We start from the raw sequence: 115,343 nt of genomic DNA, 5'->3' as shown, positions 1-115,343 counted from the left end.
ATTCTGTTGGATAAACTTTAAACCCATATTTTGACATTATTTCAATCAACATGCTGCGATTATTTACTGCCGTTTCAGGTAAATCCTTATATTCTGGATTTGCTTTTTCTGAAAAATCATCAAATAGTGTCGGCATTTCAATTTCGAGTCCTGTAAATTTATCTGCAATTGAAACATCTACAGCACACCCACGATTATGCCTCGAACCCAGCCACGGCGCTGCGACAAAATTTGTATCGGGATAAACTTCGTAAAATTTCAATGATGCAGAATAAGGTCTGTAAGCGTCATAAATGATCAATGTATATCCCAAAGAGTCCAATTCGGTCTGTACTTTAACGAGTGCAGCTGCAACGGATTTCCTTACATAAGCCTTCTCTGCCGGATATATAATTTCTCCGGTAAAATTATTTATTGTTGCATATCGAATATCAAATCTGGCATCAGGAATAATTGTATCGAGCATAACCAACTCATTATCCGGGTTGGTTTCTATATTTTTTTTGTAATCCTCAAAACTTGTAATTAAATCTAAATTATAAGGATTTCTACTATCAACTATTTCTTTTGCTTTCTCATTGCAACTAACAATAGAAACAACTAATAACAGCAAAAAAGAAAAATTTATAACTTTTGATTGCATAAAAATTTGAGTTAATGATGAAATAAATTTATTATTATGACGATTTTTGAAATAATTGTATTTAATTTTAAAATAATATTTATTTAAAAACATTATTTGCTTAATAATTTCATAGGTTAGAATAATGCATGAAATTGAGGAATTTATCAACATTCGTGAGGGAAATCAATATTACATTCTCAAAAAGCTACATTCACTCATTACTGTTTTTGATATTATTACTTGTAAAATTCGTTTTAAGATACCATTTTACGATGCAAAAAATTGGGTTTGTTATTTGAATCCTTTAAAAAAAGATTCGGTTGAAGTTGTATTTACACATGGCAATTTGTTAACTGAATTATTCCCTGTACTTGATTTGAGAGGCAGAAAGAAGGTAGCTGGAATAATTTATAAAAATGCTGATGAAATAGACGACGAAATGATTCTATTGATTTTGGAAAAAGCAATAGAATACGATGTAATATACGGTAATCCATTTTTAAAGAAAAAAATATGATGAATTATGAATTGTTATTGCTACTCTTCACAGTGAATTTAAATTTAGTACCCCTATCTTCATCTGACGTAATTTCAAATTTACCTTTTTGAACTTCGATCAGTTCTTTGCAAATCATAAGTCCAAGTCCGCTTCCAGACTCATTATTCGTACCAGGCGATGAAACTTTCTCACCTGTTTTGAAAAGTTTTTTTAATTTCTCAGGGGTAATTCCGATACCGGTATCAGTCACTTCTATTAATATTTCGCCATCGGTTTCAAAAGATGAAAATGTCACTTTGCCACCCGGTTGTGTAAATTTTATTGAATTGCTCGTCAAATTACGAAGTACAGTATCAAGGCATTTATCGTCTGTGTATGCATCCAAATATTCCGGGATTTGATTTTCTAAAATAATGCTTTTATTATTTGCAATCGTTGAAAACACATCAATTACTTTATTGACTTTTTTGAAAATATTTATTATTTCGGGTTTAATTTGTAAAGAAGCAGTTTGAGTACTTGCCCATGTCAGAAGATTTTCTAATAATGTATATAAATTATGAGATGATTTATTTAGATGCTCTGCAATTTCAATTATTTCATTTTTTTCAAGTTTTTCAAAATCATTTACAAGCAAATCAGTCAAACCTGCAAATCCACTAAACGGACCTCTTAAATCATGTGCAATAATTGAGAAAAATTTATTTTTTAATTTAAGTGCTTCCTCTAAATCATATCTAACTTCGACTAATTCCTCATTTCGTCGTGATAATTCTTTTTTGGATAAGTTCAGATTAATATGAGTGTTGACTCTGCCAAGTAATTCTCTTGCATTAAACGGTTTGATGATATAATCAACAGCTCCGCAATCAAAAGCACGGTTGATTTCAATCGGATGGGATTTCCCTGTAACAAAAATTATTGGGATATTAGCTGTTTCTTTGTCGTTTTTAAGCTGTTTACAAATATCAAATCCATCATACTCGGGCATCATTACATCCAGAATTATTAAATCCGGATTAATAATTTTTGCAAGCTTGAATGCATCCTGACCTTTAATGCTAAAAGCTACCCTGTAATTTTCAGATGTTAAGATATTTGTAAGAATTTGGATATTTTTTGGTATATCGTCAACAATAAAAATCAATGGTTTGTAGTCTAATGTCATATTAGGTTTTTGGCACGATTTTTTCATAATTTATTTTGCGGAAAGAGAGGGATTCGAACCCTCGGTACCGTTTCCGGTACACACGCTTTCCAGGCGTGCCAGTTAAACCACTCCTGCATCTTTCCGTTGTTGTTTCAAATAATTTCACTATATTTGAACTTCAAAAATATGAAATTTGCTTGACAAAAAAAAATTATTGTACAGGTTTAGGTAAAATGAAGGATTCTAGAAGGCAGTTTTTATCATTGGCAGGGCTTACGGCACTGGGTGTCGGTATGTCCGGCAAAGCTGCAATATCAAAGGATTTTGTCGAAACAGGCAAACTTCCCGAATCCGGTTTGATAAGCAATGAATCAGACAAAATTTTACCTTCATCTCTCAAATCCGGCTCTACAATAGCAATTACTGCTCCTGCCAGCCCTACAAGTATGTATGAAATAAGACATGGAATAAAATTTTATAAAAGTATGGGGTGCAAAATAGTTGTTGGTGAAACAATAAGCAAGCAACGCAACGAAAATCGCTATTTATCAGCAAAAGACCACGACCGTGCCGAAGAATTTATGTCATTTATTAATGATGATGCAATTGATGCAATAGTTTGCGCCAGAGGTGGATATGGCTCAATGAGAATTTTGCCGTATTTGGATTTTGAACAGATTAAAAAGAATCCTAAAATTGTTATCGGATTCAGTGATATTACAGCTCTTCTCAACGCTATTTATAAGAAAACAGGACTTGTAACTTTTCATGGTCCGGTTGCCTCAATGGAAGTGGACACTCAGTCAAGCCAAAGTCTGAAAACAGTTCTGTTTAATAATATTGTATATCCGGGTAATTATATCAAGAAGGATAATGCAATAGTAATCAATCCGGGCATTGCTTCGGGTGAGCTTGTAGGCGGAAATCTTACTGTTTATACTTCGTTGATGGGTACTGAGTATGATATTGATACTTCAGGTAAAATTCTTTTTTTGGAAGATGTATCTGAGAATGGATATCAGGTTGACAGAATGATTACCCAACTATTATTGGCAGGAAAAATTCAATCTGCAAGCGCTGTAGTTTTTGGGGTTTTCAAAAATCTGAATGTTCGAAGACCATTTTTTCCAAACAGAGGTTATTCAATATTGGAAGTTATTGAGCAACTTGTCAAGCCTACAATGATTCCGACTATAGTAGGGTTCCCGTTTGGTCATATATCCGGCAAGGTTACTCTGCCAATTGGAATTAATGCAGAAATCAACACCGAAAAGAAAACACTGAAATTTTCCGAAAACACAGTTTCATAAATTTTATATAATAACTTTCATTTCGCAACATCAAATCCAATTATTTTATCGAAAATTGCATTTTTTTTATTAAATTGCAACTATAAGTCCGTCAAAACGGACATTTTTTTTAATGAAAAAAAATTAAGGCTGATATGACGGCAGAAGCTAAGAAAAAAGGGGGTCTTAAACAATTCCCGCTGACGTATTGGGTAGTTATCATATTTGAATTTTTCGAACGCGGAGCTTATTACGGAGTAATGAGCATTTTGTCCGTATATCTTACTGATATGCTTGGATTTACCAAAACAGAGGTAGGTGCGATAAAAGGTACTATTCAACCTCTTCTATATATTCTTCCAATCCTTTCGGGAGCTATTGCCGATAGAATGGGGTACCGTAAGACTTTACTTGTGGCATTTTCACTCTTAGGCTTGGGTTATGTTCTAACTTCTCAGGTAACTGATTACCTGCCTGTGTTTATGTTCTTAATCATCATGGCGTTTGGTGCAGGCACATTTAAGCCGATTATTTCAGGAACAATTGCAAAAGTAACAAATGAAAGTAACAGCACGCTTGGTTTTGGAATATTCTACTGGTCTATCAATCTCGGTGCTTTTATTTTTCCGCTTCTGATAGTGCCATATTTGAAATCTCTTGATTGGTCATATGTTCTGCTTCTTGCCGGTGTTGTAACAGGACTTATGGTAATTCCAACACTATTTTTCTATAAAGAACCCGACAGGCAAAAGCAAGACAATACCTCATTTGGTGAAGTACTTCTTGATATTTTTAATAAAATTAAAATGGTATTCCTTGATTGGAGATTTATACTTTTCATATTCATTTATTCATGGTTCTGGATATTATATTTCCAGATGTTTGATTCAGTATTATGGTACGTAAGAGAGTTTGTTGATGCCTCGGAGTTAAATGCATTTGTCAATAGTATAACCGGACTGAACTGGAGTTTTGACATTGAACACGTTACAGTAATCAACGCAGGCACAATAATACTCTTGCAAATACTTGTATCAACACTTGTAAGAAATACAAAAGCACTTCCTACTCTTATAATCGGTATTTCAATCGGTACCATAGGGATGGCAATACTTGCTATTAGCCCAAGTATATGGGTGTTTTTAATTGGAATATTCCTCTTTTCAATTGGCGAAATGACTGCTCATCCGAAATTTATAGCGTATCTTGGTACAATAGCTCCACCGGATAAGAAAGCAACATATATGGGATTTGGCTTCATGTATGGATTTTTCGGCTCTCTAATTGGAGGGTTCCTTGGTGCATGGTTATATGTCAAGTTCATCGATAATCCGATGATAGCCTTTATTCGCAATGCAATTTCTGAGCGTAATTTGAATGCAGTTCTGCCGGACGGTGTAGTTATAGCTGAAGCACTTAAAATTGCCGATTCTGTTGGGATTACAAAATCCGAAGTTGTTCAATATGCTTATACTTCAGAATTATGGCTTGTTTTCAGTGGAATCGGAGTTATGTGTATCATTGGACTTTTACTATATCAAAAATTTATCGGTGCAAGAGATGCGAGCAATATCAAATAAGTATTTAATTTTAGCTGCGTTGCTATTTTTTATTTTATCATCATGTGATAATAGTAATGAATTGAAGAAGCCTGACACAGGACAGGACTCATCAAGTGCCGAATATTTTTCAGACCCGACTGATGAAAAATTAGCTATACTTCTCAAAGTGGATACTTTCCCAAAGATTAATTATAACTATTTAGTTATCAGAGATAAACAGCATCTGGACTCCATTCGTAATGCATTCCCGGAATTGAAGGAAAATCCGGGACTAAACAAGATGTTCTGCTTACTCAACAGAAAAGAAAGAAGATACTTGAAAATTGGTGATACTGTTCTTGTGGCTGACTCTATCATAAATGATATAGTGGCTTATTCAGTTTTTCCATTGATATATCCGGAGGCTAAAGATATAGAAAAATTAGTCATCGTATCCAACGCTTATCAGGCTTATGCTTGTTATGAATTTGGTAAACAGGTACGTTTTGCTGCAACGAATACAGGTAAAGAAAAAACACAGACTTATCCAGGCAGATATGCAATGGTATGGAAGCAGGAGCTAAGACTATCATCACTTGACAGTACATGGAAAATGCCTTATACTTGGAATATACACAGATTTGCCGGCAGTGCATTTCATAAATTTGAAATGCCAGGATATCCTGCTTCACACTCGTGCTTAAGGCAGTTTATGGATGATGCAAAATGGCTTTATGACTGGGGTCAGGGCGCCAAGTATGATTCTAATCGTGTGGCGATACATCTTTCGGGTACTCCTGTATTAATCATTGATCATTTTGATTTCCGCAGACCCCGAACCGGACCTTGGGTGGCATTACGTTCGAATAAAGACACAATTCTCAAATTGCCTGAAAATCCAATGGAATTTGAAGAAGCACTGATTCCTATAAGTCAAATACCTAAATCAACACGTGGGATTTTACCAAACAGACAAAAATACCTTACTGCCGAAGACACGCTCAGAGCTAGAGGAATTATCAGAGAAGGGGTTAGAATAACCGAATCGGTGGACTTTAACGAAGAGAGAAGGAAGAAAGCCGCTCGAAAAGCACAAGCAATTGAGCAAAAGAAGTCTGAAGAAGCAATAAACCAGACATCAAACCCATTGGATGACGAACAAATCAAAAAGAATCTCGAGGAACTTGAAGGTGAACCTAGGTAGTAAATTATTTTTTTTCTTATCTAAACTTGCCTTTACTTCATATTTAATTCATTTCAACAACAAATTTAACTAAATTTCGTTGAAATAAAAAAAATTGTTAATTAAGGAAAATTTTATGCCATTTTATCATAAACTTGGACAATTGCCGAAGAAGAAACATACAACCATGTATAAGCCGGATGGAACTCTTTACAAGGAAGAGCTGGTCAGCTCTAAAGGGTTTTCGGGAGTATATTCTAATAAGTATCATATTCACATGCCTACACGCACTCTGAGAATGCAGGAACTTCCTCAGATTGACTATAGGGAATGGGAAGAAGCACCACTGATGCACTTTCACTTTTTTACTGATAAACTCGAAAAAGCCGGTGATTTTTTTACTTCAAGAATTGCCTATCTCCATAATAAACATTGCGTTGTTCATGCTGCAAGACCAAATCAAAACCCTGATTATTTTTATAAAAATTCCTTTGCTCACGAGTTTATTTTCGTTCATCATGGCAGTGGTGTCCTTTTATCAGATTATGGTAAATTACCATTTACTGCCGGCGATCAAATAGTAATCCCACAGGGAACAATATATCAAATGCAATTCGATTCACTGGATAATAATAAAATTGTAGTTGTCGAATCCGATACGGCTTATGAAATTCCAAAGCATTACAAAAATGAGTATGGACAGCTCGAAGAGCACGCACCATTTGAAGAGCGTGATTTTAAGATACCCGAATTTATGGATGCAATAGACGAAAGCGGTGAGTTTAGGATTTTGATAAAAGCCGGGAAAAGACTTTTTGAATATATTGCTCCTGAACATCCTTTTGATGTTGTTGGTTGGGATGGATTCTTATATCCTTTTGGTTTCAATATCAAGGATTATAATCCAAAAGTGGGCAGGATTCATCTTCCTCCGCCTGTACATTTGCTTTATACCACACAGCATTTTGTTCTTTGTAACTTCAATCCGCGTCCATTTGACTGGCACGAAAATGCAATTCCCGCACCTTATTACCACTCAAATATTGACAGCGCCGAAATGCTGTATTATATTGAAGGAGATTTTATGAGCAGAAAAGGTGTCAGTGAGGGTTCAATTACTTTGCATCCGATGGGAATACCACATGGTCCGCAGCCCGGTAAAACAGAAGCAAGCGTTGGTGCTAAATTTACTGAGGAGTATGCTTTAATGCTTGACACATTCGAACCGCTTAATCCTACGATGAATGTCAAGGCTTCCAATGATGAACATTATTATAAAAGCTGGCTGTAAAATTTTTAGGTTGAAGTGAGTATTTATAGTTAGCTTATCTTATTCGATGATAGTTTTAACTTGCAATTTTTTGTAGATTTTCAATAATCAAAAAAGGCTTCCCGAATTACCGGGAAGCCTTTTTTAGAGTCAATTTGAAATTATCAAATTATTTGATTACAACTAATTTCTGAGCGAGGCGAACACCATTAGATTCTAAATAATAGAAGTATGTGCCGCTGGCAAGATTATAATCCTGAGCATTGAAATTAATGTTGTGAGTACCAGTCTGGTAGTTACCTTCAGCCAGTATAATACTACCTGCACCACTTGCATCAGTCATTGTGATTTTAACAAATGATTCTGTTGGAACAGTAAAGCTGATAGTTGCAACTGACTGAACAGGATTAGGAGTAGCAGTAGTCAGAGAGTATCCGCTCTGGAATACTTCTACAACGCTTGAAGTTCCTGTTGTAATTGTAACAGTAACAGTTTCGCTTGTAACATCACCACAATTGTTGCTAACTACAACATAGTACTCGCCGGCATTATCAGGAGTTGTCACATCAACTATATAATACATATCGTCCGAATCCTGAACAAGTGTGCCGTTGTGGAACCACTTGTAGTTAAGAACTTCCTGATCATCATTGCCTTCTGCAACTACATCAAGCATTAACTGACGACCTGCTTCAACAACTGCGTCTTGAGGCTGAAGAAGTATAGCCGGACCTTTATTAACAGTTAAATCTGCAAATCTTGTTTCAGATAAACCACCACCAACAAGTGTAACAAGCACTGAATAATTGCCGGCATCGGCAGCTTCACAATTCATTATATTCAGAGCATTGGTATTTGCACCATCTACTTTACCTGCAATATTCTGAAGCGGAGTGCCATCCTTCATCCATTCATAAGTAATTTCATAATTAGAAGAGGTATTAGCAGCGATTATGAATGAAGCATTATTTCCTTCGCAAATTACAGTGCTTGAAGGCGTCTGAGTAATATTGAGATCAATAACAGCTTCTAAAAGCTCTGCTTTGTCAGTTTCAACAGTGCCACAAAGTCCCTGAATTACAGCATAATATTCACCCTGGTCAACTGTACCGAAATTGCGGATTGTAAGATAATTTGATTTTGAACCTGCAATCTTATGATTATCTGTTAAGAGTATATCATTTGCTTCGCTGACATATTTGTACCAATTGACTTTAACTTCATCATTAGCAATTGCATTTTCAATTGACTTGCCGTTTGCATGAGCTTCGAAAGAAAGAACTACTGTTTCACCTGTGAATGCAAATACATCCTGCGGCTGGGTAGTAATGTCAGTTGGACGTGTTACATAAACAGCTACTTCACGTGAATAAACCGGTGTAGTTGCTCCCGGACCCATAACTAAACATTTGTAAATACCTGCTTGATTGTGTCGAAGATTTGTAAAATAAAGGATAGGCTCAGTTTCTCCGTGAATTGGAGAACCGTCAAGTTCCCATTGATAAGTCATAGGAGCATTGTAATCAATCGCAGATGATACGGTAAGATAATTATCTGTTGAACCGACACAATCTACGAAACCATCTGTCTGGCGTTCAATAGTAATAGCTAACAATAGTTCATGAGAGCCAACAAAATATGAACGTCTTACAACATTGCCAAAATCAAATAATTCCAATTGACCTAAATAACCTTCATCACCCGTGAAAAGCTGATAACCGGCAAGAAGGGAAGTTGAGTAATATTTAATATTCAAGTTTTCAAGTGATTCAAACTCAATAAGAGCAACGTCAGATTCTCTGTCAAATCCCTTAGCTTGCCAAGGATTTAAGTTAGCATACTGTGAACCGTTGTCATTGATTAAAATATTTCCGTTGGTATGGAATATGTTTTCATTTGAGCTCGAAATACCATTAACGTGATAAACAACTCCTGTACCATTATTAGCAAAAATATTTCTCCAAACTCTGTTGGCATTATTCAATTTTGCAGTCGGTAAAGTATTTGATTCGTTAACAACTGAATTATAAACAAAATCAAAATTTGGAGAACCCGCGATATCCAAAGCGGTTGAGTTTCTGCCTGTAATCTGGTTATTACCAGCAGCGCCACTTGCATTAATTATTCTCATAGCTGCAATGTTAAGATTGCCACTTTGACCTATGTTGACATAGTTTTGATTAATAAATGTGTTTGCACCGTTTACAAAAATACCGTTCAAATTAGTACCATTGACTCTATTGCCAACGATTTCAGCTGCTTCATTTGGATTTTGAGTATTATGGCTTACATAAATTACTGCATCGCCGGTATTTCCTGAGCCGGTAATACCCGAGAACTCATTTCTCAAAATTGATGTTGAGTTCCATGATTGAATACCAAAGTTTGGAACTAAACCTGCATTACTGATGAAACGATTATCGGCAAACTTAACATCCCCACTTGGCAAAGCAGATTCGAGAATCTGGCTGTAAATACCTACCCAAGAGAAATTAAAGAAGTCATTTTTGCTGATTTCTATATTTGGGTATATTTTGTTTGTGACTAATGAATAAATACCCGCTGAGCCATTATTGAATGTACATTCAGAAACTTTAACATCGCTGGTGTTCATCATGTTAATAATTGAATAGTTGTTGTTAAATCTTGGTGAATTAGCAACGCCATTAAAATTAACTTTATTGAAATCCAAGCCCCAAACGCTCATAGCGTTAACAAGAATACCTCCATTACTTGTATTGCTACTATTGTTATTAATTGTCAAGTTGTTGAATGAAATTCTGTCCATACCATTTAATAAAATAACAAAATTATTTTGGGCTGTTGGAGCAAATGATATGACGACATCTGAAGCAAACATTGAGTTGCCTCTAAATTCAATAGGATTTCTGCGAGGAAGTGGACTATTTAAAACAATCTGTCCGTTATAAATTCCGGAGTTGATTAAGAAAGTCACTTTTCCTTCACCAAAAATACCACTTGAGTTAATGTATGAAGCCGCTTCACCCGGTGATGCAAAGTGTGCCGTAGCCCCGCCAATAGTATATGTACCTGCTGCAAGTGACGGACCAATACCGCCTTTGTACTCATCATTATTTTTGTCTTCATCATTTACACCATTTGGATTACTTGTTGAACAATCAACAGTAAATGGTCCTAATGGAGTTTTAGCATAGAAATTGTAAGTGCCAAGATTTAAATCCTGAGTTTCATCTCTGCCAATGTTGATGCCTGTAAAAGTAACAGGAGATTGGTCAACACCGTCAATTTTCCAATGAACAGTTACACTCGTCAGCGGCTTAGGAGTGTAATTTCTGACTCTCGCTCTTACCTGAGTAATGCCGGGTCCAAATCCTTCGGGAGGTCAGAAGAAACCAACTACACCTGCATCATTAAGTACCGGAGTACGATTAACTGTATATACGTCATTATCAGGATTTGCATCAACTTCAAAGTCATTAGCGTTTCTTACTTGAAATCTCATATTAAATGCATTAAAAGGTCCATTTGCAGGATAATCAAGATTTACATTTGCCAAATTAATACTTGTTGTTTGGTTTTCACCAAGCTTGCCTTTCCAGAAATAGGTTTCCTGCTTGACGTCATTAATCCACCAATCAATATATACTGATTCGAGAGGTGCTTTGTTATTACTACTGAGAGTAACATTTATGTCATGATTACCTACTCTGAATAAGTTCATAGGATTTGTCAATGCTGTAATGCTTGCATCAGGAGCATTGGGAGCGATATTAACAACATAGTCTTCTGCTTCACCATAGTAATATGATGTACCACAAGGATCAGCAGGATACTGATAAGGATAGTTCATATAGCTGTATTCCGTCATAACCCTCATTCTGGTTGTACCGAATGATACATCATCTGGTACAACAAAACTACCTTTGTAACCTTCCCATGATAAGCCATCATAAGTGCCATAAGCAAGCTCAGTTTTAGTATCAAATTTGTCATCTCCATTCCAGTCAACCCAAATGGCAAGTTCCATTTCATAAGTATAACCGAATTCTACAAAGAACTCAATTTCATCTCCCGGTTTCATATCTACAACCTTGTTGCTGTAATATGTATATCCCGAGCTTGCCCAGTCTGAAGAATTTTCCATGTTACCTATCTGAACATAGTCTATTCCCATGTAAATGCCGGCATTGGAATATTTTGGCTCGCAATAATCTGCTTTGAGCAAAGAATTATTGAGCAAAATTCCCGCGAATATCAGTAATACTAAGATTACCGGTGAATAATGTTTAGACATAACCATTTTACCTCTATAAAATTGAAAAAAATAAATTTTTGGCACACTAAATGTTAAGAAAAAATATCTATCAAAAAAAACTAAAATTAAATACTTCCTAACACAAAATACATATTTCTAAATATAATTAATTTTTGACATAAAAAAAAATATTTATTTATTATTTTCTTTTTTTATTCAATATTTTGCTAATTTGTTATTAAATCAACAGATTAACAGTAATTAATTTAGTTTTATTGTGAAAATATTGTCTTATATAGTCAATTATATTACAAAAAGCAGAGATTGAAATTATAGTCTTCAAAATTTTTGAAAATTATTATTTTTGAAATAATACCATTTTTCCCACTTATTACATCAGATCAACGTTATAATTTATATATTAAGACAATTTTAATTATTTTTTATAGGAATGTCATAATGATAAACTCAATTCATGATGCATATTTTAGTGGTAAGCATGTATTACTTCGTGTGGATTTAAATGTACCTTTTGATAATGATGGTAATATTACTGATGATAAGAGAATTGTAGAATCTCTTACAACAATAGATGAAATCATTGATAAAGGTGGTATTCCTATCCTGTTGTCCCACCTCGGAAGGCCTAAAGGCAAGAGGAATTCAGAATTTTCTCTCAAACCTGTAGCTGATTATTTAGTCAGTCATTTCGGATATAAAGTCATTTTTGCCGACGATTGTATAGGTGAAGCGGCTGAGAATGCAGTCCATGAAGCTGAACCCGGCGATATTGTACTCCTTGAAAATTTGAGATTTTATAATGAAGAAGAAGCAAATAACTCTAATTTTGCTTCTAAACTGGCAAAACTTGGTGACTGCTACGTAAATGATGCATTCGGGGCTGCTCACAGAGCTCATGCAAGCATAGAAGCAATTACTAAATTTATGCCTGAAAGATATGCAGGAAATCTTATGATAAAAGAATTGCGTTACCTTGGAAATGCCGTTGATGAGCCTCGCAGACCATTTACAGCTGTTATTGGCGGAGCAAAAATTTCCGGTAAAATTGATGTTATCAATAGTTTACTTCAGAAATGCGATAATATTATTATCGGAGGTGGTATGATGTTTACTTTTTATAAAGCTATGGGATACGAGATAGGAAACTCTCTTCTTGAAGCCGACAAAGTAGAGCTTGCCAAAGAAGTAATAGCAAATGCAAAATCTCAGGGGATAAATCTTCTTTTGCCAAGCGATGTAGTTATTGCTGATAAATTCAGCAATGATGCTAACTATAAAACAGTTGAAGCAGACTCTATTGTAGCCGGAGATATTGGTATGGATATAGGAGAAAAAACTATAGGATTATACAAGGAATTTATTTCAAATTCAAAAACAGTCGTTTGGAATGGTCCTATGGGTGTATTTGAAATGCCAAATTTTGCTAAAGGTACTTTGGCAGTTGCTGAGGCTCTTGCAGAAGCTACCGAAAAAGGTGCTGTGACAATAGTTGGCGGTGGTGACTCGGCAGCCGCAATTAATCAGATGAAATACGATTCAAAAGTAAGCCATGTTTCAACCGGTGGTGGTGCTTCTCTTGAATATCTCGAAGGAAAAGTTCTTCCCGGTGTTGCGGCATTGGAAGTCTAGTTAGTCATCTAATCTATTTAGATTAAATAAACCCGCTTTGGGAATATTCCAAAGCGGGTTAAATTTTTCATGCAAAAATATTTCAATCAAATCTTATTATTTTACGTAATCGTAACCTTCAATATAAGATTCTTTCCAAGTTGTGAAGCCGGCTTTTCCATTAATCGCATCATACATCATACCGTTTGCACCGAATGATAATGATTTTGCATCATAACCAAGAAGTCTTAAATAAGCAGCGACATGTGAACTTGTCTGACCTGTATAGCAATAAACAACTATTGGTTTGTCAGTAGGAAGAGTTTTTAAATTTGTCATCACTTTCAAGTCTGTCTTAGGCAAGTAATTCATTGCACCCGGAATATGACCAGGGTCTAAATACTGTGCATTGGGCCAATAATTAACAATATGGAAATTGTTTAAATTAGCAAAAACGTCATCCGCACTTATTGAAGCAGGACCATAACCTTCTGCGATAATTGATGTTGCGCGGGCTTCAAGAATGTCTTTTCCGGTTGATTTACCTGTAGTTATAGTAGGCATTTTGCCTGCGGCTGGCTTTTCTGTAACAGTTTGAACCATCATAGTAGCTTTAGAATTGCCAATTCTTGGAGTCCATCTGTCAAAATCTTTATGCCATGAGCAATGTCCCCATTTTAAAGTTACAGCATTGTTGTAACCTAAAATTCTGTAAAGACTTGTTACATAAGATGCAGATTGACCTGTGTAACATGCAACAACGATTTTATCAAAGCTTGCTGCATTAACAGTTTTGATATAGTTAAGGGCTTCAGGAATAGTAACATTTACAGCACCTTCGATATGACCTTTCTCAAAGTCAGCAGCTGTTCTAATGTCAACAATAAGAACTTTGCCCGGAGTAGCCATCAAAGCTTTTACATCTTTTGCATCTATCATAGCAGGTGCAGTAGTATTAATATAGTCACCATTTGCCTCAATATACTCAGCAAGAATCAGAGATTCTTCTTTAGTAGGGGTTGTTTTATTGTCGTCATCAGAACAAGAAACGATGAACATTACACCCAATAAGAGTGCCCAGAATTTAATGTTTTTTAACATGGATTTTATCCTTAATATTATTTATAAAAATTAATTAAACCATTTAGAAGGTAATTTACCGTCAACTGTAATCGGCTTAGTCGCCTGAACTTCCCAATCTCTTAAATCCGATTCGAATAAATAGAGTTTAGAATTTTTAAGTACTCCATCTTCATTTTTGATATGACAGTTATCATAACAGGATTTTCCTTGAGCAACCTGTGTGCGTTCAGTCCATCTCTGAATGTTATGAGGAGAAGTATAATTATATGTTGGGTGAGCATCAAATTTTGTATATTGAGCAACACCAAATTTTTCCCATGAATCCGGTCCTGATGGTGCTCTGCGAACAAGTACCCACTTCAGGTCAGGTTTTACGTTTTTAATTGGATTTTCAGCAATTTTGAAATCCTGATAAGAAGTAATTCTTGCACCCTCTCCACCAATATGGCAGCTACCGCAACTGTTATAAGTTTGCGAGTGACAAGTTTGACAACTGAAATCTTTACCGTGCAAAGCATGGAAAGTATTTGAAGTAGCAACATTGGCATGGCAATCAGTACACTGTGGCATCTGAGCAACTTCATATCTTGTATCATATTTTATACCATCACCATGAAGCTCCTGTTTAGTATGACAGCTCATACAATCAAAACCTTTTGTTTGGTGAACGTCCGGCTTAGTTCCGGCTGCTATTCCTAAAAATGCATGACCGCCGCGTGTTTTGTGACAAGTGATACAAACGTTGTGCATATCGGGCTTTTTGCTGAATGAATGTCCATTCATAAGACCGCCACCACCTGCGTGTGGTTTATTAACGTGACATTCGCCACATGAAGCATGACATGTAGCACAATTCTTTGTATAACCTTCCTGCATTGATGCAGGTAATAGATTAAATTCATGTGAGCCGGCAAGTCCCATTCTTTGTGTAACTTTACGCATTTGACCAAATCCGTTATGAATATTAGTCGTAGCACCTTTGGTTTCTTCAGCATGGCAAGATCCACATTTTTCCTGTGCCATCATTGATGGCTTTGCGATGAAGTTGCCTGTGTGTGCAACTTTTTTGTCATCAGTTTTATCAACACCACCGTGACATCCGACGCAACCGATTGCATAATGGCTGGATTTCTTATATTCTTCAAAACCTGCACCGCCAAGATAAACAGCATCATAAGGTTCGACATGAGGAACATCACCACCGCAACCGCCTCCACCCGGGTCAACATAAGGGTCAGCGACCAGTTTTAAGTGGTCATAATTTGAGTGACAGCCCTCACAAGAAGCAACACTTTGCTTGCTGGGCTCTGTTTTTTTGTCGTCTCCGCAACTTGCAAGGAACATCAATGCTCCAAATGCAGCGAGCAGAATTACGAGATGGATACTTTTCATAGTTCAATCCCTTTAAAATTTGTTCAAAATTTATTATCAAATAACAATTATTTCAATACTTTTATGAGTATGACAATTTCTACACATGTAAAATTAAGCATTTTATTCGTGATATGCAAGCAAATATATTTAATATTTAACTGATAGTTAATAAAAATTTACAATACTTTAACGTATTATTACGACACAAACAGAATTTATCATACAATACGATTGTTATTAAAATATCTATTTTATAACATATTTTTGATATTTTGTATCATAAATGTGGAGTATATTATCAATAATTTATATTACTATATTTACTAACATCATAAAATCAACGTATTTTTAATTTAGTTTTATATAAATGTTAATGAAAAAGGCTGCAAATTAAATATTTTGTAGTAACAAATATTTTGCAGCCTAAATCATAGAATAAATATATTCAGATTATCTTGGGGTCAATTCGATATATGGGACAATCATCTCTTCCATCGAAACTCCACCATGCTGGAAACTATCCCGATAGCGATTCATATAATGATGGAAATCAGTTGGATAAACAAAATAGAAATCTTCCTTGGCGATGATATTATTTACAGTAATTCCTTGAGATGGCAATCTAAATTCTTCAGGCTTTGCAAGCTGTATAGCATGACGATTATCAGCTTTTACATTTTTGCCGAATTTATACCTTAAATTGGTTGAGGTATCCCTATCTCCTAACACCTTAACTCCCCGCATACAGCGAATAGCTCCGTGGTCAGTTGTAACGATTACTTTCAAATCTTTATTCTGTGATAGTGTTTTGAGCATTCCATAGAAACTTGAATGCTGAAACCACGATCGAGTTAGAGAACGGTAGGCAGATTCATCGGGCGCTATTTCTTTTAGAATAGCATAGTCCGAACGTGAGTGAGCAATCATATCCACAGCATTAATTACAATAGCAGTAAGCTGATTATTCTTGAACTGATGCATATCACGCTCAATTTTCTGACCAAACTCAGTATCAAAAATCTTTATATAACCGGGTTTATTCTTGATTTTAATTCTTCTTCTTTCAAGCCATGCTTCCATCAGCTCTTTTTCATATGCGTTTAGCTTATGGTCTTCACTATTCGTATCAGAGCTCCACCATTGGGGATAATGCTTCTTTATATCAGCAGGAAAAAGCCCCGAGAAAATCGAATTTCTTGCAAATTGGGTTGCAGTTGGAAGTATAGCACAGTAAAAATTTGTCTTAAATGAATAATAAGGTGAAATTATTTGCTGCATCATAAGCCATTGGTCGTAGCGCATACAGTCAACAACAAACATTACGACACTTTTGCCATCATTCAGCAGAGGTTGCAAATGTGTATCCAGCAGATGTGGTGACATAACGGGATCAGCATCGGTATATCGCTTGGTAATCCATTCACGATAATTATTTTCGACAAATTTTGAGAACTCAGCATTTGCATCGCGGAACTGGTCCTGAAGAGTTTGCTTTAGAGCTGAATTTGGCATACGGTCAAGTTCGAGAGACCAATCAACCAGCTTTGTATATATCTCCACCCAATCATCCCAGCTAAGATTATCAAGCATTTTTCTTGACAATTCTGCAAATCCTGATAAATATACCTGAGTAAATTTCTCTTCTTCCAGTCTGGAAGATTCAAGGAATTTTTTTACTGCAAGCAGGATTTGAGTAGGATTGACAGGCTTTGTTAGATAGTCATCAATTTTACTTCCTAAAGCATCTTCCATAAGGCTTTCAGCTTCATTTTTTGTTACCATTACTACAGGTGTTGTAGGGTCAATTGATTTCAGTACAGGAAGTGTTTCCAGCCCTGTAATGCCAACCATAGTCTCATCTAAAAATATTAAACTGTAGTGGTGGTTTCTGACCATTTCGATAGCGTCTTCGCCGTTAGTAGCTGAATCAACATCATAACCACGCTGATTCAGAAGTATTATGTGGGGTCTGAGCATTTCAATTTCATCATCAATCCAAAGGATTTTACCTTTTGCCTCATCCATGTATAATCTCCAATATTAAATTAATATTTAACCAAACAAACATTGTAACCAAAAAACATGAATAATTGCTCCGATTTGATGATAATAATAATGTTAATATCGTTTTAGGTATTAATTTATTTTTGATTAATATTTTACGATGAAAAAAGACTGGGTTGTTATTCAACCGGAACCTGAATTTTTCTGTATTTAGGGAGTTTTACAGTAATTTTTGTGCCAACTCCCGGAGTGCTTTCAGCAACTATGCTACCTTTGTGAAGTTCTGCGAATTCTTTACAAATTTTGAGACCAAGTCCGGTGCCCTTTTCGTTTTTTGTACCTTTTGTAGATTCGGCATTTGTCATAAAAAGTCTTGTAAGTTTGTCTTGAGTCATACCGATACCATTATCATAAACCATTAGGTTATAATAAGTACCATGGTCTTCGAAAACAAGTTCGACAGTATTATTTATTTTACAATACTTAATAGCATTCAGCAAAAGATTTCTGATAATTACAGAAATCATATTTCTATCAGCAGTTATAATAGTTTCGGGAACTTTTTTTATTAAATTGACTTGTTTTGATAAAGCGTGCTCAGTAACCTGGCTTAATATTTCATCTGCTAAAATTCTAATATTGAAATTATCATATCTTGGCTTCAATTCCATATTTTGCGAAAGTGCCCAAGCCAGCAAATTATTCAATATGTCATTCAAATTTGTCAAACTACCTCTTAATCTGCTGACAAGAGAGAAAAGTTTTTCAGGTGGGAGTTTATCATAATACTCAATTATCATATCATTACTTGAAATCGAAGCGGCAATATGATTTTTCAAATCGTGAGCAATGACTTTGAATATCTTTGTATTATCTTCGTTAGCTTTGAAGAGTTTTATAGATTTTTCGTTAAACTGTTCAATTGTGTACCAGAATTGGCTGATAATTGGTTTGAATATCAAAAACGCTTCGATTAGAAGAATGATGAGCATTATATTCAGTAAATTTCCACTGATGCTCTTAAGACCTGCTACTTTTTGCTTTGCTTCAGTCGCATATCTGTAAGTGATTTCATCAACAATCCGATCATATCTATCTTCAATAACAAGCAGACTATTTATTCTTTTGTCCCATTCAGGATAGATTTCAGGCTCATTATGCCTGTCATTTTCAATATCCTGAAGAAAATCATAATAATATTTCCTTAATTCGGTATAAGATTTTTCAAGTTCAAAATATAAATTTTTATTATATCTATATTTTTGGTCAGTAGTAAATGCAAACTCATCATCAATTCTTAATAACGAATCGTTTTTTACCCATTCTTTGAAATTATTTCTTATTCCTACAGTATTTTTAATACTACGGTCATGGTCATATCTTACAAGAAGAATGTCTTTAAGGATAGTTTGATTCAGTGCTCTCTGACGTGCCGATAAATTAACGACTTCAGAGTCTGTGAGCTGCTCAGAAAGGCTGTTCTGAATATATAGGTTTGCCGCTACCATAAGCACTGCAAGAAGAGTCAGTGCCAGGCTGTAGAAGTATGTATATTTTTTGAGCTGTTTCAAATTTATTGAAAAAGCTTGTATTTTCTTATCCATATCAAACGGCAACAAGTAAAAATAAAAATTTGAATCAAAATATTTTTTAAAAATATGAAATTTTTATTGATAAATCAAGGGAATAAACAATAGTGAAAAAACTATATTCCAACTTTCATTATCAGTTAACTTTTCTCACTTTCATATATACAATGACAAAAATTAAGCCAAAAAGTTACATTAATTCTTTGTAACAATAGATTAATATATGGTTCATTCTTTAGAATTAATTTTTATTTGATTTTATTTTGATATCTTTTGGCAAACAAATTGCAGAACACATAATATTAATATTGATTATGGTAAATATATAAATAGATGGCTAAAAATAACCAAATCGAGGTGTTTAATAACCCGACGGTACAAAAATTTCGCAACAATTACGGAGCGAAAATAAGCGCAAATACAGATATACTTCTTGCAGGCTCTGTATTGCTTGTAATTGGGTTGTTGATAATTCCGCTTCCCGGCTTTATGCTTGATTTATTTTTGACTATTAATATAGCCGTTGCATTACTAATAATAATGGTCTCCCTTTATCTCAGAAATCCTCTTGATTTAGCATCATTTCCGACAATGCTCCTTATGACCACTCTTTTCAGATTAGGTCTTAATGTTGCCTCAACAAGACTGATTTTGGGTGAAGCAGAAGCTGGTCAGGTTATAGAAGCATTCGGTCAATTTGTGATAAAGGGCAATTATGTAGTTGGTATAATTATATTTTTAATTCTTGTCATAATCAATTTCGTAGTTATAATTAAGGGTTCGAGCCGTATAGCCGAAGTAACTGCAAGATTTACTCTTGATGCACTCCCCGGCAAACAAATGTCAATTGACGCCGACTTGAATGCCGGCTATATAGACGAGCAGACTGCCCGCAAACGAAGAGATGATTTATCCAAAGAAGCCGATTTCTTTGGAGCAATGGATGGTGCAGCAAAATTTATCAAAGGTGATGCAATTGCAGGACTTATAATTACAGCTATAAACATTCTTGGCGGATTTGCGATAGGTGTTTTGCAGCGTGATATGGCTGTAGCTGACGCTGCCTCTACATATACAATACTAACAATTGGTGATGGGCTTGTATCTCAGATTCCTTCACTTTTAATTTCTATAGCAGCAGGTCTTGTAGTAACAAGGTCAGCCTCTACCGATAATCTTGATATAGAGCTCGGTAAACAGTTCGGAAGCAATCCGAAGCCGCTTCTTATGTCGTCAGCTGCATTAGTAGGCATAGGGCTTCTTCCGGGATTTCCGTTTTTTCCTTTTTTATTATTAGCATCATTCACGGGTTTTGCCGGAATTTACAGAATACAATCCATTAAAAATCAGGATAATAAAAAGCTGGCTGAAGAAATAAAAGTCACGGAGGAGGAAACTAAACCGCAAGAACAACCTGTAGAAGAACTGTTGAAAATTGACCCTGTGGAAATTGAACTTGGCTACAATCTTATTTCTCTGGTTGATGAGACTCAGGGAGGGGACGTATTTAAGCGTATAACAAATATCAGACGGCAGATTGCAACAGATTTGGGGCTTATACTACCACCTGTAAGAGTGCGGGACAATCTTCAGCTTGAGCCTGATGAATATATTATAAAGATACGAAGTAATGAAATTGCGAGAAACATTTTGCATCCTAATATGCTGCTTGCTATGAATCCGGGCACTGCTGAAGGCGATATCCCCGGAATAAAAGTAACTGAACCGGTTTTCGGTCTGCCTGCAACATGGATTTCAAACTTTGAAAGAGAAAATGCTGAAATTAAAGGATATACAGTTGTTGAAGCACCTACTGTTTTAACGACACATTTGACAGAACTTCTCAGAAGGAATGCTGAAAAACTACTCACAAGACAAGATGTCAAGCATTTGATGGATAACCTTAAAGATGATTATCCTGCACTTCTTGAAGAAATTAATCCTGATAATTTGCCAATTTCAACATTGCAAAAAATATTACAAAGATTGCTTTCTGAAGGTATTCCAATCAGAGACCTCCCACTAATTCTTGAATCATTAATAGAATATTATAAAGTGACAAAAAATACAGATGTTCTGACTGAATACGTCAGACATAATTTATCCGAAACAATAAAGAAGCTTTATCAGGATAATAACGGAGTAATTCATGCAATTTCGCTGGACGCAGTGATTGAAGACTCAATGACAAAGGCGCTTCAGGCAAATAATCAAAATGCATTGGTTCCTTCACTTGGATTATCACCGGACACAATTAATAGTATTCATCAGAGTTTATCGGCGTGTATTGACGATGTAACAATGAGTGGGTATCTGCCGGTTGTGATATGTTCAGCTCAGGTAAGGCCATATTTTTACAGAATGATTCACACAACTTTTCCAATGGTCAGCGTAATCAGCTATTCAGAACTTCCTGCAGAAACAGATATTGAAATTCTAAGTTCATTAAGAGTATAGCGGAAATTTTGATTTTTTTTGATATTGTCAAAATCATTCACTACCAGCTACTACCTAGTTTTATTTTGACTTCCCAATTCTTGGCATCCTGAGAATTAGCCAAAACATTATTTGTTGAGGCTTTTGATAGCTGAAGGACGAAATTAGACCAGAACGGATTTGTAGAAAATTCCGAAGCAGGAATATCAATTGTGATTTGATTGTTACTCGATAAATCAGCAACAGTACCACCTACAGTCCAGCTTATGCCACCATAAAGCTGTCCTGAAAGCCTTAATGTTGCCTCTCCTAAATTCATCGAGCCACCTTGAAAATCAAATTCGGCACTATTTATAACCCCTGTATTCATCAGTAACTCAGATAATGCTTTCGTCGCAAAATTTGAAACTCCTGAAGCAAAACCTTCATTTAGAATATTATTGCCCCCAACAGTGTTTCCGGTTTTTGTTCTGCCCATAACAAGCAAATACAATGCGTCTTCATTTATTTGATCTGAAGATCCGGTCGCTTCTACTCCATCAATGAAATATGTAAAATTGATAGTTGGATTATCCTTATAACCTTTAATTGTCATTCTCACAAGAAATTGCTTTCTCAGATCATTTTCCGCCATGGTGCCGGAGTAAGAAGCAGTCAAGTTTAAATAAGGATTCTCAATACTGCCTGTTGGAAAATTAATTGTACCGGAAGTCGCAAATTGTTTCCACGATTTAATTGTTGATTGATCTCTAACGACAACTTCGCCAAATAACTGTGCCTCCTGCTGGTCTCTGTTTTTAACATATCTTAATGCCTGAGACCTGTCGGGTGTACCAATTACAGCATACATCGAGCCAATCAAATCCATATCCATTTCTACTATAAACTGTCCCGAAATCTTTGCTGTAAGATTATAATTAATTAAATCTGCTATACTTGGAGCTAATTTATCATCAATATTTCTATCGGTGCTTACTGTATCACGCATTGTTGTTGATTGAAGTCTTACATTATCCCCGATAGTCTGATAAGTGAAATATGTTCTTACAGCCTGCCGCTTTTGCTCAAGAGGCATTTTTAAATGTGCATAAATAATATTGGCATCACCTTCAAGATTAGGTTTATCTAATGTACCATAAAATCTAAGTGGATTTGCGTCTGTAGAGACAATAAAATCACCATATAAATCAGGCATCGGTATCATAGTTGCATCGCTCATTACAAGTAATCTGTCAGCTTGCATACTTATGTCTATCATTCCGACTTCAAACCCAGACTTTTCAATGAATCCGCTTGCACTTGCACGTCCTATTCTTCCAAATTTTGAATCTTCCGGAATATTTCTGAGATTAATTTTAGTCAGATTTATCTTATCTTTATTGAAGTCAACTTCAATTTCGGCGAGATAATTGATATTAGTATTTTCCAGATTGAATCTTGCATTATTCGATTTAGCCGAACCTGAGTAAGTAATCCCCTCAGAAATATTGCCTTCAACTACCAGATTTGCTTCTAAAAAGCCGGTCATATCCTTTGTGCCGGTTGCAAACGGTGCAATTATTTCAAGAGGCATATTACTTGTTTTTAATCGGATGTCAAATTGTTTGTCAGGGTCAAATCTCTGTAAATCAGGGTTTAACCCAAGATATAGTGGCAAATAGTTAATATCAATGCCGATTATTTTTTGATTATCTAATGCAGGAGATTTTATTTCTACAAAACCATGACTGTAAGTTTTGTTGTGAATTAAACGACTATTGAGAGTTCCCAATCTGTAATTACTGAATATTACGCTATCAGCATGAATAGCAGTGATAATTCTTGGTTCGTTGAGGTCGCCGTTAACTCTTATTCTAAGTGAATCCAAATTAAATCTTGTGTTTGAATATTTCTTGCGCGTATCTTCATCAACAAGTATCAAAAAATCGGTAACAGGTACATTCGTTATAAGCAGATTAATATTCTCAGCTATGTCATCACGAATTGCTCCACTCAACGAAATTCTTTCACCATCTGAGCGATTTAGGTTCATTTGCATAATTTCGATTGTATTTGGCGAAGAACTAATCAGCATTTGGTCTGTTAGTTGCCAATTAAGTAGATTATTATAACCAATTTCTAATGTATCTGCTTTGAGTATCAAATCGGAAAATCCTATTTCAACGCTGCCTTCAGAGCGAATAGCAATAGTAGAATTTAGTACAGAACCGATTTTAAATTGCGCTGTGGTTCCATCGAAAACTATTGCGGAGTATGTATTAGATAACTCCAGATCGTTAATTTTTAGTGATGATGTGGTATCCAGATTCAAAACGAAATTTTCCAATTTTGTTAATGAGTCATTGAGATTACTTATAAGTCTGCCTTTAAAGGATAAATCATCAGTTCTAATTTTTAAATCAGGAGTTTGAATATCAGTAAAACCAATTTTAAGTGTATCAATAAATATCGAGCTCATTTCTGATTCGGAGATATATCGCAAATCCATCTTTATACCACTGTAAATACTCATGGAATCAAGGAAAAGATTTATTGGCGATATATCATTGAAATCAAATTTGATTATAGCATCAATTTGAGGATATTCAGTGATTTTTTTATACTCTTTTACAATTTTCAATGTATCTGATAAAAGTAGTTTTTGTGGATTGAATGATTCAACTTTTTCGACAATAAAATCAGCTAAATAAATACCCTGCAAAGCAATATTATCAATAAGCGAGGATAATTGGTATTTTCCTGATATGTAAAGATTAAAAAAGTCGGATGTTATGTTGATTTTCCGATTGTTGCTATCCAGATTATCTAAATCTGATGCTAAATTGAAAGGTAAAAATGCACGGTCATCAAATTCTAATGCCTCAAAATCTGCATTTATTTTTCCTGCAATATTATCAATTTCAAATCCTTTCATATCAATATCAATATCTGCACTGACATAATCAGGAAAAGTATTCTGGTGTAGAATTTTTTTAAGATTAATTTCACTCAATTTCAAATTTAAAATATATTCAGGATAATCAATATCTGATAAGTTTAAACTTCCTGATAAACTTAAATTTTCATCAGTACTTGTCTCGCTGTCTCCAACATACTTTTTATCAGGGAAATTGATTTTTAATGAATTTACTACAAAATTACTGTGTGCTGTATTCAAATCTAAATTCACATTTTTGAATTTTATATCAAACATCTCAGAATCATACAAATCAGCAACCAAAAAAGAATTCAAACTGTTTAAATCTATTCCTGAGCCTTTAAAATTAATCTTTCCATTAATTTTTCCATTCAATGAATTATTCTTAGCTAATTTTGCAGGATTTAAGGACTTTATACTCACATTGGCAAAATAGCGCATAGGTTCCCTGCCGTAATTAATTCCGGCTTTTCCGCTCAAATCTCCTATTCCTGTCTTCAGGTCCAAGTCTATATAAACGCTGTCAAGAAAGCCATGAACATAAAGCCTTTTTGCTGTTGCAAAGTTATAGTCGGGAATACCCGACAAATCCAAACTTTTCAAAGTATTGATTATGTCGCTTCTTGTGAATTCCGAATTATCCAAAGATAATTCATATTCAAAGAAGTCAATATCAAGTAAATTTTGTAAATTACCGGAAATCTTTACATCCGATTTTCCGGTAACTAATCTAAGACGATTGACGTCCAAATCGTTAAGAGTTCCTTCGGCATCAATATAAATATCTGATTTTGTACCGAAACTTATCGGTATTACAGCAAACTTATAAATTTCTTTGTCGCCAATATTGTAACCTTTAATTGAAGCTTCAAAATATGCTTTGTTCAGGTCAGGTTTCTCTTCACCGAAGACATCAAAACTTGTCATTTGTACATTAATATCAAATTCAGAATCATTTAATTTTGTACTTAAATCTTTAGCATAAATTACTTCCGGACTTACATTGAATTTTCCTGAAAACTGCTTAATATCCAACTCCGAATGTATTTCCTTGCCTCTTAATTTCCTGATATGAGTGTAAAATTCGTTTTTACTTAAATTTACTTCTGCTGACAAGACCAAATCAAATTCATTAAGCAAAATATGACTGTAATCCATTGTTTCAAAATTTATAAATGTTTGAGTTGAATCATAATATATAAATTCAGCATTTTTAAATTCAATATGCTTTGCTTTAATAAATAGATTTGTAGTCTCTGTTTCAGTTGTATCTGTACTTGGAAATGCTATTTTATCATAATTCCATATACTGTCCTGCATACTTCTGAGAATTCTGATCTTGGGCTTGTCTAAAATAAGTCTGTTGACAATAATTTTATTTTCCAGAAGCGGCTCATAATTTATGTTGACAGTCAGAACAGGAACATTTGCGAGAGTATCACCTGCGGTTATAAGTCTAACTCCATAAAGCTTAATACCTGACGGATTCCATAAAGAAATATCATCAATTTCGATATCTGCTACAAGCTCTTTATTCACAAAATTCAGTACATTCGAAATTACAAAATTTCTAAAAAACCGAAATTGAGACAAAACAATTAGGATTATACTGACAAAAGTAAATAGAAAAATCAAATACAGTAAAACTCTCAGGATTCTTTTCCCGAAAGATTTCTTCTCTGACTTGTTTTTTGTGCTGCTTTCTTCTGTCATGTATATTAAAAATAATACTGCATTAAATTATTAAAAAATATGCCTATGAAATATGAAAGACGCAATTTTATGATAATGATTTGAATTTAATCTGAAATGTGCAATTCATTTGTTTAACATGAAGCAATATTTTGCTATTTTTGTAGTTATAAAAAAAACAATTTAGTTATAATAATTATAAATGCTTATGACAGAGTCATTCTTTACAAAATTTAGAAATAATATAATTGGCATAAACAGCGAAATTGACTGTCCTGACGGCAATTCGCGAAAAATACTTTATGCAGACTGGACTGCAAGTGGACGATGCTACAAGCCGATTGAAGATATAATTACAAATAAATTACTGCCTTTTATTGCTAATACCCATACTGACACCAACTCAACAGGAGCCGGTATGACATATGCTTATCATAAAGCTCAGAAAATCATCAAAAAACATGTAAATGCTGGTTCTGATGATATCTTGATTTCAGCAGGCACCGGAATGACAGGTGTAGTCAACAAATTACAGAGAATTCTTGGTCTGAGAGTGCACGAAAAGTACAAATCTTGTATTGATGTCTCCCCTGCAGACAAACCAGTTGTTTTCATAACCCACATGGAGCATCATTCCAATCAAACAAGCTGGATAGAAACAATCGCAGATGTTGTTATTATTGAACCTAATGCTGAAGGATTAGTGGATTTGGAGAATTTTGCAAATTTACTTGAAGAGTATTCAGAACGAACTTTAAAAATTGCGGCTGTAACTTCATGCTCAAACGTCACCGGTATTTTTTCTCCTTACTATGAAATTGCAAAAATAATTCACAAAGTCGGCGGATACTGCTTTGTGGACTTTGCATGCTCTGCACCGTATATCAATATAGATATGCACCCTGAAGATAATGATGCCAGACTCGATGCGATATATTTTTCGCCTCATAAATTTTTAGGAGGTCCCGGAAGTGCCGGCGTGTTGATTTTCAATAAAGCTCTGTACAAAAATTCTGTTCCCGATAATCCCGGTGGCGGTACAGTCGAATGGACTAACCCTTGGATGGAGCATAAATATATTAATGATATCGAAATGCGTGAAGATGGCGGTACTCCGGGTTTTTTGCAAACTATGCGTACAGCACTCTCCATCAAATTGAAAGAAGCTATGGGAGTGGAGAATATTCTTAAGCGTGAGCACGAAATTCTTGAAATTATGTGGAATAAACTATCAAATATTGCCAATATTCATATACTTGCTTCTAATATTAAAGAAAGGTTGGGAGTTGTTTCATTTTATATTGATAATTTGCATTTTAATTTAGGTGTTAAAATTTTAAACGACAGATTTGGAATTCAGACCCGCGGAGGCTGCTCCTGTGCCGGTACTTACGGACATTACCTGCTGAATGTGAATCCTAATCAGTCCAGCCAAATCACTTGCAAAATTAACGAAGGTGATTACTCCGACAAACCCGGCTGGATTCGTGCTTCGATTCATCCTACGATGACTGACTTTGAAATCAATCAACTTTGTGACAGTATAATCGCTCTTGCAGAAAATTATGAAGAATGGTCTAAGGATTATACATTCGACAAGGCAAAGGGCATTATAAGACATATTTCTCAGCAGGAAGAATCAATTATTAAGCATATTGACAATGCTTTTAATGAATTATAAAACGATTTTTTTGAATTTCCTTTAAAGATATAGCGTAGTAAAAATGAATGTTATCAGCACAAAAGATGATATTTTCGAACTTTTGAAGCCGGACGGAGGAAAGTTTGGAGTTGAATCTTTGAGCGATTCATATAAATTTTGCAAAAAAGTTACTTACGGTCATTACGAAAATTTTCCGGTTGGTTCATTATTGATTCCAAAGTATAACCGAAATTATTTTTACTCAATCTATACATTTTCAAGATTTGCAGATGATATTGCTGACGAGCTTGATTATGAAGACAAAGCTATAAAAATATCTTCTCTTGAAAAATTATCTGATATGATTGAAAGTTATAATCCAGACGATTTTATAATAAAAAATCCACTCCTTTTTGCTCTGAGAGATACAATTCTCAACAAAGAATTACCTTACGAGCCTTTCAGAAAGTTAATAACTGCATTTATTATGGACAGCGATTTTAGTCAGCCCGAATCTATGGATGACAACATCAATTACTGTAAATATTCTGCAAATCCGGTTGGGGAATTAGTGCTTAGACTTTTTGATAATTATGATTCGCAAACAGCCTTACTTTCAGATTCGATTTGTACGGGTTTGCAATTAGTAAATTTCTGGCAGGATATTTCTGTTGATATTGATAAAAAAAGGATATACCTTCCGAATGATATTTTACAAAAATATGATATTGACAAAAAAACACTTTTTAACAGCCCGTCGGAAGCCAAACTGGAAGCGTGTTTACAAGAAATTTATGAAAAGACAGAAAATTTTTTTATTTTTGGTAGTGAATTAAGTAACTATATTAAAAACAAAAGATTAAAATATGAAATAAAATTGACAGTAGAAAGTGGCAAGTTTATACTTGAAAAGGTAAGAAAATTAGGAATTAAAATCACTTTCATACGTCCTAAGCTAAATAAGACAGATTTTATACTGTTATTTTTCAAAATATTTTTTTCTAAATAATGTTAATTAACAATGGATGCATTAACTCAAGAGCAGTTAGCAAGTTATGAAAAGGTTGATCCGCCTAATGTAGAAAAATCAAACTTTTTGTACTCATTTTCCCTTCTTCCTAAAGAAGAAAGAATGGCTATTAATACTGTTTATGCATTCTGCAGTTATATTGATGATATAGTTGACAGCACACCCAATATTAACAAAAAAGCAATTTTAAAGAAACTTGACAGGCTTTCCTGGTGGGAGAATGAAATTGAAAACATTTATTCGGGCTCTGTTAAATCACCTGTGATGTTGCCATTTGTGGGTTTGATTAATCGTTTCGAGATTCCGAAACAATACTTTCTGACTCTGATAGATGGCGTAAGACGCGACCTTTTACAGTTTCGGTATGCAAATTTCGATGAACTTAAAGATTATTGCTACAGCGTAGCAAGCGTTGTAGGACTTATAAGTATTGAAATTTTTGGACATAAGTACGAAGAAACCAAGAATTATGCTATAAATCTTGGTTATGCACTTCAACTTACAAATATTATGCGGGATGTTAAGTTCGATAAAGACCGCGGGTATATTTATCTTCCGCTTGATGAACTTGAAAAGTTCAATTATTCTGAATCAGATATTATCAAAGAAATATATAATGAAAATTTTGTGAACTTGATGAATTTTCAAGCAGATCGTGCAAGAGAATATTACCACAGAGCGAGAATGTATCTTAAACCTGATGAGAAGACAACTATTGTGGCTGCTGAAATTATGGATTCGATTTATTTCAGACTTCTTGAAAAGATTGAACTTCAGGAGTTTGATGTTTACGGACCGAAGAAAATTCGTGTTTCGACAGCGCATAAGCTAATAATGACACTCAAGCATTGGCTGTCTGTCAATATGTTTATTCGCAGAATAAAAAAACATTAATGCGTTCAATTCGTAATATTAAAAATATTTTGAAATTTTTTAATTAGATTATTTAGTAACTTATTTTTTTGAGATTTATAATGCATATTGAATTTACAGCTGAAGAATTACAAGAGGTAGAACATTATATTTCAAAGTATCCTGAGAAAAAGGCTGCTATAATGCCTGTACTCTGGATGGCACAGAAGAAATGGGGTTGGCTCTCCATTGATGTGATGACTTATGTAGGCAAATTGCTTGATTTGCCTTTATCGCATGTTGAGGGGGTTGCTTCATTTTATACTATGTATTTCAAAAAACCAATGGGAAAATACCATATTCAGGTTTGCACGAATGTATCTTGTATGCTTCGCAAAGGCGATGAAATCTACCGCCATGTATCTGAAAGATTAGGTATCGGACATAACGAAAGAAGCGAAGACGGATTTTTCTCACTTGAAGAAGTTGAATGTATGGGTGCATGCGGCGGAGCGCCTATGATTGCTGTAAATGAAGACTTCTTTGAGAACGTTGATATTGAAAAAATTGATGATTTATTAAATAATTTAAAATAATTTGTGACTTTTTTCAATTTAGTGTGTCTATATATATAGATATTTTTGACAAAAATTGATTTTAATTGAATGAGTAGCATATTTAGACATAGTATTTTTTCTAAACTATTCCTGATTATAGCAGGTTTGGTGTACTTTTTGAATTATATATATTCAAATGTGCTGCCTCAAATCCTCTCTCTATCTCCGCAGGAAGTATTAAAAAACCTTAGTCTTTGGAAACTTGTTACTTTCCCGTTTGCTCCGGGTGGCTTAGAATCTGTGGCTCTTTTTGCATTTGTGTTTTATTTTATCTCCAGTAAGCTTGAGAGTTATATTGAAGGACTGAAATATCCATTATGGCTTTTTATGCTGACACTGCTTCAGGGCTGTATTCTGACTCTGGTTTTTATTAATTCCAATGTAGTCATAGCAGGTATGGACGGGATATCATTCTATGTTCTTGTTGTTTATGCATTATTACGCTCAAAAGACAAAATCAATTTTCTTAATTTCCCTCCAATGCCAATAATTGCATTTTCACTTTTGCTTGGTTTTCTGTGGTTTGGTTTGAAATTAGTAAATTTTTCAACTACGGGAAACGATAGTGCATTTTTCTCGGCAATCGGCTCTTCACTGTTTGGGATAACTGCGGGTCTCATACATTACCTACAAATCAGGTTATCCGGTCTCAGCTCCTTACATCGAGGAATTTCGCGGGAACATCCTGATATTAAGTTGCCATCTCCTGAAGAACTAAGTATTGCACATTCAACCTCAAATCCAAGAATGAGAAAGTACTATCAATCAAGTCGCTATGATCAGCCCGATGAAGAAGAATACTTGCTTAGCAACGATATGGATGAAAATGAAGATAAGCTTAACCAAATCCTCGATAAAATTTCACTTAGTGGCAAAGATTCTCTGACCACGCTCGAAAGACGATTCCTTACAGAGTATTCAAAGCGACTTGAAAGCCAGTAAACAATGCTTTCTATGACACATCAAATCAAAAAACTCAAAATGAGATTATCTCTTAAATTCTTCATCGCATCTATTTTATTTGTTGCTCTTACCGCCTGTGAATGTGTGCCTGATATTGATACTCCAAAAATTATTTCTCCGGAAAATTACAGCTACGCAGCAATGATAAATGCTATACCCGACAGGGAAAACCTTGTAATAGAATCAGACGATATTCCATTATTTTACGGAGTTTCATATTCAGGTGGAACTCATTATTACCAAAAAATAAATTCAGCAAATTCATTTTTGAGATTAATAGATTCAGACAGCCAACTGTCATTATTTAATATGCCAATCAATCTTACGAAACTCAAGCATTATTCAATAATATTTTATGGTTTTAGAAATTCTGCTAAAGCACTAATTATTGATGATGAGCCTGCTTTTGAAAAAAATGGTGCATTTTTCAGAATTATTCATACTGCTGTTGATGCCCAGAATTTTACTTTTCAAGTAAGCGGACCTCAAAATTTTGATTTTGATATTGGTTTCAAATCTTTCTCTGAGCTTACTCAAATCGTACCGGGAAATTATAATATTAAACTAATAAATATCCAAAATCAAATTGTTAGTGAAAGCCAGTTTAATATCGAAAGCAATAAGATTTATAATTTTGTACTGAAGGGTACTCAGAACCTTCTTCCATCAAAACCATTATTTATTGATGCAGCGATAATTAATAAAGAAAATTAATCATTTTTTACCCTTCAATTAATTCCTGATATAGATTTTCATATTTAGGAATAATTTTTTCACATGCAAATTTTTCTTCAGCAATTTTCCTTGCAGTTTCAGAGAATTTCGCCCATTTTTTATCATTGCTTAATAAACCTATGACATATTTTGCCATACGCTCAATATCTCCAAACTCAGCTACATAACCGCTTTCTCCATGTATGACCACTTCAGGAATACCTCCAATATTTGATGCTACAACAGGAGTTCCGCAGCTCATAGCCTCTAATGCCGACAAGCCAAAACTTTCCGATTGACTGGGAAGAAGGAAAATATCTGCAGCTGAGAGTAAATCAACCAATGCGTGCTGCTTTCCAAGGAACTTTACGTGCTCGGAAACTCCAAGCTCGCGGCTAAGTTTTTCTGCATCAGACCTTTCTGGACCATCGCCTACAAGTATCAATTTTGTTGGGATATGCTTAAGCACTTCAGCAAGAATTCTTACAGTATCCTGAACACGCTTTACAGGTCTGAAATTTGAAATATGAATGAGAATTTTTTCGCCATTTGGTGCGATACTTTTTTTAATATGAGTGCAGGGATTTCGTTTATATTCATCTAAATCAATGAAATTATAAATTACATTGATTTTCTTCTCAGGATTGAAGTGCTGTTCTGTATTTGTACGGAGATATTGCGAAACAGCAGTAACAGCATCAGAATTATCCAATGAGTATTTAATTAAAGGATGAAATGCCGGCTCTAAACCAACAAGTGTAATATCTGTCCCGTGTAACGTCGTTACAAGTTTGATATTTGTATCTTTCAAAATGTTCTTTGAAATTATTCCGCTGATGGCATGAGGAATCGCATAATGAGCATGAATAATGTCAAGCTTTTCGTACTTGACAACATCAATTATCTTGCCTGCGAGTGCAAGAGTATATAAATTATGTTCGAACAGCGGATAATGAGGTATCTCTACCTCATGAAAAAAAATATTGTCTAAAAATCTGTTAAGCCGCATTGGGCTTTCATAACTTATAAAATGGATTTCATGACCACGGGCGGCTAATTTTACTCCAAGCTCGGTTGCAACTATACCACTGCCACCGAATGTAGGATAACAAACTATTCCAATTTTCATTTAATTTTCTCGATTTGATAATGAGTGATACTAAAATAATTGATAAATACTATACTATAGCAGAGCCGGCAAACGCCGAAATTAAAATAAAAGGCTCTGCTTTCATAGCAAATGCTTTTCATGCATCTGACATAAATTCTGCCGGAGAAACTGTCAAAGAAATTCGGGCAAAATATTTCGATGCTTCTCATAATTGCTTTGCATATCGTATCGGATTCGACGGTAATGAGTATCGTGCTTCTGACGACGGAGAACCCTCAGGAACTGCCGGAAAACCAATACTTTTTATGATAAATAAATACGAACTTAGTGATATACTTGTTGTTGTAACAAGATATTTCGGTGGTACTAAGCTTGGAGTTGGCGGCTTGGTTCGTGCATACTCAGATTCTGCCGAAGCCGTTCTTCAAATTGTCAACCGAAAAATCATTCACAGAACAAGAAAATTCTATATTCGTCTTAATTATGAAGACGTTTCGATGGTTAAAAAATTGATTGAAAGGCAGGCTGTTAGTTTTGATGAAAATTATACAGATGTTGTTGAATTCACTGTTAATATTCTTCTATCGGAAGCCGATAAGTTCATCGGTCTGATTTATAGTCAGACAAATGGCAGAATAGAACCTGTGGAAATTTAGATACTTAGCGACTTGGTTGATGTTTTGGGTACAAAATCTTGAATATACAATGGTTCATAAGTTTCAGCATCTGTAAACATTTTGTCTTCAAAAAGCCGGTAAGCATACTTTGAGATAAACGATACTTTAGGTAAAATAAAATCTTTCAGATATATATAGCCACTTGCAATATTAGCTCCTGAACCGACTAAAATAGTTTTTTCCGGTAAAAAATTACTCGCTTCCTCAATTTTAAGTAAATATATTTCGCTGACTGTGAGGTCTTCGACAGATAAATTCTGAAGATAAACCTGACCTGCATTAGATTTAATAATTGAGCTGATATTTTTCGCTGATACGAGTTTTGCTGTTTCAAGTGCAGAATATGCATAAGCACTTAGACTTTCCACAGCTATCAACTTAGTATCACTACCGAAACAAATCCCCTTTGCAATTGATGCAGAAATCCTCAATCCGGTAAAAGAGCCGGGGCCGGCAGAAACAGCAACAGCAGATAATTCATCATAGCTTATTTTCATATCCTTCATTAAGCTTTTGATGAGTTCAGCCATTAGTTTGTCGTGAAGATTTTTTCCAAAATAATTCACCTCTGCAATGATTTCATCATTCAGGGAGATTGCCACACCGCAATTATTTTCAGAACTTTCCAGCGATAATATATAATTTGCATCTTTCATCTTACAAAAATAATTAAATTATGTTAAAATAATCATACATACGTTAATTATATCAATAATTGATTTAAATTTTCATTTAATAATTTCATTGAGGTAAGTAAGATGTTTTCAACAATTGACGAATTTTTAGCTGAATGGGCTAATGAATGTCAGGCAACAATGCGTATTTTTAAAGAGTTAACAGATCAGTCACTAAGTCAAAAAGGATATGAAGATGGCAGAACATTAGGATTTTTAGCATGGCACATTACAAATACTATAGGCGAAATGATGAGCAAAGCCGGTTTGGATGTAACTGTTTCAGAAAAACATTATGACGAACCTGAATCAGTAGAGCAAATTATATCTGAATATGAAAAACAATCACAAGCTATGGTCAAATCTATGAATGAAAAGTGGACAAATGAAACCCTTGATGAAGACTTCAATATGTATGGTGAAACTTGGAAAGGAAAAATGATTCTTAGTGCATTAATCAAACATGAAATTCATCATAGGGCTCAAATGACTGTTCTGATGCGACAGGCAGGATTAAAAGTACCCGGAGTTTATGGTCCTTCCAAGGAAGAGTGGTCTGCATATGGTGCTCCGGCTATGAAGTAATTCAAACTTATTCGTTAATATCGTGAATTATCAAAGAGGCTGTCCCATAATCATCAAAAATCTCAAATTTGTTATTATGAGCCAGCCTCGATATTCATCATTTCATTAATTCTTTAACTTTATATTCTGCATTGATTAAAGCATCTTTTGCCGACATTTTTCCATAAATAACCTGCACGGCAGCATCTTCAAGAATTTCTTCAATTTCCAGCCATTTAGGATGAACCGGTGTCATTCTTGCACTTTCAAGTTGCTTGGCAAAGATTAATCTATCGGGTTGTGTGCTATAGAATTCATCATTATAATAATTCTTATCAGCCGGAAAACCGGCTTCAATTACCTGCTTGCAGAATTCGATTGAATTCTTTCCGTCTGTCATAAATCTCACAAACTTTTCAGATAATTCCGTATTTTGAGAATTATTGCTTACTGCGAGATATTCACCTCCGGCAAAAGAAATGCCCTGATTGCCATTCACGCCTGGAACTGTCATTACCTTATAGTTCAGATTCGGATTCTCGTTTTTAATTTTCTCAAGAAGCCAACCTCCTGAAATCCAGAAAGCTACTTTCCCGTCAACAAATGCGGCATCAATCTGTCTTTGTGTTTCGATGAGACCTATTCTGCTTAGTTCAGCATATTTATCAAGAGCAAGTGCACTTTCTTTTGAATTAAAAACTGGTTTATTGTTACAATCAAGAATATCGCCACCATAAGACCAAATCATAGAAACAATTTTTTTGTAAAGTCTGTGCCTGTCAGAGCCGTTTGCACCCCAGCCGTAAATACCTTTTTGTTCATTGATTACGCTTGCTTCAGCTGTGATTTTGTTAATATCCGATAGTGACGCTTCGTCAAGATTAACTAAATCCGTGTTATAAAATAGTACCCGTGTATCAACTATCCATGGTAAAGCATAGAGTTTTGTTTCATAGTAAGCAGGATTGAGTGAAAATTCAATGAAATTCTCAATCCCCATCTCATCATCCCTAAGTTGTTTTAGAACACCTGAAGAACTAAACTGAGCAACCCAATCGGATCCGAGCTCAAGAACATCCGGAGGATTACCTGCATTAAATGCGGCAAATAATTTTGTTTTGCCATCTCCCCAACTAAGTTCGGTCATTTCGACTTTACAATTATTTTCGGCTTCGAACTGCTCGACAAGTGATTTAATTGCTACCCTTTGATTTGGCTCACTCCAGAAATGCCAGAATTTGATTGTATTTTCAGATTTTGGGCTTTCACCGGGTTTATCATCACATGATAAAAGTGAGAAAAATAAAAAAGTAATGAGTAGAATTAATATTTTATTTAGCATATTTATCTCCAAAAAAATAACTATTTTCGATTGTGGAAAAAAAATTTTCACAATATAACATATTTTTTAAAGAATACTTTTAACAAATTGTAATAAATAGGTATCTTTGCTATAAATTTTTAACCAAAAATAAAATATATTTATTATAATGGCAAAAAAGCAGAAGAAAAGTAAAGAGACTAAGTATATATTTATTACCGGTGGTGTACTTTCATCACTTGGTAAAGGTATAGCTTCAGCATCTCTAAGCTTGATACTCAAGCAAATGGGGTTTGATGTTACAATTATGAAACTTGACCCTTATATTAATGTTGACCCGGGAACTATGAATCCGTTTCAGCATGGTGAAGTTTTTGTAACTGATGACGGAGCCGAGACCGACCTTGATTTAGGTCATTACGAAAGATTTCTGGGCTGTTCGCTCAACAAAAACAACAACCATACTACAGGTCAGGTATATTTCGAAGTGATTACCAAAGAGAGAAAAGGACATTACTTAGGCAAGACTGTACAGGTAATTCCTCATATAACCGACGAAATAAAGCACAGGATAAAGGTTTTCGACGGTGATTTTGATTTTGTTCTTATCGAAATCGGCGGAACTGTGGGTGATATTGAATCTCTTCCTTTCCTTGAGGCTCAAAGACAAATGAATCTTGAGCTGGGTTGGAGAAGAGCAATAAATATTCATTTGACTTATGTTCCTTACATTCAGTCTGCAGGCGAAGTAAAAACCAAACCAACCCAGCATTCTGTTAAAACTTTGATGGAATATGGAATTAAACCGGATATTTTGCTATGCAGGTCAGAATCCAAGATTACAAAGGATGTTAGACAAAAAATTGCACTTTTTTGCAGTGTTGAAGAGAATTCGGTTGTTGATGTTGTTGATGTCGAGCATACAATTTACGAAGTTCCTGTAGCTTTTGCCAAGAAAGGACTTGCTGAGAATGTGTTAAATAAGCTCGGTATGAGAGTTCCTGTGCTGGAATTTGATACCTGGAATAAATTTGTTCAAAGGATAAAAAGTCCGAAATATGAAGTCAAAGTTGCTCTTGTCGGAAAATATACTAAGTATCGTGATTCATACAAGAGTATTATTGAAGCATTCATCCATGCCGGTTCGATTAATAACACAAGAGTTAATCTGGAATTAATTAATTCTGAAACTTTGAACGAATCCAATGCCGCTGAACTACTTAAAGATGTTGAAGGTGTTCTTGTAGGACCCGGATTTGGCAATCGTGGTATTGAAGGAAAAATTTCAGCTATCAAATATATCCGGGAAAATAATATACCATTTTTCGGAATATGCCTTGGAATGCAGTGTGCTGTGATTGAGTTTGCAAGAAATATCTGCGGATTGAAAGAAGCAAATTCTTCTGAGTTCGAGAAAAATGATTTTAATGTTATTGACCTTATGGATGATCAAAAGAAGATAAAAGATAAGGGTGGTACTATGCGACTTGGTGCATATCCCTGCAAATTAATACCTGAAACTAAAGCTTATGCGTCTTATCAAAGTGATCTGATTTCTGAACGTCACAGGCACAGATACGAACTGAATAATAATTTCAGAGAAATACTTGATAAGCACGGTATGATTTTAAGCGGATTGTCCCCGGATGAAAAACTGGTTGAAATTGTCGAGCTGAAAGACCATCCGTGGTTTGTAGGCGTTCAATTCCATCCCGAACTTAAATCAAGAGCAGTTACAGGGCATCCTTTGTTCATAAGTTTCATTAAAGCTGTGCTTCACAGAAAAAAAGAACATTTAAAAGAGAGTTAAAATAATTTTTCAACAAAATTTAGGAGATTTATTATGTTTAGATTATTTATGATTTTATTTATCGCAGGAGCATTGGTTGCTTCATGCAGCAGCAGCAAAGACTCTGCTAAAAAAGAGGAGACAAATATGACAAAGTCAACAACCGGACTTCAATATTTTGATATTGAAGAAGGTACCGGAATAAGCCCGGTAAAAGGTAATACATGCGTTGTGCATTATCATGGTACATTGCTTGACGGCACTGTATTTGACAGCTCAAAAGAAAGAGGACAGCCTTTCGAGTTCCAAATTGGTGAAGGCAGAGTAATTAAAGGTTGGGATGAAGGTGTTATGACTATGAAAATTGGTGGAAAACGTAAACTTGTAATTCCACCGGATTTAGCTTATGGTCCACGCCAAATGGGTTCAATTCCACCTAATTCGACTTTAGTTTTCGAAGTAGAACTTCTTGATATTAAATCAAAATAATGATTATGAAAAATATTGTTTTGTTTGAAAATGAACGGGTGGAGGATCTCTACCCGTTTTCTTTAACTCATTGCTCTTGGGAAGTGAGAGTAGGTGCACTTAGGCTATTTGAAAAATCATATTACTATTTCATAAATTCTAATATTGCTTATCTCGGTAGAAAAAAATGGCTGAACTCATTTTTCAAAAGATTTGATATCCTGAATCACAAAATTGTAATTGATGATACTCTGTTTTTATCGGGCAATGTTGTTATAAGCAAAGATTTTGTAGATATAGTTGAGGATTACAAATCAAGTTATGACAGCTTTTTGATAAAATCAAATGGAAATCTTGTCGGACTTTATTGCAAAGTGCACAATCAAGAAATATTTGATTATTTAATTAATAATGATTTAGTCAATTTAGAGAACGATGTCTTTTCAAATTTCAATTGTCTTGAAGTGAATTTGAATAGCATTGAATATATTTGGGATGCTATTTTTCTCAATGGTCAGGAAATTGAATCCGATGCAGAATTTTTTCCAAATTATCACAGTCTTTTTATCGCTGATTTTCAAGGAATATATGCTGAAAATCCAACAAGAATTTTACTTGGAAAAAATATAAAAATATCTCCTTCAGTAGTACTCGACGCATCAAAAGGTGCAATTATCATTGGAGATAATGTGAAGATAATGGCACAATCAACCGTTATCGGACCTTGCTATATCGGAGATAATTCTACAATCAAAATCGGTGCAAAAATATATGAAGATTGCTCATTTGGTGAATGGTGCAAAATTGGCGGTGAGCTTGAAAATACAATTATTCATTCTTACTCAAATAAGCAGCATGAGGGTTTTCTTGGACATTCATATATCGGAGAATGGGTAAATTTAGGTGCTGATACCAATAATTCCGACCTAAAGAATACATATTCAGAAATCAATATGGTTTTACCACACAAAGACGTCAAAACCGGAAGAATATTCCTTGGTCTGATGTGTGGCGACCATACAAAAACCGGAATAAACAGCATGTTTACAACCGGAACAGTTGCAGGCGTTTGCGGTATATTGGTTAAAGAGTGGTTTTTGCCGAATTTTATCAAATCATTTACCTGGGGTGGAAAGACTAATTCACCAACTTACAGATTTGAAAAAGCAATTGAAACTTCTCGAATTGTTATGGCAAGAAGAAATAAAGTTTTGTCAGATGAGGAAATTGAGCTTTTGAGAGTTGAATATAATAAACAAGGGACTGCATAAACACTTAGCAGTCCCTTGAAATTTTGAAATCAAGAATTTGATTAGAATTCTGATTTAAGCTGAGCAACCCAAGTTTTGATTCGCTCTTCAGTTAAATCTTCCTGATTATCCTGGTCTATACCAAGACCATAGAATTTACCATTTTCGCCTATAGCTGTTGATTCTGAGAAATCGTAACCATCTGTTGACCAATAGCCAACGATAGTACCACCATTTTTTAAAACCGGTTTAGCCAAAGTGCCAAGAGCATCGAGGAAATTATCAGGATAGCCGTCCTGATCGCCAAGGCCTAAGAAGGCAACTTTCTTTCCGCTGAAGTCAAATCTTTCAAATTCAGCAAAAACTGCATCCCAATCGTCCTGAAGTTCGCCGTCATTCCATGTTGGGCAAGCAATAATGATATTATCAAATCCTGACATATCATCTACTGCAGCACTTGCCATATCAAGAACATCAACTTCAAACCCGCTTGATTTTAATTCTTCAGCCAGCATCTGAGCTACTGTTTCTGTGTTACCTGTATTTGTTCCATAAAACAAACCAACTTGCATTTTAAATCTCCTTTTTTAAGAAAAATAATAATAAATAAAATTTCAAATTTGTAAAAAACATATATTCAAATAAATCAAATATTTTCAAACTAAGCAAATATTTTTCGATAATAAGTGTAAAGAAACGTAAATTTAACTGAAATAGTTCAGAATAACAAACTTTTTTCGGATTAATCTCATTTTTTGACATATTTTCCTTATTTTTGAAAGATTTTTGAATGCATATTTAATTGTATGAAAGTAAGCGTAATAATAGTAACACGAAACAGGCGAGAAGACCTTAGGGATACAATTTTGAGTTATTTGGCTCAGACTCACCCCAATAAGGAAATAATTATAGTAGATAACGGCTCTGATGATGGTACCCGTGAGATGATGCAATCTGATTTTCCTGATATTGATTATACATGGCTACCTGAGAATTTCGATATCAGGTCGCTGAATATTGCTGTGGCACGTTCAAAAGGTGACATTCTCTGGCGCACTGATGATGATTCATACCCGGAAGATCCAAATGCATTCAGCCGTGTTTGCGAAATATTTGAGAAGAATCCGAATATTGACATTCTCTGCTCTGAAGATATTGAAGTACGTGATAATTACAAGATTTGGGAGTGGTATCCTTTAGAGGTTGATAAAACAAATATTCCGTCCGATGGATTCAAATCCAATATATTTCCCGGTACAGGTGCAGGTATTCGCCGACGAGTTTTTGATAAAATTGGAGGATTCTGGGAGTTCGGCTTTGAAGAACTTGATTTTTGCACACGAGCTATTATGGCAGGATTTAGTATAAGATATTTCCCTGATATCCGTACTCTGCATTTTGCTTCACGAAATAACAGAATTGCTGATGACCGCTGGGTTAAGATTAACAAACAGTTGTTACGTTATCAGTGGAAATATATGCCTTTTTTCAAGGCTTTAGGGCGTTCGATGGTATTTTTGATGACTGCCACAATTGAGGCAATATATAAAAAAATAAGACCTGCTGCATATTTTGAAGGTATTTTCGGAATGATTTCTGTTTCATTTATGGCTTATCGGAATGAAAGAATGGTTGTACCAAAGCATCTGATGTATGATGTTACTCTTGGAAAAAGTGCTTTTCGCAGTCAGTTCTTATTTTATAAATCTGTAATTTCAAGAAAATTATTCAAAAAGAAATGAAAATACTTCAGCTTGCTCCTCAGTTTCCATTCCCTGAAACTGATGGCGGAAAAATTGGAATAGCCAGCACTTTCAGACAATTAGCGATGAAAGCTGATGTTACTTTCTTTTGTTTTTCTTTATCGGAACCTCCAAAGGAATTACTAAAAAATGCTGAAAAAATTGGTAAAATTATATTATACAAACATTCTACTAAAAACACCCTGCCACTTATTTTAAAGTCTTTATTTCAAAAAGAGCCGTTATACCTAACTAAACATTATTCCGATGAAATTTTTAATTACCTTCTGAAGTTAGCAAAAGTTGAACAATTTGATATAATTCATGCTGACCATACCGCAATGGCGCCTATTGCAATAAGACTTCAGGAGGCTTTAGGAATTCCAGCCGGAATACGTCTGCATAATGTAGAACATCTTATTTGGAAAAGATACTTGTCAAGACTATCAAAGTTTGACCCTAAGAAAGTGTATATTTCAAATCAAACAAGAAAATTGCTAAGGCGTGAAGCAGAGCTTATAGGAAAAGCTTCGGTCAGTTTTCCCATTACTAATGAAGATGCAGAGCTTGCAAAGCACATTTCACTTAATGCTAATATTGTCGTTGCCGGTCCCGGAATCAATCTTGATAACTGGAAAAGAATTGATTCTGAAAAAAAAGTGACCACGCTAATTCATGCCACCACTTATGACTGGATTCATAATATAGAAGCAATCAGATGGTTTCTGAATGAAGTAATGCCCGGATTAGCTATAATCAATCCTGAAATACGGCTTCAGCTTTTGGGGAAAAATCCGCCTGCCGAGTTCCATTTTTGTAAAAATACAGATGTGCTTGGATTTGTTCCAAGCGTGATTCCATACATGAGTGCTGCAGGAATCTATATAGCCCCACTATTTGTTGGTGGTGGTATCAGAATTAAAATTCTCGAGGCAATGGCTATGGAACTCCCTGTTATAGCTTCGCCTGTATCGGCAGAAGGTATCAAAGCCGGTGAAAATGAAGGATTAATTATTGCGAGGAATAAAGAAGATTATTTGAGGCATATTAAGTATCTCACGAATAATCCGCAAGAAGCCTTAAAACTTGGCTGGGCGGCAAGAAGTTATATTTTAGAAAATTATACTTGGGAAAAAAGTATAGGAATTATATATAATAGTTATCAAAATCTTATAAACGGCTAAAATATTTTGGTAAATTCCAAAAAAAAGTGTATTTTTGAGTTCGTTTAAAAATGAAATTTACTAAAGGATAATAAAATGGCAAGAAGATGTGAATTAACCGGCACTGGCGTCTTAACGGGCAACAATGTTTCTCATGCTCACAATAAGACCAGAAGAAGATTTTTGCCTAACCTTCAGAAGAAAAGAATTTGGATTCCTGAAGAAGGTCGCTGGATTACATTGAAAGTTACAGCTAAGGCTATCAGAACATTAGATAAAAAAGGCTACAAAGCCATGCTCAAGGAATTATCAGCATAATTTTTTGACAAAAAATTTTAAAAGCGGCAGATTTAAGAAGTTCTTAAAACTGCCGCTTTTATTTATTTTTTATTCAAGATTTCTATGCGTTCCATCGCAGAAAGGGGCTTTCGGAGCATGTTTACAACCGCAGAGGGCATAAAGTTTCTTTTCGCTTATTACTAATTCTGTCGGAGAAAACCCTGTACCTTTATGAGAGCCATCGCAGAAAGGCTGTTTTGCAGACCTTCCGCAGGCACACCACCAATAAGTTCCGGCTTCTAATTCAACTTTGTATGAATGCTTTTGAGCAATTACTACTTCCATCATTTTTTCCTTCCTATAAATTTATATTACATACGTTCGGGGGCATTAATTCCAAGTATTCTGAGACCGTTTCCAATTACAGTTTTTGTAGCTTTTGCTAACTTAAGTCTTGACGCACCGAGTTTTTCATCTACACCGATTATTCTGTGGTTATGATAAAATGCATGAAATAATCCAGCTGTTTCTCTTAAATATTCAGCAAGTATTTGCGGCTCAAATTTGTTTGCTGAGGCGATAATTGTATCCGGTAATAAATGAAGTTTTTTAATCAAATTCAGTTCTTCAGGCGAATTTAAAAGGCTTAAGTCATATTCAATATTTTGCAACTCAGCTGCTTTATCAAATACTGAACAGATTCTTGCATGAGCATACTGAAGATAAAATACAGGATTCTTATCGCTTTGTTCACGTGCAAGAGATAAGTCAAACTCAAGATGAGTGCCAATCGAACGCATTAAGAGAAAGAATCTTACAACATCTTCTCCCACTTCGTCAAGTAAATCATCTAAGGTATAACTTTTACCTGTTCGTTTGCTCATTTTGACTTGCTGACCATTCTCGGTCAGACTGACAAATTGATGAATTAATACTTTAACTTTGTCAGAGTCATATCCCAAAGCTTTTACGCCGGCTAATACATCGGGTACAGTAGCTATATGGTCAGCTCCGAATACATCAATCAATATGTCGAAACCCCGCTTGAATTTCTCACGGTGATAAGCGATATCAGGTAGTCTGTATGTAGGTTCTCCACTTGATTTGACAATCACACGGTCATCTTCGAGCCCCATTTCAGATAATTTAAGCCACAAAGCTCCATCTTTTTCGTAAGCTAAACCAAGAGATTTGAATTCGCTTATTACTTCCTCAATTTTGCCGTCTTTGTAGAGTGTATCTTCATTATAGAATACATCCTGAGATATTTTCATTCTCTCAAGAGTACTAGTAATCTTGGCAAAGCACCATTTCTCACCGCTAAGTCTGCAAAGTTCAAGTACTTCACTTTCCGAACCGGGAAATCCTTCGGGATACTCTTTTTTTAAATCTTCGGCAATCAGTTTGATATAATCACCGTGATAACCGTCTTCGGGGAATGGGAAATCAGGTGTATTAATTTGATTATATCTTGCGAAAATTGATTTTGCAAGATTATTCATCTGATTACCGGCATTATTGAAATAATATTCTCTGGTTACATCGTAGCCCAAAGCTTCATACAAATTTGATATTGTATCACCTATGACGGCATTTCTACCATGACCTAAATGCAAAAGTCCTGTAGGATTGGCGCTTACATATTCTACATTCACTTTTTGGGATTTTCCGATGTCGCTACGACCGAACTCTTTATCTAAATCTATTATATAAGATAAAGAACCGGCAACAAAATCATTTTTAAATTTAATATTGATAAATCCGGGACCTGCAATTTCAACTTTTTCAATAATTTGCAAATCATCATTAAGCCCTTCGATTATCTTTTCAGCTATCTTACGTGGTGGCATTCCAAGTGGTTTGGCAAGCTGCATTGCAATATTAACAGAAAAATCCCCGTGTTCGGGATTTTTTGGAGTTTCACAAATTACATCAAGGTAAATTTCGGGGTAAGCATTTTCGAGTGATTGTTTAAATAAATTTTCGGCAGTATCTTTAAGCATAATTAATTCAGCACCTTATCCTTGATTACATTTATAAGATCTTTGTTATTTACTTTTCGTAGTTCACGCGAGTTATTGAGTTCAAAGAATTCACCATCTCCCCATAATTTTTCCAATTTATAATAATTACGTGCTTCTTTGAGAAAAACATGAACTACAACATCGAAAAAGTCAAGTATAACCCAGTTTTTTGATTCCAAGCCCTCAACTTTTGGACGAATTAATTCCATTGTTTTGAATGTTCGGTCTATATTGCTTACAACAGCCTCGACCTGTATATCAGAATCGCAACTGCAAATTACAAAGAAATCGGCAGGTGCATGCTCTATTGAACCAAGATTGATAAGTATAATTTCATCTGCAAGTTTATCATCAGCAAGTTTAGCACACAAAGTTGCTAAGCCTTTAGTTGAACGTGGTTTTCCGTATTTAGACAATCCTATTGATATCCAAAAATATTTAACATTATTAAAAGAATATATAACGTTATAATGCCTTAATATTGTATTATTTGAATTTTAGCTTTTTTTTATATGTGATTTCCTGATTATTCTATAAACAATATATCCGGTTATACCGAAGATAATTATAAAGGGCCACAAAACAATCGTGAAAATAATAAATTCGGTAAGTGCTTTCCAGCCCTTAATGAAAGAATCAAGTATTCTTGAGAAAAAACCATCCTCAGGATTAATTGTTATGTGATTGACCTGATACAAATCAAGGCTCAATGTGCTGTATGCAGCCCTCTGGCTCAAATATTTTATTCTGCCTTTTACAGACTCAATCTCTTCTTCAATAATCCTGATTTTTTCCTCAACTTCCAGAATTTCTTTAATAGTCTTAGCTTGTTTGAGAATATCGCGATATTTATCCAAATATGCTGATTTGTTCCCTAAGCGGATTTCCAAATCGAAATATTCCTGAGTAACATCTTCCGAATTAACAGAAAGTTCTGTTAATGAACCATCAATTTTGGAAATATCTCTAATTATTTCATCAAACTTACTTGAGGGTATTTTTATGGTTAAATAATAACTGTATCTGTACTCATCCTTACTAAGATTTTCATTGATATAGTATGCATCATAGTTTTCGATAATTTTATCAACTGCATTTTTTGCTTTAGTTACATCAGAAACTTTTATTCTTACATTTCCATTTTTGATAAGCATTTTTTTCGGAGATAAAGCTTCATCTTTACCGAGATTTTCATGATTTGCTTTAGTCAATTGGAAATCCTGAACCGGAGAATTCAGACTTCGATCCGGCATATCTTCTAATGCCATTTTTGAAATTGCCAACTTTTCGGGTTTATCGTTGTTATCGCTACTGCCACCACAAGAAATAATCAAAAATGAAAATATTGATAAAAAAAACAAACTGAAGAATTTGATTTTCAGGTTCGATGAGAGTTTCATATTATTCTCCAAAAAAATAAAAAAAGTTTGTCGAAAATCATTTTATCAAAAATCATTTCAACAAACTTTAGATAAGTATAATAATCAAATTTATTGCAGGTTAAGAATATATCCAAGTCCAAGCTGCAGGGAAGCAGGATGCGGATTGTAAGTTCCTTGATTCATTTCATCAGTATATTGACCATTAATCTGATAACCGGCATTAATGAAAAGTACAAGTCTTCCAAAATTACTTTCGTTTAGTGTGAAATTCCCTCCAATCCGAAACTCAATCATTGTATTCAGCTGAGCTGCATCAATTTCCAGTTCGCCTGCAGGAGTTGACCTTTCGCCGCCAAGAGGAAAGCCAAAATTAAAACCAACTGTGAAGCCTGATAAAAAGAAATTTGCTCCTAATCCGAAATATTGAAATCTATCGGTAAGTTCTGCGCCGCCTGTTTTTAGCAGATATGGATAATTTGCATAGACTGCATCAATTATGAGTCCCATTTTATTTTCCGGGTCAAAAGGCATATAGAACTGAGCCCCGAAATCAGGCATTGCAGCAGCAGCTACCCCATTTTTAACACCATCAGGAACTTCTGCGGCATTAACGCCCATTTTAAATCCGATTACAGGTCCGATACCCATAAGATAATTATTTGATTCTCTCGCAAACTCGGGTGATTGAGCTATTGAATTGATACTGAATGCTGAAAAAAGTACTAAAATCGCCAATAACCTTTTCATAGAAATACCTTTTTTAAAATTTGACTAAAAATTAATATTAAATTTAATAATTTGATATTGTTTTTGCAAAATAAAAAAGCAATATTTCAAAAATATGTACAATTTTAATCAAAAAAGTCACTAATTGTAACTATTTCATAATTATAAGCGTCTATATGATATATTATCAGGTATGCAAATTGAAATTAGTTTTAAATATTGTTATATTTTTAGTAATTTACCCTAACTTTATTATAAGTTTTGGATATGAAAAATATTTCGATGACTCCAATCGTCTAATTCTACTTGGTCAGTGCAGTGTAAATGATTGGTTTTCTGAAACCGGTTGGAATATTGTTGCTGCTGAATCTTATCAAACAGATAAAATTCAGATTGATAGAATCAAAGAGTTGGTAAATACCGGAGATATATCATTCGTAATAATTGCAGGTTCTTGGTGCGGAGACACTAAGTCGGAATTGCCCAAACTGATTAAAATTTTTGACGAATGTAATATAGATTCCGTTCAATACCGAATAATTGGTGTGGGGCGTGATAAGAAGATTACTGATACTGACATTGATAATATTGAGATTAAACTTGTGCCTACTTTGTTGATTTATAAGGAATTAGAGCTTGTAGGAAAAATTGAAGAATTTCCTGAGTACAGTTGGGAACAGGATATAGTGATTGTTTTGGAAGAATAATTATTATATTTTATATCAACTTACAGAGTATTTTTATAAATTAACATAAAATTTATTTTTCTATTAATGAAAATATGCTTAATTTTGTACTATGAAAAATATCAAAATAATATTTTTTGTTTTAATTACCTCAGTTTTAGGACTGTTAGCAAGTAATTCGATTATACAGAATTTCTCTGCTGAATCGAACGGTGATTCTGTAACTATTCGCTGGACATCAACGAGTGAAGATGGAGTCAGACGATTCGAGCTTGAGCGTAGCACCACATCCAATAATTCATTCAAGCGAATAACTCATCAGCTCGCAAAAGGTACTCCAAGTACTTACAGCTATGTGGATACGGAAGCTTTTATGAAGCAGGATACTTATGAAGGAAACGATGATTTAATGACACAGAAGACTTATAATTATCGTCTTAAAATTGTTTATGCAAACAATACTTTTTCATATTCAGATGTTGCGTTAATCAAGCACCAGCCCAGCAGTATCAGAAGAACTTGGGGTATGATTAAGGAAATGTTCAGATAATTATTTCCCGGGCATTAAAAATGATTAAATACTCTTTTTTGTTTGGAATACTACTGACATTTCTAACATCATCGCTTTCTATTTATTCAAATGACATTAAAGGCTGTCAGGATTGCGGAACTAAATGCGGTACTCACCTTACTTTTACCTCTGAAGGACGCGAGTATCTCCAGCGTACTATTGAATGGCGTGACGATGAGCCTGCAGTTGGACACAGAAATGTCATTTCCCCAAGCGGTAAATTCAAGATTCATTTCGATACTACCGGAGTACATGCTCCTCCAATGTTAGACAAAAATCAAAATAATATTCCGGATTATGTCGATTCGGTATGCTATTATTTTGATTATGTATTTGACATTTACATCAATGAATTAGGTTTCAGGTCACCTTATCCGGATAGGGGTGGCAGAGGTTCCGACCATTATGATGTATATTTATATGATATAGGTAATAGCGATGATGATACTTCTGTATCCGATTATTCTTACGGTGGCACTTATGGTATCACTTACTGGGCAAATTCTGATTATATTTCCTCGACTCCATTTTCTACAAACTACACTTATATTATTATAGACAATGACTTTGCAGCAACTGATTCAATCAGACCAAAAGGAGGCAAAACAGTTCAGGCATTTCGTTATCCCGGCATACCTTCAATGAAAGTTACTGTTGCTCATGAGTTCTTCCATGCAATACAATTTATGTATGGTGCCAGCCACCCGGGACTTACTGTTATGGAGATGAATGCAGTTGCAATGGAATTTGTATTTTTTCCTGAAGTTAAAGATTATCTTCAGTATGTAAGAGGCTTGTTCAAAAACCCATCAATTTATCCATTTGGTATTGACGATGCATTCACAGGATACGGACATTCGATTTTTAATAAATACCTGATAGAAAAATTCGGTATTGGAATTATGAGATTAATGTGGGAGAAAGTAAGCGAGGGTAATGAGGTTTATACTGCCATAGATTTATCACTTAAGGATTATGGTTCAAGCATGCGTGATGCATGGTGTGAGTTTCTTGAATGGGCATATCATACTGGCAATCGTTCGATTGAAGGTAAGTATTTCTCAAATGCAGAGGAACTTCCGGAGGTTGAGCCTTTCAGTAATATCTTTTTCTCACCACCATCAAACTCAACATCCGGCGTGATGGCACCTTTGGAATTCCGGATGCTGAGATTTTACTTTCCTGCTTCAGGTGATATTACCGATGACACTCTTGATATTATGATGGCAAATCTGGATATAAATTCAGCGACGCGACAATTATCAGTAAGTAAAAATTATTTTTGGAGAGTAGCCGATAACGAAATTACCAATAGCAATAAACTTGATAGGATTAATTACTGGATAGATTCTGAAATAGACCCCAATTTTATCTGTTCAAATTTGATTGTTAAACCCGGTGGAAGAACTGTAGATATTTCTTACGCCTATCCTAATCCATTTAGAAAGAATATTGATATTTATATGCTGTTTCCTGCTCCTGAAAAATCAGAGCTTTATTCAAAGTTGCTTTTAGTTGTGTATAACAGCGAGATGCACCAGATTTATGCAGACAATTTGCAAGTAACAGTAAATAATCAAAACAAAGTCCTGGTTTGGGATAAAATTCCTTCTGAAATTGCTTCAGGCGTTTATATTTTCGGAATTCACGACGGAGATAATGTAACAATCGGCAAATTTGTTGTAATCAATGATTAAATTTAACTATATCGTAAAAGACCTATCAAAGTCGTTCATACGTAAACATTTCATATTTAGGAATCTGAATCTGAATTTTACCAATGGAAGTATAATTGCTTTAACAGGCTCTAACGGTTCAGGTAAGTCCACTCTTGTTAAAGTAATGACAGGGGTTCTTTCTCATACATCAGGAAGTATTGATTTAAAAGTTGATGATAAGAAAGTTTCTTTCAACGACGTAAAAGATGAAATTGCTCTTGTAGCACCATATTTAAATCTTTATGAAGAGTTTACACCTATAGAGCATTATAAAGTTTCAGCTGATTTAAGAGCAGTAAATCCGGATTACGACAAGCTCAATAGACAGCTCACAGATTTTAAACTCATTAGACATAAAAATACTCCAATACGCAATTTTTCTTCGGGGATGAAGCAAAGAATGAAGTTTATATTAGCTTTACAAACTAATCCGACAATTCTATTCCTTGATGAACCTACTACTAATCTTGATTTAGATGGTATAGAAATTATTAATAAAATAATAGTAAATCATGCAGCCGGCGGCGGCGCTGTGGTTATAGCCACAAATGAAGAGCGGGAAAAATCGCTTTGCAGTCATTGCTATGAAGTCTCAAATCAATAAAAATCTATCTCTTCAACATCTTGAATAACTCTTCTACATCAGATTTTACTTTCTTGTCTGTCGCAATGTAATCATCTACAGTCTGACAGCTGTGCAAAATTGTAGAATGATCACGACCGCCAAACTCGGCACCGATTCCTTTTAGCGGAGTTGTTGTAAGGCTTTTTGTAAGATAAATTGCAATATGTCTGGGTAGGGCTATAGCATGCTTTCTGGATTTGCTGATAAGGATATCTGTACTCATACCAAAATACTCTGCAACAACTCTTTTGATATAATCAATAGTAATATCTTCAAATTTTGGTTGATTATTACAATAAATAACTTCTTTGGCAAGGTCAACTGAAAGCGGTTTTTTGTCGAATGTAACACGTGCGATTATGCCGATTAATGTTCCTTCGAGGTCACGAACATTTGATTTTACATTTCTGGCGATATATTCAATGACATCAAGCGGCATCTCGATACCTTCATCTTTGCTTTTCTTTTGAATTATAGCCATTCTCATCTCATAATCAGGGATTTTAACATCAGTGATGAGTCCCCACTGAAAACGCGAAATCAATCTGGAATCAAGGTCAACAAGTTCCTTGGGGGGTCTGTCGCTTGTCAGTATGATTTGTTTTCCGGCTTGGTATAATGAGTTGAAAGTATGGAAGAAATTGTCCTGAGTACGCTCTTTGCCGGCTAAAAAATGTATATCATCTACTATGAGTACATCTATTGACCTGTAAAAATTAGAAAAATCACTGACTGTATTATTTTGAATGGCGCTAATGAACTCTAAAGTAAATTTTTCGCAATCAGTATAAAGCACTCTAAGACGGGGATATGATTTCGAAACATGATTTCCGATAGCCTGCGCAAGATGCGTTTTGCCAAGCCCTGTATTTCCATAAATTACAAGAGGGTTAAACTTTGTCTTTCCCGGGTTTTCGCTGATAGCTCTGGCAGCTGATGAAGCAAGCTGATTGGATTCCCCGGTTATAAAATTATCTAATGTATATTTTGGATTTAAAAATGTAGGAAATTCTTTCTGGCTGAGCAATATTGGTTCAAATGGCAGTGTATTTTGAGCCGGTTTAGGGTCATGACGGAATCCGGGAAGACTAATCTCACGTGTTTTAGTATCATCTTCAATTGCATCAAAAACAATTTTATATTCGACTTCAGCCGATTCACCAAAAAACTGAGATATAGTTTTTCTCAACAAATCATAATAATGTTCTTCAATCCACTCATGAAAAAACTGACTTGGTACTGACAAGGTTAGTCGGTTATTCATCCATTCCAAGGCTTTGATGGGTTTAAACCAAGTTTTAAAAACCTGATTACCAACATTATCTTTGATAATTCTCAATGATTTTGACCATAATTCATCAGCATGGTTTTTGATGGCTGGTGATAGTAAATCATTGCCATTAATTGTAGCTGAAAAGCCATTTTGACTTATTTTTAATTCTGATTCAGTATAACTCTGTTTGTTCATAGTAATCTTTTTTTGTGTTGCTAAATAGTTGATTATTAGTAACATACAAGATTTCACAACAGATTCAGACAAAAAAATACCTAAATATGTTTTGTAGTTTACCATTTTTTAGGTATTTTTTAGTGCGAATATGTTTTCAAAGAAAACTTTATATAAATTTACCAAAAATTTCAATTCAAAATAGCAATTTTTTTTGATAACAAACAACAAAAAAATTTTTATTTTTGAAACTATTTTTCTTGGAAAATTTAAACATTTTTGCTTTCAACAAGTTAGAATGTTAATATTCTGTTAATTAAAAATAAATATTTTTTTGATAAGATTCTAAGGTATTTTTCAAGGAATATGACTTTGAAATATTCAATTAAAATTAACCAATAATTAGCTAAAATATTGAAAAATATAATCATTTAAGCAAATAATATTATCACAATCTTAACTTTGGAAATTAACAATATTAAATGATATTTTAATTAGAACTAAATGATTAAATCTCTTAATCACATTATTAATAATTGTTTAAGGCTTTTTTTTTTGTCATGAAATTTTTAAAGATAAATTACTCTTATTTAAATCTATAAAAAAACAAATTATTTATCAAAAACGAATTTTTACAATATGATAAACTGGTAGAGTTGAAAAGTGAGTTGAAATTTACAGCAGAAAGTTCAAAATAATTGATAGTAAAGCTGCTGTCAATGATAGAAAGGCAGCAATTTTAATCATTGAAGTACTTTTTGAAAAATCAGAAATTTCTTTTTTAAGAGAATTTATTTCCTTATCATGAGCTGTGAGCTTGTTGATAGTATTAAAATCAGAGGACTGAGTTGACGCAGAACTTGTATCGAATGTTCTGAGTGTTTTTGAAGAGTTACTGACCGTAGAGCTTACATTCTCTTCTAACCTTTGTATGGTTGCGTCTATTTGTTTTAGTTTATTTGTTACATCGTTCAGGTTATCCTGACTACTTACGCCGGTAAATAAAACTTCATTATTTCTATCAAATTCACTTTTCAGAAATTGTCTTCTGAAGTCATCAAACTCAGTTAAAACATTTTTCAGGTCTTCCTTATACTTGTTTTGAAATGCCCAGTAAATTTCGTCATTATTTATAATTTTTCCCTCAATATGTCTTACTTTATGGGCAATTTTGTCTTCAAATTTTTTATATTGAGTTTTAATCATCTCATCAATTCTATCGAATGAAGATTTCAAAAAATCATCTACTTTGGTATCTGCTGAGTTTTTTATATCTTCAGAATGTGTTGTAAAATCATCAACTCCTTTTTTTAAAATATTAAATTGCTGCTCAAGAGAGGTTTGTATTACTTTTATTGATTCGAGTGCTGAAAAATAACTGGTTTGTAGCTGTTTTAAATCTTTAAGCTCAGAATATTTTTGACTGATTTGAGAACTTTCAAGCTTAACAAGCTTGATTAATTCTTCGTATTTTTGTTTTAGATTGAATAGTTCATTACTAGTTGTTCGGTAAACATCTTCATTTGTGGCTTTTAACTGAAGGATATAATTTTCGTACTCAAGTCTTTGTTTGTCGAGCAAATCGAAAGCTTCAGCATAGCGGATTGCTTGCTGCCTGATAGTATCAAAGAGCCCTTTGATCTCCGGTCTTATTGCTTTTGATTCGTACATCTTTCAGTTAATTCGATAAAAAAACTTAAACTTTCGCACATTTCCTCAAGATAGTGAATTTCTAAATTCTCGTTTGTATCTTGTGAATATTTGTAATATGAATCGTAAAGTCTTTCTTTGAAATCAGGGTCTTCGTGGATTTTTGCACTGAAAAATACATCCAAATAATCATCGAGCATACCATTTTCAGCCAATTCATCAAGATATGTTTTGGGCGCTACGGCTTCTTTCTTGCCAAGATAACTTTTCAGCTTAAGAAATTCTAAACCATTCATATTAATAATTTCGGCATAATTACAATTTTCTTAACATTATTTTTTACAAAAATATATCAAGGAAATGAATAAAACAAAATCTTATATTGATTTTGCCGGGTATTTTTTATATAAAATAAAATTTATCAGAATTTAGTTGTATAATGTTGTGATTGTTTAGAAAAATATGAAAAAAATTTTTACTATTTGAAAAAAATCAATTATATTAGGGAAAATTTTTTAACATATTTAATAATCGTTATGGAACTCACATTAGCTGAAGAATTATTACTGCTTGGACTTGATGACGAGTCCGGCGAAATTATTTTATCTGTATCCACAGCACTTCCTTATGGAATAGCAGGCGCCATACTTTTGGAGCTTCACCTTAGAAATAAGATTTCATTGACAGGTGATTCTGTTAAAGTCACAGATCCAACAGAAACCGGTGATAGTATTTTGGATGAGGTATTGAATTTAATTAAAATTAAGATTGAAGCAGAAGAAGCTAAATATTGGATTAGGACTATCAACGGCTCTGTTGATGATTTGATGGACAGATTAATTGATGGACTGGTCAATAAAGGTGTATTGAAAAAAGAGGAGAAAAAGATTCTCTGGATTATACCTATTGACAGATTTCCAACTAAAGACCCACTTCCCGAGGTTCATACGAGGATTCTCATAAGGGCTATAGTGCTTGAAAATCAGGAACCTACCGAACGTACTCTTGCACTTTTGAGTTTGGTGCGGGCATCGAATCTGATTGATGAACTGTTTTTAAAAGATGAACGTCGTCAAGCAGAGAATATCATCAACGAAATGATTAATAATGAAAGCATAGGTAAAGCTGTTGCAGATATCAATGCTGAAGTTACAGCTATTATTTCATCTTCAGTTGCCGGAACTGTTGCAGCTGCAAGTGTTGTAGGCAATTTTTAATATATTGAGATACTGATGAAAGATGACTTTTCAAAATACAGTAATAAATACGATGAAAATAAATTATTTACGAAAATCCGTAAGTATGCAGATGGTCTTGGCGGAGGATTTCTGAATAAATTATTAGCTTTGTGGTTTGCCCTTAGAGATAAGGATACTCCAACCTGGGCTAAAACGATCATTCTCGGCTCGCTGGGATATTTTATTTTCCCTCTTGATGCTATTCCTGATGTACTACCCGTCATAGGATTCAGTGATGATTTAACAGCACTTATTTCAGCTACTGCGATGATTTGGGCTCATATCAAGCCTGAGCATAATCATAAAGCTGGAGAAATAATAAAAAAAATATTCAAGAAAAAGTGAGTTCAACTTATGAGAAAACAACAATATTTAATTTTCGATATTGAAACAGCACCTTTAGACTTTGACTCGCTTTCTGAGTCGCAGCAGGAATATATTCTCAGGAATACTTCAACTGATGAGGAAAAGCAATCTAAAAAATTTGAAATGGCGCTTTCGCCAATTACTGCTCAGGTGGTTTGTATTGGAACTCAATTGATGCAATCAACCGAATTGGGAGGCTGGGAACAAATTGGCAGAGCGGCATTCTCTGTTGATAATGAATTTGAATATGGAAAAAAAGAACATATTAAGCTTAGTACAGGTGATGATTGCTTTTTGACAAATGAAGCAAAATTGCTTGAAGATTTTTGGAAATTACTACACAAATATGACCAAGCTTCACTCATATCCTTCAACGGCAGAAATTTTGACGCTCCATTTTTGATGTTACGCTCTGCTATTCACAGAATTAAACCATCAAGAAATTTGATGAGCGGAACCAAATTTAACTATCCGATGCATGTTGATTTGATTGATGAGCTGACGTTTTATAACCCAAGCCCTTATTCAGCTTCAAAAAGATTTAATTTTGATTTTTATACACGCACATTTGGTATAAAATCGCCAAAAAGTGAAGGTGTTGACGGCTCTATGGTCGGACAGTATTTTAATGATGGCAAAATTATTGAAATATCAGAATATTGTATGAGGGACATCAATGCTACTTGGGAGCTTTTTTTGGTTTGGTATAATTATCTCAAATTTTGATTATATTTAAATTTAATTCTATACTAAAAATAGTTGTTTGCCGTTACTTCGTTTTTTAAAATATTAATAATTGATATAATAATGGCAACAACATCAGACTTTAAAGCAAATGCAATGCTTAAATACAACAACGAAATTTTTTCGATTGTTGAATTTCAACATGTTCAGACAGGCAGGGGTGGAGCTTACTATCAAACTAAAATGCGAAATGTAAAAACTGGAAAAATCATTGAAAACAGATTTCGCTCAGGTGAAACAGTTGATATGGTTTCGGTAAGCAGACGCAATTATCAGTATCTTTATAAAGATGGCGAGAATTTAGTATTCATGAATCTTGATGATTACGAGCAGATTTATGTGCCGGCTCATACAATTGGCGATGAAATCAGATTTTTGAAAGATAATGAAAACGTAATCATAGCATTTGATAATGAAACCGTTCTTTCGGTTGATGTACCGCAGCATGTTAATTTGAGAGTAATAGCGACTGAGCCGGGATTAAAAGGTGATACTGCAACAAATGTACTCAAGCCCGCTACTTTAGAGACTGGAGCAATAATAAATGTTCCTTTATTTGTAAATGAAGGTGACTTAATAAGATTGGATACAAAATCTGAAACCTACATCGAAAGAGTTAAGGAATAATCTTAATTTTTTGCGAATATTTCAAAAATATTTTGTTTATTTCAAAAAATCTTCTTATTTTTGTAGTTCCTATTTTGGACGACAGGGTCAGGTAGCTCAGTTGGTAGAGCAGAGGACTGAAAATCCTCGTGTCGGGGGTTCAACTCCCTCTCTGACCACCTAAAATTTAGAAAGGCTGTGAAAGCAATCACAGCCTTTTTTCGTTAGTGTTGATGCTTATTTTCAGGCAATTAAATATATTCAATGACTGCGACAAAGTGCGACAAAGTGCGACAGAAAGCGACACATTCCGGTACAATTATCGCACAGTCTAATCTGGGTGTAAATAAAAAAGCACCCTTTTCAGAGTGCTATGATATTGGAGCTTATATGAAGAGAAGCGAGATGTGTTTATGTGGATTACGGGTTACGAAATTTTCTACGGTTAAATTCTCTTTGAACTTCATCGGTTACTTTGCTGCTGTTAAGGTATATGTCCTGGTCTTTATCAAGTATTTGCGATAAAAGACTTTCGACTTTATCTAATTTGCTGACGACAGCGGCATTGCTTTGATTGCCTACTTTCGTTATCAATGCTTCTAATTGCGGATTGTTTAAAACTATCTCAGGGTTATTCACACCGGCATCACCGACCATAGCGAGCTCTGGTTGATATAAAAATCCTGACCCGCCTGCATAACTACGAAAAGACATTTGCTTTTCAGCTAATCTGGTGTAATAATCTTCATCATCCAGCTGTCCGGCTTTATACTGAGTATTTAAGGCGTTGATTTTCATCGTTTCATTATACATGCCAAACGCCTTGTCAAAAGTGATAGTTTCCCTTAAATCTTTAGGCAGTCTGTTTAGCGATGTATTTAACTGCCTTATAGAGTTATTTAACTGCGTCAATGGCGAGTTATCGTCACGTCGCATTTCCACCCCTATTATATTGCTTAATGACCTTTCAAGTCCTGCTTGATGTTTTGCAAGAACAAATGCCATTATGAGTCTCAGTTGGTCATCTCTGAATATCCATTCCGTATCGCGTCCGGCTCTTGAACGGGATGCATCACCGACTATCGCCAGAGTAGGCTCGTCAACACGTCCACCGGTTGAGAAAGATGTAATTGAGCTTAGCACAGGGTCTAAAATTTTTGATATAGCGGCATTAATCAGAGCGGTTATTGCCGGAGTTGCGAGTAAACCAAATATCCCGCCGCCACCTGCAAACAAAGATTCAAGTACTAATTTAGTCACCGTTGCAGAAGCGGACTTTTTCAACACACCTGCCACAAACGAGAATGAATCTTTGACAGAATTTTTCATTGCCTCATTATCACCTGCGAACATATTAGCGAATATATCGCCGATAGCTCCGGACATTTCAGCCCCGTAAGCAGTCAGAAGGTCGGTTTTTTCAGCTAATTCTTTATTCAGTGTATTAATTTGGTCAAAGACCTGACGATATTGGTCTGCATCTTTCTCTGGGTCTAATTGAGCAAGCTCGGCTTGAGCTCTTTTCATTTTTTCTTCGAGTATCAATGCCGTTTGCCTGCGCTCAGCTTCCATCTCAGCCGCCCGCTGTGCTTCCTGCATATTCCTTAAAGTGCGTTGATGCTCAGCTTCGATTCTTTCTTTTTCTTTTTTGAAAGCCGCTTCGGAGATGATTTCCGCTTCTCTTTTGCTTTCGAGTTTAGCAAGCTCATCATCTTTGGTGCGGTCAGTCTTCCGACTAAGGGCTTCAACCACAGTCGCCATGACGCTTTTAGTAAGCTCATTTTCAGCCGTTACACGTCTTTCAATCTCAGATAAATCTTTATCATTTTGCGTTTTGAGTTCATCAAATGCTTTTTGTCTTATGCTTCTTTTTTTGTCTTCGGATGTCTTTAGAAGGTCAACTTCTTCACTTTTCAGCTCGTAAAGTTTTTTCTGAAATTCTTGAAGCTGTATAATCTCTTCCTGCGTAAGCTCTTTAGCACCCTTTTCAGCTTGCCCGCTATCCTGCAAAGCATTCATTGCTGATTGTACTTCCTGAATAGCTTTTTGCACGCCGTTCAGGTCTTTTTGGGTCAAAGCAAGCAAATCTTTTTCAGTTTTTACACCAATACTGACTTCAAATTCAATTCTTTTAAGCTCTAATTCTTTTAATTGTTTATCCAAATCAACTTGATTGAGCTTGATTTTTGCCTGAAGCTCAAGATTTGCGACTTCTGATTCCTGAATTGACATATTGAGGTCGAGCAGGTCTTGTTTTAATCCGTCGAGAGTTTTTTGACGGTCTTGCTTTGCGACTGAAACATTCATATCAACAATATTACCATCTGCATCAAGTTGAAGTTGATAAGTTTCAATAAGTAATTTCTTCTGCTCTTCGAGTATTCTCTTTTTTTCTTTAGCTCCGGCAATCTCATCTACAAGTGATTTTTCACGCCCTTCCTGCAATCTTGCAAGGTCTGAATTAATTGTGAACTGTTTAAGCTCATTATCGAGTCTTTTTTTACCTAAATCATATATTTCTTTCGCTAAATCAATTGACTTCTTAACCTCTTTATTGGTTTTTTCGACATTCATTCCTATTTCTTTTTCAGACAATTTACGGTCTTTCTCAAACTGCAGAACCTCTTTTGTAGCCTGCTTGCCTTCTTGTATCAATTCTTGTCTTTTTTGTTCAAAAGCCGTTGCATCAATTTCGCCTTGGCGATATTGTCGCCTAAGTTCCGCCAAGGCTCCTACTGCATTGCTTTGCTGCTCTTTAGCTTTTGCGAAGACTTCGCCAAATTGTTTTGCAAGGTCTGACGCCGATGCTGTCGTTGCTTGTACTGCCTGAGTGGTCTTATCCTGCTCTGCTTTTGATTTTTTTTGCTGTTCGATTAAATCTTTGACTTCTTTTTCTGTTAGCTCAAATTGAGTTTTACCCATGGCGATGATGTCGGCTTCTTTCATGCCCAAATCAATCTGCTGCTTTGTCCAATTCTCTATCTTTTTAGCTTTAAGCTCTCTGATTTTCAACTCACTGTCAACCATTTGCTGCACGTCATTCATCATCTTTGCTTTTTCTTTCGGGTCGAGCGTAGCGAATTCACCCGTTCCTTTAGTTATCGCCATCTGCAACTCGTTTCCAGCCCTTTGCAATTCTTCCGAAGTACTTGCGTTATAAATAGCATCTGTATATTCTTTCATCTGTGCTTCTGCTTGCCATCTCACGCTCGAAGTTCCAAATATCTTTTCACCAAGTAGCAGTCCGACTTTGCCAAGCGGATTCAGCCAACTCTTATCATCTACCAAAGCTTCTGTTAGTTGGTCTTCGAGCCCCTCTTTAATTGCGTTGGTTTCCAATCTTGCTACATCAATTTCAAGATTCACTTTCGCCAGAGCGAGTTCAGATATTTCTCCTTTTAAATCTTGCAGTTCAGTTTTAGAGTTCAGACTCGCCATTTTCAATCTTGCGAGATTTTGTGTAAACCCAACTGTTTTATCAATTGCACCCGGATAGGCTTTTTCAAGCTGCAGCAACATATCTGAGTTATTAAGAGCCGCCTCGCCTTCATCTTCAAAGGCTTTGATTAAGGCTTCGCCTGATTTGATTTGTTTCTGCTGCAAATCCATTCTATTTTTAGCTGCTTGAAGTTGTACATCTGCGAATTCAAGCTCAGCCTTTCCATCCTCTAATCTCTCTTTAGCCGTTGTGTTTAACCAGTCAGACAACCCTCTTAATGCTAATCCTAACGCTAAAATAGCGGCAATAGAAGCAACTGCAGGGTTGCTCATCATTGCAAAATTCAACGCTTTTTGAGCTTTAGTAGCACCTTGCATAGATGTAACCCAGTGCTTTTTGATTGCTCCGCCCAAATCAGGTAAAACCTGCCCTAAACCTGCAAAAGTCGCTACCATCGGAGCCATTTGAGTAGTTACGCTAAGTACAGTTGTTCCGGTCTCGCCAAGTCCGTCAAAAAATTTGAAAAACATAGCTTCAATTTGGTTCATCATGCCTTGAGTTTTATTTGCAATGCCGTCAGAAGCAACATTAAAAGCTTCTTCCACAGAGCCTGCACCCGCCTCAATTGCAAGCAAATCATTCTTAAACTTATCGGCATTATCGCCTGTACTTGCAAGTGCAAATCCGACAGCCTCAATAGAGCTGAAAGTATTTGCAGCGTCAGTTCCCATAGAGTTCATACTCTGTCCGAGTTTAGCCATAGTAACCTGCAAACCCTCATTTCTCAGGGTCTCAATACTAACGCCAGCCTCTGTCATAACTTTTTTAAGACTTGCACCTGGCTTTAAAAGCTCTGCAATTGCCGCTCTCATCTGAGTAGTTGCCTGTGCTGTCGGTACGCCCTGCTTGGTTAATGTCGCTATACCTGCCGCTACTTCTTCAAAGCTTACACCTGCCGCCGCTGCAATAGGAACTACATTTGATAGGGATGCATTGAGCTCAGGAACGGTTGTAACACCATTTTTTACTGCTGCAAATAAATAATCGGCTGCATCACCGGCACTTAAGACATCTGTCCCGTAGGCGTTAGTTACCGATGCTAATCCTTTAATCGCTGCATTTGTATCTGTCATACCTGCTACAGCTAATTTACTTGCTTGCTCAACAAATTTCATACCCTGTGCAATATTCGCCTGACCATCAACTACTTCAATTGCTCCCGCACTTATAGCATTATAAATACCCTCTGTTACGCCTGCAACTGTATCCGGTACGCCTGACGCTAAATCTATTGCAGCTGTTTTGAATTCCTCAAAGTTCTTTACACCCAAAGTTCCAATATTTTTAAGCTGTTTGTCAAATTCCTGATAAGGAACTAAGAACTGATTAAAAGCAGATGTGACTTGAGTTACTGCCTGCGTTACCATATTAAATTGAAAAGCCTTACCAAGCAAACTGCCTTTATTTGCTGCCTGCTCAAGACTTGCTCCAACTTGCTCAAGACCTCTTTTAGCAGCACCGCTTTGAGTTGCCATTGTCTGAAATTGCTTATTGACACCCTCAAACTGCTGCTTAATTGATTTCTCGTCAAGAATTGTTACGCCTTTACCAAATTCACCTAATGATTTTCGCAACTGCACTAACATAATATTAATTTTTTTAACCAACGCCTGCTGGTCTAAATCTGCTTGAAATTTTAAACTAAGATCCATGGTTCTTGCTCAACTCATCTAATGCGTGAATAACTACTTCAATAAATTCTTCGACTCTATACCTCAAAATCTCTTTACGACTGACACTTTCCGCTTTAGCTGCTATCCAGACTATCGCCCAGTTATAAGGTTCACGTCGCATAACCTTAAATTCTTCTATATTGTAGAATCTTTCTCTTTCTTCCCGCCTGTCAACTGTTCTGTATTTTTTCCGAGTATCATCTCTGTCAGCTGTGTCAGCTCTAACCCCCCTGCCTCTTTGAGCTGCTCTATAGTCTTCAATATGTTTACGGACTGCATCATTATATCGAGAGATTGCGTCATCAATTCTGGCTTCTGCAACCCCACTTTGCCGAAAAAATGGTCTTGACACTCCATCAGCTTAATAAAGTTTTCGCTTCCTTGAATATCTTTAAGTGCATCAAAAGCATTTGCTGTCTGTTCGTTGTAAAATTCAAATAAATTTTCATCAATTTTTCTCATCAAAATAGCTGCAAAACCTTGTCTTTCCGCCTGCCTTGCAACCAATGACCCCAATTCGTCACTTTGTGCCGGTCTGTTAGCAAATTCTTGATTGCTAATATGAAATAGCTTGCGTCCTGCAAGCATTCTATCAGCTCCCATCAATTCAAAATCATATACAAATTCATCAAAAATTTGATTATCGTCTTCATCTCTGATGATGACACCTTTTGCATTTCTGCGAGGTATTTTAAAAGTATGCTTCATAATATTCTTTAACTCCAAGATTGTTGAATTAATAAATCATAATGCTGAGAAATTATTTCAGCACTTAAATAGCCTGTTATATTAAATTTTATCTGTGCAGATGGCTTAGACATCACTATTTCGGGCGTTATGCTGTAAGTCTCTAAATTCAAAGCTCCCCGTGGCGTTTGTCCATACTGTGGCGGACCGTTGACATCTATCAACTTATTGCTATCCTGTAACTCACTATACAACTTAATCCAAACCATTGTCAGGTTTTGAGACTGCACATCCTGCACTAATCCCTTAAATGCTTTGAAATTGTTTTGAATAACAGATATACTGCCTTCTAAAGCATAAGCAACTATTGTAGAAGCACCTAAATCATTTTCATCAAGTACCGGTCTGATTGCAAATGAACTCGAAGCTTCTAATGCTTCAAGCTCATACGCATTGTTATTACCAAATTTGAGCGCAACCGAATGAATCGGCAGTATTTCCCATTTGTTGAAATCTTTAAAATATACTGTAGCCATGGTCTAATCCGGATATTTTTGAATTAAATCTAATTTCAATTTTATAAGCCCTTTGTGGTTGTTTAAATATTCAAACTGCACAGGGTCAGTCCCATCAAGTGTCACGGTCACAGCCTGAGTGTCCCAATTCGTATTCGTAAGATTGTATTGAGTGACATCTGCTTTTAAGAAATTCTTAATAAATGTTAGTTTCGAGCTGACTACAAGGTCATTCGACGATAAAACCATTTCGTAACTCTTAGTTCTGACTGATTTGACATGAGTATAAAGGATATCCCGCAAATCCCTGCCGTTAGTCCTGCTCACAAACTGCAGCGGTCTTAGAATTGTGGGCTTAAATTCTACCGCTGTCACATATTCTAATGTACCATCATTATAATTTCCATATCTTAAATAAATTGAGTTCATGCTAACACCATCTTTACTATATTTAAATAAAAGCTGTCTACCGATAATGAGTGCCCGAGTATTACTATCGTATCTTCATCTGCTGTTTTTTCAGCAAGAAGATTAGTCGAAAGGTTTAACCCTGATGGGTTGTATCGCAATTGTATCATCCGTCCGGTTTCTGTAAAATCGTATCTGTAACTCTGCACTTCGCCGGACTTTTGCACAGTAATTATATCACCTGTACCGCCTGCCCTTAAAGCAATGCCTACAGGGTAATGATAGTATTCCGACTTGTTTTGTGCTTTTACAATGTTACCTTCGGGTGTCATCATAACAACATCGCCGGCAACGATTGTTCCTGCAGCTTCAATTTCAATTACCGACGCACTTGTATCTAAAGTTGTCGGACTTTGATTAGCAATTGCGGGTAACTGATAAAAAATATTTACAATATCACCAATATCACCGTCCCATGTTGAAAAATCAATTTTTTCAAGCGAATGAAGTTTTAATCTTACTTCCGGTTTTTGCAAATTGGTTTCAATAGATACAACCGTATAATCCTTGTTTCTGACGCCCTCTGTCCAGATTCCATCTTTGTACTCTTTGTAGTTTTCCGATATTCTAATCTTGCTGCCTAATTTGACGTTTTTCCAGGAAGGCTCTGAACCATCAGATGAAAGAGAGAATAAATTCCAATATGGAACAGTTAAATTATACTCTCTTTGATAATATTGGACATCTCGCTGCGAAATGAATGTAATATAATCGGCTAACGTGTCAAAGATGTAATCATCACCGCCTATACGAACAAAAATATTAATTGCGGGTCTGAAAATCTTTGTCGAACCAAGCAGGGCAGTATTAGCACTTTCAAATGCATCTGACTCAATATAAATAGAATTGTGGAGATATTCACTTAAATAATCCGCTTCTTTGCCTAAACGGTCATGTATATAATCTTGAATAGGATTTGGTGGCAGAAGTGGATAATACATATAACCGTATTCGCCAAAATTCTTTAACTCCCAATCTGTCTCGCCACCCAATTTTAAACCGAGCAGATTTAAAGGATACAATGTGTCGAGAGTCCCTTTTCCACGGAATCTTATTGCAGTTGGTGATGTAGAAAAAAGCAATTTTTCATATTCAATTTTACGCAAGTCTTTCTCTTTTGCTCGCATATCTGCTTTTTGCTTACGCAAATCAGATGTTTTTGCTATCAAAGTGTCTGCTTCATTCTCGATTTTATCTATGCCGTTCGCAGTATAAGCTGTTGCATCGGCGTAATACTTATTGCCTATTTGACTGCTTATTATAGAAAAATCGGTGTCAGCTTCGCTCGCACCATACAAGAATGTTTGAGCGTTTTGCAAAATTTCTTCCCGCGGGACCAATTTTAATGCTATCTTGTTAACGGAATAGTCTGAGCGGAAGTACAGCCCGAATGCTTGAGCTATCAAAGCAAGAAGCTCCTGCATGTTATCTATTTCCATAAACGAAAAAGGCATTTCTGCACGGGTGCGTACTTCCTGAAACTCATATTTTATTGTATTGTCAAGATTTTTAATTGTACCATACTCTGCGTCTACTAATTTTCTACTAATATATGCAGGTGAAGAGCCCGCAGGATGTTCGCCTGATGATGATAAATATAATTTTAATCTTACATCTGGGTTATTCTCCACTTTAGTTATTTGTAGAGAGCGGTTATGCGACTTAAACCCATACTTGCATGGTGACGTAGCGAAGCCCAAGGGTGTTTCCAAGAGTTCAAATTCAAGTGTAATACCATGTAAATCATATATGATTTCGCTTGCAATATCAAGCATATATTGTATCACGGCATGAAGATTACCTAAATATGCAGTATAAGCAATATTCCCGTAATGCTCAGCCGAAGGACTTGAATCAATTGCGAAAGATGGACGATTTTCAAATAATGCCTGGAAACCGACATTGCCGGATAATCTGTCCCTCATATTCGGTATGATTGAAAAATCGGCAGCGCGGATGGAGCTGTTTAACTTGACTTGCGATAAAATGTTTGCGTCAAATGCTGTCGCTGTAAAGCTGTAATCTCTCAAAGGCAAAGGCGATGAGCTATAAACATCTCCTTGCCAAGATAAGTCTTTCGCTTTTATTGATGTATCTATTTTGCCGACAAACTTTAATTCAGAATTAGAAGGGTTTTCATCGAAAAACAATGCACAATATCTCGGAGAATTAACATTTTCAGCATTTAAACAGAAATTTAATGCTTTTAAATCATTTTCATTATTGCAAGAAATCGCATTGGTGTCGAAATCAAGTTTATCACTGCTAATTCTGCCCTCTTCAACATCTATTTCTTCAAGAGTGTTCTTTAAAAAAAATACAGTGGTTTCTGTGCCGATAGCAGAATCGAATAACTCTGTATAAGTATCAGAAACGGCAAAATGACAGACCTGTTCGCCAAATCCGTCTTCATTATAAGCAAATTTTTGAAAATATTTCACTTCAACTCCAATATAACCGGCAATTACTATCCTGCAATTGCCGGATTTTGTTCAATACTCAATTAAGAAGCATTTTTGATTACAATTTTACCTGCAACAAGATTAGTCCAATCGCCTGATGTTAGCGCTGTTACAGTCTTAGCAGACTCATTCACAGGTGTAATTGTGTTTCCTGCTCCCGTAGCAACAGCATTCAAATCTGTTTCATCAATATCCGGCACTTCTGCAGTCAAATTAATCTCAATTGCTTTCGATGCCGTGACACTGAATGACAATTTTGACGCTGAACGCTCTCTGCTGTCCTGCAAATCTGTAATCTTTCCTAAAACATACTCGAATCCGGCAGGCGCCTCGTCGAGCGTCTTTTTACCAATGTCTGAAATAGCAAAAACAGGCGTTCCGGCGGTGAATAAGTCTATAATACTTTTTCTTTGAGTAGCAGTTAAAAAGACTTCGCACTCAAATCTTTCAGATGCGTCGCCACTGGAGTCATCAGCTATCACATCACCCGTGCGGATGTTGTAATTCTTAGACTTGTCAAGGGTCGAATAACGATTATTATTCGCTCCCTCGCTTGTAAAATACGCCTCGGATGTCGAAGCGTTCGGGCTCATAAATGTAGGTTTCACAGAAACGATTGACAAAAAGTCCATCTTAGTTCCTAAACCCGTAATCTTGCCGTCTGTCTCAGTGCAGGGTACCAACCTTAAAAAGGTACTGTCTGCGTACAATAAATCAATATTAGCCATGGTTTAATTCTCCTAAAAAATAAAAAAAAAGTTTATTTAATTCTGTTAATTAATAATATATTTTCCGACACTATGATAATCACCTACAAACTGAATATCTACATACCCGCCTTTGATTTCGTAAAATGAACTGTTCGGTAAGACAACTTTAATCTTGACAAGTCTCTCGCTGTCCGGTGATTCTACTTTAACTCTGATACTGCCTTGTAATGAATGATTGACTAATCTCGAACCCTCTGCGGTCATATTTGCTGCAAAGGTCGGACTTAAATCTACAAGTTGCCAGACATTCATTTCATCAATTTGAAGTTGCTGAGGTGTCATACAGTTTACATCCTGAAATAATGCGTCCATCTCCTTTACACCCACAAAAACGTGTACTTCATAGTAACCATCCCAAGGCAAGACATGATCACCGTAAGGAGCAGGCAAAGGGACTGTATAAACCCATTCCATACCCGGAAGTGCAGCGGTATTTGGAAGTGGACATCTTACTTTCCAAGATGTTCGTGGTTTTCTATATACTTTTAGAACTATACCCCAATCATCGTAATGGTCTGTTGGTTCTACTACACTTGCATAATCATGCTCAAGTTTAAATCTTAGTTTTGCATGACCTGTAAGATATAGCTCGTGAATTGAAGTCAGAAGTATCAAACTGCCTGACAATTCATCTAAAGTCTTTCTGTAAATCTCTGTCCAATTATTCGTGCCGTCATAATCCGCTTCAACTACAAACCGAACATAAGCATTTGAAGGGTGTGCAAGATATAAACCTGCGTCATTCCCAAAAGGGTCTGTGTGAATAGAGCCAGCAACGTCAAATCTGTAAAAAAATGTTTCAGCATGAGCAATAATTCCGATTTCATAATACTCATTAAGTCTGAGCTTGAATGTCTCTCCACCGCGTGAATAATAAGCTACTTCCTCTGTGTCGTGCAGTAAAACAGCGACATTCTTATTACCGTCATTGAAGAAAAAATCTTTTCCGGATACCAGCAAGTTACCTATACGATTTGATTCATAAGAAGGAAAATTCTTATACTCTAATCTGAACTTGTCAGCAGTACCGTAATCGTGGTCTGAATGCCCGAATATGTTTACTTTAGCCATTATCCTATCACCACTACTGTATATTGTTTCGCATTCACCGGTGCAACAGCAAATTCTACTGTTACCTGATTAGTTGAATTCCTTGTTACACCCAGCAGTATTGTATCATAAGTTGTCGGGTCATATACTTCTACAATAACCTCACGAGTCGCAAAATTATGAGTTACTGCAAATGTTTTAGCAGAGCCGTTACCTGTAATTGTACCTACAAATTTTCTTGTTCTGTAAGCATTTACAAGTGATAAAGTGCCTCCGCTTATCTCAATTGTAGTGCCGTCAGCCTTAACTGCCAAACCGCCTGCAGTCCTCTCTATAGCTTTAGTAGTGTCAGTCTTCACTCTGAAATTATTGCCGTTTAATTCAATGCTGTCAGTTTCAAAGCTGGCTCTGAAATCATTACCTACTTTCTGTACACCTAAACTTGCTGAGAAAGTCTGAGTTCCTGCAAATGTAGTCCAAGTAACCGCAGTAGAGCCGAGTGTTCCACCAGCGTCACTTGTGCAAGTATAAGCCGAATCAGCATTCACAGTTCCCTGCTCAACAAATACTGCTGCACTAACCAATTCTGTCCAAGCATCCGCATCAGTAGCTCTCGACCAAGTGCTTGCTGCTACAACATAAATACCATTTTGAGATGCAGTATTCTGATTTTTAACGAGAACTCTGTCACCTACACCTACTGCTACACCGTCAATAGTCTGAGCACCTGACAAAGTAATATTTGCAGTAGTAGCTACTTTTACACTTGCTTTCCATTTCAACCCTGCAATAGCACCATCAACATAATTCTTTGTAGCTGCATCACCTGAGGCTGTCGGCTCTGCAAGATTAGTGATTTTCTGACCGTTTAAATTAAGATTAGCAGTCGGATTTGCCATCTGGTCAAGTCTGTTAGTTCTGACCGCTGTATGAAAATCTGTTACATCAGTAGAAGTGTGATTATGAGCCGGTAAGTCACCACTACCAATGTTTGCACCTGTGGTTACACGTCCTTTCGCATCTACGGTTACTTTTGTATAAGTCCCTGACGACACGCCCGAGTTGGCAAGTTGAACACCGCTCCCTGTTATCTCGACACCACCACCACCTGCTACTTTTACATTTGCTGTAAGTTCATTAGTAGATGTGTTATAATCCATATCTACTGAATTTGTATCAATGAACTTGTTGCCAAGAGCCGGATAAACCCAAGCTGAGCCGTTCCAATACCCGAATAAATTTTTAGCAGTATTGTAAAATATCTGACCCTCGACCGGAGAGGCTGGCTCTACTGCTAAATTCTGTATTCTCGCATTTCTAAGCTCATTTTTATCAATATCAAGATATCCAGAAGCATTTAAAATCTTCAGAAAGCCGGATAGTTCTATGTTATGTAATTGCTGTATAGCTGCCATTTTTTTACCTTTAATTTAGATACGCTGTACCTGCAAATGAAAATTTAAATTCTATCTGTACCGTGTTGTCATCTATGTATTTGACGAGTCCGTGAACCAATGACCCTGCTGAATCTACTACCGCCACGCTTGCTTTCTTATTGAGCGTGTGATTAATCTCCCATACTGTCGAAGGAACTATCTGATTAAACACAAAATTCTTATCACCTGCTAAGGGTATATCTTCTGCTTTAATGTCGTCAAGAATATTCTTGCCTGTGAGTGTGTCATATTTTTTGAATTTTGTCATTTTAACCTCTTGCCCTGTTGTATCCTGCGATATAAAAAGCTACCTCTACCATTGAATTGAATCCAAAGTTTCTTCAGTTTGTACGTTTTCGATAGTCCTCTTGGTCTTCCTATAAAGCGTAGTGAGCGGCATCATGTATTCGGAATACCTTACAAGCAGAGGATATATAACCGCCTTCGTGCTCACGTGCCAGCCTGTGTAAGTGCCTATTTCAGCTACTTTATTGTCTGGCATGTCGAGGAGGGCGTTCTTTAATGTTGCATAGTCGTTGATGTTGCTTTCACCACAAAAGAGCGTCCAGCCTGTTGTTTCGTCAAAGTATCCTTGCTGAAATATGGCTCCGAAATGGTTGTTCAGCTCGTTTAGCTTAGCTTGCTTCAGCTCTTCCAACGTCGGTACGTGTTCTGGCTTAACAACTACTTTGTTGTTCACAATTATATGCGTTCCCTTTTGCAAGCTCTCGTATTCCTCAGCTGTAATCTTAACAGCATTCGGATAACCATTTGCACCATTAAGCTCCACTTCGCTTTTAATCTCTATGCCGTTATTGATATAATAATTCATATTTCAATTTCCTTGTTAGTGTGAAAGCCACCAGTTGTAGTTGTATTGAATTTCAGTTGCGGTTAAATCACGGCTATAACATGCAACTGTATCAATAGTTGTTCCAAGCATAGGATTTGCAATTACGCCATTCGTTCCGCCGATAATTACACTGTCATTTAGACCGCTTGCCAATACCTCGCCGGCTAATGCCGCTGCGGGTACTCCATTTACATATATAACCTTGCCAACACTATGACCTAAATTTACAAAAGCAAAATGATATTGCGTATTAGCTGTTAATGCAGAAGCAGTGTTATTGTGACCGCCACTCCCGTCTCGTGTGCCAAAAATTATTTTCTCAAATAAAATCTGTATGTAGAATCTTGCTGCCGTTGTGTCCATCGTAATGAACACCCCTTGCCTCGTTGTAACATCTGAGCCTGTTTTTAAAGATATTATTGTTGTATTGACATTCTCAATATTGCTGTATGTGTTTAAAATTGGGAAACTGATTTGCCGTGAACTCGCAAACGCCCACCCCCGCCCAGCTCTGCCGTTATGGTCAGTGGTTAAAGTAGCTCCATTGTTGGTTATGACGTTATTTTTGGCAGAGTCAAACAAAGTACCACCTTGCATACTGAAAACGAGTCCGTCTGTGATTGGGCTGTATAGTTCCATTATGCTAAAACTCCCGTGTATAACACCTTCCAAAAGTCATCAACCCATTGAACGCTAAATTCTACAAACTTACCTGCACTAATAAAAGCAGGTAAAGGATGACCCTTCGTACCGACTGGAAAGCTAACACTAATCGTATTTGACACGTGTGTGTTATTTACTATCATTTTAAAGACCTGCCCCGTTTTCATATCGTCTTCAAAAGTTACAGCCGTGTTTGCGTCTACGTTGCGAATTACGCCACCGTAACCACCGAAATAGCTTAATTCCAGAGCCGAGTCTGGAGCGACTGTGGGGTTGAAACGTGTATCTTCTAATCTCGGGTATTCTAAAATAGGCATAATTACTCCGCATCAATTTTTATTATAATATCGCCCGCCGTGATGTCGTTTTTAGTATAAGTGATACGATATGCCTTAATCGCATAATTAACCGACAAAAGCATGTTATCCGATGCATTCGAGGCACTATTGACATTTACTGTATCAAGAACCGTTGTAAGGTCAGCATTTCTGTCTGTTTTCATCTCAACCTTGATTGTTCCGTTAGCAGTACCGGTTATACCGTGCCACTTAATCTGTACGCTGCTTTTAGTGAATGTCGAGCTGTACGCATCTTTGAAAATCCAATCACTTGTATAATTTGCATTTGCGTTAATTTCTAATGTTTTCATTTATTTTTCCTCTCTTTATAAATTGCTAATCCAACTAATGCGATTGCCACGCCTGCTAACAATAAACCGATTTTACTCATCAAAGGAGTTTCGATTATCCGTTCCTCAATCTTGATGCTGTACAAAGTATCTCTTACATCAAATCGTACTGTATCTGGCTTTATCATATACTCCATTAATCCCTTTGGGGGGCGATACTTGATTTTGAGCACCGTATCGGTATCCTTGATTTTTACATATTCAATCAAAGTATCTGTAATGATCTGAGGCGTACCCTCACCCTGAATAATTTCAGGAACTTTGATATAAGTCGTATCTCTGATGAACACCTGATTAGTTGTCCGTCCAGAGCAACAACCGCTTATACTAATTACAATTAATGCGAATAATACTGTAATCTTCATAATTTACTACCGCTACTGTTAAAACTTTAAATTCAATTCCGTCATCTTCTTCAAAAATCAAAACCCTGTCTGCTTCTTCAATTACTTCTTTGTATAATTTTGTAGTGTGCAAATCTTCTGTTTTAACTGTAAAACTTGTTAGTATTCTGTTTTCAGCTTTCGACATCAGTTTACAATTACAACTTAAATGTAAGTTCCGTCTTTTGAATGTGACTTTCATTTTTTCCTCCTGAAACCTACCAACCCTCTCATTTGCATTTTGCCAATTTTCTGATATATGCCACGCCTCATAAGCTTTACACCGCCACCGACGGGGTCGTTGCTTAGAGATGAGCCGGTTACATTTCCGGCGACTGTGATTACAAATCCATTCTCCAGAACTTTCGCTACTGTTTCTTTATGCCCTTTCCAGCTATTTGGATAACGCCAAGTCATCTCGTCGCCACGCTCGGGGACATAGCTAACTCTTTTTCCGTTCCGGACAGCATAATCAAAAGGTGCATTTGCCAATGCCGTTCTGGGGTAGGGGAGATGCCCTGCTTTCAGCCAAGACCATGTTGCTACTGACTGACAGTAAGGTGCTCCACGTCCTTTCTTAAATCCTAAAGCACTATCATTATACTCATCTACTCTTGCTCCTCTGTTATTACCGATTTCCATAGTGCCGACTTCACCTTCAAGCAGTTTCATACGGGTATCTGAAATCTTATCAAAACCGCATCTGTCAATCTCAATTACCCATTTCTGCGGCTGAGATGCAGCGACATTGACTAACAAAAGCAATATGAGTATAAGTCTAATCACTGACCTAATCTCTCCTGTAAGAATTGCAATTCTTCTGCTGTGATGCTTCTACTTACTTCAATTGCAGCATAAGAGTTAAATATCTGTCCTACTACATATGCTGAGCCTAAAATCATTGCTGACATCACCAGAGCTGTAAATAAATATTCATTATTAGTATCTGTACGCTTGTTTTTGCCACGGATAAAGGTTTCAAGGAAGTTGATTTTAGTATATGCAAATAAACCAAACCCTGCAAGAGATATTACAACAGCCCACGCTACAACAGCTTTTGCGAGTGTGTAAATGTAAGCAATTTCAAATTTCAAAAAGATTAATCCGGCTACGATTACTAATAGCAGCGTGATATTCCTTGCTATGAAATCGTAAATTTTCTGCGGAAGTGTCATCGGCACTTCTTCTTCGGGTATAAAATTCATTAGTATTTTTCCTGTTTATAATCTAATATCTGCTTAATAGCGTTAATTTCGTGTCGCTGGTCACGACTGTAATTTTCAACCTTAGTTATCCTTGTATCATGCTTGTCAAGCTCTGTATAAATGTCGAGGGTGTCTTTGTCCTGCTCAACATTATGCACTTTTTGAACTTCAATAAATGTTTTAAAGTCAGATATGGCGGCATTAAAAGATGATACTGCATCCCTGAACTCACGTCCAGGCTTAACTATCAAAGTATTGATTGTCAAAGTGAGCAGAAATCCTAATGAAAGCACCATCACTCCGCCTATCCCTGCTACAAGCCACCATGTGCCATTGTCAAATGTCATTTAATTTCCTTGATATATTGCTTGTAAGCCCACCTGCAAAGCTGCCATGTAGAGTCCGGTCTGGGCTGTTTTAACCGGTGACATCTCGCCGTAATACAAAAAATATTTCGACTGTAAAGCATTTCGTGCAATCTCATAAGCTTTGATTATATCATCATCGCTCTTTTTGTTGTCCGAAAATAGAAATATCGTATAAACATCTACAAATGCAGGATATATCTGTCCCGAGCGATAACCGGGGCGCTCAGCTGTCCAAGTCACAAACACGGCGCCGCCTTTGTGGGGCTTTGCAGCCATTTGTAAGTTCTCCATGCTCTCTTTATTTTCAGGAAATCCTGTGATTGCTATAAAGGGCTTTAAGTCCGCTGCGTCAAATGCGGCTGCAAGTCTATCTCTAATTGCCTCACGCTGTTCGATTATCATAAGCAGTCAACCTGTCGTTTGTAAACACCTGTTCATTCTTTTTACTGAAAATCAAATTTTTAGGTGAATAATGCTTCATGGCGAGTCCGGCGACTTCGATTTCGCCTTTTTGAAGTCTTTCAAGCTTAGTCATTACATCTTTATGTTGCCGATTAATTTCTTTCATTTCCTCGTCATCGTATTTGCGAGCATACATCATTTGTCTGACTAATGCAAATTTCCATCGCCGGAGCATCTTAAAAGCCTTTTCACCAAGTATCTCATCTGTAAATTCGTAAGGGTAAATGTAACGTAAAGACATAGCATTATCAACAATAGCATCAGCATCTGAAATAAATTCTTGGATCACCTCCTCGTCAATATCTGAAAATACTGAGTCAGTCATTAAGGCTGAAATTGTTTCTTCAGGAATTCGCTGTATGATATAATTATAATCTATGCTACTTGACATTAATCAACCTTCTGGAATTTATTAATCAGAACTTCACTCCAATCATTCGTGCCACAGCTGCCCAGGAGTTCACCAATGGTGAAATCACCTGACTGCACGCCGCCAATCGCATCACCGATTGAGTCGGCTTTAAGTAGCGTACCGGCAGCTAACTGTTGCTTTATTTTCATCAGCACAGTCCCTGCTATGACAACACTACCATTATCGCCATTATTATAAGCATGCTCGGTTACACCCAAAGCAAGCTCACCATCGCCTGCCACTGCACCGTTATGCTTTATAGCTTTACCTGCTGCCACATCAGCAGCAAGTTGAACTGCTCTGCGTGCAAGCGGGCTATAAGTTGGATTAGACATTCTTTATTCTCCTATTTTTATTATTTGTTTTAATGATATCTTGTTTCAATTCTTCCTCAGTCGCTGCCATGACTTCTGCTAAAGTAGGTCCTTTATTGCTTTTTGCATGTTTAATTGCTAATTCTGTCAAATCAACTTCAGACCTGATTATCTCAAGTTTATCTACGCTGCCACGCAACGCATCAAAATCAGAGATTGAAAGTATAAGAGTATCGCCAATTTGATACTTGCGACCCTTATGCTTTATCATGCCTTTTGTTACTTTAACTTTAACTTTTAATATCATGACTTTTACCCTTCGCTAACTGTGCCTACTACATTATATAGACAGAAGCCTGCATCTTTGTTAGTAATTAATTGCTGATACATGTGCATAACTGCAACATTGTCAATCACAGGCTGAGCACCAGGATATTTCGCTGCAAGCGGGTATCCTTTTGCGACCAATGACTTGCCGAAAGAATTGTCATATTTGCTCATGCCGTTCGGAGCAAGCGATTTGTTGTAAGCCATGATAACTCGTTTACCCCAAAGATCTGTCATCACGCCATTATTGTCATATAATCCCGTGCCTACACGGACAGTTACAGGATTGCTCTTAGTTGAAAGGATTGCAGAAAGCAATTCTTCTGTCACTATACCGGTCTGCGTATATTGAATTCTCGACAATATTTTTGGGTGCGACTGCAATGCAGCGAATGCTTCATGACCAATCACAATCGCATTTGGTAAACGATTAACCTTACCCCTGACAGTCTCCATAGAATCTAAGATTGTAGAGATAGGGTCAGAGTCGTTGTTATTAAAATAGTCATCATTAGTCAAACCAACATAATGGTCAGCACTGTAGGTCGCTTCAAGAGATAACAAGTCAACTGCTGCTTTCTCTTTTTGTAATTCGAGGGAATGCCTCAATTGCTCTACTGAATATTTTTCTAAATCAGTTACTTTTTTTGCGGCAGCACTTTCAAGTACATCAATCTGTGCTTCAAGAGCATACATTGAAAGTCCGTAGTCTTTCGTAGTCCAGTCATCCAAAGGCATAGTCTTAATTGGAGCTTTGGTCGGACGTTCAGAGTCATGAATTCTCATATGCTCTTTGCCGAACACAGGGATTTTGCCTGTCATCTCTTCGACTTGCACTTCCGGCAATATCAAATTGCTTACGAATGATGCCGTGTCGATTTTTTGAGCGAACATAGTCAAGAGTGGATCTTGCGACGCTCTAAGTGATTCTAATCTTTTGTCCATTAGTTTGATTCCTCCATAACTTTATTATAAGCAGTGTTTAAATCCACCTTGTCTGAAGCCATTAGCTCCTGCACTCTGCGAGCTAGCGTTTGTCTTTCACTCTCGCCTTCTTGTTTACCTTGAGCGGCAGGCAAAGGCTGCGTGATAGAACTAAGAGAAGGGCGAGCTTCAAGCTCTTCACGTTTGCGTGCATAAAGAGATTTGCCATTGACAACGGCATTCTCATTGCCTTCGAGCTTACGCAAAGTAAGCAACTCGGCTTTTAATTCATCGCGGTCTTTAGCTAAAATCCTATCTTGAATCTTTGCTAAAAATAATTCTACTTCAGTCTCGACATCCTTAGCAGCTGCCGCCTGGAGTTCTTTGCGAGCAGATTCAAGTTCCTGCTCTATCTTCACTTTGTCACCCGACAAAGCTTTAAATTCATCTGTCAATTTCGCTACTTCTGCCTTAAGCTTGGTATTGTCATTAACAGCCGCTTCACTTGTAGCCTGCAATTTAGCATGCTCCGCATTTAAAGCGTCATATTTTGCTTGTAAATCCATCGAATCGTCCTTTCGATTGTTATTAAAATAATTATTATTCAAACTGTAAAATCTAATTTTTTGATGCGCCATGATTTTGTTAGATAAGCTCGCCTTAACTAAATCTTCTTCACCGGGCTTATAAACCTCATCTACAAATCCCCATTCTTTGCATTGCTCTGCATTTTGATATACATCTGTAGCTAATATGTCCTCTATCTCTTCAGCAGTTTTACCGGTTCGGTTTTGATAGATTTTAATCATTGATTCTTTTAAGGTCTTCAGGTTCTTTGTAGTTTTTTCGATTTCGTCTTCATTTCCCCACGTAAAAGACCAAGGTTTGTGAAAGAGCATCACGGCTGAGTCTGCCATCATAACCTTAGAACCGGCACAGGCTAAGACAGTCGCCATAGATGATGCTTCCCCGATTATCCGAACCTCCGGTTTATGCTCTTTTAAAAGTGCATATATTGCAAGCCCTTGCGTCACAGATCCACCGGGACTATTGATATAAACAATCAATTCCTCGCCTTCTGCTTTATCTTTTAGCTGCCTGCGAATACTTTCATCAGTGATTGGATTGTCGCTCCAAGCATCTCCGATTACACCAAATATATCAATTATCATTTTTTTTAAATCTTCATTATGTCAAAATAACTAATGCAAAAAAAACAAAGGAATGTGCAATTTTACTGTGCAATTTTACATTACATTTTTGCACAGCAGATTTACATAGCAAAACTGCACAGCAGATTTACATAGCAAAACTGCACAGGTTTTTCTCATTTTTGCTTTTATTTTATTAATCATTAATGAGTTTATTGTGGCAAACATTACAAATGAAAAAGCGAAATACTATAAAACACTAACTGAGCCGATTTATGAAAAACAGCCTAACGAGCCGATTGAAGCTTTTGAGGCTTTTCAAATTTACAGGGATTTAGGTCCTAAACGGAATGCTGCCGAAACAGCCAAACTTTTAGTTCTCCCGGGCATAAGACCAAAGCAAATATTTACGCGGGTACAAAACTGGATGTCTATATGGAAATGGCAAGATAGAGTCGCTGCATACAAATATCATATTGATGAGGTATTCAGACACGCTATGGAAGAGAGCGCCCGCGACCTCGCAAGAAAACATGCTAAACTCGCAGAGAACTATATTGATGTACTCGCAAAACCTGCAGAGATTTTCCTGCTTAAATATAAAGAGAATCCCGAAGATTTTAACGACCTCGACCTTTTGCCAGCCTCAAAATTATTTGAAATGATTCAAAAATCTGCAGGAATTCTGTCCGCTGCATCAGAGCTGGGTCGAAAAACACACGGAATGAGCGACAAACATCAGATTGACCATACTACAAACGGCAATACTATCCTGCCGTCAATCAATATCACCGTAGTAGGCTCTAAAAGCAATTTGTTACAATCATTAGAAGCAACTAATAATGACTGAGCTTAAGGTTTCGCCTGTATATTACGCTAATTGGCTCGCATATAATGACCCGAATGTTAAAATTATATGCAATCAAGGTGGTACACGGTCCGGTAAAACATACTCAATCATGCAAATTTTAACAACTCTTATGCTGACTGCGACCGAAAAACAGAGTATCAGCGTGGTTTCAAAGACTTTGCCGCACATCAAAAGAGGCGTAAAAAGAGATTTTGAGAATATATTGCAAGGGATTAATCAATATGACCGCCGCAAGTTTAATCAATCCGATATGGTTTATACGCAAAATGATAATTCTTATATAGAGTTCTTCAGCACTGATAACGCGGACAAACTCAGAGGAACTTCAAGAAAAGATTTATTTATTAATGAAGCAAATTTCCTAAATTACGAGGAATGGATACAGCTCCTCATGCGTACTACAGGCAAAATATTTATCGATTATAATCCATCTGACGAATATCACTGGATTTATGACCACGTGCTGACACGTGATGACTGCAGATTCATAAAATCTAATTATCTTGATAACTACGACTACCTCTCTTCTGAGCAGATTGAAGAAATTGAAAGGCTGAAAGGTGAGGATAACAACTATTGGCAGATTTACGGATTAGGTGAAATAGCAAAAGCGATTAATCTGATATATCCAAATGTCAATATCGTTGATTCAATGGCAGGGGGAGAGAGTATTTACGGTCTTGACTTTGGGTACAACAATCAAACAGCACTGGTAAAAATTAATAAAGTTGGTAAAGATATTTATCTTCATGAAGAAGTTTATGAAGCAGGGCTGACAAATAACGATTTAATTACTGAATTAAAAGATGCGGGTATTAAATTTGAATACATATATGCTGACGCTGCCGAGCCTGCCCGAATTGAAGAGATTTACAGAGCAGGATTTAATATTTACCCTGCTGACAAATCTGTTAAAACAGGTATAGATTTTTGTAAACGTTTCAATCTAAATGTTACAAAACAATCTTATAATCTTATCAAAGAACTCAAATCTTACAAATGGAAGGAAGACAGGAACGGCAAAATATTAGATGAACCGGTAAAGTTTATGGACCATGCATGCGACGCTTTCAGATATGCGGTGTTTACACACGGTTCAAAAATCTGGATTAACGAGCATACTAAAATTATGAAGGCAAAAAATAAAGACGCTTTTCCAGGCAAAAGCAGAATTAGTAAATTAAATACGAAAAATCAATTATTCACTTTAGGACTTTAAATTATAATGAAAACTATCAAAGATAATTCCGTGGCAATGAAAAGGTTTTTCCAAATCTTTAAAGCCATGGCGATGAAAAAAACATCGCCCTTGACTGAAGGACTTGATATTTATCAAGATTTTCATACTGCTTTTCTTAACATACTGCCAAATCCAAGCCAGCTCATTCGTGACAAAGGATTTAAAATATTCGCTGAAGCTATGGCGGACTCTACAGTCAGAGGTGCTGTCAATTCAATCTTGGAAGGGGTCGGCTCGCTCGAATGGGAAATAGTGAAAAATGATGCTGATGATAACGAGATTAAACTCGCTTATGTCACTATCGAAAATCTGATGAAAGATGAATTGATTAAAAAAATTCTTTACGCTGTGTTTTACGGCTTTCAAGCTCTCAATACGATTTGGAAATATGACAATGGTAAATATATACTCGAGCAAGTGAAAGACTTGCCGCACAATAGTATTATTTTTACGAATGATAATATTCTAAAAATTCGGCAAAATGACGGCGACTTTGTAGGCGTTACCCCAGATCACTATAGAGTGAAATATGTTGCTTATGACGCAGGATACAATAATCCTTACGGAACAGGTTTACTTCTGAATTGCTACAAGCATGTCTTTTTAAAAAATACTGTGCTGAATTTCTGGGCTCAATTTGCAGAAGATTATGGCAGTCCCGGTGTGTTCGCTACCTTCTCTGCTAAAGCGGCTAGTCAATTCCAAATGGACCCTGAAGATTTTGCCGAATACTTCTTTAGCGAACTACAGGAAATGCGACAGCATAAAACTATTGTTTCGCCGGAAGGGACAGCTCTAAACCCGATCGCTGCAGGCAGTACTGCGTCATCGGAAATTTACAAGGGCTTAATCGAATTCTCTAATGCAGAAATAAACAAAGTGCTGCTCGGACATGAATCAGCATCAGCAGCAACGCCGGGTAAGCTCGGCAATGAAACAATGGCGAACAATACTAAAATTGATAGGATTGAATCTTATACTGAGTTTGTGAAATATCATATCAATGAATTGTTGAAGTGGCAACATGAGCTGAATTTCAATTCTACAAATATTCCTGAAATTCGTTTTTACGAAAAAGATGACCTTGATGTTTATTCCGCTAAGGCAGATTTATTGATTAAACTGTCGCAGGTGGGCGTTGAGGTTAATGAGGATTATATCGAAAACGAATTCAATATTGATCGCTCTTTTTTTCAATTAAAACAGTTGCCAAAAGCGATTAATGACAGTAACTCATCTAAGATTACAGGCTTAAAAGCAAATCAAGCATTTGCTCAAACAGAAAAAGAAGCAAAAGAAAGTAATTCTGTCATTGATGACTTTATGCAGTATGTACTCAACTCTGATGAATTTCAAAATCTTAAGTCTGATACGTTAGACAAAATATCTTCTGCATTGAAAAAATATAAATCTCTCGAAGATATGAATGAAAATGTTTACGAGATTTTTGATAAACTTGATATTGATAATAAGAATGATACTATTAAAAAATTTATGCTGATTTCAGCTGTGTATGGATTCAATCAAGAGGACGAATTATGAAACTTACACTTGATATTCTTAAAACAGCTTTCGATAAATCGCCGGATGAAGCACTTGAGTATTTTAAATCTTTAGGCATTATTGATGAGGATGATGCAAAATGGGATGATTATTTTGAAAAATTTAATCAAGATGCTTTCACTATCGCAAAAATTAATAATGCTCAGCATCTGACCGATGCAAAGGATTTAATTACAGAAGCAATCAAATCAGGTGAAAATCTCAAACTCTTTAAAGAAACTCTAAGAGATAAATTAGATTTAAGAGGATGGCACGCCGATTTAGTCGTTACTCAAAATATATCAAATGCCTATAATGCAGGACGCTATTATCAACAAATTGATGACCCTGATGACGATTTCCCTTACATCAGACCTTATGTGATGAATGACAAAAAGACTACTGACCAGTGCAAATGGCTCGCAGGAAAGAATATTGTATTAAAAATTAATGACCCCTTGCTAAATGAAATGTATACACCACGCCATTTTCGATGCAGAACAATATATTCTGCCATCTCCGAAGCACAAAGGAAAAGGTGGGGATTGTCGGTTGTTGATATTAAAGATATTCCTACAAAATATCGTAATCATAAAGATTTTCGCCAACTCCCAAGCGAGCCGTACTCTCCGGACTTAAGTAAATTTGATAAAGAATTACGTGAGAAAATTAAATGAATATAACCCTTAAGCTCGACGACATCCAATTCGATATCGAAAGATATTTAAATAGTGTTAATATGTCGCCTTTTTATAATGCAGCAGGCAAAATACTTACGCAAGCCGTCAGAGATAATTTCGATACGCAAGGGGCTTATTTTAACAGAGGTACGGCTTGGATGCCTCTCGCTCCTTCAACTGTCGAGCAACGTGATAAGCTCGGACTCAGCCGTGATGATTTACTGAAAAGGCGAGGGGGTGACGCTGGGCTCTTTGGCTCTATTAATTTTACAGCTAACAGCACAGGGGTTGAGGTGGGGACAAATCTGTTTTATGCGAAGTATCTACATTTTGGTACTAAATTTATGCCACCACGCCCAATCTTTCCGGAAAATGAATTGCCGCCGGATGTAATCGAGGACTTAACTGATGCGATGGCAAGATTTTTGAAAAGGAATTTTAATTAATTATTAAAAAAAAAGGGCGCCACTTTCGTGATGCCCTTTCTAATTAAAAACGGAGTGGATAAAACATTTCATACTATCAACGTTGTTAGTATGAATCAGCATAATTTCAAAACAGAACTAATCCGTTTTGTTATTTATAAAAATAGGGAATATTTTTGTTGTACGCAAAATTTATTTTATTTTTTTCTCTCTCTGTTTTAACAATCTTCTCGTCTCTCGAGGATTGCGTCCAATCTCCTGACTTATCTTCAAGATTTCACGCTTAGTAAAATTTACAGCTGTGTACCTCTCGCTCAAATATCTGATTATTAAACTGTTCATATTCTTTATGCTCTGGATTGATAATGGCAGACTGTCGAAGTGAAGGAGCAGTCTGCGTGCAACATCTAGACCTGCAATATCTGCTATTAATTTTGTATCACCCGATAAATCGCTGATTTCTAAATAATCAAGTATTGATTCTTTAACTGTGTTCATTTTGCCTCTTTATGCTATTGTTGCAAAAAACTTTTTTACTTGCTCTACATTGGTTACGATTAAAGCTATACCGCCATGCTCTTGTATTTGACGTATGTTTATTAATTGTAATGCAGTTGCTTTCTCACCCTCACGCTTTACTTCGACGGCGTAAAATAATCCTTTGTAGCATCCAAATATGTCAAGCGTGCCACTCTCGTTAGCCACTATTACTTTGCGCACATAACTTATTGTACGCAAATATTCTAATATCTTCTTTTGTTCCTGACTTTCATAACGCATTTAAAAAATCCTTTCTGAAATAATACAATGTGTAATCTTTTTTCTTTAATACTGCCTGATAAACTTTCTCTTCAATACCATTTTCCATCATCAACCAATGCACTTTTACAGGACGCTCTCGTCGCAAATCCTGTAGCCTCGCTCTTGCCTGCCAATACTGTACAGCGCTAAAATCTATATTGTAAAATATTAATATATCAGCTGATGATAAGTTGACGCCCATCGAACCAGATTGTATCTGACAAATGAATGTTTTATCGCTTCTATTAAATTCTTCAGGACTATCTGTATTATTGCTTATAACTTTGCGAAGGACATCGCCTTCAGCTATAAACTTATAAAATATTGCAATTTTTTTATCTTGATATGATTCTTTGATATACTGTGCTTTAGTTATATCTATCACTTTGTAACCGCCATCCTCAGTCTTGACGGTGCCGGAATAAGTCTGATGTATTTTATTCTGCAATTTAACAGCACTTTCTGCTATGATCTCGCTGCCGTCTTTGAATTTGTAATATTGATGCTTTTTTAAGATTTCTACTAATTGTATTAAATTTGATGTAGGCTTAAGAAGTATTATCTCTTCTTCGACTTTAGATTCACTGAACCCTGCTTGCTCTTGAGTGTATCTTACAAAATATTTTTCAAGGACCTGCATCACTTTTTCTTTATCACAATGACTGTAATCTCTGAATCTTAATCCATTTCTTACAACCTCTTTAACATTTACAAACTCTTTTGCAAACTGATAAAAATTTGATTGCTCGAAAGGACTGTTAGCCGATATTGCGAACTGATGATATAGTTGACTGTAACTTTCCGGACTTGGAGTTCCGGACATTAAAATAAGTTTAGCGCCGGGATTATTCTTAAGAATTTCTTTTAGTATTTTTGTACGCTCTGATGGCTTCGGATAGGCACCAAGTCCATGAGCCTCATCACAGATTATTACATCTGCCTTTGCTTCACTATGATTTTTTAACTGCTCATAATTGATAATATTGATGTAAAAGTTAAATCCAAAATTCTCATAGTCATTGCATATCGATGCAAGAGCTTTTTTCTTGCTTACAAAAAGTACATCCTGAGCTCCTGCAAGTTCCGCTGTCTTAAGTGCAATTAATGTTTTGCCGACACGCATTTCGATTGCGTAATAAACGATTCCGAAAAGCTGAAGAATTTCGTTTCCCTTTTTAGCCAACTTTAACTGATAATCTCTTAATTCCATCATGCCACCTTATAAATATGATTTGAAGCCCGAATTTCGCTGGTATTTGAAATATATCCTTCATATTCAGCTTTGAATAGCTCATTAAGCATAAGTGTTAAATTTGCAGGATTTTCTTCAAGACCTGCTTTAAGTAGCATTCTATCAAGTAAATCACATTCTTTTAATATTTCATCTTCTGCAAAATAATCTATCCATTTTTTCCGCTCATCAGCATTCTTTGTATCGCCAATTTCTTCTGCGATAATTACACGTGAATGAAGTGACTTGTTTTCATCAGTGTTTCCGGCTATTAATTCTAATTCTTTTATTTTTTGTTCCAAATTTCCCAACATCTCCATGTTGACGCCTTGCGTTTCTTTTAATACGTCATACGCTTCTCTATATTCCTCAAGCTTCAAAATTGCATTAGCTCTGTTTTGAAGTTTTTCTTCCTGTGTCAAAGATTTTATTTCAGGCTTACTTTCTTTTATTTTTGGTGTTATTACTACCGGCTCGACATCATCAAAAAAGAGGTTCATTTCATACCCTTGATTATTAATTTTACATATTAGTTTCTATACTATAAATAGTATCAATTTTTTTTTGATACTATTTATAGTATCTTTTTTTTTTATACTTTAAATAGTATGTTTTGCCCTTTTATACTATAAATAGTATCATTTCGGCTAAAAAGTGTCACTTTGGAGCCATTTTTCGCAAAAAGTGACACTTTGAAAGTGTCACTAAAAAAATCAGCATTGATGCACCTTTTCAGGTTTTTTAAAATTTTAGTGTCACTTTGCGTTTTTTCAAAGTGTCACTAAAAAAATCAGCATTTATGCATCTTTTCAGCCTTTTTTTTAATTAGTGTCACTTTATTTCTTATTTTTTAAATTGATTTAAAATAAAATAAAATAATAGTAATACTATAAATAGAATGTTTTATAAAAGTGTTTTTTATAGGGAGAGGATATAGAAAAAATGCCCTTCAAAGTGACACAGCCCCTCGAAATGCCGATGAACACTCATTTTTTTAGTGTCACTTTGCGTTTTTTCAAAGTGACACAGTTTTTTTACAAATCCCCCAAATGCCGATGAACACTCATTTTTTTAGTGTCACTTTCAAAGTGACACAACTTTTTCAAAGTGACACTAAATTTTAGAAGTCATCACTATTAGTTTTAATAACATATTTTCTATTTTTACTATTCCTGACTTCCTCAAATGCTATTTTTTTGAGTTTCAAATACTCATTAAACCATCTTGTAGTTTTAGTTTGTGTAGCAGCATATTTGCCGGACGGTCCAAAGATTTTATGTTTATTTGTAAATTCCTCATAAATCTGTTCTCTTGTATATTCGAGCGTCCCTGTGCTATTTTCAATAGCTTCATTCATGAATTCGATAAACTGTTCCGGCACTTTATTTTGCAGTTTCCTTTCATCAAGATTTTTCTGTTCATAAGAGCGAAGACCATGTTTTAAATATGCTATGATACATCCAATCATAAACGAGTAGAACAGATCCCATTCCTCTGAATCTTCATCCCATCCGGCTTCAAAAAAGAGGTTACCAAATTCATCAATGGGTTGATAATCAGCGGTAAAGTAATCGGAATATTCAACTTCAAACTTACGAGCTTTATATGAATCAGAATCATTAGAGAGTACAGAATTAGTAGTGATTAGGAATTTCGGAGAAAGTTCATATGGAATAGAGAATGTCTGCAGTGATTTTTTTTGAATTTTGAGTCCTTCGGTGATATCAGGGAATAATTTTTTAAAATCGAAAGATTTTTCAATATCATCGATAAAAATAATTTGGTCATCAATTTCGACTTCTTGATATACGAACCTATCTTTATCGGGGTCAAAAGTCTTTCCGTTCAGGGTTTTCATTTTTCTTATATGTCTAATCGCCTGAGCTGTTAAGCCTTTACCTGTCCTTCCGTTAGAATCAAGTTCGGCGGATATTTTTTCTTCGCAGAAAATGACAGCTTTAGTTAGGGATGGATTTTTATAAGTATGCATCAGGTAACCCATAGCAGTTATAAGAGCATAGAGCCTATTCTTATCAATTTTCCTTTCATTTCTTGGAGCTTCTGGGTCATCGGTATTCGCAGGCGAGCAAACGAGTTCAATAAACCTTTCGAACTGTCCTTTTGGCTGAATGACCGTTGTATTTTGTTCATAATTGAGCAAAATATTTTTAATTTCATGTTTCGAGACTTGATTTTTCCAAATATAATGATTAAAATCTTTATAATCAATCATTTGTGCTTTATTTTTATCAATTTCAACAATTTTATTTTTGAAGAAGATATAAGCTTTATTTTTAGAATCTCTTGCAAAATTATCAGGCAGAGTTTGAATCATATTCAGGTAATTTTGTGAAGAGAACTCGTTGATTTTCGTGGCAAATACTTCTTTGAGTTCATTTTTATCAAAGAGCGGTGTAACTGCATTTGGCATTTTATCAATTTCGGATAGTATAAAATCATTAATTTTTTCATTAGTAACCTGTTCGACAATAGAGTGTTTAATTTTAACATAAGTAGATTTTTCATTATCGAGCCATACCTTCCTAAAACCTTTAAAAGCGAGAAACTCGAGTAACTTTATTTTATGAATAACCAGTTTGTAATTTGACTTATCATTCACCTGGTCTTCGTCTTTATAATTAATTTTCTTTTTTGGCACTTGTTGGAAGAAAATATACCTTGTAGGAATTTTAGTAATTTTAAAAAACTCTTCTGGGTCATAATCTTTCATTTCTTCGAGTATATCGGCTTTTTGTCCAGTTTTTGACGAAACGACTGTACCTTCCTTATCGACTGCATAAAATTCTTTATCGAAATCCCAGAGTAACCCCGGAGGTGCTCCGCCATCTTTAGCTTTTTTAAAAACTACCATTCTTGTAGGCTGTTGATATCTGTGTTGAATTTTATATTCAGCGCCTTGATTGATATCCGGTGACCATTGCTCGACGAGTGATACAGCCGTATGAAAATCAAATTCATTTCCGATTGCTGAGACAACCTTCATCCATTCGTCGTATCCTTCATTCGTGGGTACATATTTAAGCAATTCTTTTGCTAATTCAGGTGTAAAGTCTCTGTACTCGCGATAAGTCGTATTCGATTTATTAGTATAATCATTTTGAGCAGCTATATTTTGAGGAGCTTTTTCAGTAATTTCAATTGTTTCTTGCTTAATCAGCTCTTGCACATATTCATTTGTCAAGACCGGCATTTTGGGATTAACATAAATATAGCCATGATCGTTACCAAAATACATCCTATCAATATTTTTACAAGATTTATCACCTTTAAACCTTTTAATCAGAGCCGTTGCAATTTTTCTAAAATCGGGTTCTTCGGTCGGTTTTGGTAGTGCAAAAATCAATCTGAATTTATGCCAATCTTCTGTGAAAGATGGTGAGTGGTAAGCTATGAGTAATTGTTCGTGAATTTCCGGATTTTCGAGGAGCGAATTGAAATCAATATAATCATCGCCTTCAGTTTTATATCTCAAGTCATATTTTTTAGTTTCCGGATTATAAATTTTGACTTCATTATCAACATCAACGAGCACAATTTCAGCATGTTTAATATGCTTGATAGATGGTTTAATCATATCATGTGGCACATCCTCTTTAATAACGCCTGCAGAAATGGCGTATCCTTTCCCTATCATTTTGCCAATATCTTCCGGTGTGGCAATTATATTTGTCCATCCTGGCAGGTTTGGTTTTTCAACCTTATTGATGAGGTTAGAATTAACTGATAGATTGAGCTGCATATATTTTAGCCTTATATTTTTTAGATGTTTTATTAGAAAGAGCTTTTATTTGATTGTAAGATTCGTCAATTTCATCGTATTTTTGTTGCAATTTCATTTTAGCGAAATCAGTATATGTCATATCTTGATATTTTTCCGCCCAAATAGAGACCCATCCGGGCTCATAATCATCAATCAGATCTAGAAATATATCGCTGTGATGCAACTTGCAAATGTCATAAATTGCGATATTATCATTAATAGAGAGTAGTTTAATTTGATGTTTGCGGGCGAATTTATTGAAGTGTTTATTTTGTATTTGTTTCAGCCTGTTCATTTGCAGAATATTCATATTTATTCCTTATTCTCGTTGATTAATGTTTGTGTTGAAAGAATCATACTCGAATCTCTTGACAATTGCCTCGTGGGCTGCAGCCATCAGTTTTTTACTGTCGCCTACCCCATCGCAAATTGGGCACTCGTCGTATGAGCCTTCCATATATTCAATTTTCGAATGTCCGCATTTATTGCATATCCAAAATAGCATATAGGTGTCTATAGGCGGCACCAGCTGATAACCATTTTCTTGTATGTCGTCCCAATTTCCCCAAATGTGTTGAAAAGGGTAGCCGCAAAACATAACAAGCGGCTCAGTGAACCATTTTGATATCGTGTTTTCAAAAACATTGTATTCTTTATCGTAATTTTGGTGCTTGATTTCAATATATACTCCCTTGCTTTTTCCTCGTAACGTTGTTTCTGGTAAATAGAAGTCGGGTAAATATTTACTACCGTTAGCAGAGACAAACCCTTCCGGTTCGTATTGATATTTTATTCCGAGTGCTTTAAAAAAGACAGCCCATCGAGCTTCAAGTCTTGACCTGTGATAGTTACAATTAAAATATGTATCAATCGCCTTCATCCTTTTCTTTCCTTCGATTTATTCTATTAAAAATATAAGCAAGAATCAGTGCAATTGGAAACGCAGCAATCAGGGTGTATCTTACATCAATAGCACCTATGCCAGCAATCAAAACAAGAGCAAGTGAAAATATAATCAGTTTAAGATTATACTTGCGGGTTACTTTTGGAGGAGCAAGAAAGGCTTTCTTTGATTCTCTGACATCTTCAATTGATTCGCAGCCTATAGTGTTCGTGGCGTGGTTATCATAGGTTACATTTATATAATAAAAATCAAAATTTATACTATTGACTTTATACCATTTGCCATTATGGAGCACTTCAGTATTTGCACTCCAACTGATTTCATCAAATTCTTGTTTAGTCATTTTTCACCTTTTTATTTTGGTTTATATACTCACAAAATAAGTTAATTATATCTTGTAAATTTGAATATTTACAAGTATAAAAAAAATCAATTTTACTAATATTGTTATTTTTGACGTGGTGAAGAGCGTCATCAAGCTCGCCTTCAGTCAAAATTAAGCCAAAATCATCTGCTAATTTTAGCCATAATTCATTTCTTGTCATTTCTCACCCTCCATTTTGCTGTGTGAGTTCTTCGTTTAATTTTTTACACAGCTTAATTAAATTCTCTTTTGTAAATAGCATTTCTACATTAACAGACACGACGCCTGATACATTGATAGAAATTACATAAGGTTTGCCTTTAATCCTTTTTGATACTGACAATTGTCCGTTATCAGTTATTCTAACTATGTCCATATTTCTTTCTCCAATTTGCTCCCACTGGAGCGGTTAATAAAATTACGTATAACTGCTCTTCCTAACAACTATTTCAAGTCTGACAAACTCGAGGGGGAAATTAGCACTTCCGCCGTTATACTTTCCAACCATAGCTATCGCACATTCGACGAGGTCTTCGCCGGCAGTACCATACTCACGAAGTTCTTTTGAAGAAATGATTTCTTCAAGTATTGTACCGTCAAAATCTTTCGTAATAAGTTTATATTTCATATTTCTTTCTCCTTAAATTATTAGCTCAACCTTACGGGAGCGTTGGTAAATTGCGTATAACTACACTTAATTAGATGTTATACGCTGACTTGCGTTTAGCGGACGTTATGCCCCATTGTAGAAATAACCACTACCATTGAGCATACCGCTTTCTTCTTTGTAAATTGGTTCTACCTTAACAAGTCCTTGTTTACGCAATTCACGTAATGCTTCTTTAATTGGGGAAAGCTGTATTTCTTTACCCATTCTATCCCGAACATCAATCATTAATTTTGTGTAACCATACCACCATCCACTTTGCTTCCTGTGCCATTCGTAAAGGACATCAAGAACAACGGGGCATAACACATTATTGCCGACAATGGCGGGTGTAGTACTATTTTGAACGTCTGTGCTTTTCATATACTTTTATTTTAAAGTGTAACATTTGTGCTTTTAAACCGCCACTGCGGCAATAATCGGAACGTTATGCACAAGTGGCTAAACACCCGTGTATTCAAAAACGTGAAATACTAAAGAACCACCGTGCAATTGGTAGGTGCTTATGTATTTTCTATCTACACCCATATCATAACCGATTGGGTGTCCAGTTCCAAATATTTCGATAAACCTATCTTCTTTAGGTTCGTTAGGGTCAACCAATGCCCATAAGCAAGGTGTTTCATTTTGAGTTTGCACGGTTAAAATTTCCGCACCTACAGGCATTTGTATTTTTTGATTGTCTGTTGTTTCTAATTCAAATTTCCAAATCGTCTTATTCATAATGTTCTCGTTTTTAAAGCCGCCACCAGATGCATAACAGCACCTATAAAAAATAGCGGGGTTGTTGTTAATATTTAAGTTTGTGTTTCAATTTCACTTTATTTCTTTCCGATAGTCAGTGCCTTGTAATCCGCTACTTTTTATAGCTGCATCACGTTCAGCAAGATTCGCTTCGCTCATCTTGCTGAATAGTCAGGCGGCAGGCGAAAATAAAAAGCGAATCGAACCGTCGCCGAACATGTCGGTAAGCAGAAATCCGGTGGACTTCGCCTACCGCCTGACTATTGGCAGCAAGCACTATTGACCGACAACTAAATGACATTTTTCGCAAACATTTTTGGTTGTATGGTCGTTTAAGATTTTATACACCCAAGAGTGTTCGCATTGCTTTTGTTTATCCTCTAATAAACATTCTTCGTTTAGTTCACTAAAGAACTTTCCCAAATTTGGGTGTTTCAAATCAACCGATGCTGATTGGTCGCCAAAATGTTTTCTAAATAATTCTGTACTTGACATATTCGTTATTCTCCATTTTTCTATTCTCCTTTAATTTTAACTCTGTCTGGAGCTGGTTAATAAAAAGTGGCACGGGCAGGACTCAAACCTGCGACCGTTCTGGATTTTAACCCAACTCCGTTCTAATCAACTGAACTACCGTGCCGTTAAAAGCCCCCGCCGTTGCGAGGTTCGAGGGCTTATTGTGTTATAAACTTTGCAAAATAATATCTACTTTTTTAACATTTTGTTGAAAAAAATATTTATTTAGTGCTGAGTTGGTATCCCCAGCCTTGCCGTCCATTCTCTCCGAGCTGTCAGGGTTAGTCATTTAGAGTTGCTTAAATGGCATCATTTAACGTGTTTTTCCCTCACGTGAATTTTTCATATGATTACCTCACATAATCGCCTCCTTTTTCCAATTTTCAAAGAACGTATCTGTAAACACATTATAAATCATACAATTGCAACGATAATTATATCTAATGTAAGGTTATAATATGATACAGGCAAGCTATAAATCATTTTTTTTAGTAAAAAGAGAATCTTCAGGCATTTCTTCTTCAGCCAAAATTTCATTAGTTACAAGGTCTTTTGTAAAGATTACCCCTGCTTCATAATCCGGTTCTCTATAAGCCGTATGAGTTCTTTTTACAACACCAGAATTATAAATTACTGACTGTTTTAGCCTTTGAGATTCCAGTTCGGATATCTGTTTTTTATAATATGCGGCAGTATTTTTCAGGCTTGTTAATTCTGACTGAAAGCTCTTGATATCCATGTCGTATGCTACAATTTTTTCAGCCAATTCTCTTTTTTCATCATCATCAAGCCTATGCTCAACATCAAAAGAGAAAGATTTCTCGTCATTTGAAGAACTATCCTTCGCTTCTGATGAGTCTTCCAAACTCTCCGAAACATCATCGGTCAAATCTTCAATGTTGAGCTCATCGTCTAATTCTTCAAAAAAGTCATCATCAATTACTCCGTCACCATTAATCCCCATTGGGATTATATTTGCATTAGTAGTTTCCATTAAATTTCTCCCTTCAAAATTTGGTAAATAATTTGTTTAGTATCAGGTGCAAAATTTGAACGCAGCATCCATTCCAGGTAATCTTTATGATTAGCAGCAGGTTTATCTTTGTTATTTCCGAAAGTAAAGACCACAACACCATCATCATTTTTATCATTATTTAAATCAGTACCTGTAGTCTCAATATCAAAAAAAACTATCATAGAATCACCTTCATTTTATTAAATAACCTGTTAAAATCTTTGTCATATTCAATCAATTCTTCAGCTCTTTTTATTGAAGAATAGATAGTCGAGCGGTCTCTTTTCATTAATTTTGATATTTGACTTTCAGACAAGCCAACATTATGCTTTAAGAAATAACAGGTAAGATGTCGGATATCCGATGTTTGCCTCCGTCTATCATCTAAATGAAGTTTTTCAATACTATCAATATTATTATTTTTCATCAATTTATCAAGTATTTTATCGACGCTCATAACATCTATCATTGATTGTTCCCCTTGCAATTGCATTCGCCTTTATGTTTCTCCTCAAGCAACATAGCGTGAATGAAATGAGTGTAATTAATTAAATCGCCGCATTTTTCAGCGATTATTTCTTCCGCGAGCTCTTCTGGTTGCTCATTTAAAAGGTCAATCAGAGATACAAAGTGCTTAGTCATAAAAGCAAATGCCGTTTTAGGCTTTGTATCAATTTTTCCAATCAGCTTTAATATATCTTTTGCTATATTAAAATTGTGAAATCTGTAATTATTAGCAGCATATTCATTTGCTTTACGGTTTAAAACCTCGAAACTGACCCCTTGCTGCCAAAGAAGGAAATCATTAAATTCTTTATTTGTCATATTTTTAGTCCTTTTCTGCTGTTAAAACTCCCTTTTACAAGGGGATTGTTATTAGTTATTTAGTATTATTTATAAAAGAAAGCAGGCGGCTTTATTCAATTAAAAGGGGGGAATATTTTAGTTTTGATAGAGACGCCTGCCGATGGGCATTTTAAAAGGATACTTCTTCAACTTCTTCGATAACCGGTTCATAGCCTTCAGTTTCGACAGCTCTGATGCGTGAATTAATATTTTTAACAAGCTCGGCCACCCATTCACGCCTCTTTTTGTAGCTTAGTTGCGGTTTACCTGTCTTTTCATTCATAATCACTTCTCCGTCAACTGTGATTTGAGCAGGCTTAGGAATTACATCAATAGGATATTTCCATCTTAAATCCTGCCCATTCGATTTGAGCCATATATTTGCATAACCGTTTTTTTGATAAACGCTCATATTAACAGGCTGTGCTATGTCCGCTAATCCGGCAATTGAATTGATGAAATTCAGGAATAAATTTGAGTCAACATCCACAGCCCACACATGCTCGACTGTATCACCTGCATCAAATTTTACAGTATACTGTTTGACCATTTCCGGCTTGCCGTTTTTCTGAAAGTCCACTTCTTTTTCAGTATAATCTATAGATTTAATTATACCTGTAAAATTATCGTAATAATTTTCTTCGCCTTTTCTCCCGTAGATGATTTTCACATCTTGTTTATTTTCGGTTTTACCGATTCTAAACCATTTTAACTGTGCTCTTACTTCGGGTCCCACAATGAATTCTCCTTATTTTAAAAATAATTGTTCTTTTTGATAAATTTTCAGTCCGGTGATTTCACGTTTTCCGGCAGTAATAGCATCTTTTATTTTTCGTTCGTCAATAGTTAAGTATTCTCTTGGTATGACAGATTCATCAATTACATCGTAGGTCCAAGTAAGTCTGATTGAGGAAGATTTGGTTGATATCTGAGCTTGGTGTTCTTGTTCTTTTAGTTCTACAAGAACCTGAGCAGTATCACTCTCGTCAATTTTCCCTTCTAAAGCTTTCGCTTTGAGTTCTTCTTCAATTCTTTTCCTTTCTTCTTCAATTCTGCGAGCTTCAGCTTCTCTTTCTTCTTGAAGTTTCTTTTCATAAGAAAGTATTTGGCTTCTCAATCCGTTCATTGCTTTATTCAAATCATTTGTGATTGATTTTGCAAAGTCGTCAATCTTCTTTTTCTCAGCCAGTATTGGTGCAGTAATCTCCTTACGTTTATCTTCGATAAGGGTCTCCACTTTCTTAGCTGTTTTAGCAAGGTTTTTAGCAGTTTCGAGAGACTCATTTGAATTGATTACAATTCTTTGGCAATTTGATGTAAGCTTAGCGATTTGTTCTTTAGCATCATTAAATTTTGCCATTGCTGTTAGTGTCATTGATTCTAACGCATTCATTTGTTTTTTTTCTCCTAATTAATCTTTAAATAAGTTAGCTATATTATCAAAACTGATTTCTTCTATTTCAATCCCATGCTCTGCCGGATTGATTTTTTCATAATCAGCAGTCACATCTTTAGTATTAATGACTGCAATTTCTTCTTTTTTTACCTCTTGAGAAATATTCTCAAGCACTTTGCTCACAACATCCTCATTCACTTCAGGGAGTTTTATATCTTTAGATTTAATATTCTTAACTGCTTCCGGCTCATCAATATTATCAGCAAGAAGTACAATCTCAGGAGGATTAACATTTACAGGCTTGCTTATCGTTTTGCCTGCTTGTTTTTTATACCTGCTGATTGCTTTCTCTTCGAAAGTCATTACTTCAAGATTATCTTTAAAATCATCTTTTCCGTAAGCAAGAACTCCTTTGAAATTGTGAATAATTTTATTTTGCGATTGCAGTTGTTTAGTTTTGAATATTTTCACATAATATTCTATACAATCTTTCTCATTTGAATTAGTTTGGTCTTTTAAATAGTAAGCAGGCTCTTCAGAATTATTCCAGTCTTTAGGAGCCCAATTATAGACCTTTTCAATAGGGACATGAGGATAAAATTCAGTAAACAGATTCTTGTACATATGAACTTGGGCTTCATTCGATTCAGAGAATCCGTGTCTTCCTGATTTGAAGTCAACAACAGCAGTAACTGTTCTTGTCTTGTCTTCTTTAATCTCTCCGTTCTTATCATATTTAATATCTGTTTTAAGAATTTTCCCATTTTCACCTGTGCCTATTCTCATTTGGCACACCAGGTCAATTGCACCTCCATATCCAAGTTTATTAGATATTAAAACAATCTCGACTGCCAGAGGAACTACATTGTAATCATGGACAAACTTATGAAAAGCCAGTAAGTCATGTTTAAGTTTAGAGCTCCATTCCCAAGTATCAAAATTAATGCGTTTTGACATCACAAAAGTATTGATTCTTGCTTCGATAGAGTTCAAATCGAACTGCTTTAGAATAAGATATTCAGCAAGGCAAGTATGGTCGAGTGTTCCATAAAATCCGGCTTCTTTCATAAGCTGGTTTGCTTTATTCAGTCCGTATGACGCTTTCCAGAGTTCGAGCCAATATGGGGTTGGCATAACTTTATCTAATATTGTAGTCACAGAGGCTTCTTCAATGTATTGGAGTTCTTCTGATATGCTATAATATTTTCTTTGCCCTTTTGCATCGTGTCTGTATACTATCGGAGGAGGTGTAAGTAAAATCTCCTGATTATAAAACAGAGGTTTTATGACCAAATCATCGTGTTGCATTTGTTTTTCCTTAATTGATGAATATTTTGTTATTTAACATTGACAACTTTCTGTCTAAAAAGACTACTTTTGCATAATTAGACTTGAGAGATGTTTTAACAGTACCGGTCTTTTTAAAAGATTTATAAATCCCATAAGCCATCATCACAGGGAGTCCTACAAATATCACTCCCAACATCCAGACTATAATAAATTCACTCATTGTGCATCCCCTTTGAAAGATTCAAGTCCGGAAATAGGATTAACACCCCACTGACCGTCCTGACTTGGCTGATACGCATCGCTTTCTTTAATCATTCTGAATTGTACATTTTTTCGATGAATTCCAAACCTCAATTCTGCTATACATCTGGCTAACAATCCATCTATGTATGTAGCTTTGATTTTAAAAGATGTCAAACGCTTCTGACTGTACCATTTTTGAATCCAATCAATAGGATGCGGTTCATTCTTTCGCCAGGTGATTTGAGTAATCTTTGACATTCCCTCCCAATTTCTGTTCGCCCATTTTTCTAAGAATTCAAACAAAGCTCTTGGAGCTGTCCCGATACCGAAATCTGATATATTTTGTTTCATAATTTACCCCAGTCTTAAAATAAATGTTCTTAAAACTTTAACTATCTGCTCACATCTTGGTGATACAGACTTGTAAGCGTTGAGCAAGTTAAGCAAATCGTTTTTTAAATCTTCTAGGTCTTTGTCTTTTTCACGTTCTGTAAAATCCGTTTGCAAAGTTTCTTCAGAATGTCCGCCGTTCCAATTTTGATTTGAGCTTGTTTCTGCTTTGCTGTAATCATTTTTTGAAACATAGTCATTGAAATCTTCATCTTCGGTTTCTTCTTTCGGCTCTGCTCTTTTCTTGCCGATATTCGATACATTCATTTGAGCAGTCTGACCGTGCTTATTAATGTAGGTTTTAACAGCTGGTTTTGAATTGTCACTTATTATATCATAAGTGAGTTCTTTTAACTCGTGCCGAATTTTTAAAACGAAAGTTTGATGCACATTACATAACTCAGCTATTTTAACATCTGAATATTCCTTCCACTCATCATCATTCAGCAAAGTCAAAACCGCTTTCCTTTTGTCTGCATTAGTGCGTTTCAGTCCGTGAACTGAGTTAGCTGAACATGCAAGAAGAATAGCGTCCCGCTCTGTGCCTTCGATTATCTCACATTCGACTTCAGAAATTAACGCTTTGATATGAGCAAAATAACGATGATAACCGTCTGTTATATAATAATTTGTAGAATCAAAAACAACAGTCAGAGGTGGGAATTTTACTCCCTGACGCATTAATTCAGCATATTCTTCAACCGTTTCGTAATCCAGCTTCTCACGGTTCTGAAATCTTCTGTCTTTAACCAAATCGTTAATGTTGATTTTCTTAATCATATTTGGGGTATTCCTTCTGATAATGAGTATCTGACCTTTTTGACCACTCTGTCATTTACATAATAATTGAAAGCTTTAAAACAATATCCAATTATTTCCCTAGAAGATAATTTGTCTAACTTACCGCCTTTATTTAAATTCTTAGAAATTAAGAATTCCCTTAAATTGAGCATCATGTCGTCCCTGTAAAAACGATCGCCTTTTTTTAATTCACCGCTATTGATATATTCAATAAATTCTTTTGCTTTTTCTTTATATCTAGATGTTGATAAAACATAAAATATAAAAGAGTAAGCTGTTTCAAATCCAAGGTTTTTATTACTCTTGCCGATATAATCTTCGACACCAGGATTATCGTAATACGCCTGTTCAATATCTGCATTAGTAATAATATATTTTTCTCCCAAACTCTGTTTGCTGCTGTATTGAGCAAGATTCGTCCGACCACCTCTTGTACCTATCAAAACGCCTCTCTGGTAAGCTATTAAAGTTCGTAATACGCTTGCTACTTTTGCGGCATTTTTTACTTTTAGTATACTTATAACATCCGCTCCGTTTCTCGTGCGTCCTGTGTCAATTACATTAAAAGTATCATTATCGATTCCAAAAGCTATTTCCATTTCTGCGGATTTGCCTGCCTTAATGATTGCCTCAAGGCGATGCTGACCGTCAATTAACGTATAATTTTTAGCAAGTTTGATGGTTTCGCCTGTTAGCCTCCAGTTGTTGTTCCGAATTTGCTTGGCATAAAACGACACTCGCCCATTATTTAAGCTTCTGTTGTTAATATTATTCGCTAATAGTGTTGCCGCTAATTCGGGTGTTATGTTAACAACGATATTTAAACGGTAACTTATTAATTCTTTTTTCATACCAAGATAATTTATGTCATGCTCTATGTCATGAGCGATATCTTTTATTTGATTCATTGATTCATTTGATAACATTTTCTTACCCCAAATTTTTGATTAATAAAACAATTACAGTTATAGCAGTCGTTGCGATTACTGCTAATTCAGTAATCCTCTTTTCATTCCTGAGAAGATACCAGTATGGATGAGGCTTTACAGGCAGTCTTACAGGTTTAAAAGCGGGGGCTTGACGTATTTTACATAAATGTTTAACTGTATCCAAGAGTTTGCCAAGCCCACTCTCCGCTAAATATCTTATATTCATAATTAATTTCCTTCTAATATTTTTAATAGTTCTTTTTCTTTATACCTTTTAGTATAATTGCCGTTGCTTCTCAGTAGCAGCTTTACAGGTCTGATAATTCCGTTTGCTTCATACCTTTCGATGGTCCGCGTCGAAACACCTAATTTATCTGCCGCTTGTTTTTTAGTCAGCATAGATTTGATTCCTTCTGATTATATACCTGCTGCCTTTGCTCATCTCACGTATATGAGTTTTGACATCGCAAACAAATTTCTCTGCAAATAGCGGATGCCCGCGTCTTATGGCTTGCTTCGTCTTGAGCTTAATGATTAGATATCCTATTGCTTCATCCCAAAGCTCGGGCGAGATTTGACTTATAATTACTGCCGCCGAATCCAAATATTTCCGGATTGGAAGCGGCAATAATCTTTTAAATTCTGCGTCCATATTATAAGTTTCCTTAATAGTTTTTGAATTGAAAGAACCTTGTTTGCTTCCCCAGACAAGGTTTTTCATTTATGGAATAATTAATTCAAGATGTGTTTCAAATAAATTTAAAATCTGATGTATGCGTGCGTTTCGTGTCCTTTCACGTATGAAGTCGAACCTTGCAAGCATTTCCCTTAAAAATCTCTCAACTTCTTTGTCTTTTTTATAGTTCATATCACCCAGCCTGTATCCGTCAGGGTCATCTCTGTCAATAGCATCAAAGGTTGATGGCATGTGATGAAATTCCCATATATGTCGGACTCCGCCGTGTCGTATTTCTGCTATACACCGCTCAATTTTAGTCGGCGTCTCAAGAGCTGCAATATGATTTAAAAAGACAGTTGAATTGAAGTATTTTGTACCAACGAGCTGGTCTCGGTACTCGTCATCTAAATTGCAATCCGGCAGTACTTCTTTTATGAAATAAGGTTTAAGAATTTCTGCGTCGTTATCCGGTTTATGGCGATAACTCGGTGCCGTTTCTTTAAATACTATCAGTATTTTGTCGAATCGCGATGGCGGTACGCAGGCTTTTATATATTCATCGTAATTAAAGCCCAACTCTTCAATCTTCTTCATAGTCGCAGGTGACAGTCTGAATTTACCCGGGACTTCTGTAACTTCTGAAAATTCACTTTCAGGGTCAAAACTGAATATCTCAAGCTCTTTTCTTGTCATATCATGAAGTATCCTGTAATGATCATGCTCAGAGAATTGCATATTTGCAGCTTTGGCGTAATCAATAGGCGGTACTTCTTTTTTGATATTCAAAATTCTTACATTGTCATAAGTGTTGTATGAATATGCAAGATAAGGGTTTTTATGAGATATAGGCTCAGGGTCTTCATCTTCTTGCTCAATTCGATTTGGAACCAGTACAGGGACACTCCTTACTATTTCCTGTGGCTCATATCCTTCATGCCCGACTTCATAAGGTTTTTTCTCTTTTTTCTTTTTCTTGCCTATATTCGATACATCCATCATCGTTTGCCGTCCGGTCTTAGGATGTATATAAACTCTTTTGCGTGGTTCAGGACCATCATCAGGGTCTTGCCAGCCGGATGCAAAGGCAGTCAAATTCTTCGAGGCTTCCGAGTGGGTGAAACGACGCAATCCAAGGGAGTTTATATCTTCTTTTTCCTCTTGGTCTTCTGATCTCATACTACGTATATACGTAGTATCACTTTGTATATCCTCTCCGGTTTCTGATTTCATACTTCGTATATACGAAGTATCGCCAATAATTGCATCCCTTAATAGTCTGACGTAACCCTCTGAAACACTACAATGAGTAGCAATTTTATAATTACTCCACTGCGCCCAGTCAGTGTCATTCAGCAGAGTCATCACTGCTTTTCTCTTATCCTCGTTGGTTCTGTTCAGTCCATGCTTTGCATTGGCACCTGCAGCATAAAGAATAGCGTCACGCTCTGTTCCGTAATGTACTTCGCAAACTGCAGCAGTATTGCCTGCTTTTTTGTGTGCGTAGTATCTGTGATAACCGTCAACGAGATAGTATTTCGCTGAGTCAAGAAATACTGTCATCGGCGGCAGTTCAGTTCCTAACCTCAAAGCGTAAGCATATTCATCAATTACATCTTGCGAAATAGCCGCTCTGGATTGAAACTTTTTAGATATTTCAAGCTCATCAAGCTTGATTGTCTGTGTTTGATTCATATTTAACTCCTTCCTGTACTGCTTCTTCGTAAGCAGTAACGATTAGTGCTCTCAGCAAAGCCGTGCTATCCTGAATCATAGTAATATCTTTTAATTTATTGAATTTATCATAAATTTGTGAAGATAGGTTTAATGTGATTTTGTATTTTTTTCGGCTTGGAGTAGCATATTTTTTTATATTTTCTATATTAAGCATATAGATACCTTTAAAAATAGAATTGAAAAACAATATTATTTGTTTGATTTCCGTATAAAATGTACGTATAAAATGTACGTATAAAATATACGTACAAAATGTACGCAAATAATTTGCGTATGTCAAAAATTATTCATATTTTTGTATGTGCGATTATTGAGCGGCAGCAAAAGGGTCTCTTTGCATCTCGTCGTATTTACTTAAATACTTTTCGATGATGTAGAGTGCCATATTTGCTCTCGACCTGAGATTTTGTTCTGCAATTTTGTCTAATCTTTCAATAGATTTAGAAGAAATTCTGAACCCCATCACAGGATTTTGCTCAGTATCATTTTCAACTGGTTCATTGTTCATTAAATTTTTCCTTATTGATATAATAATTTAATTTTAAATCAGAGCGTAGAGTGCGAGTCCACGCCCTGAAGAATTTAATTTTATAATTTTTTGTATCGCATTATTTCAATTGTCAATGAACATAGTTCTTTATAATGAGGAAGGGGGAACAACACCGGACTTTGCGAAATCATTCCGGGTGCACAACGCCCCTTTCCATTATTTAATCAGTTTTCAGTTTATGAGCTTACTCTGCTGATATTCAAAGAACTTTTTTTGAGTTTTGTTTTTGTTGCATTTTGTTTTCTTTTTAGTGTTTTTTGTTTCTGCAACAATAACAATTGTAAAAGTAAGGAAAAAAAACAATCTGTGCAAGTTTTTTTTTCAAAAAATTGTTTTTTTTCCTAAATTATGTAAAAATCAGGGTAACTACGTATCATCTTCTACGTAATTTGGTTAACGTTTTTTAATTATCAGAGAATTTCAAGGTGCATTATGAATGATGTAATTACTCCAAATATGAGGCTTAGGGCGTTTTTTCAGAAAATAGGAAAAAAAGCAAGTGATTTGTCAGTCGAATTAGGGCGTGAATCTTCTTATTTTAGCAAATATTTGTCAAGCTCGGAACATATTATAACAAAACATGAAGTATTGGAATTTTTATCTAAATACGGTTTGAATGTTGACTGGTATATTAAAGGAGAAGGTAATATGCTCGATGAAATATATTGCAATGAGCATTTACAACCCTATTATTCATTGAGTGCCGGTATGGTAAGAACACGAAATGAACAATTGGTGGAAGAAAAAGTTGCTACGGTTCTTAATTACAATATTCCGGAACGTGATAAATTTGTTCTATTAGTAGAATATATAAATGGTTTTATTAAATAATTATGGGAGTATTTTATGGATGAGTTAATTGGCATCGTTACGGCTGTAATTGGCATAGGTTTTTTTATTATCGCATTATTATACATACAGCGATCATTCAAAATGTTCAACGATGTAGATAAAATATTAAAAATAGTCAGTGAATATATTGATAAAAATAAAAAAGGTGAATTATGAAAAGATATTATTACATTTTTATATCATTTTTAATTATAGTTTCTTGCGGCAAATCGCCTGAGTCAGAGCTGTATGATTTAGCTGTAGAGCATGTTAAAAAGCAATTAGTCTCACCGAGCAGTGCTAAGTTTGCTAAATTAGACAAGAAAAATATATCAATTATAGATACTGTAGGTTATGACAATCCAATGGCTAAGGCTGCGGGACTTGATGAAAATAATATTGATACAGCGACAGCTCAAGGACGCCGTGAATTTGAACTGCTAAAAGCTGTTTCGGAACACGATAATACACCTTATAGTGTAGCAAATGTTAAAATAGAATATGAAGCTCAAAACAGATTAGGCGTGATGGTACAAAATCAAATGGTGGTCACATTCCGCAAATATCACTGGAAAGATGGGGAAGAAGGAGATTGGGAAATAATTGGAACTTATTAAAACTTAACAGATGGGTCAGAGTTCATTTGCATCTCTGACCCTAAAAATAGGATTAATGTCATGCAACCGGATTACAAAGTAGATATATTGGAATATTACAGATTCAAAGACTACAACCCGCAATGGAGAATAACCCGTTGCGATAATAAAAGTCATACATACTTTGCATTTCCAATGTATAAAGGCACATTTAGAATACTAAACCCTGCTATCCAGAGTTTATTTGTCTTTTGTGCTAATTGAGATGAAAAAATTTGCAATCATATTGCTTATCGTCATATCATCCTGTTCGACTGTCAGAGATGAAGCAAAAAGCAATCAAAACAAGGCTTTAATGTCTCCGGTTCGCTGCACAGCCATCACTTTAAAGGGTGCTCAATGCAAACGAACTACTTACGATATTGATTCATTGTGCTGGCAGCATAAAAAGAAATGAGTCGTCGTAAATCAGATACAGATATAATTCCTCATCCGCTGTTCCGCTATGCTTACCTTAAAAAACGTGGTAACAGTATTTATATGCATGTGCATTTCAAAGGTAAAGAAGTGCGTCGCAGCACAGGTTTAATATGGCACCTGAATAATCGCCAACGTGCCTTGCGTATGCTTGAAATACTTCATGATAAAATTGTTCTTGGTTCGGTCAAATCAATCTTAATAGGTGATTTATTCGAAGATTTTCTTAACCTTAAATCCAAATCAGTTACACTCTCGACTGTGAAAAAATATAAGCAGTCATTTAGCCACTGGCTTGATTATGATTTAACAACCGACGACCCTGACCGTTTAAAAAAACATCTGATAGAGCAGATTTCTAAGAGTAAATTGCACGTCAACACTATCAATAAATCGCTTCAGCTCTTATCAGTATTTTTTAATTACCTTGTCAGCAATAATTTTATAGATAAAAACCCCGTCAATTCCTCATTAATGCCCAAATCTGTACAGCTCACACCGACCCAGTTCACAGATGTTGAGATAGATGCATTATTAAACCACTTCGAGCAAGGGTCTGAAATGCACTCAATAATCAAACTGATTGCATTAACCGGATTACGAATTCAAGAAGTCATCAATTTAAAAAGAGAAGATTTACATAAAGATTACCTTCAAGTACACGGCAAAGGTGGATATTTGCGTCAAATCCCTGTGCTTGAGGGCAGTGAGTTAGCCCTATTGGTCAAACACCTTAAATCAAAACCTAAACCTATAAAATATCAAATAACCGATTATCCGCATACAAAACTTGTCAAAGCATGCAGAGCACTTAAATTAAAAGCCAGGGGTTTTCATTCAATCCGTAAATATTTCGAAAACAAACTCATAGATAGCGGTATCAATATAAAAGTTGCAGCCCAAATTTTGGGTCATACCACCCAAGTACAATCAAAAAATTACATCACAAAATTAAAGCTGAGCGAGCTCAAAAAAGAGCTTGAAAAGCTATAAATTATTCAAATTATCGCACAATGATTTTCTTCAACTTCGTAAACCGTTGTATAATTTATTATTTACAAAATCTGCCAATGGTTCAACTCCCTCTCTGACCACGTAAAATTTAGAAAGGCTGTGAAATCAATCACAGCCTTTTTTCGTTAGTATTAGTGCTTATCTTCAGACTTTTTTAATTTTGTAAAGATGTTGCATTATGTAGCGTAAAGTATTAAAAAGTTGCAAATGAATGGCACACAAACGGCACATAAAATCAACCAATTTTATCGATAGAGTACATTTTTTCAAACAAAAAATCATTAAATGCGGTCCTGTTGAAAAATAGCCCGTGCGACCTTAGAAGATGATTAACATTTAGAAGTTCATCTTCGGTAAGGTTTTCATCTTTATTTAATAAATCAAACAAGGATATATTGAGTAATTGCGAAAATCTGGTTAATGGAATTAATCCGGAAATAATTCTTAAATCTTCATAATTCATTTTAGTTCTCCGATAATGATTAAAAAACATATTACAAAAATACCTTACTTCACATTCAATAGAAATAAAATAATTTTAAAAATATTTTAAAAAAAAGTGAAAAAAGTAAAAAATAATTTGCATATATGCAAACTTTTATTTACTTTTGTATTGTAATTAATTTACAATTTAATTTTTTTATAACTTTTGGAGAATGAAATGAAACTGTTAGCAAGAAAAAGCGGACACATACAAAATGACTTAGCACGGAATTGGTCAAGCTGGAATTTTGGTCAAGAAGGTTTGTTTTGTACAGCGGACGAACTTGAAGCAGGTATCCAGAATTGTTTAGAAAATGATATGCCTTTGTATATTTCAGGTATGGAGTTGTGGGGCGACGAGTTAAGAAGTGCGGATATTCGTGAACTTTATGAAGGTTATTATGTTTTAGTTGATAATGTGAACGCAGGTCATGGTTTGTCTTTTGTAGAGCTTAGTTCTGACAATTTAGATGATGCAAGAGTTGAAATTGAAAGTGCTTACTTCGCTGGTGACGGTGTTTGTTTTAGTGCTGACGAAGTTGAATTGATTGAAAGTGTTGATGATATACATATATTTTTTGTTAAATAATTTTTGGAGATTAGAAATGAGAGCTTATCACGTGGTTCAAGAGGTTTTTACTGCAGACGGCTTAGTCAGTAATGACATCGCTAAAGATGCTTTTGTAGATAGTAACGGCAACGTCGTTGATTATTATTATAATCTGAATTATGATAACGATTTTCTTGCCGTCGGAGCTGAGTGGGATTCATCAGCTAAAAGATGGTATATAGAGGTATAATATGAGAAAGTCAATGATTATTACTTTCGATGTCGAAGTTGCTGACAAAAAAGCAACGCAAAATATTATTCATGGCTCTAATGAGGCTGGGTTTTGCCTTTATGGTGCAAATGACAAATATGCAACTTTTGGCATTATGGCTTTAAATACTGACTGCTATGACTATATAGCGGCATTGCTAAGCACTAAAGCAATCAAAACTTTTAATTTAACTACTAAGGAATTATAACATGATTGAAACAGAAGACTTGAAATTATTAGTAAAATTGATACCTTCTACTAAAATTTCAGAGGCAATCGGTATGACACGACAGGGACTCGGGAAAAAGCTCTTAAGCAATTCCCCCCTGAACACGACCGACAGCAAAAAAATAACTGAATATCTGTCGCAATATGGTTTATCATATTCAAGGAAAAATCATAGCTGAAAAATATTTCAAAAAAAAGCACCCTTTTCAGAGTGCTATCATGGAGTATATGAAGTTGGGTGAAGGGATTGTTTAATTGTTCTTGATTCTACGCCTGTTGAATTCTCTTTGAACTTCGTCTGTAACTTTCCTTGAGTCCAGATATATGTCTGTATCTTTTTGTAGCATTTGATGCAGCAGTTTTTCTACTTCCCCAAGTTCTTTAACAACTGCTGCATTACTTTGGCTACCAACTGATGCCACAAGAGCCTTAAGGTCGGGATTATTTAAAACTATTTCCGGATTGTTAACGCCTGCATCTCCTATATATGCAAGCTCCGGTTGATAAAGAAAGCCTGAACTACCGGCATAGCTCTTTATATTTCTTTGCTTTTCGGATAACTTGACGATATAGTCATCCTCACCTATTTCTCCTTTATTATATGAATCAGTCAAACCTTTGATTTCTACTGATTCAATTGAAATCTTAATGATTTTGTCAGCAGTTAAATTGTCTTTGATATTCTGAGGTAAGAATTTTAAAGATTCATCAATACCTTTAATTGAATGATGCATCTTTGTTAGAGCATTGTAATTGTTGTCAATCAAACTTCCAAACTCATTCACACTTAAACTGCTCATTTTTTGATTTTTCATATCCAAATTATACATCAATGGTCTGATGGAGTTCTCAAATTTATCAAGGTATCTTGCTATAGCAAGGTTTATAATGAACATTAATTGATCGTCACGTGTAATCCACTCTGTGTCGCGTCCGCCTCTTGAGCGTGATGCATCGCCTACTATTGCGAGTGTCGGTTCATCAACGCGTCCGCCTGTCGAGAATGAAGTAATTTGAGATAGTATTGGGTCGAGTATTTTGGATATAGCAACATTTACAAAGGCTGTTATACCTGGAGTTGCAACTAATGCAAGAAAACCCCCAGGAGTCAAGGTGAGTTGATCTAATATTAACTTGGTAGCAGTAGCAGCCGCTGCCTTTTTAAGTATTCCTGCTACGAAAGCAAACATATCCTTAGCAGATTCTTTTAATGCTTCATTGTCCCCACCGAGAAGATTGGCAAATATTTCTCCCATATTACCTTGAAGTTCAAGGGAATATGTTTCAAGTAAACTGCCTTTAGTCTTCAGTTGTCCTTCAAGTTCAGACAACTGCTTAGTTAAATCCTGATACCGTTCTTTGTCAAGATTTTCATCTAATGTACTTCTTTCTAATTCAATTCTTTTCTTCTTTTCCTCAAGTATCCTTTGTGTTTGAATTCTCTCCGCCTCCAATTCTGCACCTCGCTGAGCCTCTTGGATATTCTTAAGTGTGCGGTTATGCTCTGCTTCGATTTCTTCTTTGCGTTTATTGAAATATTGTTCAGATATGATTGCATTTTCTTTCTGACTTTCTAATTTAGTAAGTTCGTTATTTTTATTTTTTTCAGATTTTTTTGAGAGCCCGGCATCGACTGCTTTTAATGCGATATCCATTATTTCTTTAGTGGCGTTGGCATGGGTTTCTATCTCCTCTAATTCCTGAGCGTGCTTTTCCTGTAAATCTCTTAATGAAGATTCACGTAATGCTCGTTTCTCCTGTTCGATGGTTCGTTTTGATGCTATTTCTTTTGACTGCAAATCAATCAATTGCTTTTGAATCTGGGATATTTCGTATTCGAGAGCAGTTGAATCTAAATCAGAATCTCCGGCAACTGCTTTTAATTGATCCTGATATTTATACAGTTCATCTTGTTTTTCCTGTATATTCTTTTTGATTAAATCCATGTCTTCTTCCAGAAATTCGACCAAACTGTCTTTGTCTTTAAATCCAAAGTCAATATCAAATTTCAATTGTTCTAACTCTAATTTACGAATTTGCTCGTTAAGCTCCTCGTTAGATAACTTAACTTTTGCTCTCAATTCTAATTCATTAATATCATTTTTAGTGATTGAGTTATTTAATGAGCTTAAAGTACTATTGAGTTCCTCTATTATTTCGCTTCTCTTTTGATTTTTTCCAATTGAAACACCGATGTCAATAATATTGCCATCATTGTCTTGTCTAACTTTATAAATTTCCAGTAAAGCAGTTTTCTCATCCTCGAGAGCCTTTCGTTTAGTATTGAGTAATGCTACCTCATCAATCATTGACTTCTCTCGTCCCTCTTGCAATCTTTTTAAATCAGTATTTATTTGATAACTTTCAAGCTGCCCTGATATCTTTTTCTTTTCCAAATCAAACAACTTCTTAGCTGCATCATACTGAGCTACGATTTCTCTTGTTTTAAGCCCCGCGATATACTGCGATTGCTCCTCTATTGCATCATATTGTTTCTTTAATTTAACTTGGCTCTTTAGGGCACTCAACGACTCGTTGTATTGCTTTTGAATTTCTGCTCTTGCTTCTTTTGTAAGACTTTTATCCTTTAACTTCATAGCCAATTCATTTACACCTGAAAGACCTGTTTTGATGTTATCTGCTACACTTTTATTTGCTTTATCCCACGCATCTCCCAATTTTTCAGCTGCTTCCGTTTGTTCATCCGTTAAAGCCTTACTTTCTTTCTGCTTCTCTATCATTTCGGTTATTTTTTCTTTGGGCACATTGTATAATTTTGACAGTTGGTCAGCAGTTTCATCGTCATTAAATCCGCTTTGTTTTAAAGTAGCTAAATCCTTTTCAATATCTTTAGTTCGAGACTTTATGACTTCACCCTGCCTGTTAATCATATCCTTAATCTTTGCATCGAGATTGGCTTGTTCTTTTGGAGTCAAATCCTCATTTCCGGTCATAGCCATTCGGAATTCGATTCCGGCTTTTTGTAACTCTCCATCATTCTTTGCATTATAAATTGCATCAGTATATGATTTAATGAGTTTCTCACCCTCAATTCTTGAATCAGAAGTGCCGAAAATCCAATCTTGCACATCATCAAATACATTACCTAATGCATCTTGAAGTTCATTTTCAATTTCACCTTTTGCAACATCAACTTCAAGTTTTTTAATCTTAAAATCCATTTCGATAGATTGTTGAGCTAAATTTGTTAACTCATCATTTAATTCACCTAATTTCAAATTAGCTTCTTCGGATGCAATTTTAAGTGCTTTCAAATTTTCTTCATAAGATTTTGAAGTTGATATTACACCAGGATAGGATTTTGACAATGACACCATTAATTCTTGGTTTTTCATAGCTGCTTTCCCTTGTGACTCAAAAGCATCAACCATGTCAAGTTTTGATTTTGCCAAAACTCTTTCTTGTCTATTGGTATCAATTCGGGTTTTTAACAAATCTTGCTCACTTTTTGCATCATCCAATCTTTCTTTAGCTGTCTCATGAAGTGCATCTGACAATAATTTTGTAGCAGCTACAAGGGCAACAATGCCTGCTACAGTCAAAAATACAGGATTGGCGAGCATAGCCAGATTGAATGCTTTTTGTGCAGAAGTAGCTCCTTGAGTAGCTTTCTGCATGCCTGTCATTCCGGGTACTACTTTTGATAATGCTGCTGCTCCAAAATCTTTAAGTTTATCAATGGGAAGCAACGTGCCTAAGCCTGCAAACGTGGCTACAGTAGGTGCAAGTTTATTAGTTAATGCTATCATCCCTGTTGCACCATCACCTAAAGCGCCAAACATCTTAAAAAAGCCAGCCTCAATTTGATTTAAAACGCCTTGAACTTGAACGGATATACCTTCGTTTGCTATACCAAAAGCCTCTTCAACACTGCCTGCACCAAGTTTAATTGAATCTAAATCACTTGCGAACTTACTTGCATTCTCTCCGGTAGAAGACAATGCAAAGCCAACAGCTTCGATAGAACTGAATGTATTAGCAGCGTCTGTCCCCATAGCGTTCATTGTTGTACCCAGTTTTTGCATTGTTGTTACAAGTCCTTCTTTTTGTAAAGTCTCCATACTCACGCCTGCTTCATTCATTACCTTCTTAAGGTTTGCTCCCGGCTTCATAAGCTCTGCTATAGCTGCTCTAATTTTTGTAGTAGCTTGAGCAGTTGGAACACCTTGTTTTGTCATAGTAGCAATTGCGGCACCCACTTCATCAAAACTAATCCCTGCAGCAGCAGCGATAGGTACTACATTCGAGAGTGATGCGTTAAGTTCCGGAACAGTTGTAACACCATTCTTTACTATTGCAAACAATGTATCAGCAGCTGTAGATGCACTTAAATTTTCAACTCCATAAGCATTTGTCACAGACGCTAAACCTTTAATTGCAGAGTTAGTATCTGTCATACCGGCTACTGCAAGTTTAGATGCTTGCTCAATAAACTTCATTCCATTTGCCACATCAGCCTGACCATCTACTACTTCAATCGCTCCTGCACTTATGGCATTATAAATACCCTCTGTAACGCCTGCCACTGTGTCCGGTACCCCTGATGCTAAGTCAATCGCAGCATTCCTGAACTCGTCAAAATTCTTTACTCCAAGTGTACCGATGTTTTTTAATTGTTTATCGAACTCCTGATATGGACCTAAGAACTGGTCAAAAGCTGCACTAACTTGACTTATTGCTTGAGTAACTTGAGTAAACATTAACACCTTACCAAGCACAGAGCCGGACTTAGCCGTATTATTAATACTTTTCTCAAATGCCTCCATAGCGCCTTTTGACTTTGTGGCGTTATTGGTCATATATGTAAACTGCTTATTGACTTCTTGGAATTGGGACTTAATATTCGCTTCATCAAGTATATCAACTCCTTTCCCAAACTCTCCAAGTTTAGTCTTCAGTTCCTTTATCATAATATTCAGTTTCTTCACTAAAGCTTCGACTTCAACATCAGCTTTAAACTTCAAACTAAGATCCATAGCTCTTTTCTTCTAATGAGTGAACAATAACTTCAACAAATTCATAAACACGGTATTGCAGTATTTCTTTTCTGCTTCGATTTTCAGCTTTAGCACCGAGCCAAACGACACTCCAGTTCAATGGCTCTCTAACTTCATCTTTGAAATTTTCTAAGTTGTAGAATTGTTTTCTATCTTCTTCTCTTGAGATAGTTCTAATCCGTTTATCAGGTTGAGCATGACCTCCTGCAATCCCAAGCCTGTTTTCGCCTCGAGCTCTTTGTAGGTCTTCAAGATGTTTACGGTTTGATTCGTTATATCTAATGATTGCATCATCAATTCGGGTGATTGCAACCCGACTTCGGGAAAAAAATCAAGCTGACACTCCAGCAACTTATGAAAATTTTCCTTTCCTGTAATATCTCTTAAAGCATCAAAAGATGATAATTTGTAAGGGTCATACCTCTCAAATCCATCATCATTTTTTTTCATAAGTATAGCCGCAAATGCCTGCCTTTCTGCTTCTCTCGTTACTAAAGCTTCAAGTTCATCAAGCGTTTTAGGACCGTCTTTAAATTCTTTATTGCTTATATGAAAAAGTTTCCTTCCGCTAAGCATTCTGTCCGCTCCCATCAAATCAAAATTATATACATACTCGTCAAAAATTGTAACGCCATTTTCATCTTTGACAATATTGCCCTTTGAATCTCTGCGAGGGACTTTAAATACATGTTCCATTTTTAACTCCATGATTGTTGAATAAATAAATCGTAATGTGTATTGATAATAGAGGTATCGAGATACCCCAAAATATTTAAATTTAGTACAGGAGAGGGTCTCTTAAATGTAATGTCAGGAATGATGCTGTAATTTTCTAACTCTAAAGTTGTTCTTGGAGTCTGACCGTATTGAGGAGAGCCGTTTATATCTATTATGCGATTAGAGTCATTTTCTTCAGAGTGCAATTTAATCCATAATCTTGTTAGTTTGGAATTGATCACATCTATATAAAACTGCTTAAAATTCTTATAGTTATTTTGCACCACAGACAAATTACCCTCGATAATAAAGCAAATAGGTGTTGAAGTTCCCAAGTCATTCTCGTCAGTTTGAAGTTTAAAACGAAACTCTGTACCGGCTTCTAAAGTGAAAAATTCGTAAACTTTGTTGACATCCTCATCAAATCTTAATACTACTGAGTTGATAGGGAGGATGTTCCATTCTTTCCAATTGTTAAAACTTGTCATTTGCTTAATCCGGGTATTTTTGAATTAAATTAAAACTAACTTTTCTTAGCAATTTGTGGTTATTTATATATTGAACAGGTAATTGCTCATTTGCTTCAATTATCACTGTAACTCCATCGGCATCCCAATTAGAATTAGAAAAATTGTATTGGCTTACTTCAGAATTTAGGAAGTTTAGCAAGTAATTGAAATTATTAGTATTTATTAAGTCATTGGCTGAAATTACCAGCTCATAACTTTTTGTTCTTAATGATTTAATATGGCTATGACCAATATCTCTGAGGTCATTTCCATTTACTCTTTTAGTTAAATATAAAGGGCGTAGAATTGTTGGTTTATATAGCTTTGCATCCTCCCAAACTATATCACCATCTACATAACTTCCATATCTTAAATAAATTGAGTTCATGCTAACACCATCTTTACAGGAAACCCTGTGAATAATTCAATAGTTTTAAAACCTACATATTTGCCGACTTGCAATATCAATTCTTCTTCAGCAGTTTTTTCTGTCAAAGGTTCATCAATCCAATTGTTTACGGGCTCAGGAGTGACTTCCGCAGGATTTCTGAGATAAACTATAGTGTTAAGTGGGCGGTCAGGGAAATTGATCGAGAAAATTGTTCCTGATTTTTGAACTTTGATTAAAAAGCCATCGCCATCCAGTAAAGCTATTCCTTCAACTCTGTGATAATGGTCAGATTGAGGCATAGTCCTTTCATAAGTCCCAAGCTCGGTTAGACTAACCAAATCAAATGAATTTACACCTTCTTCAACAGTTCCTGCGGAATAAACAGCGTTAGGAGAATCTGGAAGTTCTCCGTTATAATCACCCACTAAACTTATTTTTTCAAGGGAAGCAACAATTTTGCTGAAATCATAACGCTCTTTTGATTGCAATTTCAAGCTATACTTAAGCTCTGCAAAGTTCCATTTTATATCAACGATAATCCACTCAACACCATCAATTTCTATCCTGTTTAAGAGTTGAATATCTCGCCAGTTTTTCTCATCATCACTATCTTTAGACCACATAAAAAATGGAATTTCGAGATTATATTCAGCATAATAATAGTCAGAGTCATAAGTATTCAGATAATTTACATAATCTGACATCATATAAAATGTTTTATCTATTCCCTTTACCTTTGCAGTCATAGCTCCCACCGGAGTCCAATAGTGTGATGGGGAGTAAATGAAATCTTCATGATATAATCCCTGGTCTGCACAGAGATAAACAGCCGTATGCAAGCCTGCCGTGTTTGCTATCTTGCTTTCTTGCGAAGGAGCTGAGCCTGTGACAGGTCTTAATGCGTTGTTATGAGGGATGTAAACTTTATTTAGAGCAAACTGACTCATCTTAGGCATCAAACAAACGGTGGGTGATATAGTAAAAAACGTGTCATTGAAACTCAATCCTTGCATTCGCTCAGAGGGATAATAATCAGTAGTTTCATTAAATTGTCTTCTATATAAATCTGCTCCTTCGAGAGAGTGATACCAACTTCTGCTTAAATATTTCTGTTTAGCCTCATCAATATTAGTTGAAGTAGGCTTTAAATCAGCTTTAGATACGGTTTTAATCTTAAGAACTTTATTATTTTGCACAGCTTCACGACTAACGAATTTTATTCTTAGTTCTTCAGCATTAAACCAATAAAAACGAATAAAAACACCAAAAAACTTTGCAATTGCTTCAAGAAATTCAACGAAATTATCAAATTTGGTAATCCTGAATTGTTCCGCAGATTGATGATGAGGCTCGTTATCGAGATTCTTAATGATTCTGTAATTCAGCCATATTGACTGAGTATAATATTGAATAGTATCTTCGTCGGAAGGTATCCCTATTGATGTTTCAGATAATGTGTCAGGCTTTCCATCAGGGTCAATAAATAAAGTTTGCTTATCATGTGTAAATATATCATAAGCAAGTACTGAAGTTCCACTACGCGTCGAACTCGATTTAGGCTCTCTGACAGAATAAGACTTACCTGAGCTATCAGGCACAAGAGCCCATCTTGCAGGGTGCCAATTGTTAGGCAACTCCGAACGGTCAAACACTATATTAAATGCACCTAAACCTTTTGAATTAATCGCAGCAGTCAAATTATCTGCAAGTACTCTAAGCAAACTATTAAGATTGAATATATCCTGAAATACAGTTCTTCTGTTCTTTGAAACGGAATAGTAGTATCCTGGTCTTTCCTTTACATGCTCTGTTTCCCACTCAGCTGATATACCTGATATTTCTTCATCCTCATTACCGTAAACCAAATCTTCCATTGTGAATTTTGTTAGAACGGATGCTCCGAAGGGAGCAGCCGACAATTTATAGTAACGAACAGGAGTCGGATTCATATCATAATATTCACCATTCCATACCAAATCTTCAGATTCAATCTGTTTACTTATAATACCAAAAAATTGATCATCATCAACATCTGGTACATCATTAGTATCAATAAATACTGCTAAAAAAATATTGTTTGATTGAGCTGACAAGATTAAATTTTTAGCTTGAACAGATGCTTCATCAAGCATATAATCACTGATTGTAAAATTGATGATATTGTTTTCAATGCCACCAGTTCCGGGCCTTGCAGTAAAGCTAATTTCATCTATTATAATACCGTTGATTTCAATACTATCAGAGACATCTGCAAATATGCCTGCAAATGAATCAGAGATGACCATGCGAGATATTATACTCCCATGGCCATCTTCTTTCCATGATATGAATTGATGATAAGTCATTTAGCTTACTAACTTCTGCACCAACTTGCCAACAACGATGTCAGACCAATCACCAGCCGCTAATGCCAGAATTGTAACCTCTGGTTCATTATCAGGTTGAATGGTATTTGATGCTCCGGTTGCTATAGCATTGTAATCCGCTTCGGTTACATCAAGAGCTTCAGCTGTAGTTTTAAATTCTACAGCGTCAGAAGCTGCAATGCTGAATGAAAGTTTTGACGGACCGCGTTCAGGACTATCAGACAAATCTGTAATCTTGCCACAAATATAATCAAAACCTGCAATTGCATCCGTAGTTGGTGACTTGCCAATATCACGGCTGGCTAAAACAGGTGTTCCATCATTATATAAATCCCAGATTTGTTTTCTTTGTGCCGGAGTAACCAAAATCTCGCATTCAATTTTTGGTTTTGAATCTCCTCCACCATCATCAACGATAACTTCACCTGAGATGATGTTATAGTTCTTTGATTTGTCAATTCTTGAATACCTGTTGCCGTTTGACGCATCGGTTGTATGGTATTGTGTTGATGAGTCTGCTCCTGATGATGCAGGTGTTGATTTTGCAGACACAATTCTTGGGAAGTCTATCTTTGTTCCCAAACCTGAGATTTTACCTTCTGTTAAGGTTGCTGGTACAAGCCTTAAGAAAGTTGATTCTCCGAATAGCAATTCAATTGCCGCCATATTCTACCTCTATAAAAAATAAAAAAAAAGTTTATTTAATTCTGTTAACTAATGATATATTTTCCGACACTATGATAATCACCTACAAACTGAATATCTACATAGCCACCTTTGATTTCA

Annotated in this window: 130 protein-coding genes and 3 tRNA genes (1 of these 133 running past the window's edge); 47 read left to right on the top strand and 86 right to left on the bottom strand. The window is 35.6% G+C overall.

What is annotated here, in order from left to right; genetic code table 11:
- A protein-coding gene (locus tag KF896_14770) for a M15 family metallopeptidase (protein ID MBX3044971.1) crosses the window boundary here: on the bottom strand, positions 1–736 show its 5' portion. It extends 68 nt beyond the left edge of the window; the window shows 736 of its 804 coding nt (coding positions 1–736); the start codon lies at positions 734–736; its stop codon lies off the left edge, out of view.
- 31 nt (positions 737–767) lie between these two features.
- On the opposite strand from KF896_14770, the gene KF896_14765 reads away from it, so the two are divergent.
- Entirely contained in the window at positions 768–1,142 is a 375-nt protein-coding gene (locus KF896_14765) for a hypothetical protein (GenBank protein MBX3044970.1), read from the top strand.
- A gap of 4 nt (positions 1,143–1,146) precedes the next feature.
- Here the strand turns inward: KF896_14765 and KF896_14760 are convergent, their stop codons facing one another.
- Complete coding sequence (locus KF896_14760) at positions 1,147–2,319, bottom strand: hybrid sensor histidine kinase/response regulator (protein ID MBX3044969.1); 1,173 nt, start codon at positions 2,317–2,319, stop codon at positions 1,147–1,149.
- Positions 2,320–2,330: 11 nt separating this feature from the next.
- Positions 2,331–2,417 (bottom strand) — tRNA-Ser (locus KF896_14755).
- A gap of 90 nt (positions 2,418–2,507) precedes the next feature.
- Between KF896_14755 and KF896_14750 the strand changes: the two genes are divergently transcribed.
- From KF896_14750 to KF896_14735, 4 genes are all read left to right on the top strand, one after another.
- Positions 2,508–3,584, top strand: a complete 1,077-nt coding sequence (locus KF896_14750) for an LD-carboxypeptidase (GenBank protein MBX3044968.1) — start codon at positions 2,508–2,510, stop codon at positions 3,582–3,584.
- Between the two features lie 134 nt (positions 3,585–3,718).
- Positions 3,719–5,143: an MFS transporter gene (locus tag KF896_14745; protein MBX3044967.1), complete on the top strand. Its 1,425-nt coding sequence runs from the start codon at positions 3,719–3,721 to the stop codon at positions 5,141–5,143.
- On the top strand, positions 5,124–6,308 hold the full coding sequence (locus KF896_14740) for a L,D-transpeptidase (protein MBX3044966.1): 1,185 nt from the start codon (positions 5,124–5,126) through the stop codon (positions 6,306–6,308). The genes KF896_14745 and KF896_14740 overlap by 20 nt, the downstream gene beginning before the upstream one ends.
- A gap of 115 nt (positions 6,309–6,423) precedes the next feature.
- Entirely contained in the window at positions 6,424–7,578 is a 1,155-nt protein-coding gene (locus KF896_14735) for a homogentisate 1,2-dioxygenase (GenBank protein ID MBX3044965.1), read from the top strand.
- A gap of 148 nt (positions 7,579–7,726) precedes the next feature.
- On the opposite strand, the gene KF896_14730 is transcribed toward KF896_14735, so the two are convergent.
- Complete coding sequence (locus KF896_14730; GenBank protein ID MBX3044964.1) at positions 7,727–10,513, bottom strand: T9SS type A sorting domain-containing protein; 2,787 nt, start codon at positions 10,511–10,513, stop codon at positions 7,727–7,729.
- Here KF896_14730 and KF896_14725 point away from each other — a divergent pair.
- Positions 10,497–10,733: a hypothetical protein gene (locus tag KF896_14725; GenBank protein ID MBX3044963.1), complete on the top strand. Its 237-nt coding sequence runs from the start codon at positions 10,497–10,499 to the stop codon at positions 10,731–10,733. The two genes, KF896_14730 and KF896_14725, sit on opposite strands and share 17 nt — an antisense overlap.
- Positions 10,734–10,921: 188 nt before the next feature.
- Here the strand turns inward: KF896_14725 and KF896_14720 are convergent, their stop codons facing one another.
- Positions 10,922–11,833 (bottom strand): hypothetical protein, encoded by a 912-nt coding sequence (locus KF896_14720; GenBank protein ID MBX3044962.1) that lies wholly within the window; start codon positions 11,831–11,833, stop codon positions 10,922–10,924.
- Positions 11,834–12,253: 420 nt separating this feature from the next.
- Between KF896_14720 and KF896_14715 the strand changes: the two genes are divergently transcribed.
- On the top strand, positions 12,254–13,444 hold the full coding sequence (locus KF896_14715) for a phosphoglycerate kinase (GenBank protein MBX3044961.1): 1,191 nt from the start codon (positions 12,254–12,256) through the stop codon (positions 13,442–13,444).
- Between the two features lie 96 nt (positions 13,445–13,540).
- Here KF896_14715 and KF896_14710 read toward each other — a convergent pair whose 3' ends face one another.
- From KF896_14710 to KF896_14695, 4 genes are all read right to left on the bottom strand, one after another.
- Positions 13,541–14,524, bottom strand: coding sequence for a rhodanese-like domain-containing protein (locus KF896_14710; protein MBX3044960.1), 984 nt, complete (start codon positions 14,522–14,524; stop codon positions 13,541–13,543).
- A 30-nt stretch (positions 14,525–14,554) separates the two neighbouring features.
- Complete coding sequence (locus KF896_14705) at positions 14,555–15,898, bottom strand: hypothetical protein (GenBank protein MBX3044959.1); 1,344 nt, start codon at positions 15,896–15,898, stop codon at positions 14,555–14,557.
- 432 nt (positions 15,899–16,330) lie between these two features.
- Entirely contained in the window at positions 16,331–17,905 is a 1,575-nt protein-coding gene (locus tag KF896_14700) for a PglZ domain-containing protein (protein MBX3044958.1), read from the bottom strand.
- 158 nt (positions 17,906–18,063) lie between these two features.
- Positions 18,064–19,488 carry a sensor histidine kinase gene (locus tag KF896_14695; protein ID MBX3044957.1) on the bottom strand — a complete coding sequence of 475 codons (1,425 nt, stop codon included), beginning with the start codon at positions 19,486–19,488 and terminating at the stop codon, positions 18,064–18,066.
- A gap of 318 nt (positions 19,489–19,806) precedes the next feature.
- On the opposite strand from KF896_14695, the gene flhA reads away from it, so the two are divergent.
- Positions 19,807–21,930, top strand: a complete 2,124-nt coding sequence (gene flhA / locus KF896_14690) for a flagellar biosynthesis protein FlhA (protein MBX3044956.1) — start codon at positions 19,807–19,809, stop codon at positions 21,928–21,930.
- A 40-nt stretch (positions 21,931–21,970) separates the two neighbouring features.
- On the opposite strand, the gene KF896_14685 is transcribed toward flhA, so the two are convergent.
- Positions 21,971–26,539: a hypothetical protein gene (locus KF896_14685; protein MBX3044955.1), complete on the bottom strand. Its 4,569-nt coding sequence runs from the start codon at positions 26,537–26,539 to the stop codon at positions 21,971–21,973.
- A 181-nt stretch (positions 26,540–26,720) separates the two neighbouring features.
- On the opposite strand from KF896_14685, the gene KF896_14680 reads away from it, so the two are divergent.
- The 6 genes from KF896_14680 to KF896_14655 all read left to right on the top strand — a co-directional run bounded on the left by KF896_14680 (position 26,721) and on the right by KF896_14655 (position 32,336).
- Entirely contained in the window at positions 26,721–28,199 is a 1,479-nt protein-coding gene (locus KF896_14680; protein MBX3044954.1) for an aminotransferase class V-fold PLP-dependent enzyme, read from the top strand.
- 43 nt (positions 28,200–28,242) lie between these two features.
- A complete protein-coding gene (locus KF896_14675) occupies positions 28,243–29,169 on the top strand; it encodes a squalene/phytoene synthase family protein (GenBank protein ID MBX3044953.1) in 927 nt (308 codons plus the stop codon).
- Between the two features lie 12 nt (positions 29,170–29,181).
- Entirely contained in the window at positions 29,182–30,084 is a 903-nt protein-coding gene (locus tag KF896_14670; protein ID MBX3044952.1) for a squalene/phytoene synthase family protein, read from the top strand.
- An 80-nt stretch (positions 30,085–30,164) separates the two neighbouring features.
- Positions 30,165–30,638 (top strand): NAD(P)H-dependent oxidoreductase subunit E, encoded by a 474-nt coding sequence (locus KF896_14665; protein MBX3044951.1) that lies wholly within the window; start codon positions 30,165–30,167, stop codon positions 30,636–30,638.
- A gap of 138 nt (positions 30,639–30,776) precedes the next feature.
- On the top strand, positions 30,777–31,601 hold the full coding sequence (locus tag KF896_14660) for a rhomboid family intramembrane serine protease (GenBank protein ID MBX3044950.1): 825 nt from the start codon (positions 30,777–30,779) through the stop codon (positions 31,599–31,601).
- 12 nt (positions 31,602–31,613) lie between these two features.
- Positions 31,614–32,336 (top strand): DUF4397 domain-containing protein, encoded by a 723-nt coding sequence (locus KF896_14655; protein MBX3044949.1) that lies wholly within the window; start codon positions 31,614–31,616, stop codon positions 32,334–32,336.
- A 7-nt stretch (positions 32,337–32,343) separates the two neighbouring features.
- Here the strand turns inward: KF896_14655 and bshA are convergent, their stop codons facing one another.
- Positions 32,344–33,465: an N-acetyl-alpha-D-glucosaminyl L-malate synthase BshA gene (gene bshA, locus KF896_14650; protein MBX3044948.1), complete on the bottom strand. Its 1,122-nt coding sequence runs from the start codon at positions 33,463–33,465 to the stop codon at positions 32,344–32,346.
- A gap of 20 nt (positions 33,466–33,485) precedes the next feature.
- Between bshA and KF896_14645 the strand changes: the two genes are divergently transcribed.
- Entirely contained in the window at positions 33,486–34,103 is a 618-nt protein-coding gene (locus KF896_14645; protein ID MBX3044947.1) for a YigZ family protein, read from the top strand.
- Here KF896_14645 and tsaB read toward each other — a convergent pair.
- Positions 34,100–34,780 (bottom strand): tRNA (adenosine(37)-N6)-threonylcarbamoyltransferase complex dimerization subunit type 1 TsaB, encoded by a 681-nt coding sequence (gene tsaB / locus KF896_14640; protein ID MBX3044946.1) that lies wholly within the window; start codon positions 34,778–34,780, stop codon positions 34,100–34,102. The two genes, KF896_14645 and tsaB, sit on opposite strands and share 4 nt — an antisense overlap.
- 102 nt (positions 34,781–34,882) lie before the next feature.
- On the opposite strand from tsaB, the gene KF896_14635 reads away from it, so the two are divergent.
- Positions 34,883–35,383, top strand: coding sequence for a DinB family protein (locus tag KF896_14635; GenBank protein ID MBX3044945.1), 501 nt, complete (start codon positions 34,883–34,885; stop codon positions 35,381–35,383).
- A 97-nt stretch (positions 35,384–35,480) separates the two neighbouring features.
- On the opposite strand, the gene KF896_14630 is transcribed toward KF896_14635, so the two are convergent.
- Positions 35,481–36,704, bottom strand: coding sequence for an extracellular solute-binding protein (locus KF896_14630; GenBank protein ID MBX3044944.1), 1,224 nt, complete (start codon positions 36,702–36,704; stop codon positions 35,481–35,483).
- A 148-nt stretch (positions 36,705–36,852) separates the two neighbouring features.
- On the opposite strand from KF896_14630, the gene KF896_14625 reads away from it, so the two are divergent.
- From KF896_14625 to KF896_14615, 3 genes are read left to right on the top strand one after another with little or no spacing between them, the layout of a single operon-like run.
- On the top strand, positions 36,853–38,493 hold the full coding sequence (locus KF896_14625; protein MBX3044943.1) for a CTP synthase: 1,641 nt from the start codon (positions 36,853–36,855) through the stop codon (positions 38,491–38,493).
- A 33-nt stretch (positions 38,494–38,526) separates the two neighbouring features.
- The gene (locus KF896_14620) at positions 38,527–38,961 is read left to right on the top strand and encodes an FKBP-type peptidyl-prolyl cis-trans isomerase (GenBank protein ID MBX3044942.1); all 435 of its coding nucleotides are present in this window, start codon (positions 38,527–38,529) and stop codon (positions 38,959–38,961) included.
- A gap of 5 nt (positions 38,962–38,966) precedes the next feature.
- Positions 38,967–40,211: a hypothetical protein gene (locus KF896_14615; protein ID MBX3044941.1), complete on the top strand. Its 1,245-nt coding sequence runs from the start codon at positions 38,967–38,969 to the stop codon at positions 40,209–40,211.
- Positions 40,212–40,252: 41 nt separating this feature from the next.
- Here the strand turns inward: KF896_14615 and KF896_14610 are convergent, their stop codons facing one another.
- Positions 40,253–40,762 carry a flavodoxin gene (locus KF896_14610; protein ID MBX3044940.1) on the bottom strand — a complete coding sequence of 170 codons (510 nt, stop codon included), beginning with the start codon at positions 40,760–40,762 and terminating at the stop codon, positions 40,253–40,255.
- A 234-nt stretch (positions 40,763–40,996) separates the two neighbouring features.
- On the opposite strand from KF896_14610, the gene KF896_14605 reads away from it, so the two are divergent.
- The 3 genes from KF896_14605 (at position 40,997) to rpmB (ending at position 43,413) form a co-directional block, all read left to right on the top strand.
- Positions 40,997–41,932: a glycosyltransferase gene (locus KF896_14605; protein MBX3044939.1), complete on the top strand. Its 936-nt coding sequence runs from the start codon at positions 40,997–40,999 to the stop codon at positions 41,930–41,932.
- Entirely contained in the window at positions 41,929–43,116 is a 1,188-nt protein-coding gene (locus KF896_14600; protein MBX3044938.1) for a glycosyltransferase, read from the top strand. The genes KF896_14605 and KF896_14600 overlap by 4 nt, the downstream gene beginning before the upstream one ends.
- Positions 43,117–43,191: 75 nt before the next feature.
- On the top strand, positions 43,192–43,413 hold the full coding sequence (rpmB, locus tag KF896_14595) for a 50S ribosomal protein L28 (protein ID MBX3044937.1): 222 nt from the start codon (positions 43,192–43,194) through the stop codon (positions 43,411–43,413).
- A 69-nt stretch (positions 43,414–43,482) separates the two neighbouring features.
- Here the strand turns inward: rpmB and KF896_14590 are convergent, their stop codons facing one another.
- The 5 genes from KF896_14590 to KF896_14570 all read right to left on the bottom strand — a co-directional run bounded on the left by KF896_14590 (position 43,483) and on the right by KF896_14570 (position 47,527).
- A complete protein-coding gene (locus KF896_14590) occupies positions 43,483–43,722 on the bottom strand; it encodes a CDGSH iron-sulfur domain-containing protein (protein ID MBX3044936.1) in 240 nt (79 codons plus the stop codon).
- 23 nt (positions 43,723–43,745) lie between these two features.
- Entirely contained in the window at positions 43,746–45,377 is a 1,632-nt protein-coding gene (locus KF896_14585; protein MBX3044935.1) for an arginine--tRNA ligase, read from the bottom strand.
- Between the two features lie 2 nt (positions 45,378–45,379).
- Positions 45,380–45,814, bottom strand: coding sequence for a ribosome silencing factor (gene rsfS / locus KF896_14580; GenBank protein MBX3044934.1), 435 nt, complete (start codon positions 45,812–45,814; stop codon positions 45,380–45,382).
- Between the two features lie 81 nt (positions 45,815–45,895).
- Positions 45,896–46,798 carry a DUF4349 domain-containing protein gene (locus KF896_14575; protein MBX3044933.1) on the bottom strand — a complete coding sequence of 301 codons (903 nt, stop codon included), beginning with the start codon at positions 46,796–46,798 and terminating at the stop codon, positions 45,896–45,898.
- A 90-nt stretch (positions 46,799–46,888) separates the two neighbouring features.
- On the bottom strand, positions 46,889–47,527 hold the full coding sequence (locus tag KF896_14570; GenBank protein ID MBX3044932.1) for a hypothetical protein: 639 nt from the start codon (positions 47,525–47,527) through the stop codon (positions 46,889–46,891).
- 179 nt (positions 47,528–47,706) lie between these two features.
- On the opposite strand from KF896_14570, the gene KF896_14565 reads away from it, so the two are divergent.
- The 4 genes from KF896_14565 to KF896_14550 all read left to right on the top strand — a co-directional run bounded on the left by KF896_14565 (position 47,707) and on the right by KF896_14550 (position 51,085).
- Complete coding sequence (locus KF896_14565; GenBank protein ID MBX3044931.1) at positions 47,707–48,213, top strand: hypothetical protein; 507 nt, start codon at positions 47,707–47,709, stop codon at positions 48,211–48,213.
- Positions 48,214–48,304: 91 nt separating this feature from the next.
- Positions 48,305–48,742 carry a hypothetical protein gene (locus KF896_14560; GenBank protein ID MBX3044930.1) on the top strand — a complete coding sequence of 146 codons (438 nt, stop codon included), beginning with the start codon at positions 48,305–48,307 and terminating at the stop codon, positions 48,740–48,742.
- Between the two features lie 20 nt (positions 48,743–48,762).
- Entirely contained in the window at positions 48,763–50,460 is a 1,698-nt protein-coding gene (locus tag KF896_14555; protein ID MBX3044929.1) for a hypothetical protein, read from the top strand.
- Positions 50,453–51,085: an ABC transporter ATP-binding protein gene (locus KF896_14550; GenBank protein MBX3044928.1), complete on the top strand. Its 633-nt coding sequence runs from the start codon at positions 50,453–50,455 to the stop codon at positions 51,083–51,085. Before KF896_14555 ends, KF896_14550 begins: the two co-directional genes overlap by 8 nt.
- A 4-nt stretch (positions 51,086–51,089) precedes the next feature.
- On the opposite strand, the gene dnaA is transcribed toward KF896_14550, so the two are convergent.
- From dnaA to KF896_14535, 3 genes are all read right to left on the bottom strand, one after another.
- A complete protein-coding gene (gene dnaA / locus KF896_14545) occupies positions 51,090–52,574 on the bottom strand; it encodes a chromosomal replication initiator protein DnaA (protein ID MBX3044927.1) in 1,485 nt (494 codons plus the stop codon).
- 654 nt (positions 52,575–53,228) lie between these two features.
- The gene (locus KF896_14540) at positions 53,229–54,224 is read right to left on the bottom strand and encodes a hypothetical protein (protein ID MBX3044926.1); all 996 of its coding nucleotides are present in this window, start codon (positions 54,222–54,224) and stop codon (positions 53,229–53,231) included.
- Positions 54,203–54,499 (bottom strand): hypothetical protein, encoded by a 297-nt coding sequence (locus KF896_14535; protein ID MBX3044925.1) that lies wholly within the window; start codon positions 54,497–54,499, stop codon positions 54,203–54,205. Before KF896_14535 ends, KF896_14540 begins: the two co-directional genes overlap by 22 nt.
- A 240-nt stretch (positions 54,500–54,739) precedes the next feature.
- Here KF896_14535 and KF896_14530 point away from each other — a divergent pair, with 240 nt between their 5' ends.
- The 5 genes from KF896_14530 (at position 54,740) to KF896_14510 (ending at position 57,336) form a co-directional block, all read left to right on the top strand.
- Entirely contained in the window at positions 54,740–55,420 is a 681-nt protein-coding gene (locus KF896_14530; GenBank protein MBX3044924.1) for a GPP34 family phosphoprotein, read from the top strand.
- 15 nt (positions 55,421–55,435) lie between these two features.
- Positions 55,436–55,786, top strand: a complete 351-nt coding sequence (locus KF896_14525; GenBank protein ID MBX3044923.1) for a DUF1232 domain-containing protein — start codon at positions 55,436–55,438, stop codon at positions 55,784–55,786.
- A 9-nt stretch (positions 55,787–55,795) separates the two neighbouring features.
- Complete coding sequence (locus KF896_14520; protein MBX3044922.1) at positions 55,796–56,533, top strand: ribonuclease H-like domain-containing protein; 738 nt, start codon at positions 55,796–55,798, stop codon at positions 56,531–56,533.
- A gap of 81 nt (positions 56,534–56,614) precedes the next feature.
- On the top strand, positions 56,615–57,178 hold the full coding sequence (efp, locus tag KF896_14515; protein MBX3044921.1) for an elongation factor P: 564 nt from the start codon (positions 56,615–56,617) through the stop codon (positions 57,176–57,178).
- Positions 57,179–57,263: 85 nt separating this feature from the next.
- A tRNA-Phe gene (locus KF896_14510) sits at positions 57,264–57,336 on the top strand.
- Positions 57,337–57,577: 241 nt separating this feature from the next.
- Here the strand turns inward: KF896_14510 and KF896_14505 are convergent.
- The 25 genes from KF896_14505 to KF896_14385 form a co-directional block, all read right to left on the bottom strand.
- On the bottom strand, positions 57,578–62,308 hold the full coding sequence (locus tag KF896_14505; protein ID MBX3044920.1) for a phage tail tape measure protein: 4,731 nt from the start codon (positions 62,306–62,308) through the stop codon (positions 57,578–57,580).
- A complete protein-coding gene (locus tag KF896_14500; protein ID MBX3044919.1) occupies positions 62,298–62,450 on the bottom strand; it encodes a hypothetical protein in 153 nt (50 codons plus the stop codon). Before KF896_14500 ends, KF896_14505 begins: the two co-directional genes overlap by 11 nt.
- 14 nt (positions 62,451–62,464) lie before the next feature.
- Positions 62,465–63,037 carry a hypothetical protein gene (locus KF896_14495; protein MBX3044918.1) on the bottom strand — a complete coding sequence of 191 codons (573 nt, stop codon included), beginning with the start codon at positions 63,035–63,037 and terminating at the stop codon, positions 62,465–62,467.
- An 8-nt stretch (positions 63,038–63,045) separates the two neighbouring features.
- On the bottom strand, positions 63,046–63,552 hold the full coding sequence (locus tag KF896_14490) for a hypothetical protein (protein ID MBX3044917.1): 507 nt from the start codon (positions 63,550–63,552) through the stop codon (positions 63,046–63,048).
- Positions 63,553–63,555: 3 nt separating this feature from the next.
- Positions 63,556–63,960, bottom strand: a complete 405-nt coding sequence (locus tag KF896_14485; GenBank protein MBX3044916.1) for a hypothetical protein — start codon at positions 63,958–63,960, stop codon at positions 63,556–63,558.
- Positions 63,957–66,440 carry a hypothetical protein gene (locus KF896_14480; protein MBX3044915.1) on the bottom strand — a complete coding sequence of 828 codons (2,484 nt, stop codon included), beginning with the start codon at positions 66,438–66,440 and terminating at the stop codon, positions 63,957–63,959. The genes KF896_14485 and KF896_14480 overlap by 4 nt, the downstream gene beginning before the upstream one ends.
- 62 nt (positions 66,441–66,502) lie before the next feature.
- Positions 66,503–67,189, bottom strand: a complete 687-nt coding sequence (locus tag KF896_14475; GenBank protein MBX3044914.1) for a hypothetical protein — start codon at positions 67,187–67,189, stop codon at positions 66,503–66,505.
- A 45-nt stretch (positions 67,190–67,234) separates the two neighbouring features.
- Positions 67,235–68,302, bottom strand: coding sequence for a hypothetical protein (locus KF896_14470; protein ID MBX3044913.1), 1,068 nt, complete (start codon positions 68,300–68,302; stop codon positions 67,235–67,237).
- Positions 68,302–69,696, bottom strand: a complete 1,395-nt coding sequence (locus KF896_14465; protein ID MBX3044912.1) for a hypothetical protein — start codon at positions 69,694–69,696, stop codon at positions 68,302–68,304. The genes KF896_14470 and KF896_14465 overlap by 1 nt, the downstream gene beginning before the upstream one ends.
- Positions 69,697–69,706: 10 nt before the next feature.
- On the bottom strand, positions 69,707–69,985 hold the full coding sequence (locus KF896_14460) for a hypothetical protein (protein ID MBX3044911.1): 279 nt from the start codon (positions 69,983–69,985) through the stop codon (positions 69,707–69,709).
- 45 nt (positions 69,986–70,030) lie between these two features.
- Entirely contained in the window at positions 70,031–70,549 is a 519-nt protein-coding gene (locus KF896_14455; protein ID MBX3044910.1) for a hypothetical protein, read from the bottom strand.
- Positions 70,550–70,564: 15 nt separating this feature from the next.
- Positions 70,565–71,209 (bottom strand): hypothetical protein, encoded by a 645-nt coding sequence (locus KF896_14450; GenBank protein MBX3044909.1) that lies wholly within the window; start codon positions 71,207–71,209, stop codon positions 70,565–70,567.
- A complete protein-coding gene (locus KF896_14445; protein ID MBX3044908.1) occupies positions 71,209–71,376 on the bottom strand; it encodes a hypothetical protein in 168 nt (55 codons plus the stop codon). The genes KF896_14450 and KF896_14445 overlap by 1 nt, the downstream gene beginning before the upstream one ends.
- 176 nt (positions 71,377–71,552) lie before the next feature.
- Positions 71,553–71,882 (bottom strand): hypothetical protein, encoded by a 330-nt coding sequence (locus tag KF896_14440; GenBank protein ID MBX3044907.1) that lies wholly within the window; start codon positions 71,880–71,882, stop codon positions 71,553–71,555.
- Positions 71,879–72,286, bottom strand: a complete 408-nt coding sequence (locus KF896_14435) for a hypothetical protein (GenBank protein ID MBX3044906.1) — start codon at positions 72,284–72,286, stop codon at positions 71,879–71,881. The genes KF896_14440 and KF896_14435 overlap by 4 nt, the downstream gene beginning before the upstream one ends.
- Entirely contained in the window at positions 72,249–72,506 is a 258-nt protein-coding gene (locus KF896_14430; GenBank protein MBX3044905.1) for a hypothetical protein, read from the bottom strand. The genes KF896_14435 and KF896_14430 overlap by 38 nt, the downstream gene beginning before the upstream one ends.
- Complete coding sequence (locus KF896_14425; protein ID MBX3044904.1) at positions 72,503–73,090, bottom strand: hypothetical protein; 588 nt, start codon at positions 73,088–73,090, stop codon at positions 72,503–72,505. Before KF896_14425 ends, KF896_14430 begins: the two co-directional genes overlap by 4 nt.
- Entirely contained in the window at positions 73,087–73,509 is a 423-nt protein-coding gene (locus tag KF896_14420) for a hypothetical protein (protein MBX3044903.1), read from the bottom strand. Before KF896_14420 ends, KF896_14425 begins: the two co-directional genes overlap by 4 nt.
- Positions 73,509–73,856: a hypothetical protein gene (locus tag KF896_14415; GenBank protein MBX3044902.1), complete on the bottom strand. Its 348-nt coding sequence runs from the start codon at positions 73,854–73,856 to the stop codon at positions 73,509–73,511. The genes KF896_14420 and KF896_14415 overlap by 1 nt, the downstream gene beginning before the upstream one ends.
- Positions 73,857–74,279 (bottom strand): hypothetical protein, encoded by a 423-nt coding sequence (locus KF896_14410; protein ID MBX3044901.1) that lies wholly within the window; start codon positions 74,277–74,279, stop codon positions 73,857–73,859.
- Positions 74,260–74,730 carry a DUF1320 family protein gene (locus tag KF896_14405; GenBank protein MBX3044900.1) on the bottom strand — a complete coding sequence of 157 codons (471 nt, stop codon included), beginning with the start codon at positions 74,728–74,730 and terminating at the stop codon, positions 74,260–74,262. Before KF896_14405 ends, KF896_14410 begins: the two co-directional genes overlap by 20 nt.
- Positions 74,730–75,086 (bottom strand): DUF2190 family protein, encoded by a 357-nt coding sequence (locus tag KF896_14400; GenBank protein MBX3044899.1) that lies wholly within the window; start codon positions 75,084–75,086, stop codon positions 74,730–74,732. Before KF896_14400 ends, KF896_14405 begins: the two co-directional genes overlap by 1 nt.
- The gene (locus KF896_14395; protein MBX3044898.1) at positions 75,079–75,372 is read right to left on the bottom strand and encodes a hypothetical protein; all 294 of its coding nucleotides are present in this window, start codon (positions 75,370–75,372) and stop codon (positions 75,079–75,081) included. Before KF896_14395 ends, KF896_14400 begins: the two co-directional genes overlap by 8 nt.
- A gap of 5 nt (positions 75,373–75,377) precedes the next feature.
- Positions 75,378–76,337 (bottom strand): hypothetical protein, encoded by a 960-nt coding sequence (locus KF896_14390; GenBank protein MBX3044897.1) that lies wholly within the window; start codon positions 76,335–76,337, stop codon positions 75,378–75,380.
- Positions 76,337–77,488 carry an ATP-dependent Clp protease proteolytic subunit gene (locus KF896_14385; protein MBX3044896.1) on the bottom strand — a complete coding sequence of 384 codons (1,152 nt, stop codon included), beginning with the start codon at positions 77,486–77,488 and terminating at the stop codon, positions 76,337–76,339. The genes KF896_14390 and KF896_14385 overlap by 1 nt, the downstream gene beginning before the upstream one ends.
- A gap of 196 nt (positions 77,489–77,684) precedes the next feature.
- On the opposite strand from KF896_14385, the gene KF896_14380 reads away from it, so the two are divergent.
- From KF896_14380 to KF896_14360, 5 genes are read left to right on the top strand one after another with little or no spacing between them, the layout of a single operon-like run.
- Positions 77,685–78,317 carry a hypothetical protein gene (locus tag KF896_14380; protein ID MBX3044895.1) on the top strand — a complete coding sequence of 211 codons (633 nt, stop codon included), beginning with the start codon at positions 77,685–77,687 and terminating at the stop codon, positions 78,315–78,317.
- The gene (locus KF896_14375) at positions 78,310–79,557 is read left to right on the top strand and encodes a PBSX family phage terminase large subunit (GenBank protein ID MBX3044894.1); all 1,248 of its coding nucleotides are present in this window, start codon (positions 78,310–78,312) and stop codon (positions 79,555–79,557) included. The genes KF896_14380 and KF896_14375 overlap by 8 nt, the downstream gene beginning before the upstream one ends.
- 6 nt (positions 79,558–79,563) lie before the next feature.
- Positions 79,564–81,120, top strand: coding sequence for a DUF935 family protein (locus KF896_14370; GenBank protein ID MBX3044893.1), 1,557 nt, complete (start codon positions 79,564–79,566; stop codon positions 81,118–81,120).
- Positions 81,117–81,797 carry a minor capsid protein gene (locus tag KF896_14365; GenBank protein ID MBX3044892.1) on the top strand — a complete coding sequence of 227 codons (681 nt, stop codon included), beginning with the start codon at positions 81,117–81,119 and terminating at the stop codon, positions 81,795–81,797. Before KF896_14370 ends, KF896_14365 begins: the two co-directional genes overlap by 4 nt.
- On the top strand, positions 81,794–82,246 hold the full coding sequence (locus KF896_14360) for a phage virion morphogenesis protein (protein MBX3044891.1): 453 nt from the start codon (positions 81,794–81,796) through the stop codon (positions 82,244–82,246). Before KF896_14365 ends, KF896_14360 begins: the two co-directional genes overlap by 4 nt.
- A 171-nt stretch (positions 82,247–82,417) precedes the next feature.
- On the opposite strand, the gene KF896_14355 is transcribed toward KF896_14360, so the two are convergent.
- The 13 genes from KF896_14355 to KF896_14295 all read right to left on the bottom strand — a co-directional run bounded on the left by KF896_14355 (position 82,418) and on the right by KF896_14295 (position 90,639).
- Positions 82,418–82,723: a hypothetical protein gene (locus KF896_14355; GenBank protein MBX3044890.1), complete on the bottom strand. Its 306-nt coding sequence runs from the start codon at positions 82,721–82,723 to the stop codon at positions 82,418–82,420.
- A gap of 9 nt (positions 82,724–82,732) precedes the next feature.
- A complete protein-coding gene (locus tag KF896_14350) occupies positions 82,733–82,930 on the bottom strand; it encodes a hypothetical protein (GenBank protein MBX3044889.1) in 198 nt (65 codons plus the stop codon).
- 64 nt (positions 82,931–82,994) lie between these two features.
- A complete protein-coding gene (locus KF896_14345) occupies positions 82,995–84,236 on the bottom strand; it encodes a DEAD/DEAH box helicase (protein ID MBX3044888.1) in 1,242 nt (413 codons plus the stop codon).
- On the bottom strand, positions 84,236–84,757 hold the full coding sequence (locus KF896_14340; protein ID MBX3044887.1) for a hypothetical protein: 522 nt from the start codon (positions 84,755–84,757) through the stop codon (positions 84,236–84,238). The genes KF896_14345 and KF896_14340 overlap by 1 nt, the downstream gene beginning before the upstream one ends.
- A gap of 620 nt (positions 84,758–85,377) precedes the next feature.
- Positions 85,378–88,017 carry a hypothetical protein gene (locus KF896_14335; protein MBX3044886.1) on the bottom strand — a complete coding sequence of 880 codons (2,640 nt, stop codon included), beginning with the start codon at positions 88,015–88,017 and terminating at the stop codon, positions 85,378–85,380.
- Positions 87,995–88,348 carry a hypothetical protein gene (locus KF896_14330; GenBank protein MBX3044885.1) on the bottom strand — a complete coding sequence of 118 codons (354 nt, stop codon included), beginning with the start codon at positions 88,346–88,348 and terminating at the stop codon, positions 87,995–87,997. Before KF896_14330 ends, KF896_14335 begins: the two co-directional genes overlap by 23 nt.
- 9 nt (positions 88,349–88,357) lie before the next feature.
- Positions 88,358–88,918, bottom strand: a complete 561-nt coding sequence (locus KF896_14325; protein ID MBX3044884.1) for a hypothetical protein — start codon at positions 88,916–88,918, stop codon at positions 88,358–88,360.
- Positions 88,905–89,285, bottom strand: coding sequence for a hypothetical protein (locus KF896_14320; protein ID MBX3044883.1), 381 nt, complete (start codon positions 89,283–89,285; stop codon positions 88,905–88,907). The genes KF896_14325 and KF896_14320 overlap by 14 nt, the downstream gene beginning before the upstream one ends.
- Positions 89,278–89,487, bottom strand: coding sequence for a hypothetical protein (locus tag KF896_14315; GenBank protein MBX3044882.1), 210 nt, complete (start codon positions 89,485–89,487; stop codon positions 89,278–89,280). Before KF896_14315 ends, KF896_14320 begins: the two co-directional genes overlap by 8 nt.
- Before the next feature lie 3 nt (positions 89,488–89,490).
- Positions 89,491–89,682 (bottom strand): hypothetical protein, encoded by a 192-nt coding sequence (locus KF896_14310; protein ID MBX3044881.1) that lies wholly within the window; start codon positions 89,680–89,682, stop codon positions 89,491–89,493.
- A gap of 42 nt (positions 89,683–89,724) precedes the next feature.
- Entirely contained in the window at positions 89,725–89,934 is a 210-nt protein-coding gene (locus KF896_14305) for a hypothetical protein (GenBank protein ID MBX3044880.1), read from the bottom strand.
- Between the two features lie 105 nt (positions 89,935–90,039).
- Complete coding sequence (locus KF896_14300) at positions 90,040–90,336, bottom strand: hypothetical protein (GenBank protein ID MBX3044879.1); 297 nt, start codon at positions 90,334–90,336, stop codon at positions 90,040–90,042.
- Positions 90,337–90,414: 78 nt separating this feature from the next.
- Complete coding sequence (locus KF896_14295; protein MBX3044878.1) at positions 90,415–90,639, bottom strand: hypothetical protein; 225 nt, start codon at positions 90,637–90,639, stop codon at positions 90,415–90,417.
- A gap of 175 nt (positions 90,640–90,814) precedes the next feature.
- Between KF896_14295 and KF896_14290 the strand changes: the two genes are divergently transcribed.
- On the top strand, positions 90,815–91,000 hold the full coding sequence (locus KF896_14290; GenBank protein MBX3044877.1) for a hypothetical protein: 186 nt from the start codon (positions 90,815–90,817) through the stop codon (positions 90,998–91,000).
- Here KF896_14290 and KF896_14285 read toward each other — a convergent pair.
- From KF896_14285 to KF896_14195, 19 genes are all read right to left on the bottom strand, one after another.
- Positions 90,994–91,212: a hypothetical protein gene (locus KF896_14285; protein MBX3044876.1), complete on the bottom strand. Its 219-nt coding sequence runs from the start codon at positions 91,210–91,212 to the stop codon at positions 90,994–90,996. The genes KF896_14290 and KF896_14285 overlap by 7 nt on opposite strands.
- Positions 91,213–91,279: 67 nt before the next feature.
- Positions 91,280–91,357 (bottom strand) — tRNA-Phe (locus KF896_14280).
- A 348-nt stretch (positions 91,358–91,705) separates the two neighbouring features.
- On the bottom strand, positions 91,706–92,227 hold the full coding sequence (locus KF896_14275; GenBank protein ID MBX3044875.1) for a hypothetical protein: 522 nt from the start codon (positions 92,225–92,227) through the stop codon (positions 91,706–91,708).
- Positions 92,227–92,430, bottom strand: a complete 204-nt coding sequence (locus KF896_14270; GenBank protein ID MBX3044874.1) for a hypothetical protein — start codon at positions 92,428–92,430, stop codon at positions 92,227–92,229. Before KF896_14270 ends, KF896_14275 begins: the two co-directional genes overlap by 1 nt.
- Positions 92,427–92,717, bottom strand: a complete 291-nt coding sequence (locus tag KF896_14265; GenBank protein ID MBX3044873.1) for a hypothetical protein — start codon at positions 92,715–92,717, stop codon at positions 92,427–92,429. The genes KF896_14270 and KF896_14265 overlap by 4 nt, the downstream gene beginning before the upstream one ends.
- Complete coding sequence (locus KF896_14260) at positions 92,714–93,073, bottom strand: hypothetical protein (GenBank protein MBX3044872.1); 360 nt, start codon at positions 93,071–93,073, stop codon at positions 92,714–92,716. Before KF896_14260 ends, KF896_14265 begins: the two co-directional genes overlap by 4 nt.
- A gap of 151 nt (positions 93,074–93,224) precedes the next feature.
- Positions 93,225–93,830: a hypothetical protein gene (locus KF896_14255; protein ID MBX3044871.1), complete on the bottom strand. Its 606-nt coding sequence runs from the start codon at positions 93,828–93,830 to the stop codon at positions 93,225–93,227.
- A gap of 12 nt (positions 93,831–93,842) precedes the next feature.
- Positions 93,843–94,487 (bottom strand): hypothetical protein, encoded by a 645-nt coding sequence (locus tag KF896_14250; GenBank protein MBX3044870.1) that lies wholly within the window; start codon positions 94,485–94,487, stop codon positions 93,843–93,845.
- Between the two features lie 18 nt (positions 94,488–94,505).
- A complete protein-coding gene (locus KF896_14245) occupies positions 94,506–95,798 on the bottom strand; it encodes a hypothetical protein (GenBank protein ID MBX3044869.1) in 1,293 nt (430 codons plus the stop codon).
- 10 nt (positions 95,799–95,808) lie between these two features.
- Positions 95,809–96,000 (bottom strand): hypothetical protein, encoded by a 192-nt coding sequence (locus KF896_14240; protein MBX3044868.1) that lies wholly within the window; start codon positions 95,998–96,000, stop codon positions 95,809–95,811.
- Positions 95,997–96,374, bottom strand: a complete 378-nt coding sequence (locus KF896_14235) for a hypothetical protein (GenBank protein ID MBX3044867.1) — start codon at positions 96,372–96,374, stop codon at positions 95,997–95,999. Before KF896_14235 ends, KF896_14240 begins: the two co-directional genes overlap by 4 nt.
- A gap of 3 nt (positions 96,375–96,377) precedes the next feature.
- The gene (locus tag KF896_14230) at positions 96,378–97,193 is read right to left on the bottom strand and encodes a ParB-like nuclease domain-containing protein (protein MBX3044866.1); all 816 of its coding nucleotides are present in this window, start codon (positions 97,191–97,193) and stop codon (positions 96,378–96,380) included.
- Complete coding sequence (locus KF896_14225; protein ID MBX3044865.1) at positions 97,190–98,140, bottom strand: hypothetical protein; 951 nt, start codon at positions 98,138–98,140, stop codon at positions 97,190–97,192. The genes KF896_14230 and KF896_14225 overlap by 4 nt, the downstream gene beginning before the upstream one ends.
- Before the next feature lie 4 nt (positions 98,141–98,144).
- The gene (locus KF896_14220; protein MBX3044864.1) at positions 98,145–98,369 is read right to left on the bottom strand and encodes a hypothetical protein; all 225 of its coding nucleotides are present in this window, start codon (positions 98,367–98,369) and stop codon (positions 98,145–98,147) included.
- Between the two features lie 2 nt (positions 98,370–98,371).
- Entirely contained in the window at positions 98,372–98,542 is a 171-nt protein-coding gene (locus tag KF896_14215) for a helix-turn-helix domain-containing protein (protein MBX3044863.1), read from the bottom strand.
- Positions 98,532–98,864 (bottom strand): hypothetical protein, encoded by a 333-nt coding sequence (locus tag KF896_14210; protein ID MBX3044862.1) that lies wholly within the window; start codon positions 98,862–98,864, stop codon positions 98,532–98,534. The genes KF896_14215 and KF896_14210 overlap by 11 nt, the downstream gene beginning before the upstream one ends.
- A complete protein-coding gene (locus tag KF896_14205; GenBank protein MBX3044861.1) occupies positions 98,865–100,514 on the bottom strand; it encodes a ParB N-terminal domain-containing protein in 1,650 nt (549 codons plus the stop codon). It abuts the gene before it with no gap.
- Entirely contained in the window at positions 100,486–100,710 is a 225-nt protein-coding gene (locus tag KF896_14200) for a hypothetical protein (protein ID MBX3044860.1), read from the bottom strand. The genes KF896_14205 and KF896_14200 overlap by 29 nt, the downstream gene beginning before the upstream one ends.
- A gap of 153 nt (positions 100,711–100,863) precedes the next feature.
- The gene (locus KF896_14195) at positions 100,864–101,064 is read right to left on the bottom strand and encodes a hypothetical protein (protein MBX3044859.1); all 201 of its coding nucleotides are present in this window, start codon (positions 101,062–101,064) and stop codon (positions 100,864–100,866) included.
- 474 nt (positions 101,065–101,538) lie between these two features.
- On the opposite strand from KF896_14195, the gene KF896_14190 reads away from it, so the two are divergent.
- The 6 genes from KF896_14190 to KF896_14165 are packed head-to-tail and all read left to right on the top strand — an operon-like array spanning position 101,539 to position 104,003.
- Positions 101,539–101,937 (top strand): hypothetical protein, encoded by a 399-nt coding sequence (locus KF896_14190; protein MBX3044858.1) that lies wholly within the window; start codon positions 101,539–101,541, stop codon positions 101,935–101,937.
- A gap of 15 nt (positions 101,938–101,952) precedes the next feature.
- Entirely contained in the window at positions 101,953–102,114 is a 162-nt protein-coding gene (locus KF896_14185) for a hypothetical protein (GenBank protein MBX3044857.1), read from the top strand.
- Complete coding sequence (locus KF896_14180; protein ID MBX3044856.1) at positions 102,111–102,554, top strand: hypothetical protein; 444 nt, start codon at positions 102,111–102,113, stop codon at positions 102,552–102,554. Before KF896_14185 ends, KF896_14180 begins: the two co-directional genes overlap by 4 nt.
- A 60-nt stretch (positions 102,555–102,614) precedes the next feature.
- On the top strand, positions 102,615–102,797 hold the full coding sequence (locus tag KF896_14175; GenBank protein ID MBX3044855.1) for a hypothetical protein: 183 nt from the start codon (positions 102,615–102,617) through the stop codon (positions 102,795–102,797).
- Position 102,798: 1 nt separating this feature from the next.
- Entirely contained in the window at positions 102,799–102,990 is a 192-nt protein-coding gene (locus KF896_14170; GenBank protein MBX3044854.1) for a hypothetical protein, read from the top strand.
- Positions 102,987–104,003, top strand: a complete 1,017-nt coding sequence (locus KF896_14165) for a tyrosine-type recombinase/integrase (GenBank protein MBX3044853.1) — start codon at positions 102,987–102,989, stop codon at positions 104,001–104,003. Before KF896_14170 ends, KF896_14165 begins: the two co-directional genes overlap by 4 nt.
- A gap of 256 nt (positions 104,004–104,259) precedes the next feature.
- On the opposite strand, the gene KF896_14160 is transcribed toward KF896_14165, so the two are convergent.
- Positions 104,260–104,487, bottom strand: a complete 228-nt coding sequence (locus KF896_14160) for a hypothetical protein (protein ID MBX3044852.1) — start codon at positions 104,485–104,487, stop codon at positions 104,260–104,262.
- 198 nt (positions 104,488–104,685) lie between these two features.
- Between KF896_14160 and KF896_14155 the strand changes: the two genes are divergently transcribed.
- The 4 genes from KF896_14155 to KF896_14140 are packed head-to-tail and all read left to right on the top strand — an operon-like array spanning position 104,686 to position 105,735.
- Positions 104,686–105,096 carry a hypothetical protein gene (locus KF896_14155; GenBank protein MBX3044851.1) on the top strand — a complete coding sequence of 137 codons (411 nt, stop codon included), beginning with the start codon at positions 104,686–104,688 and terminating at the stop codon, positions 105,094–105,096.
- A gap of 16 nt (positions 105,097–105,112) precedes the next feature.
- The gene (locus tag KF896_14150; GenBank protein ID MBX3044850.1) at positions 105,113–105,307 is read left to right on the top strand and encodes a hypothetical protein; all 195 of its coding nucleotides are present in this window, start codon (positions 105,113–105,115) and stop codon (positions 105,305–105,307) included.
- A 1-nt stretch (position 105,308) separates the two neighbouring features.
- Positions 105,309–105,536, top strand: coding sequence for a hypothetical protein (locus tag KF896_14145; GenBank protein MBX3044849.1), 228 nt, complete (start codon positions 105,309–105,311; stop codon positions 105,534–105,536).
- A 1-nt stretch (position 105,537) separates the two neighbouring features.
- Entirely contained in the window at positions 105,538–105,735 is a 198-nt protein-coding gene (locus KF896_14140) for a hypothetical protein (GenBank protein MBX3044848.1), read from the top strand.
- A gap of 72 nt (positions 105,736–105,807) precedes the next feature.
- Here KF896_14140 and KF896_14135 read toward each other — a convergent pair whose 3' ends face one another.
- From KF896_14135 to KF896_14110, 6 genes are all read right to left on the bottom strand, one after another.
- On the bottom strand, positions 105,808–110,553 hold the full coding sequence (locus KF896_14135; GenBank protein ID MBX3044847.1) for a phage tail tape measure protein: 4,746 nt from the start codon (positions 110,551–110,553) through the stop codon (positions 105,808–105,810).
- A gap of 150 nt (positions 110,554–110,703) precedes the next feature.
- Complete coding sequence (locus KF896_14130; GenBank protein MBX3044846.1) at positions 110,704–111,270, bottom strand: hypothetical protein; 567 nt, start codon at positions 111,268–111,270, stop codon at positions 110,704–110,706.
- Positions 111,271–111,272: 2 nt separating this feature from the next.
- Positions 111,273–111,779, bottom strand: a complete 507-nt coding sequence (locus tag KF896_14125; GenBank protein ID MBX3044845.1) for a hypothetical protein — start codon at positions 111,777–111,779, stop codon at positions 111,273–111,275.
- Positions 111,780–111,783: 4 nt separating this feature from the next.
- On the bottom strand, positions 111,784–112,188 hold the full coding sequence (locus KF896_14120) for a hypothetical protein (protein MBX3044844.1): 405 nt from the start codon (positions 112,186–112,188) through the stop codon (positions 111,784–111,786).
- Positions 112,185–114,536 carry a hypothetical protein gene (locus KF896_14115; GenBank protein ID MBX3044843.1) on the bottom strand — a complete coding sequence of 784 codons (2,352 nt, stop codon included), beginning with the start codon at positions 114,534–114,536 and terminating at the stop codon, positions 112,185–112,187. The genes KF896_14120 and KF896_14115 overlap by 4 nt, the downstream gene beginning before the upstream one ends.
- Entirely contained in the window at positions 114,537–115,223 is a 687-nt protein-coding gene (locus KF896_14110; GenBank protein ID MBX3044842.1) for a hypothetical protein, read from the bottom strand. It abuts the gene before it with no gap.
- Positions 115,224–115,343 lie beyond the last annotated feature (120 nt).

The organism is Ignavibacteriota bacterium, from assembly GCA_019637995.1.
GTDB lineage: Bacteria > Bacteroidota > Ignavibacteria > Kapaibacteriales > UBA2268 > JANJTB01.
The sequence above is the reverse complement of the archived record's forward strand: the minus strand, read 5'-3'. Positions and strand labels throughout refer to the sequence as shown.

Coding starts and splice junctions, on each gene's coding strand:
- KF896_14330 (MBX3044885.1), bottom strand. CDS start 88,348: ATGAATATTCTGCAAATGAACAGGCTGAAACAAATACAAAATAAACAC.
- KF896_14335 (MBX3044886.1), bottom strand. CDS start 88,017: ATGCAGCTCAATCTATCAGTTAATTCTAACCTCATCAATAAGGTTGAA.
- KF896_14125 (MBX3044845.1), bottom strand. CDS start 111,779: ATGACAAGTTTTAACAATTGGAAAGAATGGAACATCCTCCCTATCAAC.
- KF896_14520 (MBX3044922.1), top strand. CDS start 55,796: ATGAGAAAACAACAATATTTAATTTTCGATATTGAAACAGCACCTTTA.
- KF896_14390 (MBX3044897.1), bottom strand. CDS start 76,337: ATGGACAAAAGATTAGAATCACTTAGAGCGTCGCAAGATCCACTCTTG.
- KF896_14240 (MBX3044868.1), bottom strand. CDS start 96,000: ATGAGTGAATTTATTATAGTCTGGATGTTGGGAGTGATATTTGTAGGA.
- KF896_14680 (MBX3044954.1), top strand. CDS start 26,721: ATGCTTATGACAGAGTCATTCTTTACAAAATTTAGAAATAATATAATT.
- KF896_14220 (MBX3044864.1), bottom strand. CDS start 98,369: ATGAATATAAGATATTTAGCGGAGAGTGGGCTTGGCAAACTCTTGGAT.
- KF896_14695 (MBX3044957.1), bottom strand. CDS start 19,488: ATGGATAAGAAAATACAAGCTTTTTCAATAAATTTGAAACAGCTCAAA.
- flhA (MBX3044956.1), top strand. CDS start 19,807: ATGGCTAAAAATAACCAAATCGAGGTGTTTAATAACCCGACGGTACAA.
- KF896_14415 (MBX3044902.1), bottom strand. CDS start 73,856: ATGACATTTGACAATGGCACATGGTGGCTTGTAGCAGGGATAGGCGGA.
- KF896_14605 (MBX3044939.1), top strand. CDS start 40,997: ATGAAAGTAAGCGTAATAATAGTAACACGAAACAGGCGAGAAGACCTT.
- KF896_14205 (MBX3044861.1), bottom strand. CDS start 100,514: ATGAATCAAACACAGACAATCAAGCTTGATGAGCTTGAAATATCTAAA.
- KF896_14750 (MBX3044968.1), top strand. CDS start 2,508: ATGAAGGATTCTAGAAGGCAGTTTTTATCATTGGCAGGGCTTACGGCA.
- efp (MBX3044921.1), top strand. CDS start 56,615: ATGGCAACAACATCAGACTTTAAAGCAAATGCAATGCTTAAATACAAC.
- KF896_14305 (MBX3044880.1), bottom strand. CDS start 89,934: ATGAAATATAAACTTATTACGAAAGATTTTGACGGTACAATACTTGAA.
- KF896_14535 (MBX3044925.1), bottom strand. CDS start 54,499: ATGAATGGTTTAGAATTTCTTAAGCTGAAAAGTTATCTTGGCAAGAAA.
- KF896_14715 (MBX3044961.1), top strand. CDS start 12,254: ATGATAAACTCAATTCATGATGCATATTTTAGTGGTAAGCATGTATTA.
- KF896_14155 (MBX3044851.1), top strand. CDS start 104,686: ATGAAACTGTTAGCAAGAAAAAGCGGACACATACAAAATGACTTAGCA.
- KF896_14395 (MBX3044898.1), bottom strand. CDS start 75,372: ATGATATTAAAAGTTAAAGTTAAAGTAACAAAAGGCATGATAAAGCAT.
- KF896_14375 (MBX3044894.1), top strand. CDS start 78,310: ATGACTGAGCTTAAGGTTTCGCCTGTATATTACGCTAATTGGCTCGCA.
- KF896_14740 (MBX3044966.1), top strand. CDS start 5,124: ATGCGAGCAATATCAAATAAGTATTTAATTTTAGCTGCGTTGCTATTT.
- KF896_14635 (MBX3044945.1), top strand. CDS start 34,883: ATGTTTTCAACAATTGACGAATTTTTAGCTGAATGGGCTAATGAATGT.
- KF896_14500 (MBX3044919.1), bottom strand. CDS start 62,450: ATGCGACGTGAACCTTATAACTGGGCGATAGTCTGGATAGCAGCTAAA.
- KF896_14440 (MBX3044907.1), bottom strand. CDS start 71,882: ATGAAAACATTAGAAATTAACGCAAATGCAAATTATACAAGTGATTGG.
- KF896_14435 (MBX3044906.1), bottom strand. CDS start 72,286: ATGAAGATTACAGTATTATTCGCATTAATTGTAATTAGTATAAGCGGT.
- KF896_14685 (MBX3044955.1), bottom strand. CDS start 26,539: ATGACAGAAGAAAGCAGCACAAAAAACAAGTCAGAGAAGAAATCTTTC.
- KF896_14410 (MBX3044901.1), bottom strand. CDS start 74,279: ATGATAATCGAACAGCGTGAGGCAATTAGAGATAGACTTGCAGCCGCA.
- KF896_14710 (MBX3044960.1), bottom strand. CDS start 14,524: ATGTTAAAAAACATTAAATTCTGGGCACTCTTATTGGGTGTAATGTTC.
- KF896_14130 (MBX3044846.1), bottom strand. CDS start 111,270: ATGGAACATGTATTTAAAGTCCCTCGCAGAGATTCAAAGGGCAATATT.
- rpmB (MBX3044937.1), top strand. CDS start 43,192: ATGGCAAGAAGATGTGAATTAACCGGCACTGGCGTCTTAACGGGCAAC.
- KF896_14265 (MBX3044873.1), bottom strand. CDS start 92,717: ATGATAGATGTTATGAGCGTCGATAAAATACTTGATAAATTGATGAAA.
- KF896_14465 (MBX3044912.1), bottom strand. CDS start 69,696: ATGGCAGCTATACAGCAATTACATAACATAGAACTATCCGGCTTTCTG.
- KF896_14630 (MBX3044944.1), bottom strand. CDS start 36,704: ATGCTAAATAAAATATTAATTCTACTCATTACTTTTTTATTTTTCTCA.
- KF896_14485 (MBX3044916.1), bottom strand. CDS start 63,960: ATGAACTCAATTTATTTAAGATATGGAAATTATAATGATGGTACATTA.
- KF896_14285 (MBX3044876.1), bottom strand. CDS start 91,212: ATGTCAAGTACAGAATTATTTAGAAAACATTTTGGCGACCAATCAGCA.
- KF896_14705 (MBX3044959.1), bottom strand. CDS start 15,898: ATGAAAAGTATCCATCTCGTAATTCTGCTCGCTGCATTTGGAGCATTG.
- KF896_14210 (MBX3044862.1), bottom strand. CDS start 98,864: ATGAAAAACCTTGTCTGGGGAAGCAAACAAGGTTCTTTCAATTCAAAA.
- KF896_14420 (MBX3044903.1), bottom strand. CDS start 73,509: ATGAATTTTATACCCGAAGAAGAAGTGCCGATGACACTTCCGCAGAAA.
- KF896_14460 (MBX3044911.1), bottom strand. CDS start 69,985: ATGACAAAATTCAAAAAATATGACACACTCACAGGCAAGAATATTCTT.
- KF896_14160 (MBX3044852.1), bottom strand. CDS start 104,487: ATGAATTATGAAGATTTAAGAATTATTTCCGGATTAATTCCATTAACC.
- KF896_14560 (MBX3044930.1), top strand. CDS start 48,305: ATGAAAAATATCAAAATAATATTTTTTGTTTTAATTACCTCAGTTTTA.
- KF896_14620 (MBX3044942.1), top strand. CDS start 38,527: ATGTTTAGATTATTTATGATTTTATTTATCGCAGGAGCATTGGTTGCT.
- KF896_14325 (MBX3044884.1), bottom strand. CDS start 88,918: ATGAAGGCGATTGATACATATTTTAATTGTAACTATCACAGGTCAAGA.
- KF896_14275 (MBX3044875.1), bottom strand. CDS start 92,227: ATGGAAACTACTAATGCAAATATAATCCCAATGGGGATTAATGGTGAC.
- KF896_14590 (MBX3044936.1), bottom strand. CDS start 43,722: ATGATGGAAGTAGTAATTGCTCAAAAGCATTCATACAAAGTTGAATTA.
- KF896_14700 (MBX3044958.1), bottom strand. CDS start 17,905: ATGGATGAGGCAAAAGGTAAAATCCTTTGGATTGATGATGAAATTGAA.
- KF896_14585 (MBX3044935.1), bottom strand. CDS start 45,377: ATGCTTAAAGATACTGCCGAAAATTTATTTAAACAATCACTCGAAAAT.
- KF896_14735 (MBX3044965.1), top strand. CDS start 6,424: ATGCCATTTTATCATAAACTTGGACAATTGCCGAAGAAGAAACATACA.
- KF896_14260 (MBX3044872.1), bottom strand. CDS start 93,073: ATGACAAATAAAGAATTTAATGATTTCCTTCTTTGGCAGCAAGGGGTC.
- KF896_14450 (MBX3044909.1), bottom strand. CDS start 71,209: ATGGAACTATACAGCCCAATCACAGACGGACTCGTTTTCAGTATGCAA.
- KF896_14600 (MBX3044938.1), top strand. CDS start 41,929: ATGAAAATACTTCAGCTTGCTCCTCAGTTTCCATTCCCTGAAACTGAT.
- KF896_14540 (MBX3044926.1), bottom strand. CDS start 54,224: ATGTACGAATCAAAAGCAATAAGACCGGAGATCAAAGGGCTCTTTGAT.
- KF896_14570 (MBX3044932.1), bottom strand. CDS start 47,527: ATGAAAAGGTTATTGGCGATTTTAGTACTTTTTTCAGCATTCAGTATC.
- tsaB (MBX3044946.1), bottom strand. CDS start 34,780: ATGAAAGATGCAAATTATATATTATCGCTGGAAAGTTCTGAAAATAAT.
- KF896_14195 (MBX3044859.1), bottom strand. CDS start 101,064: ATGAACAATGAACCAGTTGAAAATGATACTGAGCAAAATCCTGTGATG.
- bshA (MBX3044948.1), bottom strand. CDS start 33,465: ATGAAAATTGGAATAGTTTGTTATCCTACATTCGGTGGCAGTGGTATA.
- KF896_14170 (MBX3044854.1), top strand. CDS start 102,799: ATGAAAAAATTTGCAATCATATTGCTTATCGTCATATCATCCTGTTCG.
- KF896_14490 (MBX3044917.1), bottom strand. CDS start 63,552: ATGGCTACAGTATATTTTAAAGATTTCAACAAATGGGAAATACTGCCG.
- KF896_14625 (MBX3044943.1), top strand. CDS start 36,853: ATGGCAAAAAAGCAGAAGAAAAGTAAAGAGACTAAGTATATATTTATT.
- KF896_14645 (MBX3044947.1), top strand. CDS start 33,486: ATGAGTGATACTAAAATAATTGATAAATACTATACTATAGCAGAGCCG.
- KF896_14495 (MBX3044918.1), bottom strand. CDS start 63,037: ATGAAGCATACTTTTAAAATACCTCGCAGAAATGCAAAAGGTGTCATC.
- KF896_14360 (MBX3044891.1), top strand. CDS start 81,794: ATGAATATAACCCTTAAGCTCGACGACATCCAATTCGATATCGAAAGA.
- KF896_14575 (MBX3044933.1), bottom strand. CDS start 46,798: ATGAAACTCTCATCGAACCTGAAAATCAAATTCTTCAGTTTGTTTTTT.
- KF896_14150 (MBX3044850.1), top strand. CDS start 105,113: ATGAGAGCTTATCACGTGGTTCAAGAGGTTTTTACTGCAGACGGCTTA.
- KF896_14745 (MBX3044967.1), top strand. CDS start 3,719: ATGACGGCAGAAGCTAAGAAAAAAGGGGGTCTTAAACAATTCCCGCTG.
- KF896_14295 (MBX3044878.1), bottom strand. CDS start 90,639: ATGCCTGTAGGTGCGGAAATTTTAACCGTGCAAACTCAAAATGAAACA.
- KF896_14610 (MBX3044940.1), bottom strand. CDS start 40,762: ATGCAAGTTGGTTTGTTTTATGGAACAAATACAGGTAACACAGAAACA.
- KF896_14505 (MBX3044920.1), bottom strand. CDS start 62,308: ATGGATCTTAGTTTAAAATTTCAAGCAGATTTAGACCAGCAGGCGTTG.
- KF896_14320 (MBX3044883.1), bottom strand. CDS start 89,285: ATGACTAAACAAGAATTTGATGAAATCAGTTGGAGTGCAAATACTGAA.
- KF896_14200 (MBX3044860.1), bottom strand. CDS start 100,710: ATGCTTAATATAGAAAATATAAAAAAATATGCTACTCCAAGCCGAAAA.
- KF896_14120 (MBX3044844.1), bottom strand. CDS start 112,188: ATGAACTCAATTTATTTAAGATATGGAAGTTATGTAGATGGTGATATA.
- KF896_14340 (MBX3044887.1), bottom strand. CDS start 84,757: ATGAACCTCTTTTTTGATGATGTCGAGCCGGTAGTAATAACACCAAAA.
- KF896_14175 (MBX3044855.1), top strand. CDS start 102,615: ATGCAACCGGATTACAAAGTAGATATATTGGAATATTACAGATTCAAA.
- KF896_14225 (MBX3044865.1), bottom strand. CDS start 98,140: ATGTTATCAAATGAATCAATGAATCAAATAAAAGATATCGCTCATGAC.
- KF896_14145 (MBX3044849.1), top strand. CDS start 105,309: ATGAGAAAGTCAATGATTATTACTTTCGATGTCGAAGTTGCTGACAAA.
- KF896_14370 (MBX3044893.1), top strand. CDS start 79,564: ATGAAAACTATCAAAGATAATTCCGTGGCAATGAAAAGGTTTTTCCAA.
- KF896_14345 (MBX3044888.1), bottom strand. CDS start 84,236: ATGGAATTAAGAGATTATCAGTTAAAGTTGGCTAAAAAGGGAAACGAA.
- KF896_14530 (MBX3044924.1), top strand. CDS start 54,740: ATGGAACTCACATTAGCTGAAGAATTATTACTGCTTGGACTTGATGAC.
- KF896_14140 (MBX3044848.1), top strand. CDS start 105,538: ATGATTGAAACAGAAGACTTGAAATTATTAGTAAAATTGATACCTTCT.
- KF896_14270 (MBX3044874.1), bottom strand. CDS start 92,430: ATGATAGTTTTTTTTGATATTGAGACTACAGGTACTGATTTAAATAAT.
- KF896_14310 (MBX3044881.1), bottom strand. CDS start 89,682: ATGGACATAGTTAGAATAACTGATAACGGACAATTGTCAGTATCAAAA.
- KF896_14720 (MBX3044962.1), bottom strand. CDS start 11,833: ATGTCTAAACATTATTCACCGGTAATCTTAGTATTACTGATATTCGCG.
- KF896_14135 (MBX3044847.1), bottom strand. CDS start 110,553: ATGGATCTTAGTTTGAAGTTTAAAGCTGATGTTGAAGTCGAAGCTTTA.
- KF896_14470 (MBX3044913.1), bottom strand. CDS start 68,302: ATGGCTAAAGTAAACATATTCGGGCATTCAGACCACGATTACGGTACT.
- KF896_14230 (MBX3044866.1), bottom strand. CDS start 97,193: ATGATTAAGAAAATCAACATTAACGATTTGGTTAAAGACAGAAGATTT.
- KF896_14115 (MBX3044843.1), bottom strand. CDS start 114,536: ATGACTTATCATCAATTCATATCATGGAAAGAAGATGGCCATGGGAGT.
- KF896_14165 (MBX3044853.1), top strand. CDS start 102,987: ATGAGTCGTCGTAAATCAGATACAGATATAATTCCTCATCCGCTGTTC.
- KF896_14365 (MBX3044892.1), top strand. CDS start 81,117: ATGAAACTTACACTTGATATTCTTAAAACAGCTTTCGATAAATCGCCG.
- KF896_14400 (MBX3044899.1), bottom strand. CDS start 75,086: ATGTCTAATCCAACTTATAGCCCGCTTGCACGCAGAGCAGTTCAACTT.
- KF896_14615 (MBX3044941.1), top strand. CDS start 38,967: ATGAAAAATATTGTTTTGTTTGAAAATGAACGGGTGGAGGATCTCTAC.
- KF896_14430 (MBX3044905.1), bottom strand. CDS start 72,506: ATGAAAGTCACATTCAAAAGACGGAACTTACATTTAAGTTGTAATTGT.
- KF896_14110 (MBX3044842.1), bottom strand. CDS start 115,223: ATGGCGGCAATTGAATTGCTATTCGGAGAATCAACTTTCTTAAGGCTT.
- KF896_14655 (MBX3044949.1), top strand. CDS start 31,614: ATGACACATCAAATCAAAAAACTCAAAATGAGATTATCTCTTAAATTC.
- KF896_14665 (MBX3044951.1), top strand. CDS start 30,165: ATGCATATTGAATTTACAGCTGAAGAATTACAAGAGGTAGAACATTAT.
- KF896_14670 (MBX3044952.1), top strand. CDS start 29,182: ATGGATGCATTAACTCAAGAGCAGTTAGCAAGTTATGAAAAGGTTGAT.
- KF896_14525 (MBX3044923.1), top strand. CDS start 55,436: ATGAAAGATGACTTTTCAAAATACAGTAATAAATACGATGAAAATAAA.
- KF896_14180 (MBX3044856.1), top strand. CDS start 102,111: ATGAAAAGATATTATTACATTTTTATATCATTTTTAATTATAGTTTCT.
- KF896_14215 (MBX3044863.1), bottom strand. CDS start 98,542: ATGCTGACTAAAAAACAAGCGGCAGATAAATTAGGTGTTTCGACGCGG.
- KF896_14765 (MBX3044970.1), top strand. CDS start 768: ATGCATGAAATTGAGGAATTTATCAACATTCGTGAGGGAAATCAATAT.
- KF896_14315 (MBX3044882.1), bottom strand. CDS start 89,487: ATGACAAGAAATGAATTATGGCTAAAATTAGCAGATGATTTTGGCTTA.
- KF896_14385 (MBX3044896.1), bottom strand. CDS start 77,488: ATGATAATTGATATATTTGGTGTAATCGGAGATGCTTGGAGCGACAAT.
- KF896_14185 (MBX3044857.1), top strand. CDS start 101,953: ATGGATGAGTTAATTGGCATCGTTACGGCTGTAATTGGCATAGGTTTT.
- KF896_14475 (MBX3044914.1), bottom strand. CDS start 67,189: ATGGCTAATATTGATTTATTGTACGCAGACAGTACCTTTTTAAGGTTG.
- KF896_14760 (MBX3044969.1), bottom strand. CDS start 2,319: ATGAAAAAATCGTGCCAAAAACCTAATATGACATTAGACTACAAACCA.
- KF896_14675 (MBX3044953.1), top strand. CDS start 28,243: ATGAATGTTATCAGCACAAAAGATGATATTTTCGAACTTTTGAAGCCG.
- KF896_14245 (MBX3044869.1), bottom strand. CDS start 95,798: ATGCAACACGATGATTTGGTCATAAAACCTCTGTTTTATAATCAGGAG.
- KF896_14445 (MBX3044908.1), bottom strand. CDS start 71,376: ATGATAGTAAATAACACACACGTGTCAAATACGATTAGTGTTAGCTTT.
- KF896_14555 (MBX3044929.1), top strand. CDS start 48,763: ATGATTAAATACTCTTTTTTGTTTGGAATACTACTGACATTTCTAACA.
- KF896_14250 (MBX3044870.1), bottom strand. CDS start 94,487: ATGAATGCGTTAGAATCAATGACACTAACAGCAATGGCAAAATTTAAT.
- KF896_14405 (MBX3044900.1), bottom strand. CDS start 74,730: ATGTCAAGTAGCATAGATTATAATTATATCATACAGCGAATTCCTGAA.
- KF896_14355 (MBX3044890.1), bottom strand. CDS start 82,723: ATGAACACAGTTAAAGAATCAATACTTGATTATTTAGAAATCAGCGAT.
- KF896_14550 (MBX3044928.1), top strand. CDS start 50,453: ATGATTAAATTTAACTATATCGTAAAAGACCTATCAAAGTCGTTCATA.
- KF896_14300 (MBX3044879.1), bottom strand. CDS start 90,336: ATGAAAAGCACAGACGTTCAAAATAGTACTACACCCGCCATTGTCGGC.
- KF896_14190 (MBX3044858.1), top strand. CDS start 101,539: ATGAATGATGTAATTACTCCAAATATGAGGCTTAGGGCGTTTTTTCAG.
- KF896_14455 (MBX3044910.1), bottom strand. CDS start 70,549: ATGAATTATTATATCAATAACGGCATAGAGATTAAAAGCGAAGTGGAG.
- KF896_14235 (MBX3044867.1), bottom strand. CDS start 96,374: ATGAAACAAAATATATCAGATTTCGGTATCGGGACAGCTCCAAGAGCT.
- dnaA (MBX3044927.1), bottom strand. CDS start 52,574: ATGAACAAACAGAGTTATACTGAATCAGAATTAAAAATAAGTCAAAAT.